Here is a 109,243-nt window from a genome sequence, read left to right as displayed (position 1 = left end):
TCCAGCGTCTCGACGCCCCTGGCAAGGGCAGCCGCCAGGCCGCCATTGAAGGCGTCGCCCGCACCGGTGGTTTCGACCACAGCGCCGGCATTGACGGCTTCGACATGGTCGGAGCGGTCCTTGGTGTGCAGCAGCGCGCCCTTCTCGCCGAGCGTCACGATGACGGCGCCGACGCCCTTCGCCAGCAGACCGTCGGCGGCCCGGCGGGCATCATCGATCGAAGAGACGGTGATGCCGGTCAGCCCCTCGGCCTCGGACTCGTTGGGCGTGACGTAGTCGCAAAGCGCGTAGATGCTGTCCGGCAGGGCGGCGGCCGGCGCTGGATTGAGGATGGTCGTCACCCCTGCCCCGCGCGCGATCTCAAGCGCTTTCAACGCAGCATCGATCGGTTGCTCGAGCTGGGTGACGAAGACACCGGCGGACCGGATCAGGTCGTCATGGGCTTCGATATCGGCGGGCGAGATCAGCATCGCAGCGCCCGGGCTGACGATGATGGCGTTGTTGCCGCTGCCCTCCTCGACGAAGATGTAGGCCGCGCCCGTGTAGCTGTCGGGCGTGTCGATGACCGCGCTCTTCACGCCAGCGCCCTTCCAGGTCTGCTTGGCCATGTCGGCGAAGGCATCGACGCCGAGCCGCGTCAGGAACGTGATGTCGGCGCCGAGCTTGCCGGCCGCCACCGCCTGGTTCGAGCCCTTGCCGCCCGGCCCGAGCTTGAACGAATTGCCGAGGATCGTCTCGCCCATGCGCGGCTGGCGGTCGGCGCGGTAAGCCGTATCCGCGACGAAGACACCGAGGATGACGACGGGCTTCCCGATGGCCATCGTCCTACCCCGCATCCGGGGGGATGACGCCCTTGCGGAAGGCGAAGCAGCCATAGAAACGGCGCTCGCCGGTCTGGATGACGCAATATGCCTTCTTGGCGCGCTCGTAGAAGGCGTAGCGCTCGATCGAGATCATCGGCCAGGCCTTGCCCTCGGCCGCGTCGATCTCCTTCTGCACCTCCTTCTGCACCGGCGGGATCTCGGTCGGCTTGCCGACGATTTCCATGCGCGCGGCCGCGTCGTCGACGAAGCTGTCCAGCGGATAGAGCGACAGCACCGCCTTCACCACATCGGCCGCCGGCGCATCGATGCGCAGCAGCTTGCCGAGCACGGTCTGCTTGGCGACGGAGTCGGATGGAAAATTGGTGTCGGCGATGATCAGGTCGTCGCCATGGCCCATCGCGCGCAGCGCCTGGAGCACGTCGGCATTGAGCAGCGGATTGATCCCTTTGAGCATGGTTTCCTCTTGGAAAGTCTGTTTGCGGTCAGAGACGCTTGCCGGTCCCTGCGTCGAAGAGATGGACGTGGTCGAGCCGCGGCCTGAGCTTCAGCGTATCGCCCGGCTTGAAGTCGTGACGTTCGCGGAACAGCGCCACCATCTCGCCCTCGCCGAAGCGTACGAACACCAGCGTCTCCGAGCCGGTCGGTTCGACCACCGAAATCGTGGACGCCACGCCGTCGGGGTGGATTTCCAGATGCTCCGGCCGCACGCCATAGACGACAGCTTGTCCATCCGCGGCCTGGATGCCGGCCGGCATCGGAAACGCCGAGCCTGCGATGTCGACCACGGACTTCTCGCCCTTCTTCACCGTGCCCTTGAGCAGGTTCATCGCCGGCGAGCCGATGAAGCCGGCGACGAACAGGTTGGCCGGCCGGTCGAACAGTTCCAGCGGCGCGCCGATCTGCTCGATTCGGCCGTCGCGCATCACCACGATCTTGTCGGCCATGGTCATGGCCTCGATCTGGTCGTGGGTGACGTAGATGGTGGTGGTCTTCAGCCGCTGGTGCAGTTCCTTGATCTCGGTGCGCATCTGCACGCGCAGCTTGGCGTCGAGGTTCGAGAGCGGCTCATCGAACAGGAACACCTGCGGATTGCGCACGATGGCGCGGCCCATGGCGACGCGCTGGCGCTGGCCGCCCGAAAGCTGGCGCGGATAGCGCTTCAGATAGGGTGCAAGGTCGAGGATATCGGCCGCCCGCTTCACCTGCTCGGCGACCACGGCCGGGTCGGTGCCTCGCAGCTTCAGCGCGAAGGCCATGTTCTGCTCCACCGTCTTGTGCGGATAAAGCGCGTAGTTCTGGAACACCATGGCGATGTCGCGCTTGGCGGGCGGCAGGTTGTTGACGATCCGATCGCCGATCGAGATCGTTCCGCCGGAGACCGTTTCCAGCCCCGCCACCATCCTCAAGAGCGTGGACTTGCCGCATCCCGAAGGGCCGACCAGCACGACGAACTGGCCGTCGGCGATATCGACGCTGACCTCGTGCAGAACCTTGACGGTTCCGAATGCCTTGGCCACATTGGTGATCGCAACTTGAGCCATCGTCTCCCCTATCGTTTTCGGTCAAGCTAGCCATTGCCAACGGCAAGGGCAAGTCAGTATCTTATAGATAAAAACCCATTCTTGTTGACAAGGTAATCGATTACGCGAATAGTTGCGAGTGCCAATCCGACAGCCGGTCCTTGTCCCGGAAAATCGGAGTTCCAGGCGACGCAGGGTGGGGTCCCACGTCCCCATATGGTATAGGAGAACCACAGACGTTTCGGCGTCCGAGATTGGCAATTCAATTCACGACTGGAAGTTCTGGGAGGAACCTTGAGATGAGAGTCGATCTTTACGAAAAACTGCTACGCGCCGGGGCGACCCGCCGCGATCTGTTGAAAGGCGCGGCCAGCATGGCCGCACTTGCCGCGGCGTCCGGCGCCGGGCTCGGCGCGCTGACGAGGCCGGCCGCGGCGGCCGACGACCTGCGCGCGAAAATCCTGCAGATTCCGGGCGTCGGCAAGGGCCAGCCGACGGATGCCGACTTCCAGAAAGTCGGCGAGCTCTGTCTGGAGGCGACCAAGGCCAACGTCAAGGAAGGTGAGTTCGCCGGCGTCGAGCTCACCTTCATGGGCCTCAACAACCAGAACCTGCACAACGTGCTGTTCCGCGGCTTCCTGAAACCATGGGAGGCCTATACCGGCGCCAAGATCAACTGGATCGACCTTGCGCAGGCCGACTACAACCCCCGCCTGCAACAGGCGATTGCCACCAATACGATCGACTTCGATATCGTCGAGATGGGCGCGCCCTTCGAAGGCGACGTCTGCGGCAAGGGTCTGACCTCCGAAATGCCGGATTGGGTCAAGAAGCAGATCGATATGGACGACCTGGTGGCCTACCTGAAGCCGCCGGTCGGCACGTGGAACGGCAAGCAGTATCGCGTCACCGTCGACGGCGACACGCACAACTTCAACTACCGCACCGATGTGTTCGCCGATCCTGACTTGGCGTCAGCATGGAAAGCCGACAGCGGCGACAAGGCGGGCCTGACGGAATGGGGCGTGCCGAAGACATGGCAACAGGTGCAGGCCGCGACCAAGTTCCTCAAGGGCAAGCAGATGAAGGGCCAAGATGTCTATGGCTATCTTGACGCGCCCAAGCCTTGGGGTGGCTTTGGCTTCTACTTCCTCGGCAGCCGCGCCAGCGCCTATGCCAAGCATCCGGACGACAAGGCCTGGCTGTTCGACCCGGAGACGATGAAGCCGCGGGTCAACAACCCGGCCTGGGTGCGAGCGATCCAGGACGTGATCGACGCGCTGCCTTCCGAGCCGCAAGATCAAATCAACGCCGACCCGAACCAGACTGCGTTCAGTCAGTTTCTCGGCGGCACTGGTTCGATGGTGGCCTGGTGGGGCGACGTCGGCTCCAATGTCAAGACCAACGACTCTTCGGTGGTCGGCGATGTCACCGGCTTCTCGATCCTGCCGGGCTCCGACGACGTCTACAATTCGAAGACCGGCAAGTGGGACAAGCTCGCCAGCGGCCCGAACTATGCGCCGAACTGCGCCTATCTCGGCTGGGGCGTCTATGTCATGGCGCGCGTCGACAGCGACGAGAAGAAGAAGAAGGCGGCCTGGTCGGCGGCAGCCCATCTCGGCGGCAAGGATCTGTCGCTGTGGTGCGCGGCCTATCCTTCCGGTTTCCAGCCTTACCGCAACTCCCATTTCAACATTCCGGAATGGGTGGCGGCTGGCTACGACGAGAAGTTCATTAGCTCCTACCTCAAGTCGGAAGGCGACTCTTATAACCATCCGAACGCGGCGATCGAGCCGCGCATCCCCGGCATCTTCCAGTACTACAGCGCCGCCGAGGACATCCTGGCCAACACCTTCGCCGGCAAGATGAAGGCGCAGGAAGGCGCCGACGCGATCGCTGCCGCCTGGGAGAAGCTGACCGACCAGATCGGCCGCGAGAACCAGATCAAGCTCTACAAAGCCTCGCTCGGCATGTAGGCTGTCGCATCGAAAAGTCGCGGCCCGGCGACGCCTCGTTGCCGGGCCGCACCTTTACCGGCCACGGCCGGACATCTGTGCAAAGAGGCGAGAGGCGTGGCTGAGCAGACTTCGACCGCGAATGCATGGCCGGCAAATTCCACACCGGCCGATCTGATCCCACCCGGCCGCAAGCGCCTCGGCTGGGCCCTGATGATTGCTGCGACGCTCGTGTTGCTGGCGGCGATCGTGATGCAGATCCTCTACAAGACCGAGGTCGACACGATCGGCTCCTATACTTGGCGTCCCGTCGTCTATGCCTATGTGCTGTGGGGCATTGCGCTCGCCGCCTGGCAGGTGCTGACGCGCGGCGAGGACGGCCAGCGCGCGCTGTTCCTGCTGCCGGCGCTGCTCTTCACCATCGCCATGGTGATCTTCCCGACGCTGTTCGGCTTCTATATCGCGCTGACCGACTGGAACCTCAGCTCCTTCACTGGACGCAGGTTCAACGGGCTCGACAATTTCTGGCAGATGCTGGCCGACCCCTACTATCGCAACGCGCTGTTCAACATGGTGCTCTATGTGCTGGCGGTGCTGGTCGAATACACCATCGCCTTCGGCCTGGCACTGCTGCTCAACGCCCAGATCAAGGCGCGAAAATTCTTCCGTGTCGTCTTCCTGCTGCCGCTGATGCTGTCGCCGGTCGCCGTGTCGTGGATGGTCGGCAAGTCGCTGATGGAATACCGGTTCGGACCGGCGGCGACGCTGGCGCGGCATCTCGGCTGGGACAATCCCGCTTTCTTCTCCGACCCGATCATCGCCCGCATCTCTATCATGGTGCTCGACGCCTGGACCTTCATTCCGTTCATGATGATCATGCTCCTCGCCGGCCTGCAGGCGATGTCGCGCGAGGTGCTTGAAGCGGCGCGCGTCGACGGCGCGACCACCTGGCAGACATTCTGGCAGGTAACCTTCCCGCTGATGCTGCCGGTGTCGGTGACGGCGGTGATCCTGCGCATCATCTTCAAGCTGAAGCTTGCCGACATCATCATCACGGTGACGTCCGGCGGTCCGGGCGGGGCGACCGACTCCGTTTCGAGTTTCATCTATCGCGAGTATCGCGACCGCTCGAATGTCGGCTACGGCACCATGCTGGCCATGGCGTACCTGATCATCATCATCGTGTTCGTCACCTGGCTGCTGAAGCTCGCCGGCCGCTTCGTGCGCAACGTCAACTGAGCGGGATCATGAGCGTCCAGACCACAGACTACACCGTTTCCGAGATCCGCTCGCCGGCAGCCCTCATCACCAGCCGCGTCTTCATCTATGGCGCGCTGGTCTTCTGGTCATTCGTCTGCCTGTTCCCGATCTATTGGACGATCACCACCTCGTTCAAATCGGCCGTCGACGTCACGCAAGGCCACCTCATCCCCTTCGTCGACTTCCAGCCCGACTGGAAAGGCTGGCGTTCGCTCGGCCTGTCGCCGGATTCGATCTTCCAGACCTCGACCGTACGCGACGAGTTCCTGAAACGCTTCATGAACTCGGTCATCACCTCTGTCGGCGCGTCGAGCCTTGCCATCGTCATCGGCAGCCTCGCCGCCTATGGCCTCACCCGCTATCGCTACAAGTTCGCCTGGTTCAAGAACGAGGACATCTCCTTCTTCTTCCTGTCGCAGCTCATCCTGCCGCCGGTGGTGCTGGCGCTGCCCTTCCTGGTGCTCTACCGGGAAGTGGCGCTGCTCGACACGCGCATCGGCCTCGTCCTGCTCTACACGCTGATGGTGCTGCCGATCGTCATCTGGATCATGCGCGACCAGTTCAACTCGATTCCCGTCGAGCTCGAGGAGGCTGCCCTGGTCGACGGTCTGACCATCTGGGGCGCCTTCTTCCGCATCGTCATGCCGATCGCGCTGCCCGGCATGGTCGCCGCCTTCATCCTGGCGATGGTGCTGTGCTGGAACGAGTATTTCTTCGCCGCCCTGCTCACCTCGACCGATGCCAAGACCATTCCCGTCATGGTGGCGAGCCAGACGGGCTCGCAAGGCATCAACTGGTGGTCGATGGCAGCCCTTGCCACGGCGGCGATCGCGCCGCTTGCCGTTATCGGCATCCTGCTTGAACGCTACCTGATCATGGGCATGACGGCCGGTTCGGTGAAGTAGGGCGCTTTCCCTTTGTCCCCTTGCGGGAGAAGGAGACGCGCACCTACCTCACCAATATCGCCCTGAGATGATCGAGGATCATCTCGACACCCTTCTGCCCGAGCTCGGCCGACGCCTCCGGCGCGCTTTTCGTGTACCAGCCGGTATTGTCCGCGAAATGACCGGCATCCACCGCCTCGGGACACAGCGCCAGCATCAGCGACGTCTCGCCGATGCCGGCATGGTCGAACGGATATTTGCCGTTCATCGCGGCCGGCATCAGCGGATGCACCTGCACCCAGTTGAAGACGTTCTCGCCCTGGGCATGGCCGGAATAGTAGTCGGCCATCTTGTCGGAGCCCCACCAGCCCTCGCCGCGCTCCTTCTCCAGGAAGCGGAAGATCGCCTGCCGGCCGGCGGTCTTGAAGGCGAGATCTGTCGGCATGCCGGCGACGAAATTCTCGGTCTGGTGGTGGATGATGGCGTGGATGTTGCGGAAGCCGATACGCAGCAGGCCGTAGAACAGCTCATCCGCGAAGGGCGCCAGCACCGGACCGCCGACCTGCACCGAGCCGCTGCCTTCCGGCGGCGCCACGGCATAGCTCGCCGCGCCATAGTAGAAGGGCGGCAGGATGACGATGTCCCTCTCCCTCTCGAAGCGTTCCAGCGTCTTGATCACCGCCAGCGTGTCCATGCCGACCGCCATGTGCTCGCCATGGTATTCGAGCACGCCGAGCGGCAACGCGACCGGCCAGTTCTCCTCGATCGCCTTGCGGATCTGGTGCGGCAGCATCAGTTCGTAGCGCATCATTCCTACTCCATATTCGTGTGCCGAGCGCGCATCGCCTCGGGCGTCGCGCCGGTGAGCAGCTTGAGCTTCAGCACCATCACCTCGAACAGCAGGAACAGCGCGCCCTCGAACAGCGAGCCCATCGGCAGCACCGAGGTTCTGGCGGCGCCCTGGTCGCTGGCCATGGTCTGGGCCGGGACGAGCAGCGTGAAGTCGGCAAGTCGCGCCGCGCTGCCGGCCGGTTCGGCGGTCAGCAGCAGCACCTTGGCGCCGGCGTCGCGCGCAACACGCATCAGGGTCAGCACCGTCGCGGTCTCGCCCGGTCCGGAACTTGCCAGGAAGACATCGCCTTTCCCGAGCGGCGGCGTGGTCATGTCGCCGACAACCGAGACAGGCAGCCCGAGATGATAGAGCCGCATGGCGAAGCCTTTGACCTGCAGCGCTTCGCGGCCGCAGCCATAGACGACGATCCTGCCGGCGCCGGCAAGCATTGCGCAGGCGGCGTCGACCCGGCCGTCATCGATGCGCTTCACAACCGCGCCAAGCTCGTCCAGCGCGATCTCGAACATCTCCGGTCCGGCTTGCGTCATGGCTGTTCATCCTGTCGGCCTAAGCCTCAATAGGCATGCGGCTTTGCGTTCGCGTTTCGCGCGAAACACTTGTTTTTGTTCATGCTATCACCGCGAAAATTCATGTCCAACGAGCCTCGGCGCTTTTGCTGTGCCACCAGCGTGATAGTGTCATGTCAGACAAATCGATCCGGGACATTTGAGGATATGAAGACACGGCATTTCGACCGCATCGGCAATGGCGGCATCACCTTCACCGAGCTCGGCTTCGGCACCGCGCCGCTCGGCAATCTCTACCGCGCCGTCTCCGATGAGGATGCCAATGCCACGCTGGAAGCGGCGTGGAAGACCGGCTGCCGCTACTTCGACACCGCTCCGCTCTATGGCCTTGGCCTCTCCGAAACCCGGCTCAACCCCTTCCTGCGCGGCAAGAAGCGCGACGACTATGTGCTGTCGAGCAAGGTCGGCCGCCTCATGCGCGTCTCTGCGCCTGAACAGCGCACCGGCATCGGCAAGTTCTTCGACACGCCCTCGCGCCGGGAAGTCTACGATTACAGCTATGACGGCGTGATGCGCTCCTTCGAGGCCTCGCTGGAGCGTCTCGGCGTCGATCGCATCGACATCCTCTATGTGCACGACGTCGACATATTCACCCACGGCAGCAAGGAGGCGTCGGACCGGCGCATCGAGGAGTTCATGTCCTCGGGCTACTACGGGCTGCTTTCGCTGCGCGACCAGGGTGTGATCAAGGCCTTCGGCGGCGGCATCAACGAATGGCAGGTCTGCCAGACGCTTGCCGAGCGCGGCGACTTCGACCTGTTCCTGCTCGCCGGCCGCTACACGCTGCTCGAACAGGACGCGCTGGCCACGTTCCTGCCGCTCTGTGAGAAACGCGGCATCGGCATCGTTCTTGGGGGCCCCTACAATTCGGGTATCCTGGCGACGGGGCCGAGGCCCGGCGCCTTTTACAACTATTCCGAAGCGCCAAAGGACGTTCTCGAGCGCGTGGCGCGCATCGAGGCGGTCTGCAAGCGCCATGGCGTGCGGCTGATCGAGGCCGCGCTGCAGTTCCCGCTACGGCATCCTCGCGTGATGTCGGTGATCCCCGGCGGCCAGCGGCCGGCTGAGGTCGAAGCCAATCGCGCGCTGCTCGACGTCAACATCCCGGCGGCCTTGTGGGCGGATCTCAAGCAGGAGAGCCTGATGCGCGCCGACGCACCGACCGCCTGAACCGCACACGTCCTGCCGCCGTAGGGCATAAAAAAGAAGAGCCGGGCAAACCCGGCCCTTCTGAGCTTAAAAGAAAATGGTCTTAGTTGACCGCGTCCTTGAGGCCCTTGCCGGCCGAGAACTTCGGCACGGTGCGCGCCGGAATCTTCACTTCCGCGCCGGTCTGCGGGTTGCGGCCGGTCGAAGCAGCGCGTTTGGACACGGTGAAATTTCCGAAGCCGACAAGCCGGACATCGCCGCCCTTCTTCAGTTCGCCAGTGATCACGGAGAACACCGCATCGACGGCGGACTGCGCATCAGCCTTCGAAATGCTTGCGGAGTCGGCGACAGCGGACACCAGTTCGTTCTTGTTCATCAAAATTCCCTTCCATGAGAAAACCGGAACGTACGACTCATCCGGCAGGAAACGGACTTTAGAAAGAAGCGTTCCGGAACCCAAGCCGAAAACCGCGGAATTCCGGGCTTTTTTCTACTTTTTCGGGTATTTTTCACATGAAAAAGCCGGGCTGGAAGCCCGGCTCTCTCTTTGTGCATCGCAATGTTAGAAGATGCTAATGTGCAAGCGACTTGCCGGCATCGTCGCCGGCATCCACGCCGGCCGGAGGATTCACCGGCTCGACCCACTCGATCGGCTCCGGCATCCTGACCAGCGCGTGCCTCAGCACCTCGCCGACCCGCGACACCGGAATGATCTCCATGTTGTTCTTCACATTATCCGGAATCTCCGCCAGATCCTTGACGTTCTCTTCCGGGATCAGCACCTTCTTGATGCCGCCGCGCAGCGCGGCAAGCAGCTTCTCCTTCAGGCCGCCGATCGGCAAGATGCGGCCGCGAAGCGTTATCTCGCCGGTCATCGCCACATCGGCCCGAACCGGAATACCGGTCAGGATCGACACGATGGCCGTGGCCATGGCGGCGCCGGCAGACGGGCCATCCTTCGGCGTGGCGCCTTCCGGCAAGTGCACGTGGATGTCGCGCTTGTCGAACAGCGGCGGCTCGATGCCGAAATCGATGGCCCGCGAGCGGACATAGGAGGCCGCCGCCGAGATCGATTCCTTCATCACGTCGCGCAGGTTGCCGGTCACCGTCATGCGGCCCTTGCCGGGCATCATGACGCCTTCGACCGTCAGCAACTCGCCGCCGACTTCCGTCCATGCGAGACCGGTGACGACGCCGACCTGATCGTCGGCCTCGACCTGACCGAAGCGGAAGCGCGGCACGCCGAGATAATCGGCGAGGTTGTCCGCCGTGATCTTCACCGTCTTCTTCTTCGTCTTCAGGATCTCGGTCACCGCCTTGCGCCCGAGCTTCATCAGCTCGCGCTCCAGGCTTCGGACGCCGGCTTCCCTGGTGTAGGTCTGGATGATGCCGCGGATCGCGTCCTCGCCGACCGAGAACTCACTCGGCTGCAGGGCATGATCGCGGATCACCTTAGGCATCAGGTGACGCTTGGCGATCTCGATCTTCTCGTCCTCGGTGTAGCCGGCGATACGGATGATCTCCATGCGGTCCATCAAGGGCGCAGGGATGTTCAGCGTGTTCGCCGTCGTCACGAACATCACGCTCGACAGGTCATATTCGACCTCGAGGTAATGGTCCATGAACGTCGAGTTCTGCTCCGGATCGAGCACCTCGAGCAGGGCCGACGACGGATCGCCGCGGAAGTCCTGGCCCATCTTGTCGATCTCGTCGAGCAGGAAGAGCGGGTTGGACTTCTTGGCCTTCTTCATCGACTGGATGACCTTGCCCGGCATCGAGCCGATATAGGTCCGCCTGTGGCCGCGGATCTCGGCCTCGTCGCGCACGCCGCCGAGCGCCATGCGGATGAACTCGCGCCCCGTGGCCTTGGCGATCGACTTGCCGAGCGAGGTCTTGCCGACACCGGGCGGGCCGACGAGGCACAGGATCGGCCCCTTGATCTTCTTCTGGCGGCTTTGCACGGCGAGATACTCGACGATGCGCTCCTTGACCTTGTCCAGGCCGAAATGGTCGGCGTCGAGCACGTCCTGCGCGTAGGCAAGATCCTGCTTGACCTTGGAGTTCTTGCCCCACGGAATCGACAGCAGCCAGTCGAGATAGTTGCGCACGACGGTCGATTCAGCCGACATCGGCGACATCGACCGCAGCTTCTTCAGCTCGGCTTCCGCCTTCTCGCGGGCCTCCTTGGAGAGCTTGGTCTTCTTGATGCGCGCCTCGATCTCGGCGGCCTCGTCGCGGCCGTCCTCGCCCTCGCCGAGCTCCTTCTGGATCGCCTTCATCTGCTCGTTGAGATAGTACTCGCGCTGCGTCTTTTCCATCTGGCGCTTCACGCGCGAGCGGATGCGCTTCTCCACCTGGAGCACGGAGATCTCGGCTTCCATGAAGCCCATCGCCTTCTCGAGACGCTCCTTGACGGAGAGCGTGGCGAGCATCTCCTGCTTCTCGGGGATCTTGATGGCGAGATGCGAGGCAACCGTGTCGGCGAGCTTGGAATAGTCGTCGATCTGGCTTGCGGCGCCAACCACTTCGGGCGAGATCTTCTTGTTCAGCTTGACGTAGTTTTCGAAGTCGGTGACGACCGAGCGGGCAAGCGCCTCGATCTCGACCTCTTGCTCATCCGGCTCGACCAGCGCCGTGGCGCGGGCCTCGTGGAAATCGGCGCGCTCGGTGAACGAGACGATCTTGGCGCGCGAGGCGCCCTCGACCAGCACCTTCACTGTACCGTCGGGAAGCTTGAGCAGCTGCAGCACATTGGCGAGCGTGCCGATGTCGAAGATGGCATCGGGCTCAGGATCGTCGTCGGCTGCGTTCATCTGGGTGGCAAGCAGGATCTGCTTTTCCTGACCCATCACTTCTTCCAGCGCCTTGATCGACTTTTCACGGCCCACGAAGAGCGGAACGATCATGTGCGGAAACACGACGATATCGCGCAGTGGGAGGACTGCGAAAACGCCGTCGCCGGAAGACTTGGATATCTTGGCCATTGTCCAACCTTTCATGTCGCGAGCGCTAATTTTAGCCAATCGCGAATCTCATATTAACGACCGAGCGTCGTTCCGCCTACCACCGTTTGTGACGGGAGTTTTACAGCACAGAATTCGGCGCTTCGGCCTTCCGCTGTTAGGTGGATGCGGGTGGTGCAAAGATCAAGGGTCAACATGGTCGCTCGGTCCACTCCATCGCCAAGCGGCGCATCCCTCACAGCAAAACGGCGCCGCACGGGCGCCGTTCCATGAAAAATCACCGGGTCAGCAGCCATCTCAGGCGCTGACATTGCCCTTCTTTTCCTTCTGCTCGGAATAGATGTAGAGCGGGCGGGCATTGCCCGAGACAACCTCTTCCGAGATCACCACTTCGCGCACGCCTTCCAGCGCCGGAAGCTCGAACATCGTGTCGAGCAGGATCGCCTCCATGATGGAACGCAGGCCGCGCGCGCCGGTCTTGCGCTCGATGGCGCGCTTGGCGATCGCCGACAGCGCGTTCTCATGGAAGGTGAGGTCGACATTCTCCATCTCGAACAGCCGCTGATACTGCTTGACCAGCGCGTTCTTCGGCTCGGTCAGGATCTGGATCAGCGCCGGCTCGTCGAGGTCTTCGAGCGTGGCAAGCACCGGCAGGCGGCCGACGAATTCCGGAATCAGGCCGAATTTCAACAGATCCTCCGGCTCGACCTGACGAAACAGGTCCCCCGTGCGGCGATCCTCGGGCGAAGCCACGGTCGCGCCGAAGCCGATCGAGGTCTTGCGGCCGCGATCCGAGATGATCTTGTCGAGCCCGGCAAAGGCGCCGCCGCAGATGAACAGGATGTTGGCGGTGTCGACCTGCAGGAATTCCTGCTGCGGGTGCTTGCGGCCGCCCTGCGGCGGCACGGAGGCGACGGTGCCTTCCATGATCTTCAAGAGCGCCTGCTGCACGCCCTCGCCCGACACGTCACGGGTGATCGAGGGGTTGTCCGACTTGCGCGAGATCTTGTCGATCTCGTCGATATAGACGATGCCGCGCTGGGCGCGCTCGACATTGTAGTCGGCCGACTGCAGCAGCTTCAGGATGATGTTCTCGACGTCCTCGCCGACGTAACCGGCTTCGGTCAGCGTCGTGGCGTCGGCCATGGTGAAGGGCACGTCGATGATGCGGGCGAGCGTCTGGGCGAGCAGCGTCTTGCCGCAGCCGGTCGGGCCGATCAGCAGGATGTTCGACTTCGCCAACTCGACGTCGTTGTTCTTGCCGGCATGCGCGAGGCGCTTGTAGTGGTTGTGGACGGCCACCGACAGCACCCGCTTGGCGTAGGGCTGGCCGATGACATAGTCGTCGAGGACCTTGAGGATCTCCTGCGGTGTCGGCACGCCCTCGCGCGACTTCACCATCGAGGTCTTGTTCTCCTCGCGGATGATGTCCATGCAGAGCTCGACGCATTCATCGCAGATGAAGACGGTCGGACCGGCGATCAGCTTGCGCACTTCGTGCTGGCTTTTGCCGCAAAACGAGCAATAGAGCGTGTTCTTTGAATCGCCGCCGTTGTTGCTAACTTTGCTCATTTTTCTGTCCTTTCACCGCCCTGCCCGCCGATGGTCTGGCCGCGTTGGCGTCTCACCAATCTATCGCGGGAATCCGCCACCGCCAGTGTCCCGGCTCACACAGCGCATTCCGTACGAAACACAATCAGAAAACGCGACAATGATTCGCAGCAACCCCATGCAAAGCTAAGCCGTCGAAAATCAACATAGCCTTAACGTAGGCAATCCCGAACCCTGAGGGAACAGGCAATTGTGGCCGAAATGCCGCAAGCCACGCCAAAAGCGCGTTATCCCGCCACTCAGCTGCCAATCAGGGGCCTATGCGGTGGCGGTTTCGCCCAGCTCGCGCGTTGTGATGACCTTGTCGATCAGACCAAAGTCCTTGGCCTCGTCAGCGCTCATGAAATGGTCGCGGTCGAGCGTCCGTTCGATCTCGTCGTAGCTCTTGCCGGTGTGCTTGACATAGACCTCGTTCAAGCGGCGCTTGAGCTTGATGATGTCCTGCGCATGACGTTCGATGTCCGACGCCTGGCCCTGGAAGCCGCCGGACGGCTGATGGACCATGATGCGGGCGTTCGGCGTGGCGAAGCGCATATCCTTGTGGCCGGCGCAAAGCAGCAGCGAGCCCATCGAGGCGGCCTGGCCGATGCAGAGCGTCGACACCGCGGGCTTGATGAACTGCATGGTGTCATAGATCGCCATGCCCGATGTGACCACGCCGCCCGGCGAGTTGATGTAGAGGTTGATTTCCTTCTTGGGGTTCTCCGCCTCCAGGAACAAAAGCTGTGCACAAACCAGCGTCGCCATGCCGTCCTCGACCGGGCCGGTGATGAAGATGATGCGTTCCTTCAAGAGGCGCGAGAAGATGTCGTAGGCGCGCTCGCCGCGATTGGTCTGCTCGACCACCATCGGAACGAGGTTCATGTAGGTTTCGACGGGGTTCTTCATGGACTACCCTTGTTGGATGGATTCCGGCGCCATGAAAATAGGAGCAATCGGGCGGAATCGGTTCTGGATCGTTAAATCCTAAATAGGATGCCGGCTCACCCTAGCGCAAGGCCGCCCCCTCCTAGCCATCTGGTTAAGTCGAATCAAGCGTCTCGGCCCAAGGAAATACCCACGGTTGCGCGGCAGATTACCCTTGCCCGGACTGGCCTAGCGCTGACCGGCGGCCACGGTAGCAATTTCTTAACCGCATGGCTTAACGACAAGCCCTGAAATCCCTGTCCGGCGGCGGACCTTCCGATACGCTCCTGCGTTGAAGCGGCGTCCTTTTTCAACGGGGGAATTTCATGTTTCGCCAAAGTTGCTTTCGCCAGGGTTCCTTTCGCCAGAATTGCATTCGCCAGAGTTCCTTCGGCAAGCGTTCCGCATCGCTCGCCTCGGCCGGCCTCGCAATGCTCGCCACCGTGTCGCAGACCGCGGCCGGCGGCCGGGCGCTCGAATGCTATGAGCCGGTGCACAGGCCGGCGCTCTACAACACGGTCTATGAAGACGTGATGACAAGCCCCGGCGGTCAGTTCGTCGATTATGACCCGCCGATCTACGGCACGACCGAAAGCATCGAGCAGATCGCCCGGCCCCGCGTCAGCTATGAGGTGGTGCCCGCCATCACGCGCACCGTCTATCACACGGTCAAGGTGGACGATGGCGGCTATGCCTGGGAATGGCGTGTCATCCGCGGCCGCAGGGTGCTATGCAAAGTGTGGCGCAAGGCGCGCTACGCGCGGGTCGCCGAAACCGTCATCGTCGAGCCGGAGCGCGTCCGGCGCGTCGTCCTTCCGGCCGAATATGAAGGCGTTGCCCGCGAGGTGCTGGTGCGGCCGGGAGAGCGGCGCATCACGGAAATTGCGCCCTCATACCGGACAGTGGCGCGTCGGGTGGTGGTGCGGGAAGGCTCGACCCGTTGGCGGCGGGTGCATATCCCGCGGCATTGCCGGGACTAGCCGCCTTAGGCTGCTGTGGCTGAGCGCACCGTTTGCGCGCCCGGTCTGAACGATTTGGGCTTCAGGCCAGGTCGACGTCGAGGATCGCCATCGAGAAATTATAGTCGCCGTCGTCCTCGTCCTTGAAGACGATGCCGAGGAACTCGTCGCCCACATAGACCTCGGCCGAGTCTTCCTTGCGTGGGCGCGCCTTCACCTGCAGCTTGGGATTCTGGAAGACGCGCTTGAAGTAGGCGTCCAGCTTTCTGATTTCGTCCGGCTTCAAATGTCTTCTCCGAATGCGGCTGTTCGTTGGAACGCGCTTCTGACACGCCGACAATGGCGATGTAAAGGCAAGCCGGGAAGGATAACACGGAACGACCGGCGCCTGAAACGGCGGCCGCGATCCGGCCGCCGTCGATGACGGCCGAAGTCAGATGTCGAAGCTGACGACGTGGTCCATCGTCTGCGAGGGCAGGAGCTGGTCCATCTGTCGCGAGGGCTGGTCGCAGCCGGTCTCGCCGACGACACGTGCCGGCACGCCGGCGACCGTCTTGTTGTGCGGCACGGGCGACAGCACCACCGAGCCGGCCGCGATCTTCGAGCAGTGGCCGATCTCAATGTTGCCGAGGATCTTGGCGCCGGCGCCGATCAGCACGCCGCGGCGGATCTTCGGATGGCGGTCGCCGCTGGCCTTGCCGGTGCCGCCCAGCGTCACCCCATGCAGGATCGAGACGTCGTCCTCGATGACGGCCGTCTGGCCTACGACCAGGCCGGTGGCGTGGTCGAGGAAGATGCCCTTGCCGATGCGGGCAGCCGGATTGATGTCGGTCTGGAACACCGAGGACGACCGGCTTTGCAGGTAGAGCGCGAAGTCCCTGCGGCCCTGGTTCCACAGCCAGTGCGCCAGTCGATGCGTCTGGATCGCATGGAAACCCTTGAAATAGAGCACCGGCATGATGAAGCGGTCGCAGGCAGGGTCGCGATCGTAGTAAGCCTGGATGTCGACGCGCACTGTGGCGCTCCACTCCGGATCGTCGGCAAGCATCGCCTTGAAGGTCTGCCGGATCAGGTCCGAGCCGATGTCCTGATGGTCGAGGCGCTCGGCCAGCCGATGGATCACCGCCTCTTCCAGGCTCTCCTGGTTGAGGATGGTCGCATAGAGAAAAGCAGCCAGCAGCGGATCGCGGTTCACCGCCTCCATCGCCTCATCGCGGATCGAACGCCATATGGGATCGACCGGCTGCACCATGCTGGGGCGGGCTATCGTTACACTGTTCATCGACGGTCTCCGGCCTGCTCGTTCTCCGGCGGCACATATAGGCCAGATCATAGCACGGTTGAACTCAATTTTCCTTAGTGCCTTGTCAAATGAACTTGGTTCACGGAAATTCAAGCGGCCATGGAAAACGAACCCTTGATCGACGAAACCCTGAAAAGCGAGCTTTCCGCCCTTTATCGGGCCGAGGACCGGCACTACCACAACCTCGCCCATATCGAGGCCATGCTGGCGCTGGCCGAGAAATACCGAAACCTGCTCCATGATCCGGGCGCCGTCGAGGCCGCGATCTGGTTCCACGACGCCGTCTATGACAGCCGCGCCAAGGACAACGAGGCCAAAAGCGCATCGTTGGCCGCGAAAAAGCTCGCCGGCCGCATCAGCCCCGATCGGCTCGCGCGCGTGGCGGCGATGATCAATGCCACCGCCACGCACCAGTTGCCCCTGCTCGATGACGAGAAGGCCGCCAGCGATGCGGCCTTCGTCCTCGACATGGACCTGGCGATCCTCGGCGCCGGGCCGGATGCCTTCGATGCCTATGAGACGGCGGTCCGGCGCGAATACGGCTGGGCCGAGGAGCCGATGTGGCGCGCCGGCCGCGCGGCGGTGCTAAAGAGCTTCCTCGCTCGCCCGCACATCTTCCACACGGCCGAGTTCCGGCAGCGTTTCGAACCAAGGGCCAAGCAAAATCTGGAAAGGTCGCTGGCCGCGCTCAAAGCCGGATAGTTGCTGTTCAGAGCGGATATTCGGCGTAGAACTCCAGCACGCGCTGCTTGAAGCTCTTGTCGCCGACGGCGAGCATGTGGTCGCGGCCCTCGATGTGAAAAGCTTTCGCGTTGGGCATCAGGACAGCCAGTTCTTCGGGCGAGCCGGCGATGTCGTCCCTGGTCCCGACGGCGATCAAGGTCGGCTGGGCGATGCGCGCGACATCGTCCTCGCTCATCGATGCGCGCGAGCCGACGATGCATACGGCAAGCGCCCGGCGGTCGCTGCGGGTCTGGTCGGCGAAGGCGCGAAACGAGCGGCCGCGCGCATGGCCGATCGTACCGGGATCCTCGGCCAGGAGCGCATCGGCGATCGGATCCCAATCGCCGACACCGTCGACAAGGCCGATGCCGAGGCCGCCCAACACCAGCGTCGCCACCTTGTCCGGATCGGACAACGCCATGAATGCCGATACCCGCGCGCCCATCGAATAGCCCATGACATGGGCGCGTTCGATGCCGAGGTGGTCGAGCAGCGCGGCCGCGTCCGAGGCCATCTTGCCGGGGGTGTAGTCGGCCTCGCTGTAGCTCTTCGTCGAAGAGCCGTGGCCGCGGTTGTCGAAAGCGATGGCGCGGTAGCCGGCATCGTTCAGCGTCTTGAACCAGCCGGGCGAGACCCAGTTGACGTAATGGCTTGACGCGAAACCGTGGATCATCAGCACCGGGTCGCCCTGCCCGGACGCCGGCTGGCGGTCAAGGTAAGCGAGTTCGAAGCCGTCATGGGAAAAATATTGCATCTGGCGCTGCCGAGGTCAGTTGGAACCGGCGCCCGCCGCCTTGTCGATCGCCGGGTGGCGCAAGACGTCTCCGTCAGCGAGACCCTCCCTGGCGGCCGTTCCCGCCTTCAACTCGAGCACGAAGCTTACGGGCTGTCCAGGCGAGATGATCGCTTCGGATTCCGGTTCGCCGCGCTTGATGGCCTTGATCCTGCCGTCCTGGCCGACGAAGACAAGGTCGAGCGGCATCGGCGTGTTCTTCATCCAGAAATTCACCTCGCCAGGCGTCTCGAACACGAACAGCATGCCGTGATCGTCGGCCATGTCCTTGCGGAACATCAGCCCGGCCTCGCGCTCGTCCGATGTGTCGGCGATCTCGATGGAGAAGGAATGCTTGCCGGAGCCGGTCACCGCGACCAGCGGCGTCGGATCGACCGGCAGCATCATGGCCTGGCCGTCCGCCCAACTCGGTTTCAGGACGCCGAAAGCGGCGGCCAGCACGATGGCGGCATAGAGCGCGCCTGCGATCAGCCAGTTGCGGTCGGTCATGTGATACCTCGTCCTGCGCTCGTCCTAGACCATGATCCAAGCGAGTGGAACCGGTTTCGAACAGGATCGACCTCATACGCGACTGGCCATACAGATCGTTTTCGACGCAACGCGCTTCAATGCGTGTTGAGATTGAGGTCAGGCCGCGCCGAAAATGACGGGTTCCGAGAACCGGAGCGGAGCGTACTTAAGGTACGTGAACACCGGCCTACGCCGACCGTAGCCTTAACTGCCACTCCGCTCATGAGTGCTTAGGTCGGCGAAGGCCGGAAGCGTAGGAACCCGGCATTTGCAGCCCGGCATCACCTGAAAATCAACGCGCATTTAGTGCGAGACCGGCAAGGTGCCGACATCGGGGTGAATTTCGGCGGCCATAAGGCCTTTGTCGCCGCGGCCGAAGCGCACCAGAACGACCTGGCCGGGTCTCAGTTCGGTGATACCGTAGCGCCGCAGCGTCTCCATATGGACGAAGATGTCCTCGGTGCCCTCACCCCGGGTCAGGAAGCCGAAGCCCTTGGTGCGGTTGAACCACTTCACCAGCGCCCGCTCGAGCCCGCTTTCCGCCGTCACGGTGACATGCGTGCGCTGCTCCTGTTCCGCCGGATGCACCGCTGTCGAGGCATCCATCGACAGGACACGGAAAGCCTGCAGGCCGCGCTCGCCCTGCTTGACGAGGCACACGACGCGGGCGCCTTCCAATGCGGTCTGGAAGCCGTCCCTTCGAAGACATGTCACATGGAGGAGAACATCACCCGAGACGCCGTCGTCCGGAAGAATGAAGCCGTAGCCCTTGGCCACGTCGAACCATTTGATAGCGCCGGCGATTTCGACAAACTCGGCGGCATCGCCGCCACTGTCTCGCGTCAAGGCGTCGTCAAGGCTTCCGTCCCGCCTCGTAAAAGAGGCCTTTTCCCCCATAAGAATGCCCCCTTTTCCAACTGCAACCGCTACTGATTCTTGCCATGAGATTAACACCGCGGCTTCCGGGGTGTGCAAGACCTGACGTGCCTTTTTTCACCGTTGAGCACCGGAAAGCCTTAATTGTTCTTTGCCGGCGCTGCTTGAAGCGCGACGGCGCGGCCTGAAATCGACCATTCCACCGTTTTGTCGGACGATTGCCCTTTGGCGGAGCGCCTCCTATGGTGCGCCGCAAACGCAACGCCGCGAGGAGCCCGATATGCGCTATCTTCACACCATGGTCCGCATCGCCGACATCGATCAATCGCTCGATTTCTACTGCAACAAGCTCGGCCTCAAGGAAGTGCGTCGCTACGAGAACGACCAGGGACGCTATACGCTGATCTTCCTCGCCGCCTCCGAGGACGAGCAAAGCGGCATTGCCGAGAAGGCGCCGCTGGTCGAGCTGACCTACAATTGGGATCCGGAAGAGTATAAAGGCGGCCGCAATTTCGGCCATCTCGCCTATGAGGTCGACGACATCTACGCCACCTGCCAGAAGCTGATGGACAATGGCGTGACCATCAACCGGCCGCCGCGTGACGGCAACATGGCCTTCATCCGCTCGCCGGACGGCATCTCGATCGAGCTCTTGCAGAAGGGCCCGGCCAAGGCCAAGGCCGACCCCTGGGCCTCGATGCAGAACACGGGAAGCTGGTAGGCGTGAGGCCATCCCACGAGGATTTTTTGACCGCTGGCCCGTGGCGCTTCGCCCGGCTGCGCCTATCTATCCATGGGAGGCGCCGGCCTTAGCAGGCTGGCGCTTTTCTTGACCCTCTGGGAGAATTTCATGCCGACCAGCCGCGCCGATGTCGCCACCGAACACGCCAGCCGCTACCTGCAGCAGCTCTGCAAGCACTGGGCGCACAAATTCCCGGTCGAGTTCGATCCGCACCACGGCGCCATCCAGCTTTCGCTCGGCCGCACCGTGATGGAAGCCGACGACAAGGCTCTTCATATCGCCGTTGCCGCTGACGACGCTGCCTCGCTCGAGCGCCTGGAAACCGTGGTAGCCGACCACATCAAGCGCTTCGCCTTCCACGAGGAGCTGACCTTCGACTGGCAGCAGGCAGCCTGAGCCAGCGCAATTCCATGAAAAGTGCCTCGCGGTTTTCCGTCCGGAATTGCGTGGAAATGAATAGTCAGCCGCCGGCTTTGCCAGCCATGTCGAGCAGGGCAAGGACACTCCGCCAATTGCGCGCCGTGCCCGGCACCTTGAGCGTACGCGGGATGAGATTGGCGAACACTGATTTGCCGAGCCCTTCCGGCGCATGCAGGTAGAGCACGTCGCCCTTGATCTCGAAGCGCTCCGGACCGGTGCATTTTTCCGCAAGCCGCTTCGTCTCGTCAGCGGTCGGCTCACGCTCCAGCGCGTAGGCATGCAGCTTGGTCGGCTCGCCGGCCACTTCCGGATACGGATTGTCCTTCACCAGGCGTTCGAACCAGCCGGCATCGCGCACCATGATGCGGGAATGGAACCCCCATTTCTTCTCGAAGGCCGCTTCGATCTCACGTGTCAGTGACGCCGCATCGCCCTTCTTCGCGCGGAACACGATGTTGCCGCTCTGCACGTAGGTCGCGACATCGCTGAAACCCAAATCCTCGAAGAACGACCTCAGCTCCGCCATCTTGACGATGCGGTTGCCGCCGACATTGATGCCGGAGAACAGCGCGACGAAGACGGTTCCAGTTCCGCTCGTTTTTGGCCCGCTCATATGATGAACCCCGCCAGCGTCTCGTTGTCGGTGATGTCTTGATACTGCACGCCTTCGGCGTCGAAATTGGCCTTCAGCAGATCGAAATTGCGCCGGTCCTTGGTCTCGATGCCGATCAGCACCGAGCCGAAATTGCGCGCCGACTTCTTGAGATACTCGAAGCGCGCGATGTCGTCGTCCGGTCCCAGCATCTCGAGGAAATCGCGCAGCGCGCCCGGCCGCTGTGGGAAGCGGATGATGAAATACTTCTTCAGCCCCTCGAAACGCAGCGCCCGCTCCTTGACGTCCGGCAGGCGCTCGAAATCGAAATTGCCGCCGGAGACGACCGCCACGATGGTCTTGCCCCTGATCTCCTTGCGTGAGAAATCCTTGAGCGCGTCGATCGCCAGCGCCCCGGCCGGCTCCAGCACAACACCCTCGATATTGAGCATCTCGATCATCGTCGCGCAGAGCCGATTTTCCGGAACGAGGCGCACGGCATCGGCGGTGAAATCCCTGAGGTGGCGCAGCGGCTCGCGGCCGATCTCGGCCACCGCCGCGCCGTCGACGAAATTGTCGACCTTGGCGAGCTTGACCCGCTTGCCGCTGGCAAGGCTCTCGCTGAGGCTCGGCGCGCCCGCCGGCTCGCAGAACACGAAGCGCGTGTCGCGGTGCCGGTCGGCGAAATAATGCGTCACCCCGGCGGCGAGGCCGCCGCCGCCCACCGGCAGCATGACGATGTCGGGCATACGCCCGCCGGGCATCTGGGCCGTGATTTCATAGGCAACCGTCGCCTGGCCCTCGATGATGTCCTTATGGTCGAAGGGCGGCACCATATGCGCGCCGGCGGTCTCCGTGAATTCGAAGGCGGCGCGATAGCAATCGTCGAAGAAGTCGCCGACCAGCCGGATCTCGACGAAATCGCCGCCGAACAGCCGTGTCTTGTCGATCTTCTGCTGCGGCGTCGTCACCGGCATGAACACGACGCCCTTCTTGCCGAAATGACGGCAGACGAAGGCAAAGCCCTGCGCATGGTTGCCGGCCGAGGCGCAGACGAAGAGCTCGGCGTTGTTGCCGGCGGCGAGCGCCTTACGGAAGAAATTGAAGGCGCCTCTGATCTTATAGGAGCGGACCGGAGTCAGATCCTCGCGCTTCAGAAGGATGCGGGCGCCGGTCTTCTTCGACAGATAGTCGTTCTCCTGCAGCGGCGTTTCCGGAAAAATCCCGCGGATCGCCTCGGCGGCGGCGGCAACCCGGGCGGAGAAGCTGTTCACTTGCAAGTCCCCTCATTTCATTCGAGGCAACGCGCCTCGATCCCCTGCCGGCGCGGCTTTTTCAACCAAGGACCTTCCTGCCGCCGTTTTGACTTTCGCGCAACAGTGCGATGGCCCTCGCCGGCCGCCGAGCAAATTTCCGCTGGACACGACTTACTTTAGCCGCACTTCGCCTGTCCGGGAGGATTTCGCGGAGGTGGATGGCCAATTGCGGCCGGAGTGGATTTGTTCGACGTGCATGTGAAGACGCTTTTGATCATTGCCCTGGCTCTGTCGATGGCAGGCTGCGCGGGGCGTCAGACAGAGGAAATTCTGGGCAGCGTCGTCGTGCCGACGACCGCGACCGAGATCGCCGGCAACCACTCGATCTTCATCGCCACCACCCGCAAGCGCTCCGACGATCCGAACAAGGTCTTTGACGGCGAGCGCTCGGCGACGCTGAACTATGCCCGCGTCAGCGTCACCGTGCCGCCGGTCCACCAGGCCGGCCAGATCGAGCGGCGTTCGCGCGGCACGTCGAACGATCCGACCAAATATTTCATGGCCTCCGAGGTTGTCGGCTACGACACGCAGCCGAAATTCGCCAGCGCGCTCAACGCCGATATCGATGCGCGTGGCGGCCGCGTCATGGTCTTCGTCCACGGCTACAACACCGGCTTCGACGACGCCGTCTACCGGCTGACCCAGATCGTCCACGATTCCGGATATCCCGGCACGCCGGTGCTGTTTTCGTGGGCTTCGGGCGCCAAGACCACCGACTATGTCTATGACAAGGAAAGTGCATCCGCCGCCCGTGATCAGCTGGAAGTGACGCTGAGAATGCTCGCGCAGACCGGTGCGCGGCGCATCGACATCGTCGCGCATTCGATGGGAACCTGGGTGACGATGGAGACGCTGCGCCAGCTCGCCATCACCGGCGATCGCGACCTTAGCGGCAAGCTCGGCGACGTGGTTCTGGCCTCGCCCGACATCGACGTCGATGTCTTCAAGAGCCAGATGCGCCGCTACGGCAAGCCCGACAAGCCCTTCATCCTGCTTCTGTCCGACGACGACCGGGCGCTGAGGCTCTCCGGTCTGATTGCCGGTTCGCGGCCGCGCGTCGGCGACTACAGGGACGCGGCCGATCTCGCTTCCTATGGCGTCACCGTCGTCGATCTCTCCAAAGAGAAGGGAAGCGACAGCTTCAACCACACCAAATTCGCCGACAACCCGGCGCTGGTGAAGATGATCGGCCAGCGGCTGCGCGAGGACGATGGTTTTGCCAGCGACCGCGACGTCACCGACCGCATCAGCCAGCTCGCCACCCAGTAACCGTGGTGACGCGGTTGCTGTCCTGCATGGACTTTGAACTGGACCGGACCGCCCTCTGGCTTTATCGAAGTAGCAGGAGAGGTTTGCCGCCCTTGGGGGACCCCGGGTGATCGTGCGTTCGAAGATCGGCCTTGGCCTTGCCTTTGCGCTCGCCCTGACCGGCTGCGCCGGTGGGAACACGCATGATCTTCTGAACAGGAAGACGGTCGCCGTGCCGGCCTCCGATATTGCGGCCACCCATGAAATCTTCGTCGCCACGACCCGTCAGCAGGCGACCAAGGACCCGCGCCAGGTGTTCGACGGCGACCGTTCGCTGACCGCCAGCTACGCCCGTGTCGACGTCACGGTTCCAAAAATCCATCAGGTTGGCGCGATCGAGCGCGCCAAGGGTTCGGCCGACAGCAACCCGGCCAAGCAGTTCACCGCCACCGACGTCGTCCACTATGGCGACCCTTCGCAATTCGCCAAGGCGGTCGGCGCCGATATTGCCATACGCGGCGACCGCGCCTTGGTCTTCGTGCACGGGTTCAACAACGGCTTCGACGACGGCGTCTACCGGCTGACCCAGATTGCGCACGACACGAAATATCAGGGCACGCCGGTGCTGTTCTCATGGGCGTCGAGCGGCAAGACGACCGGCTACATCTACGACAAGGACAGCTCCACCGCCGCGCGCGACGACCTCGAGGCGACGCTGAGGATGCTTGCCAAGACGCGCGCCAAAAGCATCGACATCATCGCCCATTCGATGGGGACCTGGCTGACGATGGAAGCCTTGCGCCAGCTCGCCATCACCGGCGACCGCGACCTCGGCGGCAAGCTAGGCTATGTCATCCTCGCCTCGCCCGACATCGACGTCGATGTCTTCAAGAAGCAGATGATCCGCTACGGCAAGCCCGACAAGCCGTTCGCCATCCTGCTTTCTGGCGACGACCGGGCGCTCAAGCTGTCCAGCCTCATTTCCGGCGACAAGCCGCGCGTCGGCGACTACGGCAACGCGGCCGATCTCGCAAGCTACGGCGTGGTCGTTGCGGATCTGACCAACACCAAGGGCGGCGACCGTTTGAACCACGCCAAGTTCGCCGACAATCCGGTCCTGGTGCAATTGCTCGGCGACCGGCTGCGCACACCGGCGGCCCTGCGGGCGGACGAACCTCAAGGGGCCGGGTTGGACAATATCGGCCAAGGTCTCGGCAAAGCCGTGGGATCGGTGGCCGAAGTGGTGATCACCACGCCGTTCAAGGTGCTGACCATCGCCACCGGCGGCCAATGATCCGCCAACGGCGACCCTCTCACACGAAAAGATCGACCTTCTGGAACGTCGTCACGTCGACCAGTCCGACGTCGGAGATTCTCAGCTCCGGGATCACCACCAGCGCCAGCAACGAGTGCTGCATGTAGGCGTTGTTGAGCGAGCAGCCGACCTTGCGCATCGCCTCCGTCAGTTGCTCGGCCTTGGCCGCGACGGTCTCGGCGCGCTCGTTCGACATCAGACCGGCGATCGGCATTTCGACCAGCGCCAGCTCCTTGCCCTTGGAATAAAGCACCACGCCGCCGCCCACCTCGCCCAGCCGGTTGACGGCCAAGGCCATGTCCTTCTTGTTGGTGCCGACGACGATGATGTGGTGCGCGTCATGGGCGACGCTCGAGGCCATGGCGCAGTCTTCCACATAGCCGAAGCCGGACACGAAGGCGTTGGTGACGCCGCCCGTGCCCCTGTGGCGCTCCACCAGGGCGATCTGGCAGACGTCGTTGCGGCGGTCCATGGCGACCAGCCCGTCCTCGACCGGCAGATCGGCCTCCAGCGCCCGCGTCGGCGCCTGGTTCTCGATCACGCCGATCACGCGCGCCCGCACCTCGTTGGCGCCCTGGGGCGCGGCGATGTCGAAATCCGCCGCCCTGAGCTTCTTGGCGAGCTTGACCGTGTTCTTCGCCGTCTGCGGATAATCATACGCCGGAATGTCGATCTCGAGCTTGCCGGCCTTCGCTAGCCTGACGCCGCGGCTATAGACCTCGTCGATTGCCATCTGGGTCAGGTCGGAGACGATCAAGAGATCGGCCAGCCGCCCCGGCGCGATCGAGCCGATCTCGCGCTCCAGCCTGAAATGCTGCGCGGTGTTGAGCGTCGCCATCTGGATCGCCGTCACCGGCTTCAGGCCCTGGCTGATGGCGTGCCGCACCACGCGGTCCATATGCCCCTCATGCACCAGCGTGCCGGAATGGCTGTCGTCGGTGCACAGGATGAAGTTGCGCGGATCGATGCCGCCTTCGGTTACCGCCTTGATCTGCGCCGCGACATCGTACCAGGCGGACCCAAGCCTCAACATCGCCTTCATGCCCTGGCGCACGCGGGCGATCGCATCTTCGGCGCGCGTGCCCTCATGGTCGTCCTCGGCGCCGCCGGCGACATAGCCGTGGAACGGCAGGCCGAGGTCGCGCGAGGCATAGTGGCCGCCGACCGTCTTGCCGGCCTTGACCGTTTCGGCGATCTCGCCCGACATCACCGGATCGTTGGCGACGACGCCTGGAAAATTCATCACCTCGCCGAGCCCGATGATGTTTTCCCAGGTCATCGCCTCGGCGACGTCGGCGACCGTAAGCTCGGCCCCGGCATGCTCCAGGCCAGGTGCCGAAGGCACGCAGGACGGCATCTGCACACGCACGTTGATAGGCATCGCGACGGCCTCGTCATGCATCAGGCGGACGCCCGGCAGGCCCAGCACATTGGCGATCTCATGCGGGTCGATGAACATCGAGGTGGTGCCGTGCGGGATCACGGCGCGGCAGAATTCCGTCACCGTCACCATGCCGCTCTCGACATGCATGTGCGCGTCGCAGAGGCCGGGAACCAGATAGCGGCCGCCGGCATCGACTACCTTGGTCCCCTGCCCGATGGCGTGGCCGGCATTCGGCCCACAGTAAGCGAAGCGCCCGGCGGCGACGGCAATGTCGGTGCCGGGGATGATCTCGCCCGAATGGACATTGACCCAGCGCCCGTTGCGGATCACCAGATCGGCAGGCTTGCGCCCCATCGCGACGTCGACCAGATGCCTCGCCACCTCGGTCCAGGGTTTCGGCGTTGCGGCGCTCTTCGGCTTGGCATTCGTCATCGGCGGATCCTCTGCTTGCGGCCACTTTCGCAAATGTCGGCGCACGGAGCCAGAGCGGTTCAAACAGCTCTCGGGGAAAACGCCGCGTATGTTGACTATTCCAGGCAAATGGCGATGCTCGCCGTCGAACCGACCCTTGCGAGGCAAAAATGACCGGTTTCTGGAAAGCGTTCGCCGCCATCATCCTCTTCGTCGCATCGACCGCTCTCGCCACCGCCGAAGAGCGCTGGCAGACCTTGCCGGAGCCTGCTGCAATGCCCAAACCCGACGAAAGCGGCTACGCGCCGGTCAACGGCATCCAGATGTACTATGCCGTTTTCGGCAAGGGCGACCCGGTGCTGCTCATCCATGGCGGCCTCGGCCATGCCGATATCTGGGCGAGCCAGGTAGCGACCATGTCCAAGACCCACAAGGTTATCGTCGCCGACAGCCGCGGCCACGGCCGCTCGACCCGCACGGACGAGCCCTACGGCTACGATCTCATGGCCTCGGACTATCTGGCGCTGCTGGACTATCTCAAGATCGACAAGGCGGCGCTTGTCGGCTGGAGCGACGGCGGCATCATCGGCATCGACATCGCGCTTCATCATCCCGAACGGCTGACAAGGCTCTTCGCACAGGCGGCCAACGTCACCACGGACGGCGTCGACCCCGGCGTCCTGACCAACAAGACCTTCGCCGCCTACATCGAACGGTCAGGCCGAGACTACAAGAAGATGTCGAAGACGCCTGACCAGTATGACGCCTTCGTCGCGCAGATCAGCCATATGTGGGAATCGCAGCCGTCCTGGACCAAGGAACAGCTCGGCAAGATCACCACGCCGATCGCGATCGTCGCCGGCGACCATGACGAGGCGATCAAGCGCAAGCACACCGAATATATGGCCTCCGTCATACCGGGCGCGAAGCTGATCATCCTGCCCAACGCCAGCCATTTCGCCATGCTGCAGGCGCCGGACGAATACAGCCAGGCGGCGCTCGACTTCATCGACGCCAAATAGCCGGCGTGCGAACGAGCAAGACCCGTGCCCGCTACTGACCATCCGGATCGGCCGAAGATGGCGCAGACGATCAGGTTCGCGATCTTCGTGGTATCGGCAGCCTTGGCCGGCGTGGCCTTCTTCATTTTGCGCTCATACTGGACATGGGTTGCGCCGCTTCTGATCTTCGTCGCCGGCACCCTGCTCGCCGAATACACTTTCAACCGGCTGGCCTCGTCCGAGGAGAAGCGGCGCGACCTCGAAGATCGCGTCCGCAACCCACCGACGTAAACCACTGTTGCAGGAATGCAATTTCGCTTTGCGGCGAATAACGCTAGGTTGCGCCGAGGAGTCTTTCGAAACCGCCATTTCGGAGCGCTCGATGGGTCGCCTGACGCTTGCCAGTGCCGGCTTTTTCGCTCTGCTGTCCGGGCGGGCCTTGGCCGCGGACGCAGGCGCCGACCTGCCCATGACCGCGCCCGGCTTCGACTGGACGGGCTACTATGCCGGCCTCCAGGCCGGCTATGGCTGGGGTTCCTCCGACATCTCCGGCACGGAAGGCGAGCCGTTCGGCGCTTCGCCCGATCTTGACGGCGGCTTTGTCGGCGGCCATGTCGCCGGCCTTTGGCAGTTCAACCAGGCGGTGATCGGCGCGCGGGCCGAGCTCGACTATTCCTCGATGGACGGTTCGGCCCTGCTCGACCCCGGAAATACCGTCGGCACCGACATCAAATGGTTCGGATCGGTCAATGCCGAGGCCGGCCTGGCGGTCGATCGCTGGCTGATCTACGGCGTCGGCGGCGTCGCCTTCGCCGGCATCGAGACCTCGCAAGTTGCCGGGCCCAGCTTCGCCAGGACACGCGCAAGCGCCGGCTGGACGATCGGCGCCGGGGTCGACTATGCGCTGAGCAACAATATCGTCGTCGGCGCGCAGTACCGCTACTACGATTTCGGCAAGGAGCATTTCGACGCCCCGGACGACTTCTCGGACCGCGACCAGGACGTGAAGCTGCACACGCTGGGCGTGAACTTCAGCTACAAGTTCTGAATTGATGAGCGGAACGAAGGTGGCCGGCGCCTGCAGGGGGCGGGGGGAATGGGTAGGGCCTGATGGACGCCGGCCGCGGCGGATCAAGTCCACAGCGAGGACAACCGTAGCGAACGCCTCTAAAGGCGTAATTCCGCGATCACGCCACTATCCAGGGTCAGCCGAAACGGCCTTGTCGGCCGGCATGGCGGCCAAGCACTCAACCCCGGCGCCGCCATCACTGCGCTTTTGAGTCAGCCGGCGTGAAGACGAGCGTCTGGGCACCCGATTGCCCTTGGCTACCACCCCAGGCGGACTATCCGGGAAAGATCGGCGATGTCGCCATAGATCATCGAACCTTTGACGAGAAAACACCTGCCGTTGAGGACCTCGAAGAGCCGGCTTGACGCGGTGCAAATCGGCGCGACCTTACGGTCCTTGGCTTCGGCATAGCCGACGCTGATCGCGAGGATAGCGATAGTAATGAGAGTCGTTTTGCTCATACTTAACCCCTAAAGCCAACTGGCTCCCAGGGCTGCAAAACCGGGTTGCGCTCCCTTAAGTAGCATCGGGGCATGATGGGCTTCATCCTATCGATCGGAGACGTGGGCTCATCCATTTGCCGTAGGGCGCAAAGACGGGTTCACCCCCGCACAGGCGCTGCGCCCTGATCAGCGCCCGCACTTCGGCCATATCGCCGGACGATCCAGCGTGCGCCGTCGGCGAAGCTGCGGCGGGGCGGCAGAGGCGACTGGCGTGGCGGCAAGAAGGCGCGGCGGTCGACCTCCCTGGGGTCCCGTTTCACGACCTCCGATACACCGACACCTCCGCCCTGATCGCTGGCCGCCTCGACGTGGTTGCAATTAACTGCCGGCTAGGGCATGCGTCACTTGCGGTCACGCTGTCGGTCTACGCCCATTGTTCCAGAAGTCGGACGAAGACGCGGCGGCGATCGAAGCTGCGATGAGAGCGGGCGCGGAACAACAGATCAGCCTTTGGTGCCAATCCGGTGCAAAATCTACCCCGGAAGGCTAGACCTGTGTCGGCTTAAGTGCTTGAAATTGCAGCGCGCGGACGTGGCGGAATTGGTAGACGCAAGGGACTTAAAATCCCTCGATCTCTGATCGTACGGGTTCGATTCCCGTCGTCCGCACCACATTGAAATTGCTTGCTTATTCTAATTCTATCTTTGGGGCCGGCTACCCTGGACGGCACCTATGCTCGCGTTCAAGGATCTCTGGTTTTTAACGCCGAAACTGATGCGGCCCGAAGATTACGAGCCCGAATGAAGCCCGGTAGCCGAAGCCGATGTGCTGACGCCTGGATCGCCATCGCGCGATAGGAAGCGCCCGCTACGTTGCCGCAGCGAGCGCTCCAGTGGCCCCTCGCCGGCAGGACGGTACGCCTCGCTAAGATGGATAATAAGCGCGCCCTAGTTGAAGCGCCGCATATTAGAGCCGCGTGACTTTTCTGCCACTAGACACCGGAAGGCCCCGGAAGCCAAAGCCGTCGGGCCTCACAGATGCAGCGAAAACTAGGTAACCGTTAATTGGAACACATTCCCCGGCCGCGATGTTGGGTAGGTTAGAGGGACGCGAAACCCCACCGCCGGACGACGCCGATGAATACGTGGAGAACTTCAGTCGAGATCGAGGAACTAGAAAATAGGCATTATGTGCGCGTCATCGAGGACGGCACGGTCAGCATCAAGGGCTTCGGTTCTCAGTCAGAGGCCAAAACCTTTGCCAACAACGAACGCGTGCGGCTCGGGCTTGGCACGCCTCTCAAAAAATAAGCGCAGCCACCTGAGTAGCGGCCTAGGATTTCTTGTCGCCATTTGGATTTGGTGCCGGAGCCTCTCGCACGTCTCGCGGTGCCGGATCGACATGGTCGGGCTCTGGCGAGCAATGATCGGGGTCGGCGGGATCGTCCTTTGTCGGCTTTTGCTTCGGCAAGGGACGCTTGTCCCGTTGGTTCTGCATTCGCGCGCGCTCCTTTCCCGCTGAAAACCGGCCAGACGCGCTGTTTGTTCCAGAAAACTGAGAGGGGCCATGAAGCGAGGCCACCGGGCGCTTCCTCGTATTTTAGCAAAATGTGAAACAAAGCGATTTCGCCAGCGTTTTAAGCTCCACGAAGGAGCCTTCCAGCATGGATCCGGCTACAGCAGCGGTCATGGTTTTGCTTTTGTGCGGCCCAGGCGATGCGTCTATCTGTAAACCGGTCAATACGGCGCCACGGGTGTTCGCATCGCTCGGCGAATGCCGTTCCTCGTTGGCAGCTGAACTCGCTGGCGACGCCAGCGGAAGAATGATCGGCCGATGCAAGGTGATCGATCCGACTGTCACGGGCTCCCTGCCAGCCGGCTACACGACAGTTACGGTTACGCATGGCGGCGACACTGTCAGGTACATTGTTCCGCACAAGGAATAGCCCGGCCACCGAAGCAGCCGGGCCTTCAAGTGTCCGAAGGGGAGCTTTAGTTCATCGCAGAATGCGTCTCGCCGGTCAGCCGCCGCGCCCCTTGTCGGCCGAACGTATCGGCTGCCATGGCCTTCATCGTCTCGGCCGTTACGATAAACTTGGCCACGCATACGCGTTCCTGGCTGCCGTCATAGCCGCGCTGGTTCGTATAGTAGGAAATCCGGAACAGATTGGCCGCGATCTCCTCAACGCGTCCCACGCCCTGCACGAAGGTATCAAGCACGACGGCTGGTTCGATAAGGTCGCTCATGGCTGCACCGCCTGCAACGGCTCGGCCTCAATCTTGCTGTAGAAGGTCTTGCGTAGCTTTAGGGAGAACTCGGCGGCCTTGTAGCCGATGTAGAGCAAGCGGTTCGCCTCACCGGCCGTGAGAACGACGTTTCGGCCCTCAGTGCTTTTTGCGCGAAAAGCGTTTTCCAGCAAATCGGCTAGGACGTCGATCATGTCGTCGCTATCGCAGACCAAGGATTCCAGATCGTAGAGAGCTTCCGTGTCTGCGGTCATAGGCCCGCCTCCCGATCGAGGAAGGCCAGCGATGCCTTAATGACGTTTTCGGCCACATGGTCAATAAACCCGTCCTCTCGGATGGCGTAACGCAAAGCTTCTGCCACACCACGCAATGTTGTCGGCTGCGGCGTGTCTTTCCAGAGACGGTACCTGGCCGGCCCGTAGGTCGCATCGACGAGAGTGTCCTCATTCTCCCGCGTTATCAGCTCGTCGGGGATGGCCGCGAATTCATCCGCCTTGGCGTAATACTCAGCGATCAGATCGGCCAGCGGGTCGGATGCCGGCAATGGCATCGGAAGCGCTACCGCGCCCGCTACGGTCGGGACAGAGGCCGCGCCAATCAGCATGGCGCGGCGGGAAAACCTCCCGGTGATGATCTGCATTCCCTCGGCAGCGGGCATAGCTTCGCCGGCTGCCGGAACATGGGTGTTCGGCATGATGTTGCTCCTAGAGCGTGGTTGCTGTAACATCATGCAAATTAAATGACTTCGGCGCTAAGTCAATACAATTTGAATGAAGTTGGAGCGAATGACAGTTACAGCAGGGCAGTTGAGGGCCGCGCGGGGTCTCATAGGATGGTCGCAACAGGATTTAGCCGAGAAGGCTGAAGTTGGTCGAGCAACGATCGCCGACTTCGAGGCAGGCAAGCGAGCGCCCTATGCCACGACGTTGGCCCGGCTTCAGGAGACGCTAACTGCGGCCGGTGTCGAGTTCATCCCTGAGAATGGCGGCGGTGCCGGGGTGAGGCTGAAGAAATGACCCAAACTCATTCCGAAAGCACTCCGCCTCCGCATTGGCCGAAGCACGTCAAAATAATAAGCATGGAGGGGCTTGCTCACATCGGCGTAGATCCTAAAACGAGCGAACTCTATTGGGATGGGCAGAAGCTCGTAACCGAAAGAAAGCTTGCCGGATTCGAGCGCGGCCTTGCCACAGTTGCAACGATAGCAACCTGTCTCGGTGCCTTGGCGGCGTGTGCTGAGGCAGGTCGCAGCTTAGGCTGGTGGTAGAAGCTGCACAAAAAGGCGCTGCCGACCCCGCGCGGAGACGGAAACATGAACACCGATCTAGTTCGCCAAGAGGCCCGATTGCTGGCCATCGAATACATGGTCATGCACGTCTACAATTCGCTCCTTATGTTGCATAACGTCTCTGAAGACGACATAGAGAAGATCGAGCGGCATAGCCTCGATTGGCCGAGCAAAACACGTTCGATAATGTCGACCCCGTCATGTCCGACCATGCGTCCGCAGAGTTAAGAGATGCCCTCGCCAATTTGTTGAACGAGGCGAAAGAGATGCGGAACACGTGACGATCGGTTCCTATACCGCCGAAGCGCCTTGCGATCCTGAAGGGACTCACGGACAAGGCGTCCAGCCCTTTCGCCTGTCTGGCGTGTGAATTGCAGATTCCTGTCGTCTCGGCCGGCCGCTCGGCACTCGTGGCAGAAGATCACCTTCACCAGATCCCAGTGCAGGCACCCATGGGGCCCGAGCCGCTTGACCAGCGTGGCTACGTCCAGGGCAGCCGTCCGTTGGCATGTGAGGCAATAGACCGACAGGCCTGTGCCGGCTTCGAGCTTCTTGCCGAGCGTGTCTTCTACGAAGGGGAATTTCATCGTCATGGCGATCTCCAGGAAATGAGGTCGCCCCATCCGAGTCCGGATATAGATCGGCTCCTGACATTCGCCAAGAACGAACAGAGAACATTGCAGCGGAAAAAAGTCCGCCGTCGGGGGAGAAGGGACACAGGGACCGGGCTTGCTCAAGCGGGGTCCACGCGTAAGCCCATCAAGGTTCGAGAATACTCTTGACGACAAAAATCCTCAAACCCATATCGCCGCTGGGCCGGGGACACCGCTGTAGGTCTCGGCTCTCCTAACACTCAATTGTTCGTTCGATTTGGAGGACCCTATGAACGACCGGATGTTCGACAGCCCTGTTTTCGTAAAGAGCGGAAGCAGCCTAATCCAGGAGATCGCATGCATCGAGGACGCCCTGGAATTTCTCTACGAATGGCCGAAAAGTCGGCGCGGCCCGATCTACGACACGGCGCTGCGAGCCTGCCAAAAGGCATTCGACAGCGATTATCCGCGAAACGCTGCGAGAGACGCTTTCTGCGGTTTCGCAAAAGCAGCCAAGATTCTTGAAGAAGTAAGCGCACCGCCGCCATGGATGGCCAGCGTCGGCGGCCGCGGCGGGCTGGCTGCTTGAAGTCTCGCGATGGAGGTCGCGATGCTTTCAAAGCCGTTCGAAAATCCAATCCGAGTTTGGGTCGGGATGGGATTTCCCCGTCAGCTCAACACCGTGGTTGACGCATACCAGTTTGCCACCGATTGGTGCGGCAACAGTCCCGAGCAGAAAGCTGCCATCCGTGCGTGCAAAGCGGCACTGGTCGGAGACATCGACGCGGAGACGGCCAGGGGAATCTTTGCCGCCTTTGCCCGCAAGAAGGATATACTTATCGAGGACGGAAATATGCCGCCTCCTAATTGGAAGGCGCGGTCCTCGCATGTCTAAACTGGTGAGGCGGCGGCCAACGCCGCCTCGACCATGCTCTAAAGCTATTTCCACCCGACCGAGCAATTTCGATGGCAAATGAACTTGCGATTAAATCCCCGTCCCTTGAGCCAAACGCGGCGCGATACGATAACGATTGCCAGGATGCTTTAGCATCCCATCTGGATGATCTGTTGGATCGAGCCGAAGCCGCCGGGTGGGAGAGGAGACGGGCCGCTTCGGCGCTGATGTATCTTGCCGCTAAAAGACTAGATGGTGCGGAGCGTCGAAGCACGTGACCGCCCCTTAAGGGGGACCTTTCCTCCTCGGAAATCCTGCAGCGAGGCATGACGCAGGTCTTCCTCGCCCCGTAGGTGGTTTACGCGGCCGTCTCGCGGCTGCCATCGAGGCTGCCGGCGACGCGCTGCGGCAGCTATGGGCGTCCACCCCGTCTATATTCGCCTGGATCGATAAAGGTCCCTGCCCATAAGTTACGTTTGGCAATGCGGGCTTCGCGCTCTTCGGCAAGGTATCGAGTGTCGGCTACCGCCAATCCGTGTTTCACGAGGTCGCGTCCGAGATCGATGCCTCCCACGAAGCAGACGCCGACATCGTTGTCATAGCGGTCCTTGCCTTCGATGATGCAGGATACATCCCCCGAGGCTATGAGATGGCGAATGTGGTCACGCGCATACCTGCCGCACGGCCAGATCTTGTCAGCGGCATCAAAACACGGCTGCGAAAGTTCGGGGGCATCGATACCGAGCAACTGAACTCGTTTCTTGTCATGCCACAGCGTGTCGCCGTCATGAGCAAACCAATGCTCTACTGCCGACACGGGGCCACAGGTGAGCATGAAGGCGAACGCGATCAAAAAGAGCTTCACCATTGTCTGTCTAAATTAACATGGCGGCCGGGTGGCGGGCCATCATATATTAGCAACCGCATTCGCGCGTCCAGCTCAGCCTGGTGCAGTCAATGCCGTCGGCCAAAATGCTCGAAAGCGCTGCGCTGCCCGAGATGCGTGCGCCCGACGAGACGGACGAAATCACAGCTTACCTTGCGAAAAATTGGACCTGCAGGATGAACTAGGAGAATGCTGGTCCCGCTCTACATCGCCGCGATCGGCCTTGTGATGCTCGCCAGCGCGGTCTGGCGCTACAGGCAGCGCGATATGGTCGGGATCGCTGCGAGCCCTTTGCTGGCCGCTCTGTGCGCCTATGCGTTGATGCTCTCACCTGCTCGTTCGGATCCGCCCGCCCTAACCCCAATCGCACGTTGTGAGTTCCTTCTGCGAATGCTCATGCAGATCGGCCGCGCGGGAATGACCTACAGGCATCTCGACGCGACGGAGCAAGCTGATCCGCTGACAGTTATGATCGAGTTCGAGACTCGCAACAGGGCGCGTGTTCCAGGTCGCTCAATCGGCTCATGTGAGTTTGATCGGGATCGGCGCCACATCTCCTTCATCACTCAAGATGGATTTCGGAGCCAGATCATCTACGACTAGGAATCTAGAGCAAAAGGCGCATAGGGGCGGCAGCCAAAGGGCGCGGGCCGCTAGGGGCATGGCGTCCAGCCCTTCCGCTTGTCCGGCGTCACCGCATGGTTGGTGAATTGCAGATCGCGATGGTCGCGGCCGGCGGCGCGGCACTCGTGGCAGTAAATCACCTTGATCAGATCCCAATGCATCGCCCCATGATCCGGCCCGAGCCGCTTCACTAGCTCGGCGACATCGAGGGTAACTTTCCGCTTGCATGTGAGACAGTCGACCGAAAGGCCGGTGCCGGCTTCGAGCTTCCTGCCGAGCGTATCTTCCGTGAAGTGAAATTTCATCGTCATGGCGATCTCCGAAAATGAGGTCGCCGCACCGGTGAGGATTATATTCCTGATCTCTGGCCGATTGCCAAGAGGTACGCGATCACGCCATGTCCTTTTGAGGTAGAGATTAGCTATCTTGCATATGCGGCGGACCATGGTTCGCCAGGCCGGCGCCAGGGCTCAGGCAATTCTCCCCCACGAGAAAAGGCGCCGGTCACCTTAGCCCGCCGCGCGGGTGTGGGGGCACACCCAGCGGCGGGTTATCGGATTCTGCCGGTCCTCTTGACGAGGCGGAAGAGCCAGCGATGGGCGGCCGCCCTGTCAGGCCTGGTCGGGATGCCAATCGCGCTCGACGCTCCGAATGATGGCCTCCATTTGCGGGATCATCCACCTGAGGTAAGCGGTGTGGATCTCATCCGCCGACCTGCGTCCAGCCTCGATGTCGGCCAGAAGCTGCTTGTCGTCGGCCAGCTTGTTGCGCCACCAATCGATGATCTCTCTTCGCGCCCCAGGCATGAAGCCGCTTCCCCAGCTTCCAAACGCTTCGGATATAGGCGCCTTGCCCTACCTGGCAATCACTCTGGTTGGTTCTGTCGCACGACTGAAGTCGTATAGGCAGGCGTATTGGTCCCTACAGTGAAACAACTTGCCCGATGCATCATTTGACAGAGCCGGCGAGCATCTGTCCCTTCGTTCGGCGGCATGAGAGAGTGAATAGGTGCCCGCCATCCCGTTGCCTGGGGTGACGGGCATCTGTTTTGTTGTCCTATTTTTGGCCGACTGAACTTGTGCCTGGCGGGGCGAAAAAACAGGTCCACCTAAAACTGTGATAGGCCTCGAAATTCATGTGTGGGGTCAACGGCCGATAGAACGTCAACAGGCGCTCGCAAATGTGATAGCGATCATCTGGCGAAGTCTGGACACGCTCTCTGGGAATAAACCACTCCGGCTCCTGGGGTTCGTTCAAGTAGAATGGGCGTGGCGGCCGCACGAAATAGCCGTCCTTTGTCATCCTGACGTAGCTTGAATCGATCGGGTGACAGTCTTTGCCCCCGCAGCAATCATGCTGGAGAACTGGGTCTGACTTACCCGTATACCAATCGTGGGCATCGGCATTGCCGAGCAGTGCGAGCCACGTCAATGCGAAATACCGCTTTGACTGCGTCATGGAAATCCCCTCGCAGCCTGCATAGCACATTAGCAATAGCTAATCTTCAGGCTGAAAGTTGTACTGGAAGCTGCAAAAGGTCGGTATCGAGAATACCCTCAGAGCACCAGGGACCGCGCGCAAACGTCTCCCAGCCCGCTCGAACATATTAGCCGATGCTTGCGAACCTATTACGCGGCGCCAGCATTGTATCGGCATGGCAAAAGGGCTTTCGCATCGGAGATGAGGTCGCCATCGCAGCGACTGTGCGCCGGCGCGTCACGGATGATTGCGTCAGCGTCTCGATCCCTTCCTATGGGTTCCCGCACTCGAGCTTCGGGTGGCGGCCATCCTTCGTTATATGGCATGCCCTGCGCAGCCTTGGTGACGGAGGACGGGCACTCAAGCCTTGATCGGATTGAGCTTCAGATGCTGGACCAGGATGATGGTCTTGGCATCGACGATGCGGCCGTCGGCAATGCCGGCCAGCGCCTCGTCGAGCGGCATTTCCAGAACCTCGATGTCCTCGCCCTCCTCCGGCGCTCCGCCGCCGTCGGAGATGCGGTCGGCCGGCGAATAGCGCGCGGTGAAGAACCAGAGCCGCTCCGTCACGGAGCCGGGGCTCATATAGGGCGCGAACAGCCGCTCGACGTTCTTCAGCCGGTAGCCGAGCTCCTCTTCCGCTTCCTTGCGGATGCAGGTTTCCGGATCGTTTTCGTCGAGCAGGCCGGCGCAGGCCTCGATGAGCGGCTCGCGATGGCCGGTGACATAGGCCGGATAGCGGAACTGCCGCACCAGAAGCACCGTCGAGCGCTGCGGATCGAAAGGCAGGATCACCGCGCCGTCGCCGCGGTCGTAGGTCTGGCGGGTCTGCGTTTCCCAACGCCCGTCGCGGCGCCGATAGTCGAGCACCGTCTTCTTGAGCACCGCCCAGTCGTCGGACAGGACTTCTTCAGAGCGGATCCGGACGCGATCTTCCATGTTGAACTCCGTGCTGCCGGCAAGCGTTATCGGCGAACAGGTGCCCCCGCGCAATCCTGGAAACCGACTGGTCCAGCAAGACTTTCACCGGCTCGTGTCTGGCGCGAAGTGCCACGGCTGCCTAGATAGCGGTATCTCTCCCAGGAGCCCGTTTCATGTCGTCATCGCTTTTCCAGCCGATCACCCTCGGCGGCCTCACCTTCCCCAACCGCATCGCGGTGGCGCCGATGTGCCAATATTCGGCCGAGGACGGTTCCGCCAGCGACTGGCACCTCCACCACTGGATGAACCTCGCCATCTCCGGCGCCGGCATGGTGACCGTCGAGATGACCGACGTCGAGCGGCGCGGCCGCATCTCGCATGACTGCCTTGGTCTCTATTCCGATGACAACGAGGCGGCGGCCAAGCGCACGCTCGATGCCGCCAGGCGCGTCGCAGCTCCCGGCACCAAATTCGGCGTCCAACTCGCCCATGCCGGCCGCAAGGCCTCCAACAGGAAGCCTTGGGAAGGCGGCGGCCCCCTGCAGCCCGGCGAGGATCCCTGGCAGACTGTTTCGGCCTCGGCCATTGCCTATGACACCGGGTGGAATGTACCGCATGCGCTCGACGAGGGAGAGATCCAGCAAGTCATCAAACGTTTCGCCGAGGCGGCGGCGCGGGCCGCGCGCGCCGGCTTCGACTTCATCGAGCTGCATACCGCTCACGGCTACCTGATCTTCCAGTTCTTGTCGCCGCTCTCCAACCAGCGCACCGACCGCTGGGGCGGCTCGCTGGAAAACCGCATGCGTTTCGCCGTCGAAATCGCCAGGGCGGTCAAGAAGGCCGCACCGGACCTGATGCTCGGCGGGCGCCTTTCAGTGAAGGAATGGGTCGATGGCGGCTTCGACGTCGAAGAGGCGATCGAAGTGGCCAAGGCGCTGAAGGCGGAAGGCGTCGCCTATCTCTGCTGTTCAAGCGGCGGCAATTCGCCATTGCAGAAGCTGCCCGGCGGTCCCGGCTACCAGGTGCATCTGGCGGAAGCGGTGCGCAGGGGCGCCGACATCCCGACGCGCGCCGTGGGCCTGATCGACGACCCCAGGCAGGCCGAGGCGATTCTGGCCGATGGCCGCGCCGACATGGTGGCGCTGGCGCGCGCCTTCCTCGCCGATCCGCGCTGGGGCTGGCGCGCGGCGGCGACGTTCGGCGAGGAAATCCGTCCGGCGCCGCAGCTGGCGCGCTCGCTGACGACGATGCAGCACTGGATGAAGGCGGCCGGCTGAGCGGCTGTTTCCACAGTTGGCGCAGGGGCTGAGACCTTTGGGCGCAGGGGTCCCGCCACGATTGCAACCAAATTGGCCGTTTTGCGTTGGCGGCCATGACAGACAGCAAGCCGTTTGAAAAGCCGGTGGTGGTCGAGCTCGGCCATGTCGGCAAATATCGCCAAATAAGCAGCACCCGCGAAGCCGCCGAGTGCCTGATGACCGTTTGGCCGCTCAATCGCGGACAGCGGCATCGTGATGCTCTCGACACTTGCCTCAAGGCGCTGGAAGGTTATCGTTCGACAGCGGACGCACGCCGCGCCCTGGTAGAGGCTGCCAGGGAATCGGAGGTGCTGGTTCCTGAAGACAGGTTGCCCGACGGAAAGCTGCACTGAGCAATTGCAGGAGAAGTGTGAAGCGGTTCTCCGTCCGGAATTGCGTGAAAACAATTAGAGCAGGTCGGCGATTCCGGCAGACGCCGAACTGCTCTAGCAGGCTAGGGTTTCTCGACCGGAGGATTCTATGGCGAAACTGACGTACAAAATTGTCGAGCATGACGGCGGTTGGGCCTACAAGGTCGGCTCAACTTTCTCGGAAACATTTCCCACGCACCAGGACGCGCTGCGCGCCGCCGAGATTGCCTCGGCAGAGCAGCAGATCGCTGGCGCCACGGACGGTATCCAGTATGAGGATTCCGAGGGTGTCTGGCATGACGAACTGGCCGATGGCCGCGACCGGCCGCAGACCGAGGTCTCCGACTAGTGTTTTGATATCCGCGCCGCGACCGACCATGCCCCTGCCTCCATGTCGGCCGCCGACGGAGGCGTCGATTACTTGCCGCAATACTGATCGTTGACGTTCATCCCGGCATTGGCATCGGGCCCGGAAGTGTTGGAAGCACATGGGCCGACAGGACCGTGATTGCCAAGGCTGTTGAGGCCCGTGGCCTCGCTGTCGGAGCGGATGCTGCCGGTGGTGTAAGGATCGACTGGCACCCGTTCGTTCGGGACCGGGCGATCATGGTGCCACCACGACCACATGTCCGAGGATTGCGCCATTGCCGAGGTTGCCATGCCCAGCACGAGCGCGGATGTTGCAAGAGCTTTCACAAGCATCGGATATTCAGGTGATACCGGCGAATGCACGTTCGGCTACGCGCTGAATGAAAGCGACCACCCGTTCCGGCTCCACGAATTGCGGCATGTGCCCGAGCCCCTGAACCCGTTCGAAGTCGAGCTGCTTGATCCTGCCCGGCATCGGATCGCCATGCGCCGCGATGCCGATGACCCGGTCATCGGCGCCGAACAGAATGCCGGCCGGCATCACGATCTCGCCATAGCGCTGTTCCAGGCGGCCCAGATCCTCTTCCACCGCCACGAAATCGGTCGAGGTCGCATGGAAATGGGCGGGCCGCAGACCGAGCCACCCGCCTCCGACGATCATGTAATCCCCGGGCACGGCTTGCGGCGAGAAGATGAATTTCATCGTCGGTTCCGCATATTTCAGGCTGACCGGTATCGCTACCGTACGGGCCAAGACCCGGCGCCACAGGCGCGAGGGAACATAAAGCAGGTCGAATTTCTGGCGCGCCCTTACTTCCAGATGCGTCAGCGGCGCGAGCAGCGCAATGCCGGAAATCGCCGTCGGATGCTCGATCGCGAGCGCGAGCGCGACGGCGCCGCCCAGCGAATGGCCGACGACCAGCGGCCTTTCCAGCCCGAGTTGCTCGATGAAACGCCGCACCACTTCCGCCTGCTCTGGCAGACGGCCGCTCGCACCGCCTGCCCGCACCGAATATCCCGAGCCCGGCCGGTCGAGCGCGATCAGCCGATAGCCGGCGCCGAAGCGTCCGAACAGCGTCTGCCGGAAATGGTGGAGCTGCGCGCCGAGGCCGTGCAGGAAGATGATCGGCCTGCCCTCGCCTTCCTCGACATAGTGGATACGGTTGCCGTCGATCTCGACGAACTTGCCGCAAGCCGGCACCAGCCTTTCGGCCCTGGCCGCGATCCGCCATGTCGCAAGCATGAAGCCGAGCACGGCAACAATCGCCGCAACGAGCAGGCCGCCGACCAGCCACGACAAAACCGATATCAGCATCCTTGCACCCCGGCCTGGACCGGCGCACCTTACCCGCTACCGTATCTGCCACAAGAGCCCGCCCCGCCTGCGCATTGCAGCCGGCCGGCCGCCGCGTTATCTCAGGCGACCTGCAGCCGGAGTGAGCCATGTCTGAAATCGTTACCGCCGCCATGCTCGTGATCGGCGACGAGATCCTCTCCGGCCGTACCAAGGACAAGAACATCGGCCATCTCGCCGATATCATGACGGCGATCGGCGTCGATCTGAAGGAAGTGCGCATCGTTCCCGACGAGGAGGACGAGATCGTCGCCGCCGTCAACGCGCTGCGCGCCCACTACAGCTATGTCTTCACCACCGGCGGCATCGGCCCCACGCATGACGACATCACCGCCGATTCGATAGCCAAGGCCTTCGGCGTGCCTTGCGAATACGATGCCAAGGCCTATGCCATGCTCGAAGCAAGCTATGCGCAACGCGGCTTCGAGTTCACCGAGGCGCGCAAACGCATGGCGCGGATGCCGCGCGGCGCCGACCATATCGACAATCCGGTATCGATCGCGCCGGGCTTCCGCGTCGGCAACGTTCACGTGATGGCGGGCGTGCCGTCGATCTTCCAGGCGATGCTCGACAATGTGGTGCCGACGCTGAAGACCGGCACCAGGATGCTGTCGGCCACGGTGCATTGCCCGTTCGGCGAAGGCCTAGTCGGCGGACCGCTGGCCGACATCCAGAAGGGGCATCCAGACACCATCATCGGCTCCTACCCGAAATATGGCGACGGCAAGTTCTGGACCGAGCTCGTGGTGCGCGCCCGCAGCGAAGCGGCTCTCGAGGCCGCGCGCAAGGACGTCGAGGCCCTGGTGGCGGGCCTGTCGGCCGCGAGCTGAGCTCCCGGAACCAGAAGGCGCGCGCCGACGTTTCTGGCACGGCACTTCGTGCCGGCCATTTGATGGCCGGAGGCGCGCTTGCGCCGACAAATTTGGGAGCCGGAGGCGCGCTTGCGCCGACAAACTGAGGGACCGGTCATGCGCTTCAAGACCATCGTCGCCATTCTCCAGAACGAGCAGGACGCAGAGCGCGTGCTCGACTGCGCCATCCCGCTTGCAGAGCGGTTCGAGAGCCACTTCGTCGGCATCCATGCGGAAGCGCTTCCGGTCCCCTATACGTCGGCAACCGGTTTCCCCGACACGGAATTCCTGCAGGTCTCGGCCGAGATGAACAAAGAGCGCGCCGACAAGCTGCAGGCGGTGTTTCTCAGGCGCATTGAGGATTCCGACCTGTCCTTCGAGTGGCGCAGCCTCGAAAGCTTCTCCGGCGACAGCGCGCTGACCGGCATTTCGAGCGTGCGGGCGGCTGACCTGATCATCGCCGCGCAGCGCGATACCGGAGGCGATCCGGGCGCTGATGTCGACACGCTGGTCTACGACGCAGGCCGGCCGGTTCTTGTCGTTCCGCATGCCGGGCCGCTTGTCACCACCTTCAGGCGCGTGCTGCTCGCCTGGAACGGCAGCAAGGAGGCGGCGCGCGCCGCGTTCGACGCCCTCCCCTTCATCAGCGAGGCGGACAAGACCGACATTCTCGTCATCGATCCGCCGGAGACGCTCGACGAGGCTCCCGAGGCGGCAGGTGCCGAGATCGCGGCTGCCTTGTCGCGCCACGGAGCCAATGTCAGCGTTTGCGTGCAGAAATCGGGGGGAACCTCAGTCGACGACCTCATCCACGAGAGGATTGCCGAATCCGGCGCCGATCTGCTGGTGCTCGGCGCTTACAGCCATTCCTGGCTGCGCCAGCTTCTGTTCGGCGGCGTCACCCGCACCGTGCTGCGCACGGCAAACGTAGCGGTCTTCCTGTCGAGATAAGCATGTCTCCCGAAAGTGGGCGCCGGTTTTCGGGTGAAGAGACATGCTTGGATCAAAAACGTAAAGCGCACCCCTGATTTAAGTGGCGTGCTTTGAGTCCACAGCCATCGCTGAATCCCACCTTGCCAAGGCTGGCGCTTTCCGGCTAATTCCGCCTGCATTCCAATGTTCCTGCGCGCCGAGGCGCGCGCTTGCGGAGTGCGTGAACCATGTCTCTTCCCGAAAAAGCCTTTCCGGTCTCCTGGGACCAGTTCCACCGCGATGCCCGCGCGCTCGCCTGGCGGCTTTCCGGCACCAACAAAGGCCAGTGGAAGGCGATCGTCTGCATCACCCGGGGCGGCCTGGTGCCGGCCGCCATCATTTCGCGCGAGCTTGGCATCCGCGTCATCGAGACGGTTTGCGTCGCCTCCTATCACGACTACACGAGCCAGGGTCAGCTGCAGGTGCTGAAGGAAATCTCCCCTTCGCTTCTTGCCGATGACGGCGCCGGCGTGCTCATCGTCGACGACCTCACCGACACCGGCAAGACGGCCGGTATCGTGCGCGCCATGATGCCGAAGGCGCATTTCGCCACCGTCTACGCCAAGCCGAAAGGCAGGCCTCTGGTCGATACATTCGTCACCGAGGTCAGCCAGGACACCTGGATCTACTTCCCGTGGGACATGGGCTTCACCTACCAGAAGCCGATCGCCGACGATCACGCCGGTTGAGTGGTCGCCATATCTTCCACAGAAACAGGCCGCGAAGGCGCGCCCCTGCCGTAGAATTGCGGTTCATGGGCGCAACTACTTGGTGAGATCGACTTTTTCTGGGGGATTTTCCAGAACGAGTGAAGTTTTTTACTTTTAAAGCTCATAATTCGCCGTAACCTTCGTAAGGTGGCAAACGATTCTGGAGGCTGGGGCAGCTTCTTCGATGTTGACGAGGCCGACGACGCACAACCAAATGGCCGAAAGAGTCCGCAGACTCTTCGGCACGGCGCCTTGCCGCCTGCAGGTTGCAGCCTTGCCTTGGCGCGAGAATGAGAACGGCGTCGAGATCATGCTGATCACCAGCCGCGATACCGGGCGTTGGGTGCTGCCGAAAGGCTGGCCGGAAGCCAGGGAGCCTTTATGCGAAGCCGCCGCCCGCGAAGCGGGCGAAGAAGCGGGATTGCGCGGCACCGTCTCGCATCTCGAAGCCGGCCGCTATTTCTACGGCAAGGTCCTGGCATCCGGCGAGGAAGTGCCTTGCGAGGTCCTGGTATTCCCGCTCAGGGTCGACCGCGTTGCCGACCGCTGGAAGGAAAAGCGCGCGCGCACCCGCAAATGGGTCGGGTCCGCCGAGGCCGTCCGCATGGTCAACGAGCCCGATCTTTGCCAGATCATCGCCTATTTCTGCGCTGACCCTCACAAATTCGCCTGAGTCATCAATTATTTGTGCGCTTGGTGGGTAAACCGCGCGTTGCCGAGCTGGCGCACCGATGATTTGCTTGCCGATGAAATGGCGATTCGGCTAACGGCGTCGATTGATGACGAACTCCACGCAGCCACTCGAAGAGAACTCCGGCGAACACCGGCGCGAGCATCGCCAGCGCGTGCTCAAGGGTGGGACGATCATCACCAGCATCCAGAATTCCGAGGTCAGTTGCACGGTGCGCAATCAGAACCCCGGAGGCGCCGAACTGAAAGTCGCGCCGGAATCGCGCGTCCCCGATCATTTCCTGCTCTATGTTCCGCTCGATGGCGTGGCCTATCGGGCGGAAGTCCGCTGGCGCCGCAATGACCGCGTCGGCGTCAAGTTCACCGGCACGGAGCCCAAGCCCAGGCTCCATTACGGCTGACAGTCTGCCGGCGAGGCAGGAAGGCACCCGCCCGAAGCCGGATGCCCTTCGTCTCACATGACGAGGCCTTTGGTCAGCTCCAGCGCCTGGCGCTCGAACAACCGCCGGTAGATGCCGCCGTTCAGCCGGATCAGCTCGTCATGCGATCCTTCCTCGACGATGCGGCCGCGATCGAAGACCAGCAGCCGGTCGAGCGCCCTGACCGTCGAGAGCCGGTGTGCGATGACCAAGGTCGTGCGCCCTACCATCAGCCGCTCCATCGCCTTTTGGATGAGCACTTCCGACTCGGAATCGAGGCTGGATGTCGCCTCGTCCAGGATCAGGATGCGCGCATCGGCCAGGAAGGCGCGCGCGATCGCCACGCGCTGGCGCTCGCCGCCCGACAGCTTCACGCCGCGTTCGCCGACCAGGGTTCCGTAACCCTTGGGCAGGTTGGCGATGAAGTCGTGCGCGCTGGCGAGTTTCGCCGCGTGCTCGATCTCTGCCTGGGTGGCGCCCGGCCTGGCATAGGCGATGTTCTCGGCCAGCGACCGGTGGAACAGGATCGGCTCCTGCTGGACGATGGCGATCTGGCTGCGCAGCGATGCCTGCGCAACTTGTGCGAAATCCTGGCCGTCGATCAGGATCCGGCCCGCATTCACGTCGTAGAGGCGCTGGATCAGCTTGACGAAAGTCGTCTTGCCCGATCCCGAATGCCCGACGAGCCCGATGCGTTCGCCCGCCGCGATCTCGACCGAGAAGTCGCGATAGAGCGGCAGCCGGTGGTTGCCGTAGTGGAACGTCACCTTGTCGAACGCGATGCGGCCTTTGGTGATCCGGATCGGCGCCGCGCCGGGCCGGTCCTCGATGCCGAGCGGCTCCGACTGGAAGTCGACCAGTTCCTCCATGTCATTGATCGAGCGCTGCAGGTTGCGGATATGCGTGCCGATATCGCGCAGATAGCCTTGCAGGACGAAGAACGAGGTCAGCACGAAGGCGATATCGCCGGCGCTCGCCTGGCCCCATGTCCAGAGCATGAGCGCGAGGCCGATCACGGCTGCCCTCATCAGGAGCAGCATCGTGCCTTGCGTGGTGCCGTTGAGCGTGCCGCGCACCCAGGTGCGGCCCGTGCGCAGGCGCCATTTGGCGACCACGCGGGCGAGCCGCGCTTCCTCGCGAAGCTCGGCGCCAAAACCCTTCACGACCGCGTTGCAGCTCACCGCGTCGGCCAGCGCCCCGCCGAGCCGCGTGTCCCAGCTGTTGGCAAGGCGTGCCGCCGGCGCGACATAGCCGAGCGACAGCATGGCGGTGACGGCGATGAACAGCACCGAGCCGACGGCGACCACCAATCCCATCATCGGCCAGAACCAACCGAGCAGCAGCGTCGACCCGACGAGCATGACGAGCGACGGCAGCAGCGCGATCAGGATCGTGTCGTTGAGCAGGTCGAGCGCCCACATTCCGCGCGTGATCTTGCGCACGGTCGAGCCGGCGAAGCTGTTGGCGTGCCAATCCGTCGAAAAACGCTGGACGCGGTGGAAGGCGTCGGCGGCGATGTCCGACATCATCTTGAGCGTCAGTTCGACGATCCACATGAAGGCGACATTGCGCAGCACGACGCCGGCCAACGCCAGTGCCATCAGGATGGAGAACGCCGTCGTTGCAGCGTGCCATGCCACCTCGTCGGCGCCTGCGCTGCTGGCGACCGCGTCGACCAGGCGGCCGGAGTAGAGCGGCGTCAACACGTCGGCGAGCGTCGAGAGCAGGAATGCGCCCATGATGAGCGACAGCCGCCACGGCTGGCGGCACCAGTGACTGAAGGTGAAGCCGAGCACGCTGCGGAAGGCGCTGGCGCGCAGATCGACCTTGAAACGAGCCATGATGTCATCCGGGCGCAGACAGGCCCGGTCCCGGTAAAGTCAAAATTGGAAAACCCGCGGCGGCGCCTTTTGGCGCCTGGGAATGCGGAGGTTCGGTATGGGTCGGGCGCCCGCCCGGAGGCGGCGACCGGCAGCGGCAAAGGCCCGTTCTGCATCTGGCTGACCGAAGGGACTTCGGACGGCCGGTGCAGACTAGGCTTCGCGGCCTCGCATAACGACGTCAAATCCTGCCATACGGTCCTCCCGGAAGGGAATCGCGGAGAGGCTCTTATAGGGATGCTTCGATCGGCCGCCAAGGCGAATCGTTGTCAAAAACAAATCTGGCTCAACCACTGAGACGATTTTGCAACAATGCTATCTGCGCGTGTGCCTATCCGCGATCGCGGAACCGGTTGGTGATCGGGTAGCGGCGGTCGCGGCCGAAATTCTTCCTTGTGATCTTCACGCCCGGCGCCGCCTGCCGGCGCTTGTACTCCGCTATGTAGAGCAGATGCTCGACGCGCGTCACCGTCGCCCGGTCATGGCCGCGCGCGACGATGTCGTCGACGCCCATCTCGTTCTCGACCAGGCATTCGAGGATGTCGTCCAGAACCGGATAGGGCGGCAGCGAATCCTGATCGGTCTGGTTCTCGCGCAGTTCCGCCGACGGCGCCTTGTCGATGATGTTTTTCGGGATGACCTCGCCCGAGGGGCCGAGGGCGCCCGGCGGCACATGCGTGTTGCGCCAGCGCGACAGCGCATAGACCTGCATCTTGTAGAGGTCCTTGATCGGGTTGAAGCCGCCGTTCATGTCGCCATAGAGCGTGGCATAGCCGACCGACATTTCACTCTTGTTGCCGGTGGTGACGACCATCGAGCCGAATTTGTTGGAGATTGCCATCAGGATCGTGCCGCGCGCACGGCTCTGCAGGTTTTCCTCGGTGATGCCTTCCTGGGTGCCCTCGAAAAGCTGGGTCAGCGCATGCTTGAAACCTTCGACCGGCTCGGAGATCGGCACGATGTCGTAGCGGCAGCCGAGCGCGCGGGCGCAGTCCTCGGCGTCCTTCAGCGAGTCCTTGGACGTGTAGCGATAGGGCATCATGACGGTGCGCAGCCGCTCCTCGCCGAGCGCATCGACGGCCAATGCCGCGCAGATCGCCGAGTCGATGCCGCCGGAGAGGCCGAGCACCACGTTCTTGAAGCCGTTCTTGTTGACGTAGTCGCGCAGGCCGAGCATGCAGGCGCGGTAGTCGGCCTCCTCGCGGTCGGGTATTTTCGACATCGGCCCTTCCGAGCAGGCCCAGGTCTCGCCTTTTCTCTTCCAGGTGGTGACGTCGACCGCCTCCTCGAACTGGCTCATCTGGAAGGCAAGCGTCTTGTCGGCGCCGATGGCAAACGACGCGCCGTCGAAGATGAGCTCGTCCTGGCCGCCGAGCTGGTTGGCGTAGATCATCGGCAGGCCGGTTTCGATGACCTGCCGGATGACGACCTGGTGGCGGACGTCGATCTTGGCGCGGTAGTAGGGCGAGCCGTTCGGCACAAGCAGGATCTCGGCGCCGCTTTCGGCCAGCGTCTCGCAGACCGCGATGTCGCCCCAGATGTCCTCGCAGATCGGGATACCGATGCGCACGCCGCGGAAATTCACCGGCCCTTGCAGCTCCGGCCCGGCCTGGAAGACGCGCTTTTCGTCGAACTCGCCATAGTTCGGCAGGTCGAGCTTGTAGCGCTCGGCAATGATCTTGCCGCCGTCGGCGAAGACGATCGAATTGTGCGTGCCCGACTTGCGCTTCAGCGGCGTGCCGATGATGACGCCGGGACCGCCGTCGGCGGTGTCCTTGGCGAAATCCTGCGCCGCCTTTTCGCAGGCTTTCAGGAAGGCCGGCTTCAGCACCAGGTCTTCCGGCGGATAGCCGGCGAGGAACAGCTCCGTGTAGAGCACGAGGTCGGCGCCCTGGCGTGCCGCGTCCGCCCTCGCCTCGCGCGCCTTGGCGAGATTGCCGGCGACTTCGCCGACAGTCGGGTTCAATTGGGCGACAGCGATGCGCAGGATGTCTGGAGCGGTCTGGATCATGTACCGGGTTTAGCGTGGCGGAAATTGCCGGGCAATGGCGATTGCTTGTGCCAACCAGGATCGATCGTTTCGATGGTATCCCGATCGATCGTCTCGATCGTATCCCGATCGATCGTTTCGATAGCGGTATCTCGCCGATCAGGCCTAGTCGTTCATGTACTCGCTTAGCGCTTCCACGGAGCGGTTCTCACCGATCGACATCGCCAGGATGCGCGAGATGTGCCGGCGCGGCAGCCCGGTCTCGGACGACCATTGGTTGATCTGGGCCTGGATCTTGTCGAGATCCCGCTTGGACGTCGGGCTTTGGGCGATGTCCAGACCGGCGTCGCGCAGCGCTGCCGCCATGTCGGCCGAGATGACGAACGTGTCCCACTCCAGCCAGCGCAGGAAATACTGGCCGGTGTTGCCGCCAAGCCGGCTGCCATGCTTGCCGAGATAGGCGGTCAGTCCGACCTGGTCGTCGGCCGGCCATTGGGCAAGGAACTTGCCGAAGCCGCCATGTTCCTTCGAGACGCGGTCGACGAAGGCGGCATTGTCCCGAACGGATTTGATCTTCTGCGGATTGCGCACGATGCGCTTGTCGGATGCCAGTTCGTGCCAGAAATCGTCCGGCTGGAACAGGAGCCGCTTCGGCTCGAAACCGAGGAACGCCTCCTCGAAGCCGGGCCATTTCTGCTCGATGACGCGCCAGACGAAGCCGGCGGCAAAGATCCGCTCGGCCATGGTGGAGAGGATGCGGTCATCGGGAACTTTCGCCACCGCGGCATTGTCGGGCATCGGTCCAAGCAGCGACGCCAGCGCGTCTTCACCACCCTTGCGCTTTGCCGCCCGGGCTCGAATTTTCTGGAAATCGGCCATCTCCGCCCCTCGCCTGTTCAGACCAATCTATCACTTCCCGTCCGGCCCGGTAGCTTCGATCTCTTGGAGCAATTCCAGGAAAAGTGCGTTGCGGTTTCCGTCCGGAATTGCGTGCAATATGTGAGCAATTGCAGGAAAGTGCGCCGCGGTTTTCCGTCCGGAATTGCGTGGAAGCAAATATGCAGTCTTTGACTATGGAGAGGACGATGAACAAGACGGTCGAGGATCTGGCGAACCGCTGGCTGAAGCGAAAGCCAGACGGTCTTAGCGCCCTCGAGAGCCGGGTGCTGCAAAGCGCTATCGATCGCACGACCGTCACCCGCGACACCAACAAAGCGGTCGCCTTTCACCAGACCTTTGGCGATCGTGTCGCCGACACCATCGCCAGAATCGGCGGTTCATGGTCCTTCATCCTCGGCTTCATCGCCTTTCTGATCCTATGGACCTTCGGCAATGTCTGGCTTCTGACGCGCGACGCCTTCGATCCGTATCCGTTTATCTTCTTGAACCTGGTGCTCTCGATGGTCGCCGCGCTGCAGGCGCCCGTGATTATGATGTCGCAGAACCGCCAGACCGAACGCGACCGCATCGACGCCGCCCATGATTACCAGGTCAACCTGAAGGCGGAGATCGAGATCATGGCCCTGCATGAGAAGCTCGACGAGTTGCGCCACAGCGAGATCATCGGCATGCGCGACGAGATCCTGCGCATGGCCGAGCAGATCAGGCGGATCGACGAGAAGCTGTCGGCGCGATCGGCAAGCTGATGAGCGAGGCCATCCACCGTCTCATCGAGCAATACGGGCTGATCGCGGTCTTCCTCGGCTGCGTCGCCGAAGGCGAAAGCGCCGCCATCCTCGGCGGCTTCTTCGCCCACCAGCAGATATTCGTGCTCTGGCAGGCGTTCCTGGCCGCGTTCCTCGGCGCTTTCGCCGGCGACACGTTCTTCTTCACCCTCGGCCGCAGCTTTGCCGATCATGCCTATGTCGTAAGGCTGCGCAACCGGCCGGGCTTCCGCCGCGCCTACCGGCTGCTCAACACCCATCCCAACATCTTCGTGCTGACCAACCGCTACGTCTACGGAATGCGCCTTGTCGGCGGCATCGCCGCCGGGCTGTCGACCGTATCGGTGCCGCGCTTCGTCATCCTCAACGCCATCTCGTCGGCGATCTGGGCTGCTTTGTTCAGCACCTTCGGCTACGTCTTCGGATTGGGCGCGGAGCGCATGGTCGGTCAGGCGTTCGCCCGTCACGAGCGGCTGCTCATCGCTCTGGCCGTAGGGCTCATTGTCGCTATCGCCGCATGGCTGGTTGCTCACCATTTGGCCGGGCGCGAACGCGCCAAGGACGCGCGGGAGGATCAGGCGGGTTCATAAAGCCGCGTTCGTGGCGCAGGATCAGATCGGCGCGCCGATGAGGCGCTCGATAATGGCGATGCCCCAGACCCCGGCGGCGATCGCAATCGAAATCAGCACCGCCAGCGAGCCGCAATCCTTGGCAAGTTGGATGTCGATGTGGAACTCGCGGGAAATAGCGTCGCACGCCGCCTCGATGCCTGTGTTGAGCACCTCGACCATGATCAGGAGCAGAACCGCGCCGATCAGCAAGGCATAGCCGCGCCAGGATACCGAGATGAACCAACCGGCCGGCAGGGCCAGCGCAAGCAGCAACAACTCCTGCTGGAATGCCTTTTCATGGGCAGCCAGCTTGCGGAAAGCCCGCACCGAATTGATGAAAGCGTCGATCAGCCGCTGCATGCCCAGCCCCGTTTCGAGTAACCGTCAGGGGATATCGCAACGGCCGGATCAAGGGAATAAGGCAGCCGCCCCAAAATTCACTCGTCCGCGACCTTTATCGACGGTGTCGACTTCTCGAATTGCGGCAGTCCGTCGTCGATGGCGTAGTAGTCCCCCTTGTCGCCGACGAAGATATGGCTTTCGGCCGAAAGACCCGTCGGCTTGTCGAACGAGCCGGCCATGATCGAGATGGTGTCCAGCCCGCTGTGCTTCCAGAACATCACCGAACCGCAACTGCGGCAGAAGCCGCGTTTGGCAACGTCCGAAGCGCCGTACCAGGTGAGCGCGTCGGCTCCCTCTATGTCGATCTCGGCATCTTTTGAGGAGGTCGCGGCGACGAAATGGCCGGTCTGCTTGCGGCATTGCGAGCAATGGCAATAGACCACTCCACGCAACAGGCCCCTCGTCCGGAAGCGCACCGCCCCGCACAGGCATGATCCGCTGTGATTTTCGTCCATCCCGGGCCTCCTTCGACGTCGTTCGTCTTGATCGTGCCGGACAAGATTCCAGTTTTGCGGTTGCCGGGCGCAGGCAAATACGACACCGAAGAGGCGCCTTTCAAACGCTGTGTCCGCACCGAATTACAGCCTGTGGTAGCAGAGACAGTGAGGAAATGCAGGCCATTAAGGAAACTTTAGCGCAACTGCATCTATGGTTCCTGCAAGCGAAGGTCGTGTTGGGGACGCGTATTCGCGATTCTGATTCAAATCCCCGTGTAGGCGACTCCCGGCGGTGGCAGGTCTCCGGTCGCACTGAAGGGGTAGTGAACGCACTATGCAGCCGGCAGCCGTCCATACCGACAGGAATAGCGACATCGCCAGCACCGTTGTGGCGACCATGCGCCAGCTCGGCGTGCTCGGCCTGCCGCGCAACTATGAAATCTTCTACGAGGCGCTGAGCGGCAGCAATCACGAGCTCAGCCTCGCCGTCGTCTCGTTGAGCAACAGGCCGACGCAGGAAGACCTCGACCAGATCGGGCGCACCTTCTTCCCGCAGCACCACGGCCCTGCCATCGTCGAGCATGCCCGCGAGATAGTCGCCAAGGAGCTCGAGGACATCGCCGCGCTGCTGCGCAGTGAGCGCACCCATATCGAAAAATACGGCCGCATCCTCGACGAGACGTCGAGCGGCCTGAGCAATCGAAGCCTTCTTTCCCAGGATCTTTTGCAGAAGATTGCCGGCGCCATGTCCGCCGCCACCAACTCGACGCTGGACCACAACCGCCATATCTCCAGCACGCTCAGCGAGAAGACCGCCGAGCTCGAGAGCGTCAAATCGAAGCTGGAGGAATACAAGCGGCTCGCCGATACCGATCCGCTGACGCATATCTGGAATCGCCGCGCCTTCGACAAGGAAATCACCCGCATCTACAACAGCAACCGCGGGATCCTCTTCAACGCGCTGATCCTTGCCGATATCGATCGCTTCAAGGACATCAACGACCGTTACGGCCACCCGGTCGGCGACAAGATCATCCAGATCATCGCCGAGATCCTCCGATCCAGCGTCCGCGCCGACATGTTCGTGGCACGCACCGGCGGCGAGGAGTTCGCGCTGATTGTCGAAGGCGCCAGCGAAGACACCACCTACGAGATCGCCGAGCGCATCCGCGTGCTGATCGAACAGACGCCGTTCACCAGCAGCCAGACCGGGATGAACTACGGCACGGTGACCGTCTCCATGGGTATCTGCATGGCCTCCGAGGCCGACAGTCCCGAAGACCTCTACACCAAGGCTGATCGCGCGCTCTATCGCTCCAAGGTCGGCGGACGCAACTGCGTCACCAGGCATTCCACCATGACCGGCCGCGCCGGCAAGGGTTGGCTGCTCTACAAGAAAGACTGATTTCGGCGGGCTCCTTCGGCCGATCCCTTTCCAAATGAATTTTTGTGGACTATATTTTCCACAGAAAGGAAAGGGTGCGCCTTATGCAACGTCCTGTCGCTGCCGCGACGGCGGCGGAAAATGCCGTCATCACCAAGGCCACGCTGCGCGCGGCCGACCTGCTTGACATCACCGCGAGGACGCTGGCGCTGGTCATCGGCGTCTCGGAAGCGACGGTCTCGCGCATGCGCAAGCAGGAATTCCTGCTCGAGCGCGGCACCAAGCCGTTCGAGCTTGCGGTGCTGTTCGTCCGTCTGTTCCGTTCGCTCGACGCCATCGTCGGCGGCGACGAGACCGTCGCCCGGGCATGGCTGAAGAACCCGAACACAGCACTCGACGGCACGCCGCTCGAAAAGATCCTGACCATTGCCGGACTTGTCGATGTCATCGCCTACCTGGACTCCCGACGCGCTCTCGTCTGAGGCCGTCGGGCTCGAAGGCAAGTATTGGCGGTTGGTCGAGGCGCAGCACCGCGTCTCGACGCTGAAGCTCGTCGACACACTTGACGAGCAGGGCTTGCTGGAGGACCTGATCGAGCAGACCAAGCCCCAGATCCCGCTCGAATGCCGCCATCTGCATTATCTTCTGGCGACGCCCTTCCGCTACGGCTCGATCTATCCGCACGGCTCGCGCTTCCGCCGCGCGGGCAAGACCAAAGGCGTCTACTACGCCGCCGAGACGGTGCTGACGGCGGTGGCGGAGATGGCCTTCTACCGCTTGCTGTTCTTCGCCGATTCGCCGCAGACGCAATGGCCGAACGACGCGGCCGAATACACCGCCTTTGCCACGGCGATCAGATGCGACAAGGCCGTCGACCTCACCCGGCCGCCGCTCGACCGCGACGAGAAGGCGTGGACGCATCCGACCGACTATGCCGCCTGCCAGGCCATTGCCGACGTCGCGCGCGAGGCCGGGATGCAGGCGATCCGCTACCGCTCGGCGCGCGACCCGAAGGGCGCCAACATCGCGCTTCTGACCTGCAGGGGTTTTGCCAAGGCAAGGCCGCTGGAACCTCACACCTGGCGCATCCGCATCGGTTCGTTCGGCGTCCAGGCGATCTGCGAATTTCCGGACAAGCGGCTCGAATTCTCAAGGACGACCTTCGCCGATCCGCGCCTGGCGAACATGCGCTGGGAGCGTGGGCGTTAAGGCTCATGCCAGGATATTGACCGCCCGCGCGGCCACCAGCGCAATCGTCAGCAGCGAGATCATCGCCTCGGCCATCATCAAGAGCTTGGCGCGCTGGCTGAGCGGCAAGGTGTCGGTCGGCGAGAACGCCGTCGCGTTGGTGAAGGCCAGGAAGAAATAATCGACGAAGCCGGGCAGCCAGTCGCGGATTTCGCGATCGGGCAGCGTCATTTGCGGGAACAGGAAGTCGGCATGCGCGCGCTTGACCAGGCCGCAGGTCGGCGGCCCGCCGCGGTCGGTGCTCCAGAACCACAGCGCGAAGACGATGACGTTGGTGACCCAGATGTTTAAAGCATCGACCAGCAGCGTCGTGCCGGCGCCGGCATGGCCTTCGAGCAGCTTCTGGACCAGAAAGACCAGCGAGCCGCAATTCATGAAGCTGATGACGCCGGTCATGACCAAGGCGGTGCGGCGGATGAGGAGGCGAAACCGGCCGATCGCATACCAATGTTCGTCATCGACGGCCTTCTGCGTCGCCATTTGCGTCCAGGCGGTTGCCATCGACAACGGCGCGAGCAGCGCCGCCTCGATTGCGGGAGCCAGCCAGCGCGGACCGAACGACAGGTCGTTGATGACGAGAAGCTGCAGGCAGATGACGACAAGCACAGCCGCGCGCGCCGACCAGAAGTCGATCGCGCGGTGGTGGATGATGGCATGCTCGTGACGCATGGCGGAACCTGTGCCGTGTGCGCGGTTTTCTCGGGCCGCGGCGGCGACACCTCCGCCTCAATCTTGGTCCTGCGATGGTCGCGGGCGGACACATTTTCGTAATCGCTCACGTGATCGCACGGACCGAAAACGAAAAGCGCCGGATTTCTCCGGCGCTTGAGTGACCGATCGGATCGGAGGCAGGCTCAGGCGCTGGCGGCCTGCTTGTGCTGGACCGTATGGCTTTTCTTGAGCAGGTCCGAGACCAGGAAGGCCAGCTCGATCGCCTGGTCGGCATTGAGGCGCGGATCGCAATGGGTGTGGTAGCGATCCTGCAGGTCTTCCGCCGCGATGGCGCGGGCGCCGCCGGTGCATTCGGTGACGTTCTTGCCGGTCATCTCGACGTGGATGCCGCCCGGATGCGTGCCTTCGGCGCGATGCACCTCGAAGAAGGTCTGAACTTCCTTGAGGATGCGGTCGAACGGCCGCGTCTTGTAGCCGGCCGCCTCGATGGTGTTGCCGTGCATCGGATCGGACGACCACACCACGTTGCGGCCTTCCTTCTTCACCGCCCGCACCAGCTTCGGCAGGTGTTCGGCGACCTTGTCGGAGCCGAAGCGCGCGATGAGCGTCAGCCGGCCAGGCTCGTTCTCGGGGTTGAGCAGGTCGATGAGCTCCAGCAGGCCGTCAGGCGTCAGCGACGGCCCGCATTTCAGGCCGAGCGGATTCTCGATGCCACGGCAATATTCGACATGCGCATGGTCGGGCTGGCGGGTGCGGTCGCCGATCCAGATCATGTGGCCGGAGGTCGCGTACCAGTCGCCGGAGGTCGAGTCGACGCGGGTCAGCGCTTCTTCATAGCCGAGCAGAAGCGCCTCGTGGCTGGTGTAGAAATCGGTCTCGCGCAGCGCGAAATTGGTCTCGGATGTGATGCCGACCGCGCGCATGAAATCCATCGTCTCGGTGATGCGGTTGGCAAGTGACTCGTACTTCTCGCCCTGCGGGCTGTCGGCGACGAATCCCAGCATCCAGCGATGCACGTTCTCCAGGCTGGCGTAGCCGCCCTGCGCGAAGGCGCGCAGAAGATTGAGGGTGGCCGCCGACTGGCGGTACGCCATCTCCTGCCGTGCGGGATCCGGGATACGCGAGGAGGCGTCGAATTCGATGCCGTTGATGATGTCGCCGCGGTAGCTCGGCAACGTCACGCCGGCCTTGGTCTCACTGTCGGACGAACGCGGCTTGGCGAACTGACCGGCGACACGGCCGACCTTCACCACCGGCTGCGCGCCGGCGAAGGTGAGCACCACCGACATCTGGAGGAAGACGCGGAAGAAGTCGCGGATGTTGTCGGCGCCATGCTCGGCGAAGCTCTCCGCGCAGTCGCCGCCCTGGAGCAGGAAGGCCTCGCCGGCGGCGACCGCCGCGAGTTGCTTCTTCAGCTTGCGCGCCTCGCCGGCAAAGACCAGCGGCGGGTAGGTGGCGAGCCGCGCTTCCGTGGCCTGCAGCGCGCCAAGGTCCGGATAGGCCGGAACCTGCTTGATCGGCTTTGCTCTCCACGAATTCGGCGACCATTTCGTCATCGCTGCACCCAAACGCCCTTTCAGACCGATTCCCGGAAATGCCAAGCGGCCTCCTGCCAGGAAACTGCGTCAAACAAACCGGCGAACGCCCTCGCTCGCCATTCAGCCCCAATATGAGGTGGCGGCTCCTTACACGAAGCCGATTTCCTATTCTAGCCGGGATTTTCGGCAGTGGCGAATGGCGTGAGTTGCCCAGGATGCCATGGTGAAGCCGTTAGGCGGCTTTGTCGACCAGCCGCGCCAGCTGCGTCATGACGACCGCCGATCCGGCCAGGCGTTTCTCGGCATTCGGCCAGTCGCGGATGAAGACGACGCTGTGGTCGGCCCTGATCTTGGCTAGCGACCCCTGTTCGCCGATGAACTTGACCAGCCCGACCGGATTGGGGAACTCACGCTTGCGGAAGTGGATGACGACGCCCTTGGGGCCGGCATCGAGCTTCTCGACATTGGCCCTGCGGCAGAGCGCCTTGATGAAAACGATCTTCAACAGATGCGTGACTTCCTCCGGCAGGGGCCCGAAGCGGTCGATCAGCTCGGCGCCGAAGCCGTCGATCTCCTCCGTGGTTTCGAGGTCGCCGAGGCGGCGGTAGAGCGCCATCCTGAGCTGCAGGTCCGGCACATAGCTTTCCGGGATCATCACGGCCGTGCCGACCGCGATCTGCGGCGACCAGCCGCCATCCTGCACTTCGCCCGAATCCTTCACCTCGGCCACCGCCTCTTCCAGCATCTGCTGGTAGAGCTCGAAGCCGACCTCCTTGATATGGCCGGATTGTTCCTCGCCGAGAAGATTGCCGGCACCCCGGATGTCGAGGTCGTGGCTGGCTAGCTGGAAGCCGGCGCCGAGCGTGTCCAGCGACTGCAGCACCTTCAGCCGGCGCTCGGCCGTGTCGGTGAGCTTGCGGTTGGCCGGCAGCGTGAACAGTGCATAGGCCCGTACCTTGGAGCGGCCGACGCGGCCGCGCAACTGATAGAGTTGCGCCAGGCCGAACATGTCGGCGCGATGGATGATCAGCGTGTTGGCGGTCGGAATGTCGAGGCCGGATTCGACGATGGTCGTCGACAGAAGCACGTCGTACTGGCCGTCGTAGAAGGCGTTCATGATGTCGTCGAGCTCGCCGGCCGGCATCTGGCCATGGGCGACCGCTACTTTCAGCTCCGGCACGGATTCCTTCAGGAAATCATGGATTTCGGCAAGATCGCTGATACGCGGCACGACATAGAAGGAATGGCCGCCGCGATAGCGCTCGCGCAGCAGCGTCTCGCGGATGACCAGCGGATCGAAGGGCGAGATGAAGGTGCGCACCGCCATGCGGTCGACCGGCGGCGTGGCGATCAGCGACAGTTCGCGCACGCCGGTCAGCGCCAGTTGCAGCGTGCGCGGGATCGGCGTCGCCGACAGCGTCAGCACATGCACGTCGTTCTTGAGCTCCTTCAGCCTTTCCTTGTGCTTGACGCCGAAATGCTGCTCCTCGTCGATGATGAGGAGGCCAAGATTCTTGAACGAGATCGAAGACCCGAGCAGCGCATGCGTGCCGACGACGATATCGACCGTGCCGTCGGCGATCCCCTTCTTGGTCTCGGCCAGTTCCTTGGCGCCCACCAGGCGCGAGGCCTGCGCGATGCGGATCGGCAGGCCGGAAAAGCGCTGCGAGAAGGTTTTGAAATGCTGGCGCGACAAAAGCGTCGTCGGCACGACGACCGCCACCTGAAACCCTTCCAGCGCCGCGATGAAGGCGGCGCGCAGCGCCACCTCCGTCTTGCCGAAGCCGACATCGCCGCAGACAAGCCGGTCCATCGGCTTGCCGGCGCCGAGGTCGTCCATGACGGAGTCGATCGCCGTCTGCTGGTCGTCGGTTTCCTCGTAGGGGAAGCGCGCGGCGAACTCGCCATAGATCCCCTCGGCGGGAATCATGGTTGGCGCGGCACGCATCTGACGCTCGGCGGCGATGCGGATCAGCTGCCCGGCCATGTCGAGCAGGCGGCGCTTCAGGCGCGCCTTGCGCGCCTGCCAGGCGCCGCCGCCGAGCTTGTCGAGAGGAGCTTCGGCCGAGTCCGAGCCGTAGCGCGACAGAAGCTCGATGTTTTCGACCGGCAGGAACAGCCGGTCGTCGCCGGCATAGTGGATTTCGAGGCAGTCGTGCGGCGCGCCGACCGCTTCGATCGTGCGCAGGCCGACGAAGCGGCCGATGCCGTGATCGGCGTGGACAACAATGTCGCCGGAAGACAGAGACGACGCTTCGGCGATGAAGTCGGAAGCCTTCTTCTTGCGCTTCGAACGCCGGATCAACCTGTCGCCGAGAATGTCCTGCTCGGCGACGACGACCATGTCGTCGGTTTCGAAGCCGGATTCGAGCGGCAGCACGGCGAAGCCGGCCTGCCCCGGCTCCAGCTTTTCGACCTCGGCAAGGGTGGCGACGGGCTTGAGGTTGCCGAGATGGTGTTCGGCGAGGATCTGGCCGAGGCGGTCGAGCGAGCCTTCGGTCCAGCCGGCGACGATGACGCGGCGGCGCGCGGCGCGTTCGTCGGCAATATGCTTCACCACGACATCGAAGACATTGATGTTGGGATCGGCGCGCTCTTCGGCGAAGCTGCGGCCTTGCCGCGAACCCGCATGGAACACGCGTTTGCCGCCGACATCGGGCGCATCGAAGACGGTGAAATCGATATCCTCGCGCGGCCCGAGCGAGGCGCGGAGGTTCTCCGGCGAGAGATAGAGCAGGTCCGGTGCCACCGGCTTGTAGGGCACCGCATCCTTCAGCGCGGCGTCGGCCTGCTTGCGGCGCGCCTCATAGTGATCGAGGATCAGCGTATGGCGCTCGGCCAGCGCCTCATGCGCCAGATGGTCGAAGACGACAGGCGCATCCGGCAGATAGTCGAACACCGTCTCCAGCCGCTCGTAGAAGAACGGCAGCCAGTGCTCCATGCCGGCAAAGCGCCGGCCTTCGCTCACCGCCGCATAGAGCGCGTCGTCGCGCGACGGCGCGCCAAACGCCTCGATATAGGAGCGGCGGAAGCGGCTGATCGTCTCCGGCGTCAGCGCCACCTCGCTCATCGCCTGCAGCGCCATCGACTTGCGCTGCCCGGTGGTGCGCTGCGTGGCCACGTCGAAGACACGGATCGATTCCAGCGTGTCGCCGAAAAAGTCGAGCCTCAGCGCCTCGCTCCAGCCGGGCGCGAACAGATCGAGGATGCCGCCGCGCACCGCGAACTCGCCGACATCGCGCACCGTCGGCACGCGCTCGAAACCGGAAGTCTCCAGCCGTGCGATCAGCACGTTCATGTCGATCTGGTTGCCGGGCTTGGCATGGAAGGTCTGCGCCTCGATCAGCCCGGCCGGCGGAATGCGCTGCAGGAGCGCATTGGCGGTGGTGAGGATCACGGCGCGATGCGGCTTCTTCGCCAGCGCAATGATGGCGGAAAGCGCGTCGAGCCGCCGCGCGGCGGCGTCCGCGCCAGGCGACACACGATCATAGGGCAGGCAATCCCAGGCAGGCAGTTCCAGCACCGGCAAGCCGGGGGCGGCAAAGGCGAGCGCATCGATGATCGCCGGCAGCCGCTGGCCGTCACGCGCGACGAACAGCACCGGCTTGTCGGGTGCGATCTCGTGCGCCGTCTCGACCAGCGCGAAGGCTTCGTAGCCGTCGGCGACGCCGTCGACGATGAACTGGCCGGCGCGGCCCTTGGGAAGGCCGATTGAAGGAATGAGGCTCATGCGTTTTTCAAAATGTCATGGTCCGGCGCGACGCCAGGATTTTTTGCAGCACCGCGCAATCGAAATCGGACGGAACCGGGCGTTCGCCGGTGATCATCGGCAGGAATTCGGTATCAGGAATTTCGAGGAGCTTTTCATATTGGTCGATTTCGTCGCCGGTCAAGGCGCCGATCTCGGCATCGGCGAAGGTGCCGAGGATCAGGTCCATCTCGCGCATGCCGCGATGCCAGGAGCGGAACAAAAGCTTGCGCCGCCGGGCGTCGAGCCCCTCGCTTGATCGCTGCGTTCCGGTCATCGCGCCGCATCCCAGTTGAAGCGGCGCATATAGCGTGGATAGAGGACGGTGTCAGCCTTGCGCTGCGGCCGTCGCGACATAAGCTGACACGATGCGTCCTTCCATCCTCGATCCGTTGTTCGTTCCGATCACCTCGCTTGCCGGCGTCGGCCCGAAGGTTGGCCTGCTGATCGAACGGGTCGTGCCCGCCGATCTCGGCGACCGCCCTGCGCGCGCGGCCGACCTTCTGTTCGTGCTGCCCAACACGGTGATCGATCGCCGCAACCGGCCGGGCATCGCGCTCTCGGCCGAAGGCCAGATTGTCACGCTTGAAGTGCGGGTTGACCGCCATCAGCCGCCGCCGCGCGGCAACAGGTCGGTGCCCTACCGCGTCTACGCCCATGACGACACCGGCGAGATCGCGCTGACCTTCTTCCACGCCCATGCCGCCTACCTGCAGAAGATGCTGCCGGAAGGCGAGCGCGTCGTGATCTCCGGGCGCATGGAGTGGTTCAACGGCCGCCCGACCATGGTCCATCCCGACCATATCGCGCCGATCGACGAGGCCGAGGGCCTGCCGCTGGTCGAGCCAGTCTATCCGCTCACCGCCGGCCTGTCGGCCAAGGTGCTTCGCCGCGCCATCGGGCAGGCGCTCGGCCGCCTGCCGGAACTGCCGGAATGGCAGGACGACACCTTCAAGCGCCGCCACACTTTTCCCGCCTTCGGCGATGCGCTCACTCGCATCCACAACCCGAAGGACCCGATCGACGTCGCCGTCGAAGGGGCGGCATGGCGACGCCTGGCTTACGACGAGTTCCTGGCCGGACAGGTGTCGCTGGCGCTGGTGCGAGCCAGAATTCGCCGCCTGTCGGGCCGACCGCTTGTCGGCGACGGCCGCATCGTCGAGAAGCTGCGCGCAGCCCTGCCCTACAAGCTCACCCCTAGCCAGGAATTCGCGCTCGGCGAGATCAATGCCGATCTGGCCGATCCCGAGCGCATGCTGCGCCTGCTGCAGGGCGATGTCGGCTCCGGCAAGACGGTGGTGGCGCTGCTCGCCATGGGCCGCGCCGTCGAGGCCGGCGGCCAGGCGGCGCTGATGGCGCCGACAGAAATCCTGGCGCGACAGCACCTGGCGACCATCGCCCCGCTGGCGGAAAAAGCCGGGCTGCGCGTCGCCATCCTCACCGGCCGTGAGAAAGGCCGCGAGCGCACCGAGACGCTGGGAGGGCTTGCCAGCGGCGTGATCGACATCGTCGTCGGCACGCACGCCCTGTTCCAGGAAACGGTGGCGTTTCATGATCTGGTTCTCGCCGTCGTCGACGAGCAGCACCGCTTCGGCGTGCACCAGCGGCTGGCGATCACCGCCAAAGGCGATGCGCCCGACATGCTGGTGATGACGGCAACCCCGATCCCGCGCACGCTGGTGCTGACCGCCTTCGGCGACATGGACGTCTCGAAGCTCACCGAGAAGCCGGCCGGCCGGCAGCCGATCCGCACCGTGACCTTGCCGCTGGAGCGGCTGGACGAACTGGTGGGGCGCATGCACGACGCCGTCGCCGAGGGTCAGAAGATCTACTGGATCTGCCCCCTGGTCGAGGAATCCGAAGAGATCAAGCTGATGTCGGCGGAGGATCGCTTCGCTTCGCTGAAACCGCTGTTCAGCGACCAGATCGGCCTCGTGCATGGAAGAATGAAGGGCGCCGAGAAGGACGAGGCGATGCGCGCCTTCAAGCAAGGCGAGACGCGTATATTGATCGCGACCACCGTCATCGAGGTCGGCGTCGACGTTCCGGACGCGACGATCATGGTCATCGAGCATGCCGAGCGCTTCGGCCTCGCGCAACTGCATCAGTTGCGCGGCCGGGTCGGGCGCGGCGATCGGCCCTCCTCCTGCGTGCTGCTCTACAAGGACCCGCTCGGCGAGACGGCAAAGCGTCGGCTTTCGGTAATGCGGGAGACCGAGGACGGCTTCCGCATCGCCGAGGAGGACCTGAAGCTGCGCGGCGAAGGCGAGTTGCTCGGCACCCGCCAGTCCGGCACGCCGGGCTTCCAGGTGGCGCGCATCGAATTCCACGCCGACCTGCTCGAAGCCGCGCGCGACGACGCGCGGCTGATCCTGTCGCGCGATCCGGAACTGCAGTCCGGGCGCGGCGAGGCGCTTCGGCTGTTGCTCTACCTGTTCGGGCGCGACGAGGCGGTGCGGCTGCTGCGCGCCGGCTGAGCTGCGCCAATCGCCGGATTGGCGAGCGCCCCCTCGATGGGCTCGCCATTCAGCGTCACCAGCTTGGCCTTGACCTCCGGCGCCACCATGCCGGCTGAAACGATCAGCTTGGCGCCGTCCTCGACGCTCATGTCGAGCAGCACGATCTCGGATTTATGCACATACATCAGGAAGCCGGTGGTCGGGTTCGGCGTGCAGGGCATGAACACCGCGATGAGCGGATCGCCTTCCTGGTCGAGTTTCTGGTTGATCTCGGTTTCCTTTTCGCTGGCGACGAAGACCAGCGACCAGACCCCTTTTCGCGGATACTCGACCAGACCGACCTGGCGGAACATGTCGCCCTTGTTCGACAGCACCGTCTCGAAGATCTGCTTCAGCGAGCCGTAGATGCCGCGCACCAGCGGCATGCGCCCGAGCAGTCGCTCGCCGAAATTGACGATGGCGCGGCCGACGATGTTTGCCGTCAGGAAGCCGATCAGCGTGATCAACACCAGCGCCACGATCAGGCCGAAGCCGGGAACGGGAAACGGCAGATAGGTATCGGGATTGTAGCGTGCCGGAATGTAGGGCTTCACCCAGGAATCGACCCAGCCGATCAGCGACCAGGCAATATAGGCGGTGATCGCCAGCGGCGCGCAGACGATGAAACCGGTCAGGAAATAGTTCCTGAGCCGGGTCATGCCAGAGGTCTTCAGGGCGTCGGACATGGGTTCACCGCGGCGCAGGTTGCAACGCCGAGATTAGTGAAGCGCGAGCCGGTTTGGAACAACGAAGTTTTTAAAGGCGCCCGCTAAGCCGCGGCATCCATTGGCACGATCTTCTCGAGTTCCGCCGCGATCTTTCGCGCCTCGGTCTCGAGTTCGTAGGCCGCGCCGATGGAAAATCGAACTGATCGAGAAAGCCAATCCCGAGTGGTTCGAGCTTTTCCGCGGTACCGGGTGGTAGCGCCTAATTCTGCGCTGCTTTGATCCACTCAAACGTCACGGAATGGATCCTCGGGTCTGCGCAGGAGCTTCGCTCCTGCTCCGCCGTGGATGATGAAAGAAGGGACCATCGGCAGCTGTACTTCGAACTACTGTGCGCACGAAGCAAGCTGTGACGGTGCTATTCCACCGTCACAGATTTCGCCAGATTGCGCGGCTGGTCGACGTCGGTGCCCATGAAGACGGCGGTGAAATAGGCGAGCATCTGGATCGGCAGCGCGTAGATGATCGGCGAGATGATCTCCGGCACTTCGGGCAGGATGATTGTCTCCATCGTCTTGATGCCCGCCTGCGCGGCACCCTTGGCGTCGGTGATGAGGATGATCTTGCCGCCGCGCGCCGCCACTTCCTGCATGTTCGACACCGTCTTTTCGAAGATGCGGTCGTGCGGCGCGATGACGATCACCGGCATGTTCTCGTCGATCAGCGCGATCGGTCCGTGCTTCAGCTCGCCGCCGGCATAGCCCTCGGCATGGATATAGGAGATTTCCTTGAGCTTCAGCGCCCCTTCCATGGCTAAAGGGAAATTGGTGTCGCGGCCGAGATAGAGCACGTCCTTGTAGCGGGAGAGCTCGCGCGAGATGCGTTCGATCTGCTCGTCGAGCTTCAGCACCTGGGTGGCATAGCGTGGCGCCTCAGAGAGCTCGCGCACCAGCCGCTTCTCCTCGTCGCGCGAGATCGTGCCGCGCGCAACGCCCGCACGCACCGCGAGCGAAGCCAGCACGGACAGCTGGCAGGTGAAGGCCTTGGTCGAGGCGACGCCGATTTCCGGCCCGGCAAGCGTCGGCAGCACGACGTCGGATTCGCGCGCCATGGTCGATTCCCGCACGTTGACGACGGCGCCGATCTTCATGCCGGCCTGGCGGCAGTAGCGCAGCGAGGCCAGCGTGTCGGCGGTCTCGCCCGACTGTGAGATGAAGAAGGCCGCGTCGTTGGCCGACAGCGGCATCTCGCGATAACGGAACTCCGAGGCGACATCGATGTCGACCGGCAGCCGCGCATAGCGCTCGAACCAGTATTTGCTGATCAGCCCGGCGAGATAGGCGGTGCCGCAGGCCGAGAGCGCCAGCCGCCCGATCTTGGCGAAGTCGAAGGGCAGCTCGAGCGGCTTCGACACGCCGGAGACGAAATCGACATAATGCGCTAGCGTGTGCGAGATCACCTCGGGCTGCTCATGGATTTCCTTTTCCATGAAGTGCCGGCGATTGCCCTTGTCGACCATGAAGCTGGTCGACAGCGACTGCTGCCGCTTGCGGTCGACCTTGTTGCCATCGATGTCGTAGATGGTCACGCTTTGGCGACGAACCACCGCCCAGTCGCCGTCCTCGAGATAGGTGATGGAATTGGTGAAAGGAGCCAGCGCAATCGCGTCCGAGCCCAGGAACATTTCGCCGTCGCCATGGCCGACGGCCAATGGCGGACCGTTGCGGGCGCCGACGATCAGGTCCTCGTCGCCCTTGAACATGATCGCAAGGGCAAACGCGCCAGAGAGCCGCTTCAGCGCCTGGTGCGCGGCCTCCACCGGCTTCAGCCCCTTGGCGAATTCCCGCGCCACCAGATGGGCGACCACCTCGGTGTCGGTCTGCGAGGAGAAGGTGTAGCCGTCGCGGACAAGCTCGTCGCGCAGCTCGGCGAAATTCTCGATAATGCCGTTGTGGACGATGGCGACCCCGTCTGAAAAATGCGGATGCGCGTTGGTCTCGTTCGGCACGCCATGGGTGGCCCATCGCGTGTGGCCGATCCCGATCGTGCCGTCGAGCGGATCTTCCTTCAGGCGCCGCTCGAGGTTGATCAGCTTGCCTTCGGCGCGGCGGCGGCCAAGCGTTCCATTCTCGATGGTGGCGACGCCTGCCGAGTCATAGCCGCGATATTCGAGCCGCTTCAGCGCGTCGACGATGAGCGGCGCGACCTGCGAATGGCCGACGATTCCAACGATACCGCACATGCGCTGCCCCCGATTCCTTGCAGAAACCCAGCGCTATCTAGGGATTGCCGGACTGCCGCGAAAGTCACTTTGCGTTTCGTTCCGTGTCAGCGGACCAGTGTTTGCACCGATGCACCATGACAGGCCGCGCTTGCAATCCGGTTACCGCAATTGGTTGGTTTTTTCGTAGCGCGGTCCTCGATTGTTTATCGTTGAAACCGCCCGTTGACGATCATTCCGCAGCCTTCTTCTTCGCCGCCGCAACCGAGGCGAAGCGCTCCCGCAATTCCTTCCCCTTGCCGGGCAGCGTCTTTTGGCGGGCGCGGCCGAAGGCCAGCGCATCGTCGGGCACGCTCTCGGTAATCACGCTGCCAGAGGCGATATAGCCGCCCTTGCCGATCGTCACCGGCGCCACCAGCGAGGAGTTTGAGCCGACAAAGGCGCCCTCGCCGATGTCGGTGAAGAATTTCGAATAGCCGTCATAGTTGCAGGTGATTGTGCCGGCGCCGATATTGGCCGCGGCGCCCACCCGCGCGTCGCCGATATAGGTCAGGTGGTTGACCTTGGCGCCTTCCTCGATGGTCGCCTGCTTAACTTCGCAGAAATTGCCGACCTTGGCCTTCTGCTTCAAGTCGGCGCCCGGCCGCAGCCGCGCGAACGGCCCGACATCGCAGTTGGAGGCGATCGTCGCGCCCTCGATATGGCTGAAGGCATGTATCCTGGCGGCCGAGGCGATCCTGACGCCCGGACCGAACCAGACATTCGGCTCGACGATCGTGTCGGCACCGATCTCGGTGTCGTGCGAGAAGTAGATCGTTTCGGGCGCGATCAGCGTCACGCCGGACAGCATCGCCTCGCGCCGCCGGCGCGCCTGCCAGATGGCCTCCGCCTCTGCGAGCTCGGCCCGGTTGTTAATGCCGAGCGCGCTCTCGAAACTCGCCTCCGAGGCCACCACATCGAGGCCCTCCGCGCCGGCGATCTCGACGATGTCGGTGAGGTAGAACTCGCGCTTGGCGTTGCTGTTGCCGACCTTATCGAGCAGCCGAAGCGTGTGCTTGCCGGCCACCGCCATCATCCCAGCATTGCAGAAGCCGATCTTCTTCTCCGCCTCGGAGCAGTCCTTCTCCTCGCGGATGGCGACCAACCGGCCGTCCTTCTCGATCAGCCGCCCATAGCCGGTCGGATTGGGCGGACGGAAGCCGATGACCGCGACGGCGGCACCATGCGCCAATTTCTGCCGCGCGGCGGCCAATGCTCCCGCGTCGATCAGCGGCGTGTCGCCGAACATGACGAGAATATCGTCGTAACCCTTTGATATCGCTTCGCGCGCGGCAAGCACCGCATGCGCGGTGCCAAGCCGCTTCTCCTGCACGAAGGTCTCCGCCTTCGGCGCGAATTTCTGCGCCGCCTTCCTCATGTCCTCGGCGCCATGACCGATCACCAGCGCCAGACCCGTCGCGCCGGCTGCCTCTGCCGCCTTCACCACGTGTGCGACCATCGGCAGGCCGGCAATGGCATGCAGCACCTTCGGCATCGCGCTTTTCATGCGCGTGCCTTCGCCGGCGGCGAGGATGACGGACAGGCAGGATCTCTGGCTCATGGATGGGCAACCATATGAAAGAGCTGAATCAAAAGCATGCTAGCAGCCGCGTGATGCTGCACCAATGCGGTTAAATTCCGGTGAGACGGTAGAAGCGCTGACTCTTAGTCAGCGGGTCCACAGTTCGATCCTTTGCCCATAGCTGGAACATTACCCCAATTGTCCCAGCACCGGAAAGTTCTCCAGCAGCCAGTAGGACGCGCTCTGCACGCCGCCGGTCAGGAAGAACACGCCGGCAACGACCAGCAGCGCGCCGATCGCCTTCTCGACGCGGCCGAGATGGACGCGGAATTTGCCGAGGAAGCGCATGAAGGCGCCGGAAAACAGCGCCGCGATCAGGAACGGAATGCCAAGGCCGAGCGAGTAGGCGGCAAGCAGCAGCGCCCCCTCGCCCACCGTTTCGCGCCCGCCGGCTAAAGTCAGGATCGGCCCCAGCACCGGGCCGATGCAGGGCGTCCAGCCGAAGGCAAAGGCCAGCCCCATGACATAGGCGGCGATCATGTTGGCGGGCTTGCCCTGCGACTGGAAGCGCGCCTCCCGCGACAAAAGCGGAATGCGCAATATGCCGAGGAAGTTGAGGCCCATGACGATGATCAGCGCGCCCGCAACCATCGCCAGTTGTCCCTGCCAGACGCGCAGCAGGTGGCCGATGGTCGAGGCGCCGGCGCCGAGCGCCACAAAGACGGTGGAGAAGCCGAGCACGAAGGCCAAGGAGGCGTAAAGCAACGCCCCGCGCGCGCCTTGGCGCGCCGTCACGCCGTGGTTGCCGCGGAAATCGTCGACGGACACGCCCGCCATGTAGCAGAGATAAGGCGGCACCAGCGGCAGCAAGCAAGGCGACAGGAACGAGATGGCCCCCGCCCCGACCGCGCTGAAATAGCCGATGTCCAATGCCATTTCATGAGTCCCAGATTGTGCTGGCCCCGATATAGCGATGCAAAAGCCTCCATGCCAATCACCATTCTGTGGCACATCGTCGCCCGGTCGAGGAAGAAATTACCTCATTGATGCGTTGAATGAGTGAGCGCGCGATTACCGCGTGCTTGTTCTCAGGGAGATTTATCATGAAATCTATTGCACTTGGATTCGCGGCGCTTTTGCTCGGCACCGCCGCTTCCCATGCCGCCGAGGCGTGGAAGGAAGCCGAAGTCGGGGGTAAGAAGATCTATACCGATGCCAAAGGCATGACTCTTTACACCTTTGACAAGGACGAGAAGGGCAAGTCCACCTGCTACGACAAATGCGCCAAGAACTGGCCGCCGCTGAAAGCGGCAGCGGGCGCCAAGGCGGATGACGAATGGTCGGTCGTCAAGCGAACCGACGGCACCAATATGTGGGCCTATGACGGCAAGCCGGTCTACACCTTCGTCAAGGACAAGAAGGCTGGCGACATGGCCGGCGAAGGCGTCGGCGGCGTCTGGCACGTCGTCAAGGCCGACTGAATTTTCCCAAGCTGGCTGCCGGATGGCTTCCGCCGGCGGCCGGCCCGTTTGCGCCTTCGACGGCGCCTGCCTCGAAGCAATCCGCCTTGCTCAGTCGACTCGCGTCGCCGTGCCGACGGTCCTCCCGTGGCTCGAGACACGATCCGCCACGCTCCAAAAAAGTGATCCTCGCCATACACTCTAAGAGTGTATCGCTGGCGGCGCGCCGGCAAATTGGCTCCTTCCCCTTGACCGATCGCAAAAGCACGGCCATGTGAGCGACGAAAAGAGTGGGATTTCGTCGTGCGCCGCGGAGTTCTTCCGCCGCCTCACAGCTGATAAGAGACCTCATGGACGTCGTCGTCGTCGAATCGCCGGCCAAGGCGAAGACAATCAACAAATATCTGGGCAAGAACTATAAGGTCCTTGCCTCGTTCGGCCATGTCCGCGATCTGCCGGCCAAGGACGGCTCGGTGCGCCCCGACGAGGACTTTGCCATGTCCTGGTCGGTCGACACCGCTTCAGGCAAGCGCCTCGCCGACATCGCCAAGGCGGTCAAGGACGCCGACGGGCTGATCCTCGCCACCGACCCGGATCGCGAGGGCGAGGCGATTTCCTGGCATGTGCTGGAAGTGCTGAGGCAGAAGCGCGCGCTGAAGGACAAGCCGGTCAGCCGCGTCGTCTTCAACGCCATCACCAAGGCTTCCGTGCTGGAGGCCATGGCCAATCCGCGCCAGATCGATGCGCCGCTGGTCGATGCCTATCTCGCCCGTCGCGCGCTCGATTATCTTGTCGGCTTCACGCTCTCGCCGGTGCTGTGGCGCAAGCTGCCGGGCGCCCGCTCGGCCGGCCGCGTCCAGTCGGTGGCGCTGCGCCTCGTCTGCGACCGCGAATCCGAGATCGAGCGCTTCATCCGCGAGGAATACTGGCAGATCGCCGCCATCCTCAACACGCCGCGCAACGACAGCTTCGAGGCGCGGCTGACCGCCTATGCCGGCAAGAAGCTGCAGAAGCTCGATATCGCCAACAAGGCGCAGGCCGACGACATCAAGGCGATGCTTGAAGGGGCGACCTTCAAGGCTTTGTCGGTCGAAGCCAAGCCGACAAAACGCAATCCCGGCCCGCCCTTCACCACCTCGACCCTGCAGCAGGCCGCCTCCTCCGGGCTCGGCTTCTCGGCCACGCGCACCATGCAGGTGGCGCAAAAACTCTACGAAGGCATGGATATCGGCGGCGAGACCGCCGGTCTCATCACCTATATGCGAACCGACGGCGTGCAGATGGCGCCTGAGGCGATCGAGGCCGCCCGCAACGCCATCGTCAGCGAGTTCGGCGCGAAGTACCTGCCGGAAAAGCCGCGTTTCTACACCACCAAGGCCAAGAACGCCCAGGAAGCGCATGAGGCGATCCGCCCGACCGATTTCAGGCGCACGCCGGCTTCCGTTCGGCAATATCTCGACGCGGACCAGGCCCGCCTCTACGAACTGATCTGGAAGCGCGCCATTGCCAGCCAGATGCAGCCGGCCGAGATCGAGCGCACCACGGTCGAGATCGAGGCGGTCAACGGCGCCCGCAACGCCGAGCTGCGCGCTGTCGGATCGGTCGTCCGCTTCGACGGCTTCATCGCCGCCTATACCGACCAGAAGGACGAGGACGCGGAGGACGAGGAAAGCCGCCGCCTGCCCGAGATCCGCTCGGGCGAACAGCTTGCCCGCCAGGCGATCAACGCCACCCAGCACACCACCGAGCCGCCGCCGCGCTACTCCGAGGCGTCGCTGATCAAGAAGCTGGAAGAGCTGGGCATCGGCCGGCCGTCGACCTACACCGCGATCCTGAAGACGCTCGAGGACCGCGACTACGTTACCATCGACCGGCGCAAGCTGGTGCCGCAGGCGAAGGGCCGGCTGCTCTCGGCCTTCCTCGAAAGCTTCTTCGAGCGCTATGTCGAATATGACTTCACCGCCTCGCTCGAGGAGAAGCTCGACGAGATTTCCGACGGCAAGCTCGCCTGGAAGGACGTTCTGCGCGACTTCTGGAAGGATTTCTCCGGCGCCGTCGACGACATCAAGGAGCTGCGTGTCACCGACGTGCTCGATGCGCTCAACGACGAGCTCGCGCCGCTGGTGTTCCCGGAGCGCGAGGACGGCTCCAACCCGCGCATCTGCCCGAAATGCGGCACCGGCAACCTGTCGCTGAAGCTCGGCAAGTTCGGCGCCTTCGTCGGCTGCTCGAACTATCCGGAGTGCTCCTACACCCGTCAGCTCGGTGACGCCGCCAATCCGAACGGCGAGAACGGCAATGGCGATGACGGCGTCAAGCTGCTCGGCAAGGATCCCTATACGGCCGAGGAAATCACGCTGCGCAGCGGCCGTTTCGGACCTTATATCCAGCGCGGCGAAGGCAAGGAAGCCAAGCGCTCCAGCCTGCCCAAGGGCTGGACGTCCGAGTCGATCGATCACGAGAAGGCGCTGGCGCTGCTGGCCCTGCCGCGCGATGTCGGCAAGCACCCTGAGACCGGCAAGATGATCTCGGCCGGCCTCGGCCGCTACGGCCCGTTCGTGCTGCATGACGGCACCTATGCCAATCTGGAGAGCATCGAGGACGTGTTCTCGATCGGGCTGAACCGCGCCGTCTCGGTGATCGCCGAGAAGCAACAGAAGGGCAAGGGCGGCCGCAATGGCGCCACGCCCGCGGCGCTGAAAGAACTCGGCGACCACCCCGACGGCGGCGGCAAGATCGTCGTGCGCGACGGCCGCTACGGCCCCTATGTCAACTACGGCAAGGTCAATGCGACGCTGCCGAAGGGCAAGGATCCGCAATCGGTGACGCTTGAAGAGGCGCTCGCTTTGATCGCCGAAAAGGAAGCCAAGGGCGGAGGCGGCAAGAAGCCGTTCCGCCGGGCGGCTAAGAAAGGATAGCAGGACGTGGCGCGCAGGATCTCCGGAAGAAGCCACGGCGATCCGCGTAGCGCCGACACCCGGGCCAAGGTCAAGGACGACTACCGGCCCTCACGCGACGAAATCCTGCGCTACATCGCCGAGAACCCCGATCGCTCCGGAAAACGCGAGATCGCCAAGGCCTTCGCGCTGCGCGGCGAGGACCGCATCTGGCTGAAGGACCTGCTGCGCGACTTGCAGGACGAAGGGCTGCTGACAAGGGAGCGCAAGCGCCTTACCCGGGCGGGCGCCCTGCCCCATGTCGCCGTGCTCGACATTGTCGGCCGTGACGCCGACGGCGTGCTGCTGGCCAATCCGAGCGAATATACCGGGCCTGGCTCGCCGCCCGTCATCGCCATCCGCATGTCCCGCGCCGCCACCGGCCCTGTTCCCGGCATCGGCGACCGCGTGCTTGCAAAGACCTTCCCGACCGACGATCCATCGGGTCCTGCCTACACCGGGCGGGTGATGAAGGTCTTCGAGAAGCGAAGCGAAGCTGTCCTCGGCGTCTTCCGCGTGCTGAAGGACGGGACTTTCCGCATCGAACCGGTGGAGCGGCGTCAGCCGGAACTCATCGTCGACAAGGAATTCCAGAACGGGGCCAGGAACGGCGACCTGGTCGAGGTCGAGCCCGCGCGGGCATCCCGGTACGGCCTGCCGCGCGCCAAGGTGCTGGCGGTGCTGGGCTCGCTGACCAGCGAGAAGGCGGTCTCGATGATCGCCATCCACGCCCACGACATCCCGCACATTTTTCCAGCCAACGTGATTGCCGAAGCCGACGCCATGAAGCCGGTGGCGCTTGCCGGCCGCGAGGACTGGCGCGACCTGCCGCTGGTCACCATCGATCCGGCCGACGCCAAGGACCATGACGACGCGGTCTTCGCAACGCCGGATACGGACGAGAAGAACCCCGGCGGCGTCATCGCCACGGTGGCGATCGCCGACGTCGCGGCCTATATCCGCTACGGCACGCCCCTCGACCGCGAGGCGCTGAAGCGCGGCAACTCGGTCTATTTCCCGGATCGCGTCGTGCCGATGCTGCCCGAGCGCATCTCCAACGATCTCTGCTCGCTGCGCGAAGGCGAGGATCGTCCGGCCATCGCCGTCCGCATGACCTTTTCCGCCGAAGGCCGCAAGCTCAGGCACTCCTTCCACCGCGTCATGATGAAATCGGCGGCCAAGCTCGCCTATCCGCAGGCGCAGGCCGCGATCGACGGCGCGCCCGACGACAAGACGGGGCCGATCCTCGATACAGTTCTCAAGCCGCTGTGGGACGCCTATGCGGTGCTCAAGCGCGGCCGTGACAGCCGCCAGCCGCTCGAACTGGAGCTGCCGGAACGCAAGATCCTGCTCAAGCCCGACGGCACCGTCGACCGGGTCGTCGTGCCGGAGCGCCTCGACGCTCATAAGCTGATCGAGGAGTTCATGATCCAGGCCAATGTCGCGGCTGCGGAGACGCTTGAAGGCAAGAAGGAGCCGCTGGTCTACCGCATCCATGACGCGCCTTCGCTTGCCAAGCAGGAATCGCTGCGCGAATTCCTGCACACGCTGGGCCTGTCGCTGGCGCGCGGCGCGCAGATGCGGCCCGGACAGTTCAACGGCATTCTGGAGCGGGTGCGCGGCGCCGACAACGAGGCGCTGGTCAATGAGGTGGTGCTGCGCTCGCAGAGCCAGGCCGAATATTCGCCGAAGAACATCGGCCATTTCGGTCTCAACCTGAGACGCTATGCGCATTTCACCTCGCCGATTCGGCGCTATGCGGATCTCATCGTGCATCGCGGACTGATTGCCGCAATGGGTCTCGGCGCCGGCGGCCTGACGCAGCAGGAGGCGGATCGGCTGGAAGAGGTCGGCGCGCTGATCTCGGCCACCGAGCGCCGGGCCATGGCCGCCGAACGCGACACCGTCGACCGGCTGATCGCCGCTTACCTTGCGGAGCGCATCAACGACACCTTCGACGCGCGCATCTCAGGCGTCACCAAGGCGGGACTCTTTGTCCAATTGCCGCAGTATGGCGCTGATGGCTTTATTCCGGTTTCAAGCCTCGACGGCGATTACTATATCTACGACGAAACCGCTCGATCGCTGTTTGGAGAACGCACTGGCAAGGGCTATCAGCTTGCCGACCGCGTCGAGGTTCGACTGCTCGAAGTCGCGCCGATGGCCGGCGCGATGCGTTTCGAGATGCTGAGCGACCCGAAGCCGCTGCCTGGCTCGCGACGGTCGTTCCACAAGGCCAAGGGCCGCGCCCGCGCATCGCAGTCGCGTTTCGGGCCGCGCGGCAGGAGAAGATGATGGAACAACAGCTTTTCGGCGGCGAGCATCATTCGGGCCGCGTCGCGCGTCCGTTGTGGACGGCGATCAAGCGCGGCCTGCTTGGCCGCTGCCCGCATTGCGGCGAAGGCAAGCTGTTCCATGCCTTCACCAAGTCCGTCGAAAGATGCAGCGTCTGCGGCGAGGAACTGCATCACCACCGCGCGGACGACCTTCCCGCCTATCTGGTGATCGTCATCGTCGGCCACATCGTGGTTGGCGCCTTCATGACCGTGGAGGCGACCTCGACGCTCACGCTGTGGCAGCACGCGCTGATCTGGGTGCCGCTGACCTTCGGTCTGGCCATCGCGCTGCTGCAGCCGATCAAGGGCGCCGTCATCGGCCTGCAATGGGCGCTCTATATGCACGGCTTCGGCGGCGAAAAGGACGAGTTTGAACCGCATCCCTAAGTTTCGGCGGTTCTGCCTTTGATAGAAACAACGACCATCTCCAAGCCTTTGTTTTATGCAATTGCGGACCGCGAGCCGCTGCGCGCTTTTCCTGGAATTGCTCCGGCAGCGACTTTTCGTCCGAGGCTGGTGCAAGGACCCGAACACCGAAGCCACTTTCGCATTCGAGAAGTTTCCGCTAGGTCGAGCGCATGGAAGGAATGACCAAGGCGGATGTCGACAAGCTCGATAAAGGCTTGGCCGTGCACGGCGGCCGGCCGCTTCGCCCGCGCGATGCCGCGACCTTGATCCTGCTTGACCGGAGCGGCAGCGACGTTCTGGTGCTGATGGGCCGGCGCCATGCCGGCCACGCCTTCATGCCCGGGAAATTCGTCTTCCCCGGCGGCCGCACCGATCCCGCCGACAGCCGCATACCGGTGGCCGCCCCGCTGCACGCCAAGGAAGAGGCAAGGCTCGCCAGCGGTCCCGGCCGCGCAAGCACTGCCCGGGCGCGCGCCATCGCCTTGTCGGCCATCCGCGAGACCTACGAGGAAGCCGGCCTGCTGATCGGCCGCAAGGGCCCGTTCGCGACCGCCAAGCGCGATTGGCAGGGTTTTGTCGAACACGGCGTGGCGCCGTCGCTGGAGGCCGTGCGTTTCATCGCCCGCGCCATCACCCCGCCCAACCGCGTGCGCCGTTTCGACACGCGCTTCTTCAGCGCCTGGCGCGAGGATGTCGCGGTGGAGTTGCCGGACGGCGGCCCGACCAACGAGCTGGAAGAGCTCGTCTGGCTGCCGCTCGTCGAGGCGCGCAAGGCCGACATTCCCGACATTACCCGCATGATCCTGGAAGAACTGGAAAAGCGGCTCGCCCACGATCCCTTGCTGCGTCCGGGCGGTGCCGTGCCGTTTTTCCGGCTGATCCGAAACCGCTTCGTCCGCGAAGTCCTTTAGAAGCAGAGCATCCATATCCCATGACGGTCGATACCCAGCAAAAGGGCGACGAACGCGTACACTGGTTGCCGATGATCGCGGCGATCTCCTCGATCAGCGTGGTCGGCATCGCCATCGGCCTCGGCATGCCGCTGCTCAGCGTGATCCTCGAAACGCGCGGCCATTCGGCCTCGATGATCGGCCTCAACACCGCGGTCGCCGGCCTCGCCTCGATCGCGGGCTCGCCGCTCGCCACGCCGCTTGCCATGCGGCTCGGCGTCGCCTGGACCATGCTTTTGATGATCGCCGTCGGCGCGCTTGCCTTTGTCGGCTTCCATTTCGCGCCGGATTTCTGGATGTGGTTCCCGCTCCGCGTCGCGCTGCATATCTCGCTGACGGTGCTCTTCATACTGTCGGAATTCTGGATCAGCACCTCGGCGCCGCCGCATCGCCGCGGCCTTGTGCTCGGCATCTATGCCACGGTGCTTTCGCTGGGCTTCGCCGCCGGGCCGTGGCTGTTCGCGCATCTCGGCTCGAGCGGCTTCCTGCCGTTCGGCGTCACCATTGCGCTGGTCACGCTCGCGGCCATCCCGGTGCTGGCGGCCCGCAACGAGAGCCCGGCGATCGTCGCCGACGGCGAGACCAGCCATTTCCTGCGCTATATCTGGATGGTGCCGACCGCGACCTTCGCCGTGCTGGTGTTCGGCGCCGTCGAGACCGGCGGCTTTTCGCTGTTCCCGGTCTATGGCAGCCGCATCGGCTATTCGGAAGCCGACGCCGCGCTGTTGCTGACCATGATCGGTCTCGGCAACGTGCTGTTGCAGATCCCGATCGGCATGATCAGCGACCGCGTCTCCGACCGCCGCGTCCTGCTCTTGGCCTGCGCCACGGTCGGTCTCATCGGAACCGTGTTCATGCCGTTCTTCGCCCAGAACTGGCACCTCATGGCGGCCCTTCTGTTCGTCTGGGGCGGCGTGGTCGCGGCCATGTATACGATCGGTCTCGCGCATCTGGGTTCCCAGCTCTCCGGTCATGAGCTGGCCTCCGCCAACGCCGCCTTCGTGCTCTGCTACGGCGTCGGCATGGTGATCGGCCCGCAGGCGATCGGCATCGGCATGGACGCCTTCGGCCCCTCGGGCTTCGGCTGGTCGCTCGCGCTGTTCTTCGCCGCTTACATGCTCCTGGTCTGCGTCAGGCTGGTGCGGAAGATTCTCTGAGGGGGAATGTCATCAAGCCTGGATATCCTGACATCACCGTGTCAGCAGGCCTCCTGCTATACCCTCGTTCAAACGCAGGAAGAGCGAGGAAAGACCAATGATCGACAGCGGCTTCGAAACCAGATCCCTCAGGATGGAGCTTCTCCTGCTTGTCAGCTTCCAGGCGCCGGCGGCCGATGTCGAGCGCATCATGGAGGCGGTGGTGGCGATCACGCCGCTGCGCATGGGCAGGTATGACGGCAACGCCTACCAGTCGGCGCAGGGCATCGAGCGCCACCGGACGCTCGAAGGGGCTGCCGCGGGCGCCGAGATCGAGTTGCGCAGGCGGCCGGGCACCGTCGAGGTGTCGTTCGAACTGCCCGACGACCAGGCGCTTGCCGCGCGCGTCGTCGAGGCGATATTCCAGGCTCACTCCTATGAGGAGCCGGTGATCCGCATCCAGCCGTTGCTGACCAGCCGTTCCAAGGGCACCGATGACCGGACCAATCCGAACCGCTGGCGGAACACGACCGGCGACCGGAAGACCGATCAGCATCGGCCCGGCGCGGCACCGCGACCAGAATCGGTCGCGGCGGAATGACGCCGGAGCCTGGCAGCGTTTGGAAAGTCGCCCATGAATGAAGAGGAAAACCGCAAGCCGGCGAGCGATCCCCAGGATCTGGCGAGGCTGTTGGTTTCCTGCCAGCAGGCGGGAGATGCGGAGGGCATGGCAGCCCTCTACGAGCCCGATGCCATCCTCGATATCGGTGGCGGACGGTTGGCGCGCGGCAGGGACGCCATCCGCGGCTTCTACGCCAAGCTGGTGGCCGCGGGGCCAAAGTTTGAGCTTGGAGATCAGCGTCCGGCTATCGTCAACGGGGATTTGGCGCTCACCTCCACGCGCCTTGCCAATGGCACGGTGACCGTGGAAATTGCCCGCCGGCAAGGCGACGGGACATGGCTTTGGGCGATCGACCGCCGTCCATCCTCACATGAGCCATGGCTCGGCGCCGAAACTCGGGACGATCCTCGGAACCTCGCGGGCTTGACTTTCCGGGCGCGTTCTTTATGTGTCGCGCCAAGTTTCCCGCGTCCGGGTGTTTCCCCGTGCTCCAGCGGCCAAAACTCCACGAACATTAACGGACGAACATCATGGCCAAAGCCGCAAACATCAAGATCAAGCTTCTGTCGACCGCCGACACCGGTTTCTTCTACGTGACCAGCAAGAACAGCCGCACCAAGACGGACAAGCTGTCGTTCCGCAAGTACGACCCGGTCGCCAAGAAGCACGTCGAGTTCAAGGAAACCAAGATCAAGTAACCTGGTTGTCCTGAAACGTCGAAGCGCCGCCCTCCGGGCGGCGTTTTTGTTTTGGCGGGCGAACCGGCAGGCAAAGCCAGCGTGCGGCTGCCTGGCGCTGAATCATGACGTCATGTCTTGAGAAAAAAGGGGGCCGGTCGGCGTTTGGCAGCGGTACGAGGAGGCCACTATGTGCCAGCGCCGGCCGGCCGACCCCACGGACCCAGGAGATGCGGCGGACCTGAGCATCATGGGGTATTTTTTCGGATCGAGCCGGGCAGTCTACCCTCGTGCCGGCTTCGTTTTCGGTCTATGCGACGCAGATTTGCGCAAGAACGTATGAAAATCAACCATTTCTTAACCACGGCTGCCGAATCGCTTGGGTTAAGGTAAATTCGTAACCCTGTCGGATGACCGGATTTTAGCGCCTCTACAATGCGTGTCGCTCAAAAGTGTGCGGCGGGTTTTGAGAAAACGGCCTGCCCAGATCAAAAGACCTAGCACATGTCGCCCAAAAGTGCGCAACGGATGCGTGGTCGCCTGATCCGTTTCAACGCAACGCGCTTTAGGCAGCCTTGGCGACGACCCGGTTGCGGCCGCCGCTTTTGGCCTCGTAGAGCGCGAGATCGGCGCGCTTCATCAGCGCAGCGACTGTGTCCGCCCCCTTCAGCACCGACGACACGCCGACGCTGACCGTCACCTCGATCGTCTTGCCGTCCGTCCCGATTGCAAAGGGCACCTGCGCGATCTCGGCACGGATGCGTTCGGCCACCTTCTCGGCGACGGGCCCGTCGGTGTCAGGCATGACCACGACGAACTCCTCGCCGCCGAACCGGCAGGCGAGATCGATGCCGCGCACGTTCTTGCGCAGCCGCCTGGCGAATTCGCGCAGCACGTCGTCGCCGCCGTCATGGCCGTGAGCGTCGTTGATGGATTTGAAGCGGTCGAGATCGGTGATCAACACCGACAGCGGCCGGCGCCGCGCCACGGCGCGATCGAACAGCGTCTGCAGGTGGCTGTCGAGATAGCGACGATTGTGCAGCCCGGTCAGCCCGTCGGTCACCGCCATCTCGATGGTTTGGGTGACGCTGGCGCGCAGCTGGTCGTTGTAGCGCTTGCGCCGCACCTGCGTGCGCAGGCGCGCCGTCAGCTCGTGCTGGTCGATCGGCCGCGTCAGGTAATCGTTGATGCCGAGTTCGAGGCCACGGATGATGCGCCCCTCCTCGCCCTCGTCGGCCAAAAGGATGATCGGCAGGAAGCGGGTGCGGTCGAGCGAGCGCAGTTGCGAGCAGAGTCTCAGCGCATCGAAGTCGGCAAAGGCCGTCGAGATCAGCACGCATTCATAGGGTGTTTCGGCGGCCTGGAAGAAGCCGGCGTTCGGATCGGTGGTGACATCGAGTTCGGCGCTGCCGCGCAGCATCTTCTGGATGCGCTCGATCGACGACTTGCGCTCGTCGATCAGGAGGACTCTGGGCTTGGTGTCTTCCGTCGCGAAGTTGCGGCTGAGCAGCTCCTCGATGCCGATGTTGCGCGTGGTCGAGGCGCGCAGCCGCAACTCGTCGGTCAGCGACTTCAGCCTGACCAGGCTCTTCACCCGCGTCATCAATTGCAGATCGTTGACTGGCTTGGTGAGGAAATCGTCAGCGCCGGCCTCGAGGCCGCGCACACGGTCCGACACCTGGTCGAGCGCGGTGATCATGACCACCGGAATGTGCGAGGTCGCCGGGTCGCTCTTCAGCCGCATGCAGACCTCGAACCCGTCCATGCCCGGCATCATCACGTCGAGCAGCACGACATCGACCTTGCCGTTTTCGCAGGTTTCGATCGCATCCGGGCCGTTGCCGGCCGTCAGCACCTCGAAATATTCGGCGAGCAGCCGGACCTCCAGCAGCCGCACATTGGCGGGAATGTCATCGACGACGAGGATCCGCGCGGTCATCTCAAAGGCTCCGGCTCGGCATCAGGCATCGCCCAGATAGGATTTGATCGTCTCGATGAAGCGCGGCACCGAGATCGGCTTGGAAATATAGGCCTCGCACCCCCCTTGGCGGATGCGCTCCTCGTCGCCCTTCATCGCGAAGGCGGTGACGGCGATGACCGGGATCGAGTGCAATTCGTCGTCTTCCTTCAGCCATTTGGTCACTTCCAGGCCCGACACCTCGGGCAGCTGGATATCCATCAGGATGAGGTCCGGCCGGTGCTGGCGCGCCAGGTCCAGCGCTTCCAGGCCGTTGCGCGTGCGGACCGTCTCGTAACCGCTGGCTTCGATGAGGTCCCGAAAGAGCTTCATGTTGAGCTCATTGTCCTCGACGATCATGACCTTCTTAGCCATCAATTTCCCGTCCCGACGGTCCCCGGAGCCGAAGACCGCCGTCATGCGTCCTTGCCGGATCGCACCCAACCCGCATGTACCCTACGTCAATATGATTGACGAAACGCAAACCGGCCGTCGGAAAAGCGCACCGATTCCGCTTGCGGATGCAGGGCTTAGGCGGCTGAGACTTGCCGCAAGCGACGCTTGCCGTTACTGCGGAATAATGACTCACATCCACACCGCAAAAGGTAATGATGGCGAACGCAGCGTCAATGCGCGAAGAAGCGGAAACCCTTGCCGTCAGGGCGCTTGCCTTCGTCGCCGGCGATCCGGAACTCTTGCCTCGCTTCCTGGCGATTACCGGCATCGAGGTGCATTCTATCCGCAAGGCAGCCGCGGAGCCGGGCTTCCTTGCCGGCATGCTGCAGTTCATTCTCGCCCACGAGCCGACGCTTTTGCGCTTTGCCGAGGAGACCGGCACGCCGCCGGCCGACGTCGGCAAGGCCTTGCGCATGCTGCCGCTCGGCAATGATGATCACGAGCGCTCCGCATGAGCGACGACCCCGAGACCGCGCGTCAGATCGAGGAACTTGCCGCCGACGACCGGCCGCTGCTGGTGCTCGACGTGGACGATGTCGTGCTCGAATTCGTCCGGCCCTTCCCGCATTTCCTGAAATCGCGCGGCTTCCAGCTGACGCTCGCCTCCTTCCGCCTCACCGGCAACATCGCCGAGACGGCATCCGGCAGGCTGATCGAGCAGCCCGAAGTCTCGGCCCTTCTCGGCGATTTCTTCGACGCGCAGGCCGATTGGCAAAGCATCACCGACGGCGCCGCGGAAGCGCTGGCGACGCTCGGGCAGCGCGCCGAGATCGTGCTCCTGACCGCCATGCCGCACAAGCATCGCGCCGTGCGCCGGGCGCATCTCGACACGCTCGGCCTGAACTACCCGCTGCTGACCACGGAAATGGCGAAAGGACCGGCCATCGCCAAGCTGCGCGGCGCCAGGGGCAGGCCCGTCGCCTTCGTCGACGACCAGCCCACCAATCTGATGTCGGCGCGCAACTCGGTCGCCGACGCGCATCTCTTCCACCTGATGGCCGACAACAGCCTGCGCGCCTTCCTGCCGCCGACGCCGGGCGACATCGTCTCGGTCGAGAACTGGCGCGAAGCGGCGCCGAAGATCGCCGGCGCGCTCGGGCTCTAATTTATAGCGATTAGGGCTGAAGCTTCGCGCCTGCCCCATCATTGTCGTTTTCGCCAGAACCATCGTCCTGGCTGGCGCCGTCATTCGGGTCGGCGTCGGCGCCGCCGTCCTGAACGGCGTCGGCCGGTTTCAGCATGGCGCCATTGACCGTGACCGAACCGTCGGCCTTGGCATTGATGACCCATTCCAGCCGGCCGTCGGGCAACGTCTTGCCGAAACCTTTGACGGCGAGCGCGAAGGGGAAAGCCTGCGCCAATTGCTCATCGCTCTTGGCGCCCTCCTGCAGGACCTCGACGATCTTGTCGTAACCCGCGACATCGACGGTCATGGTCGCATCCGGCTTCTTGCCCGGAAATGTCATTTCGCCTTCCATCGCGACCTCGATGCTGCCGTTCTTCACCGTGCTGTGTCCGAGGACGAATTTGGGCGTTTTGGCCAGGAAATCGGCGACCAGGGCATCGCCGAACTCATCCGACAACGGCGGATTCTTATTGAGATCAAAGGCTTCGATTGCCTTCTTCGCCATGGTGTCGAGATCGATGTTGGCGCCGCCGAAGTTGAGGTCGACATCCGTCGGCAGCAGCGCGACGCTCCAGCCGGGCAGCGTCTGCTGCGGGATGGTCAGGCCCGAGGCCTTGATGGCGTAGTTGAATTTGCCGTTCTGCGAGACGCCGTCCATGCCGAACGCGGTGCTGAACTGCTTCGCCCCGAATTTGCCGACCGGACTCTCCACCTCGAAGTCCTTGAAACCGTAGATACCGTCGATCCTTTCCCACACGGGCAGCGCCGCCTGCAGCAGCGTCTTGAGCTCTGCCTGATTGGCCTTGAGCCTGGCTTCGTCCTCATTGGCCACCGCAAAGGCTAGCAGATCGAGCAGCGGCTTCGTCTTCACGCCCTTGCCGTTTGCATCCACCGACAATTCCGGCGTTCTCAGCGTCAGCGGAAAATTCATTCCGTTGTCGGGATCGTCGATCTTGATCGTCTCGACGAAGCTCGAGACCTTCTGCGTCGCCGTGAAGTCGACGCCGCCGTTGGCTGATTTGGTGGCGGCAATGGTCGCGGTGCCGGCGCCGGCGGTGACGTCCGCCTGCTGCTTGGCTTCCCGCGATGTCATCGTCATGCCGGCGATCGAGCTGGCGCCGCTGGTGAAGGCGGCGAGGCTCGGATCGTAGACGGCGCTGCCCTTGCCGTCCTTGACCGTGAGCTGCATGCTTTGCGGGCCTTCCGGCCCGTTGAATTCGAATGACATGCTTTGCGAAAAATCCGAGGCGACATCCCAGGATCCGTCGCTGCGCGGCTTCACCATCAGGGCATAGGGCGCGAGATCGAATTTCAGCGGCTTCTGTTCCGGCAGGGCATCGACCAGCGCCTTGATGTCGACCGCGATTTTGTAGGCGCCGCCTTCGACCGAAACCTTGAGCACACCCTTGTCGAAGGCCTGCTTGCCGAAATAGCGCGCCAGACTGTCGGAAAGCTGCTTCGCGCCCTGGCTGTCGACCGTCTGGGCGACGGCGGGCGCGCTGAACGCAAGAGCTGCAACAAGTGGCAAAATACGCTTCACGTCGGTTCTCCGTTGGTCTCGCATGGCAAATCGTTTCGTGCTTCTGGTAGGAAAGAAGCGTTACAGCCGCAAGACGATGACTGTAAGCCAAAACCTCAAGTCGCTAAAGCAATTCCAGGAAAAGTGTCACACGGTTTTCCGCCCGGAATTGCGCAAAAACAAGCATTTGGAGCGGTCGCCGATTCTGTGAAAGCTGTACCGCTTTTAAAGCACAAGCCGCATCAGCGGCCGGCCGGGCTTGCGTTCCAGAAGCCTCTCGAACCCGGCCTTCTCGAACACCCGCGATGAGCCGACGAACAGGCCGATCGAGCGCGAGTCGCGCGACAGGTCGATCGGGCAGGCTTCCAGCAGCCTGGCGCCGTTTTCGCGGGCGAACGCGACGCCGCCGTCGACGAGGCGATGGGTGATGCCCCTGCCCCGCGCCTTGACGCGGATGAAGAAGCAGGAGATCGCCCAGACGTTCGGATCGTCGGCGTCCGCCGGATCGACCGGCGCCGAGCCTCTGCCCTGATTGTTCCATTCGGGCACGTCGGCGCGCGGGCCGATCTGCATCCAGCCGACGGCCCTGCCCTGCTCGAAAGCCAGAAGCCCCGGCGGCGGTCCGGCTTCGATGCGCGCCCTGATGTGATCCTTGTTGCGCTCGCGGTCGCTGGCCCTGCGCTCCGCCGGTGTCAGCCGGAAATGCGTGCACCAGCAGCCGTAACAGGCGCCTTGCTTGCCGAAGAGGTCCTCGAAGTCGGTCCAGCGTCCAGGGGTCAGCGGTACTATGGTCGTGCTCATGCGTTCTCCCCAGGCCAAGCTTGTTGCCGGCTCTGCACTGTCGTACCATTGCGTTTGTTCTCTTTATGTTCGCAGCGATGGCGGCTCCTGTCAACAATCCCGAACACGGTTTCTGTCGCGACTGCCTGGCCTTTCAGCGCGGCGAGACGCGCCGCTGCGAGCGCTGCGGCAGCCCGAGGCTTGCCCGCCATCCTGAACTTTACCGGCTCAACATCGCCCATATCGACTGCGACGCCTTCTACGCTGCGATCGAAAAGCGCGACAATCTGGCGCTGAAGGACAAGCCGGTGATCGTCGGCGGCGGCCGGCGCGGCGTCGTCTCCACCGCCTGCTACATCGCCCGCATCCAGGGCGTGCGCTCGGCGATGCCGATGTTCAAGGCGCTCGAGGCCTGTCCCGAAGCCGTGGTTATCCCGCCCGACATGGAAAAATATGTCCGCGTCGGCCGCGAGGTGCGCGCGCTGATGCAGGCGCTGACGCCGCTGGTCGAGCCGCTGTCGATCGACGAGGCGTTTCTCGACCTTGCCGGCACCGAGCGGCTGCACGGCATGCCGCCGGCGATGGTGCTGGCCCGTTTCGCCCTGACGGTAGAGAAGGAACTCGGCATCACCGTTTCGGCCGGCCTTTCCTACTGCAAGTTCCTGGCCAAGATCGCGTCGGACTTCCGCAAGCCGCGCGGCTTCTCCGTCATCGGCGAAGCGGAGGCGCCGACATTCCTCGCCGCACAGCCGGTGACACTGATCTGGGGCGTCGGCAAGGCGCTGGCCGCGACGCTGGAGCGCGACGGCATCCGCACCATCGCCCAGCTGCAGCGCATGGAGCGCGGCGAGCTGATGCGCCGATACGGCGTCATGGGCGACCGGCTCTACCGGCTTTCGCGCGGCGAGGACGACCGCCGCGTCGACCCCGACGGCGATGCCAAGAGCGTGTCGGCCGAAACCACTTTCGACACCGATATCGCCTCGCTGGCGGAACTGGTGCCGGTGCTGCGCGGCCTGTCGGAAAAAGTCTCGGTGCGGTTGAAAAAATCCGGCATTGCCGGGCGCACCGTGGTGCTGAAGCTCAAGACGCAGGATTTCAAGCTCCGCACCCGCAACCGCCAGCTTGGCGATCCGACACGGCTGGCCGACCGCATCTTCCAGGCCGGGCTCGACCTTCTGCGTCGCGAGGTCGACGGGACGAAGTTCCGTTTGCTCGGCATCGGCGTCAGCGACCTCTCCGACGACGGGAAGGCCGATCCGCCCGACCTGGTCGACGTCCAGTCGCGCAAGCGCGCGCTCGCCGAAACCGCGATCGATGAGCTGCGCGACAAGTTCGGCAGGAAGGCCGTCGAGACCGGCTACACTTTTGGCAAGGGCCGCAGCGCCAATCCGCCCGAGCCGCTCGAGGACTGAGACCGGCAGGCATTGGTTGCGGGCTCAGCTAGGTACGCTTGAGATCGATCCGGCTCGTCACCATGGTCTTGCCGGTTTTCGGATCGGTATCGGTCACCGTCAGCCGCATGCCGTCGCCGCTGGTCTTCTCGACGGTCAACTGCGCCTTGCGGTCACCGTTGACCTCCTTTGCCCAGCGGATGCCGAGATTGAGCGCATTGCCAGCGCGGCTTCCGTTCAACTGCGCCGGTCCCGTGCGCGAGCCGATATAGACACCGGTATAGCCGGCGCCGCTGGCCTTGAGATCGGCGCTGATCTCCCGCGTCATCAGGATGAGGCCGCGGCATTTGCCGTCGAGCGACAGCGAGGTCGAGGTGGCGCCGGATTTGAAGGTGCAGGAGATATTCATCGTCGGTGCGCTGGCGCTCACCTTGAGGGTGCCGTTGCCAGCGAAGTTGCCCTGGAACGAGCGCAGGAAATCGGCATCGTCGGCACGGGCGTCCGCCGCTGCCGTCAGGGCGAGCAGAAACAGCATCATCGATTTCATCGGAAATCTCCCCCAACTCGAAAGGCTGCGAATATGACGACTCGAACGCCTGCAACAGCTGCAGGTTCCGCCTTCAACGTGACTGTTTTTTAACGCCGCCTCCGAACGCCGCCGGGACTGGCCCAGTCGAATGCGTCGACTAGCGGTTGCGGTCGACGGTCCGGCTTGCGAAATAGCGCCGATGGCACCCGCTCCCTCGATCACCAAGGCCGCGCTCTGGATGGCGCTGTCGATCGCCTCGTTCCTGGCGATGTCGGTCGCCGGCCGCACCGCGACGGCCGCGCTCAATGTCTTCCAGGTGCTGGAGCTGCGCTCGGTGATCGGCTTCTTCATCCTGCTGCCGCTGGTGATGACGAGCGGCGGCTTCAAGGCGATGCGCACCGAGCGCCCCCTCGCCCACGTCGCCCGCAACGTCGTCCACTATGCCGGCCAGGCCGCCTGGCTCTATGCCCTGACCTTGATTCCGCTCGCCGTGCTGATCTCGATAGAGTTCACGACCCCGATCTGGACCGCGATCCTGGCGGTGAGCTTTCTTGGCGAAAGGCTGTCGCGGCCCAGGCTGACGGCGATCGTGCTGGGGCTGATCGGGGTGGTGATCATCGTGCGTCCCGGCGTCGGCTCGGTCGATCCCGGCCATCTCGTCGTGCTGGGGGCCGCGATGTGCTTCGGCGTCTCGGTGGTCATGGTCAAGTCGCTGACGCGAACCGACAGCGTCGTGCGCATCATCTTCTGGATGCTGATCATCCAGTCCGTGGTCGGCCTCGTCCCGGCGCTCTATGTCTGGCGCATGCCGGCGGTCGAGCTCTGGCCGTCGATATTCGTGGTCGCCTTTACCGGCATGTCTTCGCATTTTTGCATGGCCCGCGCGCTCAGCCACGCCGATGCGACCGTCATTTCGCCGATGGACTTCCTGCGCGTGCCGCTGTCGGCGCTGATCGGCTGGCTGCTTTACAGCGAGCAGATCGATGTCTTCACCGCCGGCGGCGCGGCGTTGATCCTGGCCGGCAATCTGCTCAATCTGCAGCGGAAGGCTCCGCAGCCTGCCGAAGTCGCCACCTCCTAGGGCGTTTCACCGTTTCACGGAACCGGTGAAACGCCCTATCTCCTTGTTCTTACGCAATTCCGGACGGAAACCCGCTCACACTTTTCCTGAAATTGCTCTAGCTATAGGTCAGTTGCCTGGTCCGATCGCTTGCGATCCGCCCGGCGGCTGACGTCGACCTCGTCGATCAATCGGCACTCAGTCATAGACGCCGTCAAATAGAAGGTCGTTGTCGCCGCCGGCCTTGAAATGTCCGGCGTACGAACCCGCCGGCAGCAGCAATGCTTCGCCCGCACCGTTTCGCAATGTTACGGTCTTTGGCCCGGTCGTAAGGTTGAATGGCGGATCAAGCACGGCGCCGTCGATTTCGACCTCGCCGCGCAAGGGCGTTCCATCGGCACTGTAGAGCGCATAGCTTCCGGCTATCGGAACCTCGAAGATCTTCCGCTCGCCGGGGTGAAGGCGAAAACCGGCGATCCTGAGGTTTGGCGCGACACGGACATAGCTGTTCACAATCAGGGGCGCGACCACCGGATAGATATAGTCCATCCTGTAGGACCACAGGATCAGCTTCGGCGGAGACTTGCCAAGGACGTTGTAGGCCGCGGAGTTCTTGCCTTCCCGCAAGGTCGCGAGCACGTAGTGTTTGTCGAGCCACAAGGTTGTCGGCTCCATCCGATTGGGCAGCATTCCTATGCCGTCGAAATACCGCTCATCCGGCGCAAGCAACGACTCTGCGCGCGCCACCAGTTCAAGTTGGGCCGCATTGTCGAAGCGCAGGTAAAGCAGATTGACAACGAAGCTGATGGCCATCGCCGTGGCGAGCGCTATCCACGCGACGCGCAGGTAACGCACGCGGGTAGCGAGGCCGTCGAGCAGCGTCAATGACCATAGCGACATGAACGGCAGCGCCATGATGAACACGTAGGGCCATGGCTGGTCGTGCGCGAAGACCAGCACCGTGACGACGACCGAGAAGATCAGCGCAATTCGCCGCCGTTCGTCGAGCTTCGTGATCTGCATCAGAGACAGAGCCATGCCGGAGAAGCAGAAGACATAGAGGACATAGTTGCGCGCGAGCGTCTGCAGCACGAAGCGCCTCAGCCCCCCGTAGTCACCGCCGCCGCGCATCGCGATCTCAAGCGGACCAAATATGAGGCTCCTGGCGATGGGAACAGGGTTCGTGCCGCCAAAGATGAAGCAATAGGCGATTATGGGAACACTCCATCCCAGCAGGAGCCATGCGCCGCGGGCGATGCCTGCCGCGTAGCGTCTCATCAAAGCCGCGTCGGCGACCAGACCAAGGCCAAGCGCAACATTGAAGTAGACTGATTTCTGCGTCGCGAGGAACGACAGGCCGCTCAATGCGCCGGCAGCCACAAGCTGCCATCCCCTCAATTCACGCGCCCGCAGGACGACCAGCAGCGCCGCCACGGCGAAGAACACAGCCAGCGGTTCGGCGATGGTGCGAAAGATGCGCTCCATGAAATTCGAGAAGCAGAGGAGCAGGAGGACGATGACCAACGCGCGGATCCGATCCTCCCCCAGCGCGCGAGCGCAAGCGTAGACGAAAGCAATGGTCGCGCATGCCAGCAGCGCGGTCTGCATACGGCCGGCAAGCAGGATGGACGTGGCGTCCCAACCGATCAGGTGCGCGATCTCGTAGAAGATCGCATAGCCGACCGCCTTGGCGTGCCAGACCGTGCCGAACATGCCGTTGGCGAAATATTTGGCCCATCCGAGTTGGACGAATTCGTCCATGACGAAGCGAGCGTTCCAAGCCAAGGTGAAGAGCAAAACGATCTTGAGCGCGATCAAGACGCTCAGAAGAATCGTTGCGGAGCGCTGCCCGAGACCGAATAGCCGGCTTGATCCGCGTGCAAGTTCTTGCTTGTCCAAGGTTCCCCCAAACCGCAGCGACTGCGCGCAGCTCTCGCTATTCGGGCCGCCGCTCCACCCGCAAACAGCGAATTTGAAGACGCCGGCTTCCAGGAAGAGGTCCATGCCGGCATTCCGGTTCAGAGCCTACCAACTCAACACTTCGCAATAGTTCGGCCAGTCCGGTACAGCCGATGCCCTCTGCGCCTTTGGGAAATAGCGTCGCGCCATGGCCGCAAAGTCCGAGCGTGAAAACAGCACGACATGCTTGTCTCCGGTAATGTGCCAGTCCGAAAGGAGCGACAGCATGGCGCGCACTCCTCCGGGCTCAATATCCTTCAGGATGATCTTCCGGCACCCCCAGCGCTCGCAGCTGTCGGCCAGCGATTTGAAGAAAGCGTCGCGCTGATCGACCGGCACATGATGGATGACGTCGCAAATCGTGACGGCATCATAGAGCCCGGTGACTTCGGTGAGGTAAGTCGCGGGCAGTAGGTCGACCTTTGCTCGATTTACATCGCTTAGGAATGTGCCGACCGAGGGTGCTGGATCGCACATCGTAACAGCGAGGTCAGGGCGTCGATTCAAGAGCCGCTCGACAAGGGCGCCGTCGCCGCCGCCGATGTCCAGGATCCTCGAGCCGTTCGGCAATTCGCCGTCGAGAAAATCCGCAATTCTGTCGAGGTTGACGAACACACGGCGATAGACATTGCCGACCGGCTTGAAATGGCGGCCGAGAACCCTGCGCGCGACCTGACCTGGTGCTGACATTCCTATTCCCCGTTTCCTATTGAATGCTGTTTCGCCGGGCGGGAGGGTGCCGTCGCCACAGGCGCGCGCCGCAGATAGAACTGCGGCAGGATGGCCCAGTGCGCCGCGACAAAATTCCACACGAACAGAGCGACGGTGGCAATCGGAGTCGCGACTGCAACATCAAGACCGAGGCCGGAACACAGAACGACCATCATGGCTGTCGAGATCGGATAGGCCGCGGCCATGCTTCCTGCAAAACGCGCGAATGCCTTCAAACGAAAAGGCTCGGCAAAGGTGAACCGGCTGTGCAACGTGTATCCGAGGGGCGACACGACCATGAATGAAACCACGGTGCCCAGCAAGTAGTGCCCTCCCGCTCGATCGACCGCAATCATGACCGCGTTGTGTGTAATGGCGCACACCAACCCCACCAGCATGTACCGCCACCCTCGTTCCAAAAGCGGCCGTTCGGGGGCAACCGCATGGCGCTCCTGCTCCACCTGCTCGCCGGAGTTCATGGCAGGGCTTGGCATTGGCGTCAGAAAGCTCCTGTCAGTTTCGCGCGAAGCCGGCACACGGCACGCTCACGCAGCCGCGAGTCGCGCAAATAGCGCCTCATTCCGATCGGCCCGAGCGACAGCACGACACCAGCCGCACGAACCAAGGCTTTCAAGTTGCCGGCCGACGCGGCGGCGAGCGACACGTTGACGCTGATCGACGCCCTGGCGGCAGGCCCTATCCTTTCACGGCTGCTCGCCGGAAGCCGGGGCAGATGGCGCTCCAGAACAATCTGCATTTGCGATCGGAACTCGCTCGCATCACGGGATCCGGTCACAGTCAGCGAACTGCCGTGAACCCGAAAGGCCGTCGTGATCTCGTCGTGATAGGTTACCGGTCCAGTACCGGCAAGCTTCGCCCATACATCCCAATCCGCCGTGTACCAGAGTTTCTCATCCACGCCCCCGCACGCCAGCCATGCGCTTCGGCGGAACACCGGAGCGGGCACAGAGACGAAATTTTGCACGAGCAGCCGTTCCAGCAGGAATTCGGCTTCGAGCACCTCGTCAGCCGGCAAAGGACAGTTCCACCGCCCCATTCGCCGGCCGTAGCGGTCGACGATAGCGGTCGGGGCGAGATGCAGCACAGCTTCGGGCGCATCCGCGATCCAGCGGCGAACAGCCTCGACGCGCCCGGGCAGCCACAGGTCGTCTGACGGGAGTATGCAGACATGATCGGCGGCCGCCAGTTCGACGCCGAAGTTGGTCTTCGTCTGCCACTGTCCGAGGTCCCTTCGCTGAAACAGCCGAAGGGGCAACCGATGGACAAATCGCTCGACGACGGCCGCGGTGGCGCTCGTCGGACTGCTGTCGATAATGATTATCTCCAGGCCGCCGGTCGGCTCGGCGGTCAGCGAGTCAAGTGTCGCGCCAATCCATGCCGCGCCTTCGTGCACCGGCATGACGACGGACAGGAATGGCTTTTCGATCACGCAGCTACCTCTTCCGCCGCCAGGCCGGTCGAACAGTCAGAACGCACGCCTGCCGTCCAGATTATCAAGCAGCAACTTGAGCACAAAGCCGGCCAGCACCATGGACATGCCGGCCACACAGGCTGTGGTGGTCACGAAGGTCAGGTGCACCGACTGCTCCATCGGGCCGCCGACGAAAATCCAATGCAGCGCCAGCAGCACGTCCGCGACAAAGCCGGCCAGCGCGAGCGCGCCACCGGAAAAGACCAGCCATTCCAACGGGCGGCCGCGCATCAGCCAGGGCACGATGTGGCCTCCGTGGACCGGGTGATAGATGGCGATCGCCACCTTGGCCAGCATGCCGAAAAGGATCGCCGAAAGGCCGATCAGCGTCGCCATCGCCGAGAGCGCGACGAAGTGGATTCCGAAATACCACCCGCCTATCCGGACCGGTCCCGCGGCGAGGGTCGCAAGGCCGACGATGCCGGCCACCAGCAAGGTCGCCCCCGGGATGAGATACATGGTGTTGGGCGCATGGGCCACGATCAGCCGCAGGTGTCGCCAGCCGTCGCGGAACGAGCGCAGATGAGGCGGCCGGCCGCGCTTGTCCGGATAGAGCTTGATCGGCACCTCGCGGATCACGAGCCCGGCGCGGTGGGCGTTGATGACCATCTCCGAAGCGAATTCCATGCCCGGCGAGCGCGCCCCCATCCTGCGGAACGCATCGCGGGTGAACCCCCGCATGCCGCAGTGAAAATCGTGCACCGGAGAATGGTGAAGCCAGCGGGCGATCGTTGAAAGCACCGGATTGCCAAGATACCGATGCAGCGCGGGCATGGCGCCGGGCTCGATACCGCCCGCGAAGCGATCACCCATCACCAGTTCGGCACCGTCCTCCAGCGCGTCGATGAAGGCGCCGAGGCTGCTCCAGTCGTAGGAATCGTCCGCATCCGCCATGACGAGGTACTTGCCTCGCGCAGCTTCAGCCGCCGCGCTGATCGCCGCGCCATATCCCTTGACCCGTTGGTGCACGACACGCGCGCCGAGGGACTCGGCAATCTCGACCGACCGATCGCTTGAGCCATTGTCGCCGACGACGACCTCACCCTCGATGCCCCGCTTTGCAAAGACGTCGAGTGCCTTGCGGATGCAGATGCCGAGCGTGCGCTCTTCGTTCAGGCAAGGGATGATGGCCGACACCAGAGGCGCCCCAGCATCATCGGCGCGCTGCCCATCGAGTTCAGTCCGGACTATCGCGAAATTCGACTTGTCGACCATCGTGCCACGCGCTCCTACCCCGATCGTCAGCCCGCTGACGACTAAGGCACACGCCCCCCAACATTCCGCAGCCTAGCGGCAACATTAGCAAGAACAAGTTAGTCAAAGATATACAGAGCCATACGCTGTAGAGCGAATGACGGAGTTTGGCGAGTATTGGGTGGCAGAGGGTGACGAGGCTTGAAGTAGCAGCGACGCCTCGCGCTCAAGCATGATCCGGAACCGAAGGTCAGCGAAGCAAAAAGTGAGGGGCGGTTTCGCTGAAGATCATGCGCGAACAAAGAGCCGAATCAGGATGGCGATTCAACGAAACGTCATCCTGATCAAAATCCAGGAAAAGGGTGCGACGATTTCCCTTCGGAATTGCCCAAAAAACAAATAGTTAGGGCGCCTACACCAGTTCCACTTCGACAACGCCCGGTACCGCGCGCATGGCCGAGGCGACTTGCGGCGAGATGCGGTAGCGATTGGGGAGCTCGATCTCGACCTCGCCCTGGCCGGCGTCCTTGATGAGCACGAAGCTCACCTGCCCTTCGCCCTTCACGGCAAGCTGGTTGGCCAGGATGTTGATCGGCTGGGCGTCGCGCACGAAGATGCGTAGCGCCTTCTGGATGCGGCTCGCCTCGTCCTCCAGCGACTGCACCGTCTGGATGCGCAGATTGATGCCCTCCGGCCGGTCTTCCGCCGAGACGGTGATCACCACGGAGCGGCCGGGCTCCAGCATGTCGCGATACTGCGCCAGTCCTTCGGAGAACAGCACCGCCTCGTACTGGCCGGTCGTGTCGGAAAACTGCACGACGCCCATCTTGTTGCCGGTACGGGTCTTCCGCTCCTGCTTGGTGGTGACGGTGCCGGCGAGCCGGCCGGCGGCGGCGCCGCGCTTCACCGCGGCCGAGAATTCCGCCCAGTTCTGCACCCGCATCTTCTGGAGCGCTGCCTTGTATTCGTCGAGCGGATGCGCCGAGAGATAGAAGCCGACCACCTGGAATTCGCGGTGCAGCCGGTCGGCGGCAAGCCATGGATCAGTTGCCGGCAGGTTGAGCGCCTGCGATTGGCTCCCAAGCGAGGCGCCAAAGATGTCGGTCTGCCCGGAGATGGCGTTCTGCTGGGCGAGCGAGGCCAGCCCCATCATTCGCTCGACGCCGGCCATCATCACGGCGCGGTCATGCCCGAAGCAGTCCAGGGCGCCGGCCATGATCAGGCTCTCGAAGACGCGCTTGCCGACGATTTTCGGATCCACCCGCTCGCAGAAATCGGCAAGGCTGCCGAAGGGTTTCTCGCCACGCATCTCGACGATGTGCTCGACCGCTGCGTCGCCGACTCCCTTGAGCGCCGCCAGGGAGTAAAAAATCTTGTTCTCGCCGACCTCGAAGGGACGGAAGCTGGTCATCACCGAGGGCGCCACCACCTCGATGCCGAGGCGCAGCGCGTCCTGGCGGAAATCGGCAAGCTTATCGGTATTGCTCATATCGAGCGTCATCGACGCCGCCAGGAACTCGACGGGGTAATGCGCCTTGAGATAGGCCGTCTGGTAGGACACGACGGCATAGGCGGCGGCATGCGACTTGTTGAAGCCGTAGTCGGCGAATTTGGCCAAGAGGTCGAAGATGAAATCGGCCTGTGGCTTGCCGACGCCGCGCTCGACCGCGCCCGTCACGAAGCGCTCGCGCTGCTTGTCCATCTCGGCGCGGATCTTCTTGCCCATGGCGCGGCGCAGGAGGTCGGCTTCGCCGAGCGAATAGCCGGAAAGCTCCTGCGCGATCTGCATCACCTGTTCCTGGTAGACGATGACGCCCTGCGTCTCCTTCACCAGATGGTCGATCTTGGGATGGATCGAGGCCATCTCCTCCTCGCCATGCTTTCTGGCGTTGTAGGTCGGGATGTTCTCCATCGGGCCGGGGCGGTAGAGAGCGACCAGCGCGATGATGTCCTCGATGCAGTCCGGCCGCATGCCGATCAGCGCTTTGCGCATGCCGGCACTTTCAACCTGGAACACGCCGACCACCTCGCCGCGCGACAGCATGGCGTAGGTATCGGGATCGTCGAGCGGGATGCGGGCTAGATCGACGTCGACGCCGCGCCGCCGGATCAGCTTCACCGCCGTTTCCAGCACCGTCAGTGTCTTCAGGCCGAGGAAGTCGAATTTTACCAGCCCCGCCTGCTCGACATATTTCATGTTGAACTGGGTGACCGGCATGTCCGAGCGCGGATCGCGGTACATCGGCACCAGTTCCGACAAAGGCCTGTCGCCGATGACGATGCCGGCGGCATGCGTCGAGGCGTGGCGATAGAGGCCTTCGAGCTTTTGCGCCGTGTCGAGCAGTGTCTGGACGATCGGCTCCTTCTCCGCCTCCTCGGCGAAGCGTGGCTCGTTGGCGATCGCATCCGCCAGCTTGACCGGATTGGCCGGGTTCTGCGGCACCATCTTGGACAGCTTGTCGACCTGGCCGTAGGGCATCTGCAGCACGCGACCGACATCGCGCAGCACGGCACGCGCCTGCAGCGTACCGAAGGTGATGATCTGGCCGACCTGGTCGCGGCCATACTTCTGCTGGACGTAGCGGATGACCTCCTCGCGCCGGTCCTGGCAGAAGTCGATGTCGAAATCCGGCATCGAGACGCGGTCCGGGTTGAGGAAGCGCTCGAACAGCAGCGAGAAGCGCAGCGGGTCGATGTCGGTGATGGTGGTGGAATAGGCGACCAGCGAGCCGGCGCCGGAACCGCGCCCCGGCCCGACCGGGATGCCTTGCGCCTTTGCCCATTTGATGAAGTCGGCGACGATCAGGAAGTAACCGGGGAACTTCATCTTCTCGATGATGCCGAGCTCGAATTCGAGCCGCTCGCGATACTGCTCGACCGTATAGCCGGGGGTTGGCCCATGCTTTGCGAGCCGCGCCTCCAGGCCTTCTCGCGCCTGGCGCGCGAGCTCGGCGGCTTCCGCCTTCTCGGCCGCGTCCTTGTCTGCGGCATCGGCTCCGGTGAAGCGCGGCAGGATCGGGCTGCGGTTCTTCGGATAGTAGGAGCAGCGCATCGCGATCTCGACCGTGTTGTCGATCGCTTCCGGCAGGTCCGAGAACAGCCGCGCCATCTCCGCCTGGCCGCGCAGGAAATTGTCCGGCGAAAGCCGCCGGCGGTTGTCGGCGGCCACCACCGAGCCTTCGGCAATCGCAATCAGCGCGTCATGCGCTTCATAGTCTTCGCGCTTGGAGAAGAAGGCCTCGTTGGTGGCGACCAGTGGCAGTTCGTGGCTGTAGGCAAGATCGACCGTCGACTTCTCGACCATGCGGTCATAGCCGGCGACCCGTTCCAGCTCGACATAGAGGCGATCTCCGAACAGGCCTTTGAGGGAGAGCAGCCGCTGCTCGGCGAGATCGCGGCGGTCAGCCTTCAGGGCGCTGCCGATCGGGCCGCGCGGGCCGCCGGTCAGGCAGATCAGCCCATCGCAAAGACCTTCAAGCATCGCGCTGGTAAGATGCACCGGCTCACCGGGCGGCGTCTGCAGATAGACCTTGCTGATCAGCCGGACCAGGTTGGCATAACCTGCCTCGCTGGCGGCGATCAGCACGATCGGCGACATCTCGGGACCGTGCCGGCGGCGGTCGCGCTGCGCGTCGCTCGCTTCGCCGGAAAAGGCGAGATCGATCTGGCAGCCGATGATCGGCTGGATGCCGTCCTTGACCGCCTTCTGGGCGAACTCGAGCGCCCCGAACAGATTGTTGGTGTCGGTCACCGCGATCGCCGGCGCCTCGTCCTTGACAGCGTGCCCGACGATGGCGCCGAGCTGCAGGGCGCCCTCGAGCAGCGAATAGGCCGAATGCACGCGCAGATGGATGAAGGTCCGCGCCGACGCTTCCGGCCGCGCGGCCTTCACGGCTGCTTCGCGCTGCAACGGGTCGCGTGGAAGTCGTTCATCCGCCATGTTTTTTCGCGCTACCCCAAGGACTCATCTGTGCTGATGTATTGTCCCGGACGGAGCGATGCCAGTCCAGTACATTCGATCGCGGACCACAGGCTTCCGTCCCCTACGCCGCCTCAGGCGAATTCCATGATCACCGCGTCGACCGCCAGGCTGTCGCCGGGTTTGGCGTTGAGCTTGGCCACGGTGAGGTCGCGCTCCGCGCGCAGCACGTTTTCCATCTTCATGGCCTCGACCACGGCCAGCGTCTCACCGGCCTTGACCTCCTGTCCTTCGGCGACGGCGATCGACACGACAAGGCCGGGCATCGGGCAGAGCAGCATTTTGGAGGTGTCCGGCGGCAGCTTTTCCGGCATCAGCCTTTCAAGCTCCGCCGTGCGCGGCAGCATGGCTTGAGCCGTCACCGACATGCCTTTCCAGGCGATGCGAAGACCGTTCGGCACCGGGCGGATCTGTGCAGCGATCCGGTTGCCGCCGATCGTGCCGTGCCAGATCGCGTCGCCTGGCCGCCAGTCCGAGGCCACCGTCAGCGGCCTGCCGCCATCGATCGACAGATCGACCTCCATCGGGATCGAAACCATGCCGTCGATGATGCTGACGCCAAGGTAGTCCGCGTCGATCTTCACCACCCAGTCGCGCTTGAGATGGCCGGAATGCGGCGCCAGCCGTCCGCTGAGGCGGTCGAGCCGGTCCCGGCGCAGCAGTTCGATCGCGGCGGCGATCGCGGCGAGCACCGCCCTCTCCCCGCTATCCGGTTCGACCGGCGCGAAGCCGTGCGGGTATTCCTCGGCGATGAAGCCGGTCGAAAGCCGCCCCTCGCGCCAGCGCGGATGCTGCATCAGCGCAGCGAGAAACGGGATGTTGTGCTCGATGCCGTCGACGACAAAACTGTCCAGCGCTTCGGACATCGCGTCGATGGCCTCCAGTCGCGTCGGCGCCCAGGTGCAGAGCTTTGCCACCATCGGATCGTAGAACATCGATATTTCGGAGCCTTCGGTGACGCCGGTGTCGTTGCGGATCACGACATCGCCGAACCTCCCCTCCTCAGGCGGCCGGTAACGCGTCAGCCGGCCGATCGACGGCAGGAAATTGCGGAAAGGGTCTTCGGCATAGAGGCGGCTTTCCACCGCCCAGCCGCTGAGCTTTACGTCGCTCTGCTTGATGCCGAGCTTTTCGCCGGCGGCAATGCGGATCATCTGCTCGACCAGGTCGATGCCGGTGACGAGCTCGGTCACCGGATGCTCGACCTGCAATCTTGTATTCATTTCAAGGAAATAGAAGTTCTTGTCCTTGTCGACGATGAACTCGACCGTGCCGGCGCTCTGGTAGTCGACGGCTTTTGCCAGCGCCACCGCCTGCTCGCCCATGGCCTTGCGCGTCTTGGCGTCGAGGAATGGCGACGGCGCCTCCTCGACCACCTTCTGGTTGCGGCGCTGGATCGAGCATTCGCGCTCGCCGAGATAGAGCGCATTGCCATGCGCGTCGGCCAGTACCTGGATCTCGATATGGCGCGGATCGACGACGAATTTCTCGATGAAGACGCGGTCGTCGCCGAAGGAGCTTATGGCTTCCGAGCGCGCGCGCTCGAAACCGTCGCGCACTTCCGCCTTGCTCCAGGCGATGCGCATGCCCTTGCCGCCGCCGCCGGCCGAGGCCTTGATCATCACCGGATAGCCGATCTCGCCGGCGATTCTTTCGGCATGGTCGGCGTTCTCGATGACGCCCAGCCAGCCCGGCACGGTCGAGACCTTGGCCTGGCTGGCGAACTTCTTCGATTCGATCTTGTCGCCCATGGCGCGGATCGCCCTGGGCTTCGGTCCGATGAAGGCGATGCCTTCCTTCTCCAGCGCCTCGCAGAAGGAGGCGCGCTCGGACAGGAAGCCATAGCCCGGATGCACCGCCTCGGCGTCGGTCTCCTTGCAGGCGGCGATGATCTTCTCTGCGACGAGATAGCTCTGCGCGGCGGGCGACGGGCCGATATGCACGGCCTCGTCGGCCATATCGACATGCACGGCGTCGCGATCGGCGTCCGAATAGACCGCGACCGTGGCGATCCCCATCTTGCGCGCCGTCTTGATCACGCGACACGCGATCTCGCCGCGATTGGCGATCAGGATCTTCTTGAACATTCGGATGTCGTCCTCCGGCGAAGTGGTCCAGTTCTATGGACAATCCCGCCACGTCTCAAGTGGTCGGCGGCGCACTCCCGCGCCGCATCGATTGCGAATACCGCGCCGAAAAACGTCGCAAGGGAAGTTGGCCGCCACAAAGGAAATCTATAGAGTGGCGTGTGGGCTCACTGCGGAGGGCTGGCGGGCATTCGCCGCGCCGGGCAGGCTCGACAAGCCGGCCACATCAGAGATTTGTTGATTGCATTGGGAGGAACTGCCTCATGAAAACGCGCGCCGCTGTCGCCGTCGCCGCCGGAAAGCCGCTGGAAATCATGGAGGTGGATCTCGAGGGCCCGCGCGAGGGCGAGGTCCTGGTCGAGGTCAAGGCGACCGGCATCTGCCACACCGATGAGTTCACGCTGTCGGGCGCCGATCCGGAAGGCATCTTTCCGGCCATCCTCGGCCATGAGGGCGCCGGCATCGTCGTCGATGTCGGCAAGGGCGTCACCTCGGTCAGGAAAGGCGACCACGTCATCCCGCTCTACACGCCCGAATGCCGGCAGTGCCCGTCCTGCCTGTCGAGGAAGACCAACCTGTGCACCGCCATCCGCGCCACGCAGGGTCAAGGCCTGATGCCCGACGGCACCTCGCGCTTCTCGGTCGGCGGCGAAAAGCTGTTCCACTATATGGGCTGCTCGACCTTCTCCAACTTCACCGTGCTGCCGGAGATCGCGGTGGCCACGGTCAATCCCGACGCCCCCTTCGACAAGATCTGCTACATCGGCTGCGGCGTGACCACCGGCATCGGCGCGGTCATCAACACCGCCAAGGTCGAGCAGGGTGCCACCGCCGTCGTCTTTGGCCTCGGCGGCATCGGCCTGAACGTCATCCAGGGCCTTCGCCTTGCCGGCGCCGACATGATCATCGGCGTCGACGTCAACAACGACAAGAAGCCCTGGGGCGAGAAGTTCGGCATGACGCATTTCGTCAATCCGAAGGAGATCGACGGCGACATCGTGCCGTACCTGGTCAACATGACCAAGCGCGGGGCCGACCAGATCGGCGGCGCCGACTACACCTTCGATTGCACCGGCAACACCAAGGTGATGCGACAGGCGCTGGAAGCCTCGCATCGCGGCTGGGGCAAGTCGGTCATCATCGGCGTCGCCGGCGCCGGCCAGGAGATTGCGACGCGGCCGTTCCAGCTGGTGACCGGCCGCACCTGGATGGGCACTGCCTTCGGCGGCGCGCGCGGCCGCACCGACGTGCCGAAGATCGTCGACTGGTACATGGAGAAGAAGATCCAGATCGACCCGATGATCACCCATACGCTGAAGCTCGAGGACATCAACAAGGGCTTCGACCTCATGCATGAGGGCAAGTCGATCCGGAGTGTCGTGGTTTACTGAAGCAATACCACCGGGCCGCGGGCCGGAGGGCCCCGACCTTTGTGGTCAACATGGGAGGAAGTACGAATGGCGGAAAAACTGCATCCGAAGATCGACAACGGCCTGCCCAAGGAAAGCGCGAGCTTTTCCGGCGGCACGCTGGTCTGCGCCTGCACCAGCAATCCGGTGAAGGTGAAGGTCAAGGGCCAGATCGCCCACAACCACGCCTGTGGCTGCACCAAATGCTGGAAGCCGGACGGCGCGGTGTTCTCGGTGGTTGCCGTTGCCGGCACCGGCGACGTCACCGTCACCGAGAATGGCGACAAGCTGAAGGTGGTCGACCCGGCGGCGCTGATCCAGCGCCATGCCTGCACAAGCTGCGGCGTGCACATGCACGGCCCGGTCGAGCGCGACCATCCCTTCAAGGGCCTGACCTTCCTTCACCCCGAGCGCTTCGAGGAGGACGGCTGGTCGCCGCCGGGCTTCGCCGCTTTTGTCTCCTCGATCATCGAATCCGGCGTTGACCCAAGTCGCATGGACGGCATCCGCGCCCAGCTGAAGTCGATCGGGCTCGAGCCCTATGACTGCCTCAATCCCGGCCTGATGGACTACATCGCCACCTGGACGGCCAAGAAGTCCGGCGCCCTGGCGGCCTGACGCGGCGGAACCAGCTCTGCCCTGAGTGAAATACCTTATGGAGCGTGCCGACGGGCGATCGGATGATCGCCCGCGGCTTCCCGTCCCGAGACGGCAACCGGAGGGTTCATGCAGGCGCTCTTGATTGCGACGGCGGTGCTCGTCGTCGGGCTCGTATTGGCTTATGGCATCAAGCGCTTTTCACTGGGCGACAGCGTGACGCTGATCGCCCTGATGATCATTCCGCTGCTCGCCTATGGGGTGGTTTCCGGCGATATCAGTGAGTTCACCGCGCCCGGCGGCTGGGGCGCCAAATTCCGCGAGGAGGCCAAGAAGACGATCGACCCGGTTCCGATCAGCTCCTCCATCGTGGAAGGCGAATTCGTCGCCAAGGGCGACTTTGTCCAACTTGAAAACGTCGACCGCAATTTGGCGCCGGGAGAGCCGGTGAGCATGACCTTGCAACTCGGCCGCGGCGACTACTACCAGGCGCCGGTCATCGCCGAGTACATCAGGGTTCTGTCGCAGCATGATCCCGACATGTCGGTAGTGGTCATCGACCCTGCCGGCAAGTATGTCGCCTCAGCCAAGGGCAGCGTCGTGCTGGCGCAGTTGACCGACACCAGGAACCCCGACCAGACCTACCAGCTGATGGACGCGCTGCGTGGGTCGAACCCGTCGGCGATCCTGAAGATCGGCGGGTTCTCCGACAAATCCATCGCCGACACCGCCAGCAACGTCGAAGCCTTGCGGAAAATGCAAAGCGAGAATACAGCCCGCTTGGTGGCGGTTACGCCGGCCAGGGCGCCCGAGGGCGTCGTGCTGCGCGACATGATCGTCACCCGGTTGCTGGTTGAACTGGCGCCGGCAGACAAATAGCCGCCAGGAGCAGCCGATCGCCCGGGAAATCATGATCTATGTCGACGCCGACGCCTGCCCGGTCAAAGCCGAGGTCGAAAAGGTGGCGGAACGCCATGGCGTCGCCGTCACCTATGTCTCCAATGGCGGGCTGCGGCCCTCGCGCGACCCGATGATCCGCAATGTCGTCGTCTCCAAGGGCGCGGATGCCGCGGACGACTGGATCGTCGAGAATGCCAGAGCGAACGACGTCGTGGTGACGGCCGACATCCCGCTTGCCGCGCGCACGGTGGCGCTCGGCGCGCATGTGCTGGGACCCACAGGCCGCCCCTTCACGCGGGAGACCATCGGCATGGCGGTGGCGATGCGCGATCTGAAGCAACACCTGCGCGAAACCGGCGAAAGCCGGGGCTTCAATGCCGCTTTCACACAGAAGGACAGGTCGAACTTCCTCGGCGAGCTCGACCGCATCTTGCGGCGGGCGCTCAAATCCGTCACACCCGACTGATCCAAACGCCTGTCAGAGGCCGGCCATGGGTGACGATACATCCGTCGACACGCCGATGCATCGGCACATGCAGTTCGCCCTGGCCGCAGCCATTGGCATCGTCGCGCTGCTTCTTGCGCTGCTCTTGCGAGCGCCGCTTCCCTACTCGATCGGCGCCAACGTGTTCTTCGCGACCTTCATCATTCTGGTCCTGGCCTTGATGCCAAGGCTTACCGGCCGCTACCTCAGCAAGAATGCGCGCGCCACCGACCTGCCGGTTTTGCTGATCTTCGCCGTTACCCTTTTCGTGGTCGGCGTCGCCATCGGCTCGCTGTTCCAGCTCATCAACCAGAAGAGCAGCGCGCATTCGCTGGAGATTCTGTTCGCAATGCTGTCGATCCCGCTTGGCTGGTTCACCATCCATGCCATGGCGGCGCTGCATTATGCGCATGTCTACTGGATGGATGGCATCGAGATCGACGAGAAAACCAACAACAAGATGCCGGTTGGTGGCCTTGATTTTCCCGGCGACAAAAGACCGGAAGGCTGGGACTTCCTCTATTTCGCGACGGTCATCGGCATGACCGCGCAGACGGCTGATACCGCAATCACCACCTCGCGCATGCGCCAGGTCGTGCTCGTCCATTCGATCCTGACCTTCTTCTTCAACACGGCGATCGTTGCCGCCGCGGTCAACCTCGCGGTCAGCCTGGGCGCCCCGTAATAAATCCGTGATCGGGTGAAACATCACCTTGCGCAGCGACGTATTAGGGGAAAGACAATGATCTGAAAGAGCCGTGTCGGGTGGCGCGGCCGGAGGATGGAATGGATTCTGCTGCCACAAGCCCAACCGCCGAAGCGGATACCGAGGACGCAACACTGATTCACCGGCAGTCGCGCTGGACGCGCCTCACCCACTGGATATGGGCCTTCTCGCTGTTCTTCATGCTGCTTTCGGGCCTGCAGATCTTCAACGCGCGTCCGCAGCTTTATATCGGCAAGGAATCTGGTTTCGCCTACAACAACACGATCCTCCAGATCGGTGCCGAGAACACCGACAACGGCCCGCGCGGCTTCACCGAAATCTTCGGCCATCGATTCGATACCACCGGCGTGCTCGGCTGGTCCGGTCCTGCCGGACAGGAGACGCCGCGCGCCTTCCCGGCCTGGGCGACCATCCCCTCCTATTACGACCTCGGCACAGCGCGCGTCGTGCACTTCTTCTTCGCCTGGGTGCTTTCGGCCACCTTGCTGGTCTGGCTGATCGCAGGCCTCGTCAACGGCCATATCCGTCGCGACCTGGCGCCGCGTGTCGAGGATCTGCGCAAGCTGCCGCGCGACATCATCGACCACGCGAAGCTGAAATTCCACCACACCCGCGAATACAACACGCTGCAGAAAATGGCCTATGGCGGCGTGCTCTTCGTGCTGTTGCCGCTGATGATCATCACCGGGCTTGCGATGTCGCCGAGCATGAATTCGGTGCTTCCCTGGCTCAATGAAGTCCTGGGCGGCCGGCAGACGGCGCGCACCATCCACTTCTCCGTCATGGTCCTGCTCGTCCTGTTCTTCATCATCCACATGCTGATGATCGTGGCAGCCGGTCCGATCAACGAGCTGCGCTCGATCATCACCGGCTGGTACCGCACCGACCCGCCCGCGAAGCACGACGAGCCGGCCGAGAGGAGCGCCTGACATGGCAAAATTCCAGATAAATCGCCGGAAGTTTCTGACCGCGGCCAGCCTGGGCCTGTCCGGCATCGCGCTGTCCGGCTGCGATGCCTTCGACGGTGGCCTCGGCATCGGTGGCGGATTGCGCAGCTTCCTCGAAAACGCCAACGGCCTGACCTGGCGCGCGCAACGCCTGCTTGCCGGCCGGGACGCGCTGGCGCCGGAATTCACCGAGGCCGACATCCGCCAGCCGCAGCGGCCGAACGGCGTCACCGCGCCCGACGACGATACCTACAAGGGTCTGCTCGCCAACAATTTCGCCGATTGGCGCCTGGAGGTCACCGGCCTTGTCGAAAAACCGCTGTCGCTCACGCGCGAACAGCTCCAGAACATGCCGAGCCGCACTCAGATCACGCGCCACGACTGCGTCGAAGGCTGGAGCTGCATCACCAAATGGACCGGCACGCCGCTCGCGCTGGTGCTCGACCAGGCCGTCGTCAAGCCGCAGGCGCGTTACGTCATGTTCCACTGCCTGGACACGATCGAGCAAAGCCTGTCGGGCGACATCAAATATTACGGCACCATCGACCTGATCGATGCCCGCCACCCGCAGACGATCCTCGCCTATGGTGTGAACGGCAAGCCCCTGCCGGTCGAGAACGGCGCGCCGCTGCGCGTGCGCGTCGAGCGTCAGCTCGGCTACAAGATGCCCAAATACCTCTACAAGATCGAGCTGGTCGACAGTTTTGCCAATGTCGGCGGTGGCCGCGGCGGCTATTGGGAGGACAATGGCTACGATTGGTATGGCGGAATCTGAGGTCCCTCGCCTGCTGGCCGAGCACGATCGTCCGTCAGCCGAATTCGACGCCATCGAGGAACAGCTCAACAGAGACAACCGGCGCCTCATACGCCGCGGTGACGACCGGGGTCTCGTCTTTACGCTGCGGGGCGAAACCGGACGCGCAGTCGGCCTCGCCGCCGGTTATTCCTGGGCGGGGATCGCCGAGCTCAAATTGATGTGGGTCGATGACGCCTGTCGAGGGCTGGGCTACGGCAAGAACCTGCTCGATGCCTTCGTCGCCGAGGCTGCCGGCCGAGGGGTACGGCGTATCTGGGTTTCGACGCATGATTTTCAGGCGCCGGGCTTCTATGAAAAGGCTGGCTTCGAGCGCATGACCGAATTCGCCGGATGGCCTGAAGGCCATTCCAACATCATCCTTTGCAAGACGATGGCAGCGGAAGGTTAGGCCACCTTATCCAGCAGCGGCTTGAGCGCCGGATGGATTTCCGGTGACGCATGCTTGATCAATGTCAGCAGCGCGCGCTCGTTGTCGCGCAGCGGCCGCTGGCCGCCACCAATGCGCTCGGCGAGCCACTTGGCCTCGCCGGCGTCGATCGTCTCGGCGCGGCGCGCGAGCGCCTCGGCCGCCAGGTTCCTGGCCTCCCAGTCGGCCTCGATGTCGGCGGGCGAGTGGTAGGCTCCAAGGATGCCGGCCAGCCGGCCCGACACCATGCGGCTGAAGAAGCCGCCGATCTCCGGATCGGCATGCTCGAGGAAGGTCTCGTGGCGCAGCGCCGCCTCGCGCGTCGGCGGCTCGTAGCCGGCCGAGCACATGACATCCCTGCCCTTCGCCTGTTGCCGGCGAATTCGATGCGTCGTTTCGAGAGGCATACCAGAAGTGTCTTGAGAAACCGGCAAATGGCGTGGTTAGCGAAGACTTGTCGGCGGGGCGCTCAAGGTGGGTCGAGATTCAGGTCACCTGACGATCGACGTACCTTTGATGTCGCTGGGAGGTGACAAGGTGTCGCCGACGGGCTATGGATGGCGCGTCGGGGACTCAGGCGACTGAGTCCTACCTGTTTGCGGGAGAGAACAGCGAAAGCTGTCGCCGAAGGGGAAATCGCCCGAAATCTCTCAGGCAAAAGAACCGTGAGCGGGAAAGACAACTCTGGAAAGTCGGGAATCTTCCCGCGCCGAAGGTGTAAGCGCTGCCGACAGAGTTACGGGGCGCGAGTCTCTCAGGCTTCAGACAGAGGGGCACCGAATGGGCCGCCAATGGCGGTCGATCGCGTGCGACTCTGGAGAAGACATGATCGGCGAAGACACCAAACACCTACCCCTCGAGGATCTGCACCACGCCGCTGGCGCGCGTTTCGGCGCGTTCGCCGGCTGGTCGATGCCGCTGACCTATGCGGCGGGTGTGATGAAGGAGCACCTGCACGCGCGCGAGCATGCCGGCCTTTTCGACATCTCGCATATGAAGCTTTTTGCGGTCAGCGGTCCGGGTGCCGCGGCGCTGCTGAACCGCGCCTGCCCGCTTGACGCCGCCGCGCTGGAAATCTCTCAGTCCAAATACACTTTCTTCCTCAACGAGGCGGCAGGCATCATCGACGACCTGATCGTCACCCGGCTGGGCGACAACCGCTTCATGGTGGTGGCCAATGCCGGCAACGCCGTTGAGGACGAAAAGCATCTTCAGGCGCTGGCCGCGGATTTCGACGCAGACCTGGAACCGCTCGACCGGGTTTTCCTGGCGATCCAGGGACCGGATGCCTGGGCGGCCCTCGCGCGGGCCGGCATCGAAACCGGCTCGCTCCTGTTCATGCATGGTGTCGAGCCCCGGCAGAACTGGTTCATGAGCCGCTCCGGCTACACCGGCGAGGACGGTTTCGAGATCGGCCTGCCGGAGGCGGACGCCCGCGATCTCGTCGCCAAGCTCCTGCAGGACGAGCGCGTGCAATGGATCGGCCTTGCCGCCCGCGACAGCCTGCGGCTGGAGGCCGGGCTCTGCCTGCACGGTCAGGACCTCACCCCGGAGATCGACCCGGCGAGCGCCGGTTTGATGTGGGCCATCCCCAAGGAGGTCCGCGCTTCGGGTCATTTCATCGGCGCCGACGCATTGCGCTCGATTCTCGAGCGCGGCCCGTCGCAGAAGCGCGTCGGCCTCAAGCCCGATGGTCGCCAGCCAGTGCGCGCGGGTGCTGCGCTGGTCGATGCCGACGGCAATCCGGCCGGCCACGTCACCTCGGGCGGCTTCGGCCCCTCGACAGGCCATCCCGTCGCCATGGGCTATGTCAACACCGCGCTAGCCAAGCCCGACACCAGACTGTTCGCCGACGTCCGCGGGACCAAAATCCCGGTTGACGTCTTATCGCTTCCCTTCACGCCACATCGCTACCGCAAAGGATGAATTCCCGATGGCAAACACCTATTTCACTGAAGACCATGAATGGCTGCGCGTCGAAGGCGGCGTCGCCACTGTCGGCATCACCGACTACGCGCAGGAGCAGCTCGGCGATCTCGTCTTTGTCGAACTGCCGGAAATCGGCCGCAAGCTCGCCAAGGGCGACACTGCCGTGGTCGTGGAATCGGTCAAGGCGGCCTCGGATGTCTATGCTCCGGTCGACGGCGAGATCATCGAAGCCAACACCTCGCTGTCGTCCGACCCTTCATTGGTCAATTCGGCGGCGTCCGGCGACGGCTGGCTTTGGAAGATGAAGCTTTCCAACGCAAGCCAGCTCGACAGCCTCATGGATGAGGCCGCCTACAAAGCCCATATCGGCTGATACCAGGATTTTAGAAATGACCGCAGCACCCGTTCCTTTCTCGGCCCGCCACATCGGCCCCAGCGTCAACGATGTCAGGGCCATGCTCGCCACCATCGGCGTGCCATCCGTCGAGACGCTGATCAGCCAGGCCGTGCCAAGGTCGATCCGCCTCGACCAGCCGCTCGCCTTGCCGGCCGCGGCCAGCGAAGCTGAAGCGCTGGCCGAATTGTCGGCGATGATGGCGAAGAACAAGGTGCTGAAAAGCTTCATCGGCGCCGGCTACCACGGCGTCTTTGTGCCGCCGGTCATCCAGCGCAACCTGTTCGAGAATCCGGCCTGGTACACGGCCTACACGCCCTACCAGGCCGAGATCAGCCAGGGCCGCCTGGAAATGCTGTTCAATTTCCAGACCCTGGTCGCCGAGCTGACCGGCCTGCCGGTGGCGTCGGCATCGCTGCTCGACGAAGCGACCGCCGTTGCCGAAGCGGTCGGCGTCGCGCTGCGCCATCACCGCGACAAGCGCACCAAGGTGGCGCTTGCCGGCACGCCGCATCCGCAGACGCTCGATGTCGTGCGCACCCGCGCCGAGCCGCTCGGCATCGAGATCGACGGCGAGACGATCGACGACAACACCGCCGCCCTGCTCGTCTCCTGGCCGGACACGTTCGGTGTCTATGGCGATCACAAGGCCGCGATCGAGAAGGCCCGCGCCGCCGGCGCGCTGGTCGTCTTCATCGCCGATCCGCTTGCGCTCACGCTGACCGATGCGCCGGCCAAGCTCGGCGCCGACATCGCCGTCGGTCCCATGCAGCGCTTCGGCGTGCCGATGGGCTTCGGCGGCCCGCATGCCGCCTATTGCGCCGTCTCCGACAAGCTGACCCGCCTGATGCCCGGCCGCCTCGTCGGCCAGTCGACCGACACCATGGGCCGCCCCGGCTATCGTCTCGCCCTGCAGACGCGCGAGCAGCACATCCGCCGCGACAAGGCCACTTCCAACATCTGCACCGCGCAGGCGCTGCTCGCCAACATGGCGACGGCCTATGCGATCTGGCACGGGCCGACCGGCCTGCAGGCGATCGCCGAGCGCGTCCACACCCTTGCCAACCGCCTTGTGGCGGGGCTGAAGGCAGCGGGCGTTGCCGCCCTCGGCGCACACCGCTTCGACACGGTAACGGCGGACGTGAAGGGCAAGGCCGCGGCAATAGCAGCCGCCGCCGAAAAGACCGGCCGGCTGCTGCGCGTCATCGATGCCGACAGGATCAGCATCGCATTCGATGAGACGTCGACGGAGGCCGACCTCGATGCGATCGCGGCCCTGTTCGGCGCCAAGCCCGGCGCGGTGGAAGCCGACTCCATGCCGGGCAAGCCGCGCGGCAAGGAGTTTCTTACCCAGCCGGTCTTCCACGAAAACCATTCCGAGACCGAGATGATGCGCTTCCTGCGGCGACTGGCCGACAAGGACCTCGCGCTCGACCGCGCCATGATCCCGCTCGGCTCCTGCACGATGAAGCTCAACGCCGCCGCCGAGATGATGCCGGTGAGTTGGGCGAATGTCGCCAACCTGCACCCCTTCGCGCCGGCCAGCCATTCGGCCGGCTATCGCGCCATGGCCGGCGACCTGGAAGCCTGGCTGTCGGAGATCACCGGTTTCGACGCCGTCAGCCTGCAGCCCAATGCCGGCAGCCAGGGTGAATATGCCGGCCTGCTCGCCATCCGCGCCTATCACCGCGCGCGTGGCGAAGGTCATCGCACCGTCTGCCTGATCCCCTCGTCCGCGCATGGCACCAATCCGGCCAGCGCGGCGATGGCAGGCATGAGCGTCG

110 protein-coding genes, 1 tRNA gene, 1 pseudogene and 1 riboswitch (2 of these 113 cut by a window edge) are annotated in these 109,243 nt (G+C 63.5%); of the genes and pseudogenes, 57 read left to right on the top strand and 55 right to left on the bottom strand.

What is annotated here, in order from left to right; translation table 11 throughout:
* The 3 genes in view from rbsK to ugpC are tightly spaced (at most 28 nt apart) and all read right to left on the bottom strand, a layout consistent with a single transcriptional unit that may run on beyond the window.
* Window positions 1-821, bottom strand: partial view of a ribokinase gene (gene rbsK / locus EN874_RS01870; protein ID WP_127423831.1) — the 5' portion only. 106 nt of this gene lie to the left of the window's left edge; 821 of the gene's 927 nt are visible here — the first part of the coding sequence; its start codon is at window positions 819-821; the stop codon falls past the left edge of the window.
* Between the two features lie 4 nt (window positions 822-825).
* On the bottom strand, window positions 826-1,278 hold the full coding sequence (locus EN874_RS01865) for an RbsD/FucU family protein (RefSeq protein WP_127423830.1): 453 nt from the start codon (window positions 1,276-1,278) through the stop codon (window positions 826-828).
* A gap of 28 nt (window positions 1,279-1,306) precedes the next feature.
* Window positions 1,307-2,365: a sn-glycerol-3-phosphate ABC transporter ATP-binding protein UgpC gene (gene ugpC, locus EN874_RS01860; RefSeq protein ID WP_127423829.1), complete on the bottom strand. Its 1,059-nt coding sequence runs from the start codon at window positions 2,363-2,365 to the stop codon at window positions 1,307-1,309.
* Between the two features lie 278 nt (window positions 2,366-2,643).
* On the opposite strand from ugpC, the gene EN874_RS01855 reads away from it, so the two are divergent.
* The 3 genes from EN874_RS01855 (at window position 2,644) to EN874_RS01845 (ending at window position 6,464) form a co-directional block, all read left to right on the top strand.
* On the top strand, window positions 2,644-4,320 hold the full coding sequence (locus EN874_RS01855) for a sugar ABC transporter substrate-binding protein (RefSeq protein WP_127423828.1): 1,677 nt from the start codon (window positions 2,644-2,646) through the stop codon (window positions 4,318-4,320).
* Window positions 4,321-4,416: 96 nt separating this feature from the next.
* Window positions 4,417-5,538, top strand: a complete 1,122-nt coding sequence (locus EN874_RS01850; protein ID WP_127423827.1) for a sugar ABC transporter permease — start codon at window positions 4,417-4,419, stop codon at window positions 5,536-5,538.
* 8 nt (window positions 5,539-5,546) lie between these two features.
* A complete protein-coding gene (locus EN874_RS01845) occupies window positions 5,547-6,464 on the top strand; it encodes a carbohydrate ABC transporter permease (protein ID WP_126088953.1) in 918 nt (305 codons plus the stop codon).
* 43 nt (window positions 6,465-6,507) lie between these two features.
* Here EN874_RS01845 and EN874_RS01840 read toward each other — a convergent pair whose 3' ends face one another.
* Window positions 6,508-7,251, bottom strand: coding sequence for a creatininase family protein (locus EN874_RS01840; protein ID WP_127424496.1), 744 nt, complete (start codon window positions 7,249-7,251; stop codon window positions 6,508-6,510).
* Between the two features lie 5 nt (window positions 7,252-7,256).
* Window positions 7,257-7,823 carry an SIS domain-containing protein gene (locus EN874_RS01835; RefSeq protein WP_127423826.1) on the bottom strand — a complete coding sequence of 189 codons (567 nt, stop codon included), beginning with the start codon at window positions 7,821-7,823 and terminating at the stop codon, window positions 7,257-7,259.
* A gap of 186 nt (window positions 7,824-8,009) precedes the next feature.
* Here EN874_RS01835 and EN874_RS01830 point away from each other — a divergent pair, with 186 nt between their 5' ends.
* Window positions 8,010-9,032 (top strand): aldo/keto reductase, encoded by a 1,023-nt coding sequence (locus EN874_RS01830; RefSeq protein WP_127423825.1) that lies wholly within the window; start codon window positions 8,010-8,012, stop codon window positions 9,030-9,032.
* A gap of 82 nt (window positions 9,033-9,114) precedes the next feature.
* On the opposite strand, the gene hupB is transcribed toward EN874_RS01830, so the two are convergent.
* From hupB to clpP, 4 genes are all read right to left on the bottom strand, one after another.
* A complete protein-coding gene (gene hupB / locus EN874_RS01825) occupies window positions 9,115-9,387 on the bottom strand; it encodes a DNA-binding protein HupB (RefSeq protein WP_027166452.1) in 273 nt (90 codons plus the stop codon).
* A 196-nt stretch (window positions 9,388-9,583) separates the two neighbouring features.
* The gene (lon, locus tag EN874_RS01820) at window positions 9,584-11,995 is read right to left on the bottom strand and encodes an endopeptidase La (RefSeq protein ID WP_127423824.1); all 2,412 of its coding nucleotides are present in this window, start codon (window positions 11,993-11,995) and stop codon (window positions 9,584-9,586) included.
* Window positions 11,996-12,271: 276 nt separating this feature from the next.
* Window positions 12,272-13,546: an ATP-dependent Clp protease ATP-binding subunit ClpX gene (gene clpX / locus EN874_RS01815; protein ID WP_059185169.1), complete on the bottom strand. Its 1,275-nt coding sequence runs from the start codon at window positions 13,544-13,546 to the stop codon at window positions 12,272-12,274.
* A 297-nt stretch (window positions 13,547-13,843) separates the two neighbouring features.
* Window positions 13,844-14,473, bottom strand: a complete 630-nt coding sequence (clpP, locus tag EN874_RS01810) for an ATP-dependent Clp endopeptidase proteolytic subunit ClpP (protein ID WP_127423823.1) — start codon at window positions 14,471-14,473, stop codon at window positions 13,844-13,846.
* Window positions 14,474-14,922: 449 nt separating this feature from the next.
* On the opposite strand from clpP, the gene EN874_RS01805 reads away from it, so the two are divergent.
* Window positions 14,923-15,471, top strand: a complete 549-nt coding sequence (locus EN874_RS01805) for a hypothetical protein (RefSeq protein ID WP_127424495.1) — start codon at window positions 14,923-14,925, stop codon at window positions 15,469-15,471.
* A gap of 61 nt (window positions 15,472-15,532) precedes the next feature.
* Here EN874_RS01805 and EN874_RS01800 read toward each other — a convergent pair whose 3' ends face one another.
* Entirely contained in the window at window positions 15,533-15,736 is a 204-nt protein-coding gene (locus EN874_RS01800) for a DUF3126 family protein (protein WP_040969488.1), read from the bottom strand.
* A 147-nt stretch (window positions 15,737-15,883) separates the two neighbouring features.
* Window positions 15,884-16,732 carry a serine O-acetyltransferase gene (gene cysE / locus EN874_RS01795; protein ID WP_127423822.1) on the bottom strand — a complete coding sequence of 283 codons (849 nt, stop codon included), beginning with the start codon at window positions 16,730-16,732 and terminating at the stop codon, window positions 15,884-15,886.
* 120 nt (window positions 16,733-16,852) lie between these two features.
* Here cysE and EN874_RS01790 point away from each other — a divergent pair, with 120 nt between their 5' ends.
* Window positions 16,853-17,455, top strand: coding sequence for a hypothetical protein (locus EN874_RS01790; RefSeq protein WP_127423821.1), 603 nt, complete (start codon window positions 16,853-16,855; stop codon window positions 17,453-17,455).
* Window positions 17,456-17,462: 7 nt separating this feature from the next.
* Here EN874_RS01790 and EN874_RS01785 read toward each other — a convergent pair whose 3' ends face one another.
* From EN874_RS01785 to EN874_RS01775, 3 genes are all read right to left on the bottom strand, one after another.
* Window positions 17,463-18,230 (bottom strand): alpha/beta fold hydrolase, encoded by a 768-nt coding sequence (locus EN874_RS01785; protein ID WP_127423820.1) that lies wholly within the window; start codon window positions 18,228-18,230, stop codon window positions 17,463-17,465.
* A 15-nt stretch (window positions 18,231-18,245) separates the two neighbouring features.
* Window positions 18,246-18,758, bottom strand: coding sequence for a DUF192 domain-containing protein (locus EN874_RS01780; RefSeq protein ID WP_127423819.1), 513 nt, complete (start codon window positions 18,756-18,758; stop codon window positions 18,246-18,248).
* A 324-nt stretch (window positions 18,759-19,082) separates the two neighbouring features.
* Window positions 19,083-19,676 carry a cold-shock protein gene (locus tag EN874_RS01775; protein WP_127423818.1) on the bottom strand — a complete coding sequence of 198 codons (594 nt, stop codon included), beginning with the start codon at window positions 19,674-19,676 and terminating at the stop codon, window positions 19,083-19,085.
* Window positions 19,677-19,935: 259 nt separating this feature from the next.
* Here EN874_RS01775 and gloA point away from each other — a divergent pair, with 259 nt between their 5' ends.
* Window positions 19,936-20,376: a lactoylglutathione lyase gene (gloA, locus tag EN874_RS01770; RefSeq protein WP_127423817.1), complete on the top strand. Its 441-nt coding sequence runs from the start codon at window positions 19,936-19,938 to the stop codon at window positions 20,374-20,376.
* 129 nt (window positions 20,377-20,505) lie between these two features.
* On the top strand, window positions 20,506-20,793 hold the full coding sequence (locus EN874_RS01765; protein ID WP_127423816.1) for a DUF2218 domain-containing protein: 288 nt from the start codon (window positions 20,506-20,508) through the stop codon (window positions 20,791-20,793).
* A 64-nt stretch (window positions 20,794-20,857) separates the two neighbouring features.
* On the opposite strand, the gene EN874_RS01760 is transcribed toward EN874_RS01765, so the two are convergent.
* Entirely contained in the window at window positions 20,858-21,430 is a 573-nt protein-coding gene (locus EN874_RS01760; protein WP_127423815.1) for a DUF1697 domain-containing protein, read from the bottom strand.
* Window positions 21,427-22,683 (bottom strand): threonine ammonia-lyase IlvA, encoded by a 1,257-nt coding sequence (gene ilvA / locus EN874_RS01755; protein ID WP_127423814.1) that lies wholly within the window; start codon window positions 22,681-22,683, stop codon window positions 21,427-21,429. The genes EN874_RS01760 and ilvA overlap by 4 nt, the downstream gene beginning before the upstream one ends.
* 276 nt (window positions 22,684-22,959) lie before the next feature.
* On the opposite strand from ilvA, the gene EN874_RS01750 reads away from it, so the two are divergent.
* Together EN874_RS01750 and EN874_RS01745 are read left to right on the top strand one after the other, a co-directional pair.
* Window positions 22,960-23,994 carry an alpha/beta hydrolase gene (locus EN874_RS01750; protein ID WP_245513471.1) on the top strand — a complete coding sequence of 345 codons (1,035 nt, stop codon included), beginning with the start codon at window positions 22,960-22,962 and terminating at the stop codon, window positions 23,992-23,994.
* 106 nt (window positions 23,995-24,100) lie between these two features.
* Window positions 24,101-25,267: an alpha/beta hydrolase gene (locus EN874_RS01745; RefSeq protein WP_127423813.1), complete on the top strand. Its 1,167-nt coding sequence runs from the start codon at window positions 24,101-24,103 to the stop codon at window positions 25,265-25,267.
* 19 nt (window positions 25,268-25,286) lie between these two features.
* Here EN874_RS01745 and ade read toward each other — a convergent pair whose 3' ends face one another.
* A complete protein-coding gene (ade, locus tag EN874_RS01740; RefSeq protein WP_127423812.1) occupies window positions 25,287-27,104 on the bottom strand; it encodes an adenine deaminase in 1,818 nt (605 codons plus the stop codon).
* A 149-nt stretch (window positions 27,105-27,253) separates the two neighbouring features.
* Here ade and EN874_RS01735 point away from each other — a divergent pair, with 149 nt between their 5' ends.
* The 3 genes from EN874_RS01735 (at window position 27,254) to EN874_RS01725 (ending at window position 29,132) form a co-directional block, all read left to right on the top strand.
* Window positions 27,254-28,105 (top strand): alpha/beta hydrolase, encoded by an 852-nt coding sequence (locus EN874_RS01735; protein ID WP_127423811.1) that lies wholly within the window; start codon window positions 27,254-27,256, stop codon window positions 28,103-28,105.
* A gap of 24 nt (window positions 28,106-28,129) precedes the next feature.
* Entirely contained in the window at window positions 28,130-28,375 is a 246-nt protein-coding gene (locus EN874_RS01730) for a hypothetical protein (RefSeq protein WP_127423810.1), read from the top strand.
* A gap of 91 nt (window positions 28,376-28,466) precedes the next feature.
* Window positions 28,467-29,132, top strand: coding sequence for an outer membrane protein (locus EN874_RS01725; RefSeq protein ID WP_127423809.1), 666 nt, complete (start codon window positions 28,467-28,469; stop codon window positions 29,130-29,132).
* A 278-nt stretch (window positions 29,133-29,410) separates the two neighbouring features.
* On the opposite strand, the gene EN874_RS01720 is transcribed toward EN874_RS01725, so the two are convergent.
* Window positions 29,411-29,614, bottom strand: coding sequence for a hypothetical protein (locus EN874_RS01720; RefSeq protein WP_127423808.1), 204 nt, complete (start codon window positions 29,612-29,614; stop codon window positions 29,411-29,413).
* 567 nt (window positions 29,615-30,181) lie between these two features.
* Between EN874_RS01720 and EN874_RS01715 the strand changes: the two genes are divergently transcribed.
* Both EN874_RS01715 and EN874_RS33550 read left to right on the top strand, forming a co-directional pair.
* Window positions 30,182-30,267 (top strand) — tRNA-Leu (locus EN874_RS01715).
* Window positions 30,268-30,732: 465 nt separating this feature from the next.
* The gene (locus tag EN874_RS33550) at window positions 30,733-30,906 is read left to right on the top strand and encodes a hypothetical protein (RefSeq protein WP_168247338.1); all 174 of its coding nucleotides are present in this window, start codon (window positions 30,733-30,735) and stop codon (window positions 30,904-30,906) included.
* Window positions 30,907-31,195: 289 nt separating this feature from the next.
* Here EN874_RS33550 and EN874_RS33545 read toward each other — a convergent pair whose 3' ends face one another.
* From EN874_RS33545 to EN874_RS01695, 4 genes are all read right to left on the bottom strand, one after another.
* On the bottom strand, window positions 31,196-31,456 hold the full coding sequence (locus EN874_RS33545) for a hypothetical protein (protein WP_168247337.1): 261 nt from the start codon (window positions 31,454-31,456) through the stop codon (window positions 31,196-31,198).
* A gap of 131 nt (window positions 31,457-31,587) precedes the next feature.
* Complete coding sequence (locus EN874_RS01705; protein ID WP_127423807.1) at window positions 31,588-31,842, bottom strand: hypothetical protein; 255 nt, start codon at window positions 31,840-31,842, stop codon at window positions 31,588-31,590.
* Window positions 31,839-32,096: a hypothetical protein gene (locus EN874_RS01700; RefSeq protein ID WP_127423806.1), complete on the bottom strand. Its 258-nt coding sequence runs from the start codon at window positions 32,094-32,096 to the stop codon at window positions 31,839-31,841. Before EN874_RS01700 ends, EN874_RS01705 begins: the two co-directional genes overlap by 4 nt.
* Window positions 32,093-32,536, bottom strand: a complete 444-nt coding sequence (locus tag EN874_RS01695; RefSeq protein WP_127423805.1) for a hypothetical protein — start codon at window positions 32,534-32,536, stop codon at window positions 32,093-32,095. Before EN874_RS01695 ends, EN874_RS01700 begins: the two co-directional genes overlap by 4 nt.
* A 76-nt stretch (window positions 32,537-32,612) precedes the next feature.
* Between EN874_RS01695 and EN874_RS01690 the strand changes: the two genes are divergently transcribed.
* Complete coding sequence (locus tag EN874_RS01690; RefSeq protein WP_348631810.1) at window positions 32,613-32,858, top strand: helix-turn-helix transcriptional regulator; 246 nt, start codon at window positions 32,613-32,615, stop codon at window positions 32,856-32,858.
* Between the two features lie 496 nt (window positions 32,859-33,354).
* Here the strand turns inward: EN874_RS01690 and EN874_RS01685 are convergent, their stop codons facing one another.
* Entirely contained in the window at window positions 33,355-33,723 is a 369-nt protein-coding gene (locus EN874_RS01685; RefSeq protein WP_127423803.1) for a hypothetical protein, read from the bottom strand.
* A 289-nt stretch (window positions 33,724-34,012) separates the two neighbouring features.
* Between EN874_RS01685 and EN874_RS01680 the strand changes: the two genes are divergently transcribed.
* Together EN874_RS01680 and EN874_RS01675 are read left to right on the top strand one after the other, a co-directional pair.
* The gene (locus EN874_RS01680) at window positions 34,013-34,312 is read left to right on the top strand and encodes a DUF982 domain-containing protein (RefSeq protein ID WP_127423802.1); all 300 of its coding nucleotides are present in this window, start codon (window positions 34,013-34,015) and stop codon (window positions 34,310-34,312) included.
* Between the two features lie 21 nt (window positions 34,313-34,333).
* On the top strand, window positions 34,334-34,618 hold the full coding sequence (locus tag EN874_RS01675) for a DUF982 domain-containing protein (protein ID WP_127423801.1): 285 nt from the start codon (window positions 34,334-34,336) through the stop codon (window positions 34,616-34,618).
* Between the two features lie 412 nt (window positions 34,619-35,030).
* On the opposite strand, the gene EN874_RS01665 is transcribed toward EN874_RS01675, so the two are convergent.
* Complete coding sequence (locus EN874_RS01665; RefSeq protein ID WP_135882189.1) at window positions 35,031-35,486, bottom strand: thermonuclease family protein; 456 nt, start codon at window positions 35,484-35,486, stop codon at window positions 35,031-35,033.
* A 207-nt stretch (window positions 35,487-35,693) separates the two neighbouring features.
* Here EN874_RS01665 and EN874_RS01660 point away from each other — a divergent pair, with 207 nt between their 5' ends.
* Window positions 35,694-36,107 carry a hypothetical protein gene (locus EN874_RS01660; RefSeq protein ID WP_127428227.1) on the top strand — a complete coding sequence of 138 codons (414 nt, stop codon included), beginning with the start codon at window positions 35,694-35,696 and terminating at the stop codon, window positions 36,105-36,107.
* A gap of 50 nt (window positions 36,108-36,157) precedes the next feature.
* Here the strand turns inward: EN874_RS01660 and EN874_RS01655 are convergent, their stop codons facing one another.
* The 3 genes from EN874_RS01655 to EN874_RS01640 all read right to left on the bottom strand — a co-directional run bounded on the left by EN874_RS01655 (window position 36,158) and on the right by EN874_RS01640 (window position 38,546).
* Window positions 36,158-36,439, bottom strand: a complete 282-nt coding sequence (locus tag EN874_RS01655; protein WP_127428226.1) for a hypothetical protein — start codon at window positions 36,437-36,439, stop codon at window positions 36,158-36,160.
* Window positions 36,440-36,739: 300 nt separating this feature from the next.
* A complete protein-coding gene (locus EN874_RS01650) occupies window positions 36,740-36,934 on the bottom strand; it encodes a hypothetical protein (protein ID WP_127428225.1) in 195 nt (64 codons plus the stop codon).
* A gap of 1,033 nt (window positions 36,935-37,967) precedes the next feature.
* Complete coding sequence (locus EN874_RS01640) at window positions 37,968-38,546, bottom strand: NUDIX domain-containing protein (RefSeq protein ID WP_127428223.1); 579 nt, start codon at window positions 38,544-38,546, stop codon at window positions 37,968-37,970.
* Between the two features lie 155 nt (window positions 38,547-38,701).
* On the opposite strand from EN874_RS01640, the gene EN874_RS01635 reads away from it, so the two are divergent.
* From EN874_RS01635 to EN874_RS01620, 3 genes are all read left to right on the top strand, one after another.
* Entirely contained in the window at window positions 38,702-39,805 is a 1,104-nt protein-coding gene (locus EN874_RS01635) for an NADH:flavin oxidoreductase/NADH oxidase (protein WP_127428222.1), read from the top strand.
* Window positions 39,806-39,900: 95 nt separating this feature from the next.
* Window positions 39,901-40,179, top strand: coding sequence for a DUF982 domain-containing protein (locus tag EN874_RS01630; protein WP_127428221.1), 279 nt, complete (start codon window positions 39,901-39,903; stop codon window positions 40,177-40,179).
* A gap of 127 nt (window positions 40,180-40,306) precedes the next feature.
* The gene (locus tag EN874_RS01620; RefSeq protein ID WP_127428219.1) at window positions 40,307-40,546 is read left to right on the top strand and encodes a DUF2188 domain-containing protein; all 240 of its coding nucleotides are present in this window, start codon (window positions 40,307-40,309) and stop codon (window positions 40,544-40,546) included.
* Window positions 40,547-40,614: 68 nt separating this feature from the next.
* Here EN874_RS01620 and EN874_RS01615 read toward each other — a convergent pair whose 3' ends face one another.
* Window positions 40,615-40,899 carry a hypothetical protein gene (locus tag EN874_RS01615; RefSeq protein WP_127428218.1) on the bottom strand — a complete coding sequence of 95 codons (285 nt, stop codon included), beginning with the start codon at window positions 40,897-40,899 and terminating at the stop codon, window positions 40,615-40,617.
* 7 nt (window positions 40,900-40,906) lie between these two features.
* On the bottom strand, window positions 40,907-41,881 hold the full coding sequence (locus EN874_RS01610; RefSeq protein WP_127428217.1) for an alpha/beta fold hydrolase: 975 nt from the start codon (window positions 41,879-41,881) through the stop codon (window positions 40,907-40,909).
* A gap of 128 nt (window positions 41,882-42,009) precedes the next feature.
* Between EN874_RS01610 and EN874_RS01605 the strand changes: the two genes are divergently transcribed.
* The 5 genes from EN874_RS01605 to EN874_RS01585 all read left to right on the top strand — a co-directional run bounded on the left by EN874_RS01605 (window position 42,010) and on the right by EN874_RS01585 (window position 45,544).
* On the top strand, window positions 42,010-42,750 hold the full coding sequence (locus EN874_RS01605; RefSeq protein ID WP_127428216.1) for a competence/damage-inducible protein A: 741 nt from the start codon (window positions 42,010-42,012) through the stop codon (window positions 42,748-42,750).
* A gap of 138 nt (window positions 42,751-42,888) precedes the next feature.
* Window positions 42,889-43,722 carry a universal stress protein gene (locus EN874_RS01600; RefSeq protein ID WP_127428240.1) on the top strand — a complete coding sequence of 278 codons (834 nt, stop codon included), beginning with the start codon at window positions 42,889-42,891 and terminating at the stop codon, window positions 43,720-43,722.
* 209 nt (window positions 43,723-43,931) lie between these two features.
* Window positions 43,932-44,432: a xanthine phosphoribosyltransferase gene (gene gpt / locus EN874_RS01595; protein WP_127428215.1), complete on the top strand. Its 501-nt coding sequence runs from the start codon at window positions 43,932-43,934 to the stop codon at window positions 44,430-44,432.
* A 205-nt stretch (window positions 44,433-44,637) separates the two neighbouring features.
* The gene (locus EN874_RS01590; protein ID WP_127428214.1) at window positions 44,638-45,126 is read left to right on the top strand and encodes an NUDIX hydrolase; all 489 of its coding nucleotides are present in this window, start codon (window positions 44,638-44,640) and stop codon (window positions 45,124-45,126) included.
* 106 nt (window positions 45,127-45,232) lie between these two features.
* Window positions 45,233-45,544 carry a PilZ domain-containing protein gene (locus EN874_RS01585; RefSeq protein WP_126088920.1) on the top strand — a complete coding sequence of 104 codons (312 nt, stop codon included), beginning with the start codon at window positions 45,233-45,235 and terminating at the stop codon, window positions 45,542-45,544.
* Between the two features lie 53 nt (window positions 45,545-45,597).
* Here EN874_RS01585 and EN874_RS01580 read toward each other — a convergent pair whose 3' ends face one another.
* The 3 genes from EN874_RS01580 to EN874_RS01570 all read right to left on the bottom strand — a co-directional run bounded on the left by EN874_RS01580 (window position 45,598) and on the right by EN874_RS01570 (window position 50,311).
* Complete coding sequence (locus tag EN874_RS01580; protein WP_127428213.1) at window positions 45,598-47,403, bottom strand: ABC transporter ATP-binding protein; 1,806 nt, start codon at window positions 47,401-47,403, stop codon at window positions 45,598-45,600.
* 370 nt (window positions 47,404-47,773) lie between these two features.
* Window positions 47,774-49,453 carry an NAD+ synthase gene (locus EN874_RS01575; protein WP_127428212.1) on the bottom strand — a complete coding sequence of 560 codons (1,680 nt, stop codon included), beginning with the start codon at window positions 49,451-49,453 and terminating at the stop codon, window positions 47,774-47,776.
* A gap of 144 nt (window positions 49,454-49,597) precedes the next feature.
* Window positions 49,598-50,311 carry a DNA-3-methyladenine glycosylase I gene (locus tag EN874_RS01570; RefSeq protein ID WP_127428211.1) on the bottom strand — a complete coding sequence of 238 codons (714 nt, stop codon included), beginning with the start codon at window positions 50,309-50,311 and terminating at the stop codon, window positions 49,598-49,600.
* Between the two features lie 206 nt (window positions 50,312-50,517).
* Here EN874_RS01570 and EN874_RS01565 point away from each other — a divergent pair, with 206 nt between their 5' ends.
* Both EN874_RS01565 and EN874_RS01560 read left to right on the top strand, forming a co-directional pair.
* Entirely contained in the window at window positions 50,518-51,078 is a 561-nt protein-coding gene (locus tag EN874_RS01565) for a DUF1003 domain-containing protein (protein ID WP_127428210.1), read from the top strand.
* Window positions 51,078-51,686, top strand: a complete 609-nt coding sequence (locus EN874_RS01560; protein ID WP_127428209.1) for a DedA family protein — start codon at window positions 51,078-51,080, stop codon at window positions 51,684-51,686. Before EN874_RS01565 ends, EN874_RS01560 begins: the two co-directional genes overlap by 1 nt.
* A 21-nt stretch (window positions 51,687-51,707) precedes the next feature.
* On the opposite strand, the gene EN874_RS01555 is transcribed toward EN874_RS01560, so the two are convergent.
* A complete protein-coding gene (locus EN874_RS01555; protein WP_127428208.1) occupies window positions 51,708-52,067 on the bottom strand; it encodes a diacylglycerol kinase in 360 nt (119 codons plus the stop codon).
* 77 nt (window positions 52,068-52,144) lie between these two features.
* Window positions 52,145-52,564, bottom strand: a complete 420-nt coding sequence (locus EN874_RS01550) for a GFA family protein (RefSeq protein WP_127428207.1) — start codon at window positions 52,562-52,564, stop codon at window positions 52,145-52,147.
* Between the two features lie 316 nt (window positions 52,565-52,880).
* On the opposite strand from EN874_RS01550, the gene EN874_RS01545 reads away from it, so the two are divergent.
* From EN874_RS01545 to EN874_RS01535, 3 genes are all read left to right on the top strand, one after another.
* On the top strand, window positions 52,881-53,951 hold the full coding sequence (locus EN874_RS01545) for a GGDEF domain-containing protein (protein WP_127428206.1): 1,071 nt from the start codon (window positions 52,881-52,883) through the stop codon (window positions 53,949-53,951).
* An 83-nt stretch (window positions 53,952-54,034) separates the two neighbouring features.
* Window positions 54,035-54,412 carry an antitoxin Xre/MbcA/ParS toxin-binding domain-containing protein gene (locus EN874_RS01540; protein WP_059185195.1) on the top strand — a complete coding sequence of 126 codons (378 nt, stop codon included), beginning with the start codon at window positions 54,035-54,037 and terminating at the stop codon, window positions 54,410-54,412.
* Window positions 54,372-55,139, top strand: a complete 768-nt coding sequence (locus EN874_RS01535; protein WP_127428205.1) for an RES family NAD+ phosphorylase — start codon at window positions 54,372-54,374, stop codon at window positions 55,137-55,139. The genes EN874_RS01540 and EN874_RS01535 overlap by 41 nt, the downstream gene beginning before the upstream one ends.
* Window positions 55,140-55,142: 3 nt before the next feature.
* On the opposite strand, the gene EN874_RS01530 is transcribed toward EN874_RS01535, so the two are convergent.
* The 4 genes from EN874_RS01530 to EN874_RS01515 all read right to left on the bottom strand — a co-directional run bounded on the left by EN874_RS01530 (window position 55,143) and on the right by EN874_RS01515 (window position 61,413).
* Window positions 55,143-55,847, bottom strand: a complete 705-nt coding sequence (locus EN874_RS01530; RefSeq protein WP_127428204.1) for a hypothetical protein — start codon at window positions 55,845-55,847, stop codon at window positions 55,143-55,145.
* Window positions 55,848-56,032: 185 nt separating this feature from the next.
* Complete coding sequence (locus tag EN874_RS01525; RefSeq protein ID WP_127428203.1) at window positions 56,033-57,406, bottom strand: 3-deoxy-7-phosphoheptulonate synthase class II; 1,374 nt, start codon at window positions 57,404-57,406, stop codon at window positions 56,033-56,035.
* A gap of 214 nt (window positions 57,407-57,620) precedes the next feature.
* Window positions 57,621-61,118, bottom strand: a complete 3,498-nt coding sequence (gene mfd / locus EN874_RS01520) for a transcription-repair coupling factor (RefSeq protein ID WP_127428202.1) — start codon at window positions 61,116-61,118, stop codon at window positions 57,621-57,623.
* Between the two features lie 7 nt (window positions 61,119-61,125).
* Window positions 61,126-61,413 carry a succinate dehydrogenase assembly factor 2 gene (locus tag EN874_RS01515; RefSeq protein ID WP_127428201.1) on the bottom strand — a complete coding sequence of 96 codons (288 nt, stop codon included), beginning with the start codon at window positions 61,411-61,413 and terminating at the stop codon, window positions 61,126-61,128.
* A gap of 91 nt (window positions 61,414-61,504) precedes the next feature.
* On the opposite strand from EN874_RS01515, the gene recG reads away from it, so the two are divergent.
* On the top strand, window positions 61,505-63,613 hold the full coding sequence (gene recG / locus EN874_RS01510) for an ATP-dependent DNA helicase RecG (RefSeq protein WP_127428200.1): 2,109 nt from the start codon (window positions 61,505-61,507) through the stop codon (window positions 63,611-63,613).
* Here recG and EN874_RS01505 read toward each other — a convergent pair.
* The 4 genes from EN874_RS01505 to EN874_RS01485 all read right to left on the bottom strand — a co-directional run bounded on the left by EN874_RS01505 (window position 63,565) and on the right by EN874_RS01485 (window position 69,017).
* Window positions 63,565-64,320 (bottom strand): DUF502 domain-containing protein, encoded by a 756-nt coding sequence (locus tag EN874_RS01505; RefSeq protein ID WP_127428199.1) that lies wholly within the window; start codon window positions 64,318-64,320, stop codon window positions 63,565-63,567. The two genes, recG and EN874_RS01505, sit on opposite strands and share 49 nt — an antisense overlap.
* Window positions 64,321-64,717: 397 nt before the next feature.
* Window positions 64,718-66,541, bottom strand: a complete 1,824-nt coding sequence (gene glmS / locus EN874_RS01495) for a glutamine--fructose-6-phosphate transaminase (isomerizing) (RefSeq protein ID WP_127428198.1) — start codon at window positions 66,539-66,541, stop codon at window positions 64,718-64,720.
* A 211-nt stretch (window positions 66,542-66,752) separates the two neighbouring features.
* Window positions 66,753-68,120, bottom strand: a complete 1,368-nt coding sequence (glmU, locus tag EN874_RS01490; protein ID WP_127428197.1) for a bifunctional UDP-N-acetylglucosamine diphosphorylase/glucosamine-1-phosphate N-acetyltransferase GlmU — start codon at window positions 68,118-68,120, stop codon at window positions 66,753-66,755.
* A gap of 150 nt (window positions 68,121-68,270) precedes the next feature.
* Entirely contained in the window at window positions 68,271-69,017 is a 747-nt protein-coding gene (locus EN874_RS01485; protein ID WP_127428196.1) for a cytochrome c biogenesis CcdA family protein, read from the bottom strand.
* Window positions 69,018-69,184: 167 nt separating this feature from the next.
* Here EN874_RS01485 and EN874_RS01480 point away from each other — a divergent pair, with 167 nt between their 5' ends.
* The 9 genes from EN874_RS01480 (at window position 69,185) to rpmG (ending at window position 78,627) form a co-directional block, all read left to right on the top strand.
* The gene (locus EN874_RS01480) at window positions 69,185-69,562 is read left to right on the top strand and encodes a hypothetical protein (protein ID WP_127428195.1); all 378 of its coding nucleotides are present in this window, start codon (window positions 69,185-69,187) and stop codon (window positions 69,560-69,562) included.
* Between the two features lie 329 nt (window positions 69,563-69,891).
* Window positions 69,892-72,459 carry a type I DNA topoisomerase gene (gene topA / locus EN874_RS01475; protein ID WP_127428194.1) on the top strand — a complete coding sequence of 856 codons (2,568 nt, stop codon included), beginning with the start codon at window positions 69,892-69,894 and terminating at the stop codon, window positions 72,457-72,459.
* Window positions 72,460-72,465: 6 nt separating this feature from the next.
* Window positions 72,466-74,772: a ribonuclease R gene (gene rnr, locus EN874_RS01470; RefSeq protein ID WP_127428193.1), complete on the top strand. Its 2,307-nt coding sequence runs from the start codon at window positions 72,466-72,468 to the stop codon at window positions 74,770-74,772.
* Window positions 74,772-75,200 (top strand): DUF983 domain-containing protein, encoded by a 429-nt coding sequence (locus EN874_RS01465; protein ID WP_127428192.1) that lies wholly within the window; start codon window positions 74,772-74,774, stop codon window positions 75,198-75,200. The genes rnr and EN874_RS01465 overlap by 1 nt, the downstream gene beginning before the upstream one ends.
* Window positions 75,201-75,391: 191 nt before the next feature.
* Window positions 75,392-76,132: an NUDIX domain-containing protein gene (locus EN874_RS01460; protein ID WP_127428191.1), complete on the top strand. Its 741-nt coding sequence runs from the start codon at window positions 75,392-75,394 to the stop codon at window positions 76,130-76,132.
* 20 nt (window positions 76,133-76,152) lie between these two features.
* The gene (locus EN874_RS01455) at window positions 76,153-77,328 is read left to right on the top strand and encodes an MFS transporter (RefSeq protein WP_127428190.1); all 1,176 of its coding nucleotides are present in this window, start codon (window positions 76,153-76,155) and stop codon (window positions 77,326-77,328) included.
* 97 nt (window positions 77,329-77,425) lie between these two features.
* Complete coding sequence (locus tag EN874_RS01450; RefSeq protein ID WP_127428189.1) at window positions 77,426-77,908, top strand: hypothetical protein; 483 nt, start codon at window positions 77,426-77,428, stop codon at window positions 77,906-77,908.
* 33 nt (window positions 77,909-77,941) lie between these two features.
* Window positions 77,942-78,526 carry a nuclear transport factor 2 family protein gene (locus EN874_RS34910; protein WP_127428188.1) on the top strand — a complete coding sequence of 195 codons (585 nt, stop codon included), beginning with the start codon at window positions 77,942-77,944 and terminating at the stop codon, window positions 78,524-78,526.
* Complete coding sequence (gene rpmG, locus EN874_RS01440) at window positions 78,460-78,627, top strand: 50S ribosomal protein L33 (protein ID WP_006201775.1); 168 nt, start codon at window positions 78,460-78,462, stop codon at window positions 78,625-78,627. Before EN874_RS34910 ends, rpmG begins: the two co-directional genes overlap by 67 nt.
* A gap of 544 nt (window positions 78,628-79,171) precedes the next feature.
* Here rpmG and EN874_RS01430 read toward each other — a convergent pair.
* Window positions 79,172-80,545 carry a PleD family two-component system response regulator gene (locus EN874_RS01430; protein ID WP_127428187.1) on the bottom strand — a complete coding sequence of 458 codons (1,374 nt, stop codon included), beginning with the start codon at window positions 80,543-80,545 and terminating at the stop codon, window positions 79,172-79,174.
* Between the two features lie 21 nt (window positions 80,546-80,566).
* Complete coding sequence (locus EN874_RS01425; RefSeq protein WP_027166515.1) at window positions 80,567-80,938, bottom strand: response regulator; 372 nt, start codon at window positions 80,936-80,938, stop codon at window positions 80,567-80,569.
* A gap of 236 nt (window positions 80,939-81,174) precedes the next feature.
* Here EN874_RS01425 and EN874_RS01420 point away from each other — a divergent pair, with 236 nt between their 5' ends.
* Both EN874_RS01420 and EN874_RS01415 read left to right on the top strand, forming a co-directional pair.
* Window positions 81,175-81,474 (top strand): DUF3572 domain-containing protein, encoded by a 300-nt coding sequence (locus tag EN874_RS01420; RefSeq protein ID WP_127428239.1) that lies wholly within the window; start codon window positions 81,175-81,177, stop codon window positions 81,472-81,474.
* Entirely contained in the window at window positions 81,471-82,124 is a 654-nt protein-coding gene (locus EN874_RS01415) for a hypothetical protein (RefSeq protein ID WP_127428186.1), read from the top strand. Before EN874_RS01420 ends, EN874_RS01415 begins: the two co-directional genes overlap by 4 nt.
* Window positions 82,125-82,134: 10 nt before the next feature.
* Here the strand turns inward: EN874_RS01415 and EN874_RS01410 are convergent, their stop codons facing one another.
* Window positions 82,135-83,685, bottom strand: a complete 1,551-nt coding sequence (locus EN874_RS01410) for a hypothetical protein (RefSeq protein ID WP_127428185.1) — start codon at window positions 83,683-83,685, stop codon at window positions 82,135-82,137.
* A 204-nt stretch (window positions 83,686-83,889) separates the two neighbouring features.
* Window positions 83,890-84,465 (bottom strand): GNAT family N-acetyltransferase, encoded by a 576-nt coding sequence (locus tag EN874_RS01405; protein WP_127428184.1) that lies wholly within the window; start codon window positions 84,463-84,465, stop codon window positions 83,890-83,892.
* A gap of 65 nt (window positions 84,466-84,530) precedes the next feature.
* Between EN874_RS01405 and EN874_RS01400 the strand changes: the two genes are divergently transcribed.
* On the top strand, window positions 84,531-85,859 hold the full coding sequence (locus tag EN874_RS01400) for a DNA polymerase IV (protein WP_127428183.1): 1,329 nt from the start codon (window positions 84,531-84,533) through the stop codon (window positions 85,857-85,859).
* A 28-nt stretch (window positions 85,860-85,887) separates the two neighbouring features.
* Here the strand turns inward: EN874_RS01400 and EN874_RS01395 are convergent, their stop codons facing one another.
* Window positions 85,888-86,385 (bottom strand): hypothetical protein, encoded by a 498-nt coding sequence (locus tag EN874_RS01395; protein WP_127428182.1) that lies wholly within the window; start codon window positions 86,383-86,385, stop codon window positions 85,888-85,890.
* 181 nt (window positions 86,386-86,566) lie between these two features.
* Between EN874_RS01395 and EN874_RS01390 the strand changes: the two genes are divergently transcribed.
* Window positions 86,567-87,448 carry a DMT family transporter gene (locus tag EN874_RS01390; RefSeq protein WP_127428181.1) on the top strand — a complete coding sequence of 294 codons (882 nt, stop codon included), beginning with the start codon at window positions 86,567-86,569 and terminating at the stop codon, window positions 87,446-87,448.
* A 177-nt stretch (window positions 87,449-87,625) separates the two neighbouring features.
* Here EN874_RS01390 and EN874_RS01385 read toward each other — a convergent pair whose 3' ends face one another.
* The 7 genes from EN874_RS01385 to EN874_RS01355 all read right to left on the bottom strand — a co-directional run bounded on the left by EN874_RS01385 (window position 87,626) and on the right by EN874_RS01355 (window position 98,849).
* Window positions 87,626-89,035: a hypothetical protein gene (locus tag EN874_RS01385; protein WP_128261483.1), complete on the bottom strand. Its 1,410-nt coding sequence runs from the start codon at window positions 89,033-89,035 to the stop codon at window positions 87,626-87,628.
* A gap of 417 nt (window positions 89,036-89,452) precedes the next feature.
* On the bottom strand, window positions 89,453-90,076 hold the full coding sequence (locus EN874_RS01380) for a class I SAM-dependent methyltransferase (protein WP_127428179.1): 624 nt from the start codon (window positions 90,074-90,076) through the stop codon (window positions 89,453-89,455).
* A gap of 2 nt (window positions 90,077-90,078) precedes the next feature.
* Entirely contained in the window at window positions 90,079-90,576 is a 498-nt protein-coding gene (locus tag EN874_RS01375; protein ID WP_168247336.1) for a GtrA family protein, read from the bottom strand.
* Window positions 90,577-90,596: 20 nt separating this feature from the next.
* Entirely contained in the window at window positions 90,597-91,547 is a 951-nt protein-coding gene (locus EN874_RS01370) for a glycosyltransferase (protein WP_245513406.1), read from the bottom strand.
* Between the two features lie 36 nt (window positions 91,548-91,583).
* A complete protein-coding gene (locus EN874_RS01365) occupies window positions 91,584-92,804 on the bottom strand; it encodes a glycosyltransferase family 2 protein (RefSeq protein ID WP_127428177.1) in 1,221 nt (406 codons plus the stop codon).
* A 391-nt stretch (window positions 92,805-93,195) separates the two neighbouring features.
* A complete protein-coding gene (gene dnaE / locus EN874_RS01360) occupies window positions 93,196-96,723 on the bottom strand; it encodes a DNA polymerase III subunit alpha (RefSeq protein ID WP_127428176.1) in 3,528 nt (1,175 codons plus the stop codon).
* 113 nt (window positions 96,724-96,836) lie between these two features.
* Window positions 96,837-98,849 (bottom strand): acetyl/propionyl/methylcrotonyl-CoA carboxylase subunit alpha, encoded by a 2,013-nt coding sequence (locus EN874_RS01355; RefSeq protein WP_127428175.1) that lies wholly within the window; start codon window positions 98,847-98,849, stop codon window positions 96,837-96,839.
* A 263-nt stretch (window positions 98,850-99,112) separates the two neighbouring features.
* Between EN874_RS01355 and EN874_RS01350 the strand changes: the two genes are divergently transcribed.
* The 8 genes from EN874_RS01350 (at window position 99,113) to EN874_RS01315 (ending at window position 105,118) form a co-directional block, all read left to right on the top strand.
* Entirely contained in the window at window positions 99,113-100,240 is a 1,128-nt protein-coding gene (locus EN874_RS01350) for an S-(hydroxymethyl)glutathione dehydrogenase/class III alcohol dehydrogenase (protein ID WP_127428174.1), read from the top strand.
* Window positions 100,241-100,306: 66 nt separating this feature from the next.
* Window positions 100,307-100,876 (top strand): S-(hydroxymethyl)glutathione synthase, encoded by a 570-nt coding sequence (gfa, locus tag EN874_RS01345; RefSeq protein ID WP_127428173.1) that lies wholly within the window; start codon window positions 100,307-100,309, stop codon window positions 100,874-100,876.
* A 108-nt stretch (window positions 100,877-100,984) separates the two neighbouring features.
* Window positions 100,985-101,734: a hypothetical protein gene (locus EN874_RS01340; RefSeq protein ID WP_127428172.1), complete on the top strand. Its 750-nt coding sequence runs from the start codon at window positions 100,985-100,987 to the stop codon at window positions 101,732-101,734.
* Between the two features lie 31 nt (window positions 101,735-101,765).
* On the top strand, window positions 101,766-102,221 hold the full coding sequence (locus tag EN874_RS01335; protein ID WP_126088877.1) for a YaiI/YqxD family protein: 456 nt from the start codon (window positions 101,766-101,768) through the stop codon (window positions 102,219-102,221).
* Window positions 102,222-102,246: 25 nt separating this feature from the next.
* Window positions 102,247-102,924: a DUF1345 domain-containing protein gene (locus EN874_RS01330; protein WP_127428171.1), complete on the top strand. Its 678-nt coding sequence runs from the start codon at window positions 102,247-102,249 to the stop codon at window positions 102,922-102,924.
* A 101-nt stretch (window positions 102,925-103,025) separates the two neighbouring features.
* Window positions 103,026-103,895: a cytochrome b/b6 domain-containing protein gene (locus EN874_RS01325; RefSeq protein WP_127428170.1), complete on the top strand. Its 870-nt coding sequence runs from the start codon at window positions 103,026-103,028 to the stop codon at window positions 103,893-103,895.
* A gap of 1 nt (window position 103,896) precedes the next feature.
* A complete protein-coding gene (locus tag EN874_RS01320; protein ID WP_127428169.1) occupies window positions 103,897-104,688 on the top strand; it encodes a molybdopterin-binding protein in 792 nt (263 codons plus the stop codon).
* A complete protein-coding gene (locus tag EN874_RS01315; protein WP_127428237.1) occupies window positions 104,675-105,118 on the top strand; it encodes a GNAT family N-acetyltransferase in 444 nt (147 codons plus the stop codon). The genes EN874_RS01320 and EN874_RS01315 overlap by 14 nt, the downstream gene beginning before the upstream one ends.
* Here EN874_RS01315 and EN874_RS01310 read toward each other — a convergent pair.
* Window positions 105,115-105,489, bottom strand: a pseudogene (locus EN874_RS01310) (hypothetical protein); the annotation flags it as partial. The gene EN874_RS01315 and the pseudogene EN874_RS01310 sit on opposite strands and share 4 nt — an antisense overlap.
* 236 nt (window positions 105,490-105,725) lie before the next feature.
* Window positions 105,726-105,812, top strand: a riboswitch (glycine riboswitch).
* 152 nt (window positions 105,813-105,964) lie between these two features.
* On the opposite strand from EN874_RS01310, the gene gcvT reads away from it, so the two are divergent.
* The 3 genes in view from gcvT to gcvP are tightly spaced (at most 16 nt apart) and all read left to right on the top strand, a layout consistent with a single transcriptional unit that may run on beyond the window.
* Complete coding sequence (gcvT, locus tag EN874_RS01305; RefSeq protein ID WP_189394088.1) at window positions 105,965-107,062, top strand: glycine cleavage system aminomethyltransferase GcvT; 1,098 nt, start codon at window positions 105,965-105,967, stop codon at window positions 107,060-107,062.
* A gap of 7 nt (window positions 107,063-107,069) precedes the next feature.
* Window positions 107,070-107,438, top strand: coding sequence for a glycine cleavage system protein GcvH (gene gcvH / locus EN874_RS01300; protein WP_126088870.1), 369 nt, complete (start codon window positions 107,070-107,072; stop codon window positions 107,436-107,438).
* 16 nt (window positions 107,439-107,454) lie between these two features.
* Window positions 107,455-109,243: the 5' portion of an aminomethyl-transferring glycine dehydrogenase gene (gcvP, locus tag EN874_RS01295; protein ID WP_127428167.1), read on the top strand. It continues 1,022 nt past the right edge of the window; only the first 1,789 of its 2,811 coding nucleotides appear in the window; its start codon is at window positions 107,455-107,457; its stop codon lies off the right edge, out of view.

Source organism: Mesorhizobium sp. M1D.F.Ca.ET.231.01.1.1 (genome assembly GCF_003999155.2).
Classification (GTDB): Bacteria; Pseudomonadota; Alphaproteobacteria; order Rhizobiales; family Rhizobiaceae; genus Mesorhizobium.
Note: the sequence above shows the minus strand (reverse complement) of the source record. Positions and strands in the feature narration are given on the sequence as shown.

What these genes read in the sequence shown, in the direction of transcription:
- EN874_RS01750 (WP_245513471.1), top strand. Translation starts at nt 22,960, where the DNA reads ATGGCAGGCTGCGCGGGGCGTCAGACAGAGGAAATTCTGGGCAGCGTC.
- EN874_RS01600 (WP_127428240.1), top strand. Translation starts at nt 42,889, where the DNA reads ATGCGCTTCAAGACCATCGTCGCCATTCTCCAGAACGAGCAGGACGCA.
- EN874_RS01665 (WP_135882189.1), bottom strand. Translation starts at nt 35,486, where the DNA reads ATGGTGAAGCTCTTTTTGATCGCGTTCGCCTTCATGCTCACCTGTGGC.
- EN874_RS01505 (WP_127428199.1), bottom strand. Translation starts at nt 64,320, where the DNA reads ATGTCCGACGCCCTGAAGACCTCTGGCATGACCCGGCTCAGGAACTAT.
- EN874_RS01640 (WP_127428223.1), bottom strand. Translation starts at nt 38,546, where the DNA reads ATGGAAGATCGCGTCCGGATCCGCTCTGAAGAAGTCCTGTCCGACGAC.
- gloA (WP_127423817.1), top strand. Translation starts at nt 19,936, where the DNA reads ATGCGCTATCTTCACACCATGGTCCGCATCGCCGACATCGATCAATCG.
- glmS (WP_127428198.1), bottom strand. Translation starts at nt 66,541, where the DNA reads ATGTGCGGTATCGTTGGAATCGTCGGCCATTCGCAGGTCGCGCCGCTC.
- EN874_RS01735 (WP_127423811.1), top strand. Translation starts at nt 27,254, where the DNA reads ATGACCGGTTTCTGGAAAGCGTTCGCCGCCATCATCCTCTTCGTCGCA.
- ugpC (WP_127423829.1), bottom strand. Translation starts at nt 2,365, where the DNA reads ATGGCTCAAGTTGCGATCACCAATGTGGCCAAGGCATTCGGAACCGTC.
- EN874_RS01350 (WP_127428174.1), top strand. Translation starts at nt 99,113, where the DNA reads ATGAAAACGCGCGCCGCTGTCGCCGTCGCCGCCGGAAAGCCGCTGGAA.
- EN874_RS01460 (WP_127428191.1), top strand. Translation starts at nt 75,392, where the DNA reads ATGGAAGGAATGACCAAGGCGGATGTCGACAAGCTCGATAAAGGCTTG.
- EN874_RS01430 (WP_127428187.1), bottom strand. Translation starts at nt 80,545, where the DNA reads ATGACCGCGCGGATCCTCGTCGTCGATGACATTCCCGCCAATGTGCGG.
- glmU (WP_127428197.1), bottom strand. Translation starts at nt 68,120, where the DNA reads ATGAGCCAGAGATCCTGCCTGTCCGTCATCCTCGCCGCCGGCGAAGGC.
- EN874_RS01610 (WP_127428217.1), bottom strand. Translation starts at nt 41,881, where the DNA reads ATGCTGATATCGGTTTTGTCGTGGCTGGTCGGCGGCCTGCTCGTTGCG.
- ade (WP_127423812.1), bottom strand. Translation starts at nt 27,104, where the DNA reads ATGACGAATGCCAAGCCGAAGAGCGCCGCAACGCCGAAACCCTGGACC.
- EN874_RS01455 (WP_127428190.1), top strand. Translation starts at nt 76,153, where the DNA reads ATGACGGTCGATACCCAGCAAAAGGGCGACGAACGCGTACACTGGTTG.
- EN874_RS01545 (WP_127428206.1), top strand. Translation starts at nt 52,881, where the DNA reads ATGCAGCCGGCAGCCGTCCATACCGACAGGAATAGCGACATCGCCAGC.
- gpt (WP_127428215.1), top strand. Translation starts at nt 43,932, where the DNA reads ATGTCTCTTCCCGAAAAAGCCTTTCCGGTCTCCTGGGACCAGTTCCAC.
- EN874_RS01465 (WP_127428192.1), top strand. Translation starts at nt 74,772, where the DNA reads ATGGAACAACAGCTTTTCGGCGGCGAGCATCATTCGGGCCGCGTCGCG.
- rpmG (WP_006201775.1), top strand. Translation starts at nt 78,460, where the DNA reads ATGGCCAAAGCCGCAAACATCAAGATCAAGCTTCTGTCGACCGCCGAC.
- EN874_RS01405 (WP_127428184.1), bottom strand. Translation starts at nt 84,465, where the DNA reads ATGAGCACGACCATAGTACCGCTGACCCCTGGACGCTGGACCGACTTC.
- EN874_RS01420 (WP_127428239.1), top strand. Translation starts at nt 81,175, where the DNA reads ATGGCGAACGCAGCGTCAATGCGCGAAGAAGCGGAAACCCTTGCCGTC.
- clpX (WP_059185169.1), bottom strand. Translation starts at nt 13,546, where the DNA reads ATGAGCAAAGTTAGCAACAACGGCGGCGATTCAAAGAACACGCTCTAT.
- mfd (WP_127428202.1), bottom strand. Translation starts at nt 61,118, where the DNA reads ATGAGCCTCATTCCTTCAATCGGCCTTCCCAAGGGCCGCGCCGGCCAG.
- EN874_RS01630 (WP_127428221.1), top strand. Translation starts at nt 39,901, where the DNA reads ATGACAGACAGCAAGCCGTTTGAAAAGCCGGTGGTGGTCGAGCTCGGC.
- EN874_RS01555 (WP_127428208.1), bottom strand. Translation starts at nt 52,067, where the DNA reads ATGCAGCGGCTGATCGACGCTTTCATCAATTCGGTGCGGGCTTTCCGC.
- EN874_RS01635 (WP_127428222.1), top strand. Translation starts at nt 38,702, where the DNA reads ATGTCGTCATCGCTTTTCCAGCCGATCACCCTCGGCGGCCTCACCTTC.
- gcvH (WP_126088870.1), top strand. Translation starts at nt 107,070, where the DNA reads ATGGCAAACACCTATTTCACTGAAGACCATGAATGGCTGCGCGTCGAA.
- EN874_RS01390 (WP_127428181.1), top strand. Translation starts at nt 86,567, where the DNA reads ATGGCACCCGCTCCCTCGATCACCAAGGCCGCGCTCTGGATGGCGCTG.
- EN874_RS01400 (WP_127428183.1), top strand. Translation starts at nt 84,531, where the DNA reads ATGTTCGCAGCGATGGCGGCTCCTGTCAACAATCCCGAACACGGTTTC.
- EN874_RS01365 (WP_127428177.1), bottom strand. Translation starts at nt 92,804, where the DNA reads ATGGTCGACAAGTCGAATTTCGCGATAGTCCGGACTGAACTCGATGGG.
- EN874_RS01865 (WP_127423830.1), bottom strand. Translation starts at nt 1,278, where the DNA reads ATGCTCAAAGGGATCAATCCGCTGCTCAATGCCGACGTGCTCCAGGCG.
- EN874_RS01725 (WP_127423809.1), top strand. Translation starts at nt 28,467, where the DNA reads ATGGGTCGCCTGACGCTTGCCAGTGCCGGCTTTTTCGCTCTGCTGTCC.
- EN874_RS01775 (WP_127423818.1), bottom strand. Translation starts at nt 19,676, where the DNA reads ATGGGGGAAAAGGCCTCTTTTACGAGGCGGGACGGAAGCCTTGACGAC.
- EN874_RS01780 (WP_127423819.1), bottom strand. Translation starts at nt 18,758, where the DNA reads ATGACCGACCGCAACTGGCTGATCGCAGGCGCGCTCTATGCCGCCATC.
- EN874_RS01590 (WP_127428214.1), top strand. Translation starts at nt 44,638, where the DNA reads ATGTTGACGAGGCCGACGACGCACAACCAAATGGCCGAAAGAGTCCGC.
- EN874_RS01650 (WP_127428225.1), bottom strand. Translation starts at nt 36,934, where the DNA reads ATGCCTGGGGCGCGAAGAGAGATCATCGATTGGTGGCGCAACAAGCTG.
- EN874_RS01485 (WP_127428196.1), bottom strand. Translation starts at nt 69,017, where the DNA reads ATGGCATTGGACATCGGCTATTTCAGCGCGGTCGGGGCGGGGGCCATC.
- EN874_RS01580 (WP_127428213.1), bottom strand. Translation starts at nt 47,403, where the DNA reads ATGGCTCGTTTCAAGGTCGATCTGCGCGCCAGCGCCTTCCGCAGCGTG.
- hupB (WP_027166452.1), bottom strand. Translation starts at nt 9,387, where the DNA reads ATGAACAAGAACGAACTGGTGTCCGCTGTCGCCGACTCCGCAAGCATT.
- EN874_RS01830 (WP_127423825.1), top strand. Translation starts at nt 8,010, where the DNA reads ATGAAGACACGGCATTTCGACCGCATCGGCAATGGCGGCATCACCTTC.
- EN874_RS01845 (WP_126088953.1), top strand. Translation starts at nt 5,547, where the DNA reads ATGAGCGTCCAGACCACAGACTACACCGTTTCCGAGATCCGCTCGCCG.
- EN874_RS01340 (WP_127428172.1), top strand. Translation starts at nt 100,985, where the DNA reads ATGCAGGCGCTCTTGATTGCGACGGCGGTGCTCGTCGTCGGGCTCGTA.
- EN874_RS01840 (WP_127424496.1), bottom strand. Translation starts at nt 7,251, where the DNA reads ATGCGCTACGAACTGATGCTGCCGCACCAGATCCGCAAGGCGATCGAG.
- EN874_RS01675 (WP_127423801.1), top strand. Translation starts at nt 34,334, where the DNA reads ATGCTTTCAAAGCCGTTCGAAAATCCAATCCGAGTTTGGGTCGGGATG.
- EN874_RS01540 (WP_059185195.1), top strand. Translation starts at nt 54,035, where the DNA reads ATGCAACGTCCTGTCGCTGCCGCGACGGCGGCGGAAAATGCCGTCATC.
- EN874_RS01450 (WP_127428189.1), top strand. Translation starts at nt 77,426, where the DNA reads ATGATCGACAGCGGCTTCGAAACCAGATCCCTCAGGATGGAGCTTCTC.
- EN874_RS01570 (WP_127428211.1), bottom strand. Translation starts at nt 50,311, where the DNA reads ATGGCCGATTTCCAGAAAATTCGAGCCCGGGCGGCAAAGCGCAAGGGT.
- EN874_RS01605 (WP_127428216.1), top strand. Translation starts at nt 42,010, where the DNA reads ATGTCTGAAATCGTTACCGCCGCCATGCTCGTGATCGGCGACGAGATC.
- EN874_RS01835 (WP_127423826.1), bottom strand. Translation starts at nt 7,823, where the DNA reads ATGACGCAAGCCGGACCGGAGATGTTCGAGATCGCGCTGGACGAGCTT.
- EN874_RS01655 (WP_127428226.1), bottom strand. Translation starts at nt 36,439, where the DNA reads ATGACGATGAAATTTCACTTCACGGAAGATACGCTCGGCAGGAAGCTC.
- EN874_RS01415 (WP_127428186.1), top strand. Translation starts at nt 81,471, where the DNA reads ATGAGCGACGACCCCGAGACCGCGCGTCAGATCGAGGAACTTGCCGCC.
- lon (WP_127423824.1), bottom strand. Translation starts at nt 11,995, where the DNA reads ATGGCCAAGATATCCAAGTCTTCCGGCGACGGCGTTTTCGCAGTCCTC.
- EN874_RS34910 (WP_127428188.1), top strand. Translation starts at nt 77,942, where the DNA reads ATGAATGAAGAGGAAAACCGCAAGCCGGCGAGCGATCCCCAGGATCTG.
- topA (WP_127428194.1), top strand. Translation starts at nt 69,892, where the DNA reads ATGGACGTCGTCGTCGTCGAATCGCCGGCCAAGGCGAAGACAATCAAC.
- EN874_RS01560 (WP_127428209.1), top strand. Translation starts at nt 51,078, where the DNA reads ATGAGCGAGGCCATCCACCGTCTCATCGAGCAATACGGGCTGATCGCG.
- EN874_RS01855 (WP_127423828.1), top strand. Translation starts at nt 2,644, where the DNA reads ATGAGAGTCGATCTTTACGAAAAACTGCTACGCGCCGGGGCGACCCGC.
- EN874_RS01535 (WP_127428205.1), top strand. Translation starts at nt 54,372, where the DNA reads ATGTCATCGCCTACCTGGACTCCCGACGCGCTCTCGTCTGAGGCCGTC.
- EN874_RS01480 (WP_127428195.1), top strand. Translation starts at nt 69,185, where the DNA reads ATGAAATCTATTGCACTTGGATTCGCGGCGCTTTTGCTCGGCACCGCC.
- recG (WP_127428200.1), top strand. Translation starts at nt 61,505, where the DNA reads ATGCGTCCTTCCATCCTCGATCCGTTGTTCGTTCCGATCACCTCGCTT.
- EN874_RS01380 (WP_127428179.1), bottom strand. Translation starts at nt 90,076, where the DNA reads ATGTCAGCACCAGGTCAGGTCGCGCGCAGGGTTCTCGGCCGCCATTTC.
- EN874_RS01575 (WP_127428212.1), bottom strand. Translation starts at nt 49,453, where the DNA reads ATGATCCAGACCGCTCCAGACATCCTGCGCATCGCTGTCGCCCAATTG.
- EN874_RS01760 (WP_127423815.1), bottom strand. Translation starts at nt 21,430, where the DNA reads ATGAGCGGGCCAAAAACGAGCGGAACTGGAACCGTCTTCGTCGCGCTG.
- cysE (WP_127423822.1), bottom strand. Translation starts at nt 16,732, where the DNA reads ATGAACAGTGTAACGATAGCCCGCCCCAGCATGGTGCAGCCGGTCGAT.
- EN874_RS01805 (WP_127424495.1), top strand. Translation starts at nt 14,923, where the DNA reads ATGCTCGCCACCGTGTCGCAGACCGCGGCCGGCGGCCGGGCGCTCGAA.
- clpP (WP_127423823.1), bottom strand. Translation starts at nt 14,473, where the DNA reads ATGAAGAACCCCGTCGAAACCTACATGAACCTCGTTCCGATGGTGGTC.
- EN874_RS01695 (WP_127423805.1), bottom strand. Translation starts at nt 32,536, where the DNA reads ATGCCGAACACCCATGTTCCGGCAGCCGGCGAAGCTATGCCCGCTGCC.
- EN874_RS01395 (WP_127428182.1), bottom strand. Translation starts at nt 86,385, where the DNA reads ATGAAATCGATGATGCTGTTTCTGCTCGCCCTGACGGCAGCGGCGGAC.
- EN874_RS01615 (WP_127428218.1), bottom strand. Translation starts at nt 40,899, where the DNA reads ATGCTTGTGAAAGCTCTTGCAACATCCGCGCTCGTGCTGGGCATGGCA.
- EN874_RS01530 (WP_127428204.1), bottom strand. Translation starts at nt 55,847, where the DNA reads ATGCGTCACGAGCATGCCATCATCCACCACCGCGCGATCGACTTCTGG.
- EN874_RS01525 (WP_127428203.1), bottom strand. Translation starts at nt 57,406, where the DNA reads ATGACGAAATGGTCGCCGAATTCGTGGAGAGCAAAGCCGATCAAGCAG.
- EN874_RS01705 (WP_127423807.1), bottom strand. Translation starts at nt 31,842, where the DNA reads ATGAGCGACCTTATCGAACCAGCCGTCGTGCTTGATACCTTCGTGCAG.
- EN874_RS01660 (WP_127428227.1), top strand. Translation starts at nt 35,694, where the DNA reads ATGCTGGTCCCGCTCTACATCGCCGCGATCGGCCTTGTGATGCTCGCC.
- EN874_RS01680 (WP_127423802.1), top strand. Translation starts at nt 34,013, where the DNA reads ATGAACGACCGGATGTTCGACAGCCCTGTTTTCGTAAAGAGCGGAAGC.
- EN874_RS01385 (WP_128261483.1), bottom strand. Translation starts at nt 89,035, where the DNA reads ATGCAGACCGCGCTGCTGGCATGCGCGACCATTGCTTTCGTCTACGCT.
- EN874_RS01325 (WP_127428170.1), top strand. Translation starts at nt 103,026, where the DNA reads ATGGATTCTGCTGCCACAAGCCCAACCGCCGAAGCGGATACCGAGGAC.
- EN874_RS01320 (WP_127428169.1), top strand. Translation starts at nt 103,897, where the DNA reads ATGGCAAAATTCCAGATAAATCGCCGGAAGTTTCTGACCGCGGCCAGC.
- EN874_RS01330 (WP_127428171.1), top strand. Translation starts at nt 102,247, where the DNA reads ATGGGTGACGATACATCCGTCGACACGCCGATGCATCGGCACATGCAG.
- EN874_RS01375 (WP_168247336.1), bottom strand. Translation starts at nt 90,576, where the DNA reads ATGAACTCCGGCGAGCAGGTGGAGCAGGAGCGCCATGCGGTTGCCCCC.
- EN874_RS33550 (WP_168247338.1), top strand. Translation starts at nt 30,733, where the DNA reads ATGAATACGTGGAGAACTTCAGTCGAGATCGAGGAACTAGAAAATAGG.
- EN874_RS01790 (WP_127423821.1), top strand. Translation starts at nt 16,853, where the DNA reads ATGGAAAACGAACCCTTGATCGACGAAACCCTGAAAAGCGAGCTTTCC.
- dnaE (WP_127428176.1), bottom strand. Translation starts at nt 96,723, where the DNA reads ATGGCGGATGAACGACTTCCACGCGACCCGTTGCAGCGCGAAGCAGCC.
- EN874_RS01585 (WP_126088920.1), top strand. Translation starts at nt 45,233, where the DNA reads ATGACGAACTCCACGCAGCCACTCGAAGAGAACTCCGGCGAACACCGG.
- EN874_RS01700 (WP_127423806.1), bottom strand. Translation starts at nt 32,096, where the DNA reads ATGACCGCAGACACGGAAGCTCTCTACGATCTGGAATCCTTGGTCTGC.
- EN874_RS01685 (WP_127423803.1), bottom strand. Translation starts at nt 33,723, where the DNA reads ATGACGATGAAATTCCCCTTCGTAGAAGACACGCTCGGCAAGAAGCTC.
- EN874_RS01515 (WP_127428201.1), bottom strand. Translation starts at nt 61,413, where the DNA reads ATGACCGGAACGCAGCGATCAAGCGAGGGGCTCGACGCCCGGCGGCGC.
- EN874_RS01335 (WP_126088877.1), top strand. Translation starts at nt 101,766, where the DNA reads ATGATCTATGTCGACGCCGACGCCTGCCCGGTCAAAGCCGAGGTCGAA.
- EN874_RS01550 (WP_127428207.1), bottom strand. Translation starts at nt 52,564, where the DNA reads ATGGACGAAAATCACAGCGGATCATGCCTGTGCGGGGCGGTGCGCTTC.
- EN874_RS01765 (WP_127423816.1), top strand. Translation starts at nt 20,506, where the DNA reads ATGCCGACCAGCCGCGCCGATGTCGCCACCGAACACGCCAGCCGCTAC.
- EN874_RS01565 (WP_127428210.1), top strand. Translation starts at nt 50,518, where the DNA reads ATGAACAAGACGGTCGAGGATCTGGCGAACCGCTGGCTGAAGCGAAAG.
- gfa (WP_127428173.1), top strand. Translation starts at nt 100,307, where the DNA reads ATGGCGGAAAAACTGCATCCGAAGATCGACAACGGCCTGCCCAAGGAA.
- EN874_RS01690 (WP_348631810.1), top strand. Translation starts at nt 32,613, where the DNA reads ATGAAGTTGGAGCGAATGACAGTTACAGCAGGGCAGTTGAGGGCCGCG.
- EN874_RS01315 (WP_127428237.1), top strand. Translation starts at nt 104,675, where the DNA reads ATGGCGGAATCTGAGGTCCCTCGCCTGCTGGCCGAGCACGATCGTCCG.
- EN874_RS01355 (WP_127428175.1), bottom strand. Translation starts at nt 98,849, where the DNA reads ATGTTCAAGAAGATCCTGATCGCCAATCGCGGCGAGATCGCGTGTCGC.
- EN874_RS01620 (WP_127428219.1), top strand. Translation starts at nt 40,307, where the DNA reads ATGGCGAAACTGACGTACAAAATTGTCGAGCATGACGGCGGTTGGGCC.
- EN874_RS01720 (WP_127423808.1), bottom strand. Translation starts at nt 29,614, where the DNA reads ATGAGCAAAACGACTCTCATTACTATCGCTATCCTCGCGATCAGCGTC.
- EN874_RS01785 (WP_127423820.1), bottom strand. Translation starts at nt 18,230, where the DNA reads ATGCAATATTTTTCCCATGACGGCTTCGAACTCGCTTACCTTGACCGC.
- EN874_RS01425 (WP_027166515.1), bottom strand. Translation starts at nt 80,938, where the DNA reads ATGGCTAAGAAGGTCATGATCGTCGAGGACAATGAGCTCAACATGAAG.